This window comes from Mesorhizobium sp. SEMIA396 (genome assembly GCF_024518615.1).
Taxonomy (GTDB): domain Bacteria; phylum Pseudomonadota; class Alphaproteobacteria; order Rhizobiales; family Rhizobiaceae; genus Mesorhizobium.
Genome location: NZ_JANIFC010000014.1, coordinates 1 through 112,571 on the forward strand (window position 1 = coordinate 1; position 112,571 = coordinate 112,571).

The following is a 112,571-nucleotide window of genomic DNA, read 5'->3' on the forward strand; positions in this document are numbered from 1 at the left end:
TGTGCAAGGGCATGAACCGAAGCTTCATCTCGGTCATTCTCGGCGGCTTCGGCGGCGAGACGGCAGCGGCCGCCGATGACGGCATCGAACGCACGGTCAAGCAGGGTTCCGCCGACGATGCCGCCTATCTCATGATGAACGCCCAGAAAGTCATCATCGTGCCGGGCTACGGCATGGCGGTTGCCCAGGCGCAGCATGCGCTGCGCGAAATGGCCGACAAGCTCAAGGCCAATGGCGTCGATGTCAAATATGCCATCCACCCGGTCGCCGGCCGCATGCCCGGCCACATGAACGTGCTGCTCGCCGAAGCCAATGTGCCCTATGACGAGGTGTTCGAACTCGAGGACATCAACTCCGAATTCGCGCAGGCCGATGTCGCCTATGTCATCGGCGCCAACGACGTCACCAACCCGTCCGCGCGCGACGACAAGTCGTCGCCGATCTACGGCATGCCGATCCTCGACGTCGACAAGGCCCGCACCTGCCTGTTCGTTAAGCGCTCGCTCGGCTCCGGCTATGCCGGCATCGACAACACGCTGTTCTACAAGGACGGCACCATGATGCTGCTCGGCGATGCCAAGAAGATGACTGAAGAGATCGTCAAGGCGATGGATCACTGATGGGATCAGGGCTGGGACACGCCTCATTGTGTACCCGGATTATCTTGCTGTTTTGCTTCGAGACGAATTCTCAATTCAGATGGCCACCATCAGCGAATGTCGGTGTCGGTGGTTGCGCCTCCAGGTCCGCCCGGCGCCTAAGGCTTCTCGGTGCTGCGCTAGGTCAACTCGTGGCGCAAAGGAGAGGCGAGGGGCGGAGACAACGTGTTGTCGGTGCGCGATCTTGCCGTGCCACCGAAGCTTTCAGGTGTCTCGTTCGATCCCGAGGCGAGGCGAGGTGCTGGGTTTCGCCGGCCTGCTCGGCTCGGGCCGCACCGAACTGCTGGGGGCGATCGGTGGGGTCGATACGGTGCGTGCCGGTACGGTCTTGCTCGATCAAAAGAACATCACCAGTGCCTCGTATGGCGAGAGAGTCAAAAGCGGAATCGGGATGAGCCTGAAAGTCGCAAGGAGGATGGCATCTTGCCGCTACTCGGCGTTGACGAGAACACCGTCGCCACCGACTTCTCGAGAGTGGCGGTGAACGGCGTGATCTCGGCATCACGCATGGCAGACGCGGCGGGCGATATCATTCGTCGTATCGGCATCAAGACGGCGCGGATCGACACGCCGGTCGGCACATTGTCGGGCGGCAACCAGCAGAAAGTGGTGATTGGGCGCTGGGTCTATGCCGGCAGCCGAATTCTGTTGCTCGATGAGCCGACCCGCGGTGTCGATGTCGAAGCGAAGTCGCAAACTATGCCGTCGAGCGAGATGCGGCCGCCAAATACCCGGTTGACAACGAATATCGGTTTATGAAAGGGTGAGAACGTTCTCAGAGAACGTTCTCACTGCAGTTGCGACCTTACCTTGGGAGGAGGGATGAGCACCGACGAGACCCCTCTAGCCGTTCGCATCGCCAAGATTGCGAAGTCTTACGGACCGACAGTCGCGCTCGATTCCGTTTCCATTGACCTGCGTCCGGGTGAAGTCCATGCACTGCTGGGCGAGAACGGCGCCGGCAAGTCGACGCTTGTCAAGATCCTCAGCGGCGTGGTGAAGCCGGACAGCGGATCGCTGTCGATCTTTGGCGCGCCCTATGCGCCGCACGACATCGTCGGTGCGCGGGCGCAGGGCGTGGCGACGGCCTTCCAGGAACTCAGCCTGCTGCCCAACCTCAGCATCGCCGAGAATCTGATGCTGCCGAAAATGCCCAGGGGCATGCTCGGTCTCGCGTCGCATCGCACGGCGATAGCCTCCGCTCGAAAGACGCTTAAGGATTATGGTTTGGCGTATTTCGATCCTGACACGCCCGTGGGTGTGCTCTCGCTGTCGGACCGTCAGCGGCTCGAAATCGTCCGTGCTTTCACCCACGCTTCGAAATTATTGATCCTCGACGAGCCGACGGCCGCGCTGGCCGACGTCGAATGGCTGTTCGAGCTGGTGCGGCGGCAAAAATCCTTGCAGACCGCAATCCTTTATATTTCCCATCGCCTCGGGGAAGTACGCAGCTTGTGCTCGCGTGCCACTATACTGCGCAACGGCCGCAGCATCGGCACCGTCGAGCTTTCGGGCGCCTCGGACGAGAACATCTTCGAGATGATGGTCGGCCGCAGCGCGCGTGAAACGGTCAACACATTGCCCGTAGCAGGTGATGCCGCGCCCATCGCGCTGAGCGTCAAAGGCCTTTCGGGCGGCATCCTGAACGAGGTGTCGTTCAATGTCAGGCAGGGCGAGATCGTCGGCATCGCCGCGCTTGAAGGTCAAGGGCAGCGCGACCTGTTCAGGACACTGGTCGGCCTTGCCAAGGCGAAGGGCGGAAGCATCGAGATCGACGGCGTGCGCGCTCATATCGGCAGCCCAGGCGACGCGCTCTATTTTGGCAACGGCCTTGCCTACCTGCCTGAGGATCGCAAATCGGAAGGTATCCTCGGCGGCCTTACCACGGCCAGCAACATGGTGCTGCCGATCATTTCCCGCATTGCGCAGGGCGGCATCGTCTGGCCCGCCGGCGAGCGTCGCGCCGCGAGGAAAACCGCCGCGGCGGTCGACCTTCAGGAGCGCTACCTGCATTTCAAGATCGACGAGCTTTCGGGTGGCAACCAGCAGAAGGCGCTTCTGGCGCGCGTCATGATGACCGGCGCGCGCACCTTGCTGCTCTTCGATCCCACGCGCGGGGTCGATGTCGGCACCAAGCAGTCGATCTACGAGGCGATTCGCAAATTCGCCGCCGACGGCGGCTCGGTGCTCTTCTATTCATCCGAACTGCCGGAACTCGTCCATCTCGCGCATCGCTGTATCGTGCTCTACGGCGGCCGCATCTTTGCCGAATATCAGGGCGACGCCATCGACGAGCAGACCATCGTCGGCGCGCTGATCGGCCACGCTCGGAGTGCGGCGAAGGGAGTGGCTGCATGAGCGCGATCGCGGCAAATCCAGCGCCTCGCCGCTCGCCTTTCTGGCGCGCCGTCATCAGCGGCACCGGTATCGTCGCGCTGATCTACGTCCTGCTCTACGCGCTCTACGCGTTCTGGCAGCCCGATGCGCTCTCGGTCTACACATTCACCGACCTCGTCAACAATTCGACGCCGCTGGCGCTGGCGGCGGCGGGCGAGACGCTGGTCGTCATCAGTCGCGGCTTTGACCTGTCAGTCGCGGGCGTCGTCTCGCTGACCAACGTGCTGATGGCCGTCTATCCGCTCGACGGCCCGGGCGGAGCGCTGATCAGCCTGCTGATGTGCTGCGCGATCGGCGCCATCGTCGGCATGATCAACGGCATTCTGGTTGCCAGGCTCGGGCTCCAGACCATCGCGGCGACGCTCGGCACGATGATCATCTGCCAGGGGCTGGCGCTCGTCATCCTCGACGCGCCCGGCGGCATGGTCTCCGACTTTGTCACCTACACCTTGACCGACACGCTCTTCGGTGTCGTTCCGATTGCCGGTCTGTTCCTGGTTGCCGCCGCCGTGCTGTGGCTGGCCTTCCGGCGAACGAACACCGGCATCGGCCTTTATGCGATCGGCGCCGACGAGCAGTCGGCCCGTTACTCCGGCGTGGCCGTATCGGGCGTGCGCATCACTGCCTTCGTCGGCGCTGGCATCCTTTATGGCGTCGCCGGCTTCATGCTGAGCGCCCAGACCGCGACCGGCAATCCGACGGCGGGCACTCCATTCCTGGTGCTCACCTTTGCCGCCGTGGCGCTTGGCGGCACACCGCTCAGCGGTGGCCGCGGCAGCCTTATCGGCTCGATCCTCGGCGCCGGCACGCTCATGCTTTTGCAGAAAGTGCTGTTCTCGGGCGGTGTGTCGTCTTTCTACACCGGCATCTTCCAGGGCTTCGTGCTGGTGCTCGCGATCGTCTTCGGCAACGCGGTGGCGCGCCTGCTCAAGAAGGACGACGCCCGGTGAACGCGCATAAGGACATGGCGATGCCTTTCGACGCCTCTTCCGACCAGCGCGGCAGGCAGAAGCTGGACCGCGAAACGGTGAACACACTTGTCGTGTTCGGACTGAGCATCGTGCTCGTGTTGTGCTCGCGCTTCATCAGCCCGGCGCTCGGCTCCTGGAGCCAGGTTCTCACAGTGCTGATCCTTGCATCCTTCCTGATCATCCTTTCCTTTGGGCAGGGGCTTGTCATCCTGATCGGCGGACTGGATCTGTCGATACCCGCGCTCATCACGCTCGGCGGCGTTTTGACGACGAACTGGATCGGCACGAACGACGCCGGCATCTGGTACATGCTGCCGGCCATCCTGCTCATCTGTGCCCTGGTCGGCGCGGTGAGCGGCGTCGGTATCGTCTGGCTAAAGGTGCCGCCTTTCATCATGACGATGGCGACGTCGATCGTCATCGCCTCCGCGGCGCTCGGCTATACTAGCGGCACGCCGCGCGGCGGTTCGCCATCGGCCCTGTTATGGCTGATGAAGGCGTGGTTTCTCGGCGTGCCGGTGGTCATCTACTTCACCCTCGCCTTCATCCTGCTCGGCTGGCTGCTGCAGAACTTCACCGCGCTAGGACGTCGGCTTCGCGCGCTCGGCACCAACAGGAACGCCGCGCTCATCGCCGGCGTCAACGTCAACCGGCTCGAACTCATGCCCTATGCGATCAGCGCCGTTTGCGCCGGCTTCGTCGGCATGATGCTGGTCGGCTACTCTAACGGCGCGACGCTCAGGATGGGCGACAGCTACATGCTGCCCTCGATAGCCGCCGTCGTGATCGGCGGCTCCTCGATCCTCGGTGGCGGCGGAACCTTCATCGGTACGGTCGGCGGCGCAATCCTTCTGACCACGCTCGGCATGATGATCTCGGCCATCGGGCTCAGCGAGGGATGGCGCACCATCATCGAGGGCGCGATCATCGTCGGGGCGCTGCTGGTGCTGCGGGGCGAGTTCCTGACCCACATCGGAAATCGGTTGCTGACGCGAAGGAAATGACCATGCGCCTGCGTGTGATACTTTTTGTCCAATTGTGAGAACGTTCTCACAAGCTCTGGTCCGGCACCTGAAAGGGCCAAATCCAAAGGGAGGTTGATGGAAATGAAGCTGTTAAGAAGACTGGGACTGGCCGCGTCGCTGACGCTTGCCACAACTGCGGGCGTTGCGACGGTCATCGACCATGCCGACGCGCAGGACAAGAAGCTCAAGGTCTATCTGTCGCTGAGCTACAGCGGCAATTCCTGGCAGTCGGAGGCCGCGAACATCGTCAAGGCGCTGGCGCAGACGCCGCCTTACGACAAGACCGTGGAGCTGAAGGAGGTCATCTCCGGCACCGATCCGCAGGCGCAGATCTCGGCCTATGAGAGCATGATCCAGGATGGCGCCGACGGCATCATCAGCTTCCCGATCTCGTCGACGGCGCTGAACCGCACCATCCATCGCGGCTGCCAGAAGGGCGTGCTCTTCTTTATGTATGACGCGACGGTGACCGAACCCTGCGCCTACAACGTCAGCTACATCACCGCTGGTTTCGGCGAGAACAGCGCCCAGGCGCTGGTCAACATCCTCGGCGGCAAGGGCAACATCTTCCTGAGCCGTGGCGTTCCGGGCAACTCGGTCGATAAGCGCCACACCGACGGCGCGATGCACATCTTCAACCAGTATCCCGGCATCAAGGTGGTCGCGGAATACTATTCCTACTGGGATGACCGCACCACGCAGCAGGAGACGGCCAAGGCGCTCGCCGCGCATCCGGACGTCGACGGCATCTGGGCCCAGGCCGGCGAATACGGTGCGATCCAAGCGCAGCTCGACAAGGGCAACAAGCTCGTGCCGATGACCGGCGAGAACTCCGACGGCTTCCGCCTCGGCCTTGCCGATCCGAAGATGCAGGGCATGGGTCTCAAAGGCGTCTCGGCCGGCTCGCCGCCCGCCACCTCCGGCTACGCCTTCAAGCTGATGATGGAGATCCTGACCAAGAAGCGCGACCTGAAGCCGATGAACATCGAGTACCCGCTGCCCTGGGTGCCGGCTGATCAGGTCAAGCCTTGCAAGGGCGACACCTTCGCCGACGGCTGCAACGTGTTCCCGTCCGACAAGGTGCCCTCATCCTTCGTCACCGAGGTCTTCAATCCCGAGCTTCTGCCGGAACTGTCGCTACAGTCGGCGCTCGAGGGCAAGCCGACGCCCGGAGCGGCCATCCAGCCGCTGCCGGCGGATGTGAAGCAGGCGCCCGACGCGCCCGGCATCAACTGCTCGTCGTGCAAGGCCCCGGCCGACGAATACAAGCTCACCAAGATCGAGCCGACGGTGAAGCCCTGACGACCAGCAATGCGATCGATGGACGGCACCCTGCCGTCCATCCCACCCAAGACAAGGATGAGAACATGCCGACCTTTCTGAAGCGGGGCAGAGATCCCGAGGCTGTCGCCCAGGGCGACGCGGTTGTCCGAACGACCGTCGAGACGATCCTCGCCGATATCGAGAAGCGGGGCGACGCCGCCGTCCGGGAACTGTCGGAGCGTTTCGACAGATGGTCGCCGCAGAGCTTCCGGCTGACCGACAGCGATATTGAACAGGCCATCTCCAAAGTCTCGGCAAGGGATCTGGAGGACATTCGCTTCGCCCAGGCGCAGGTCCGCAATTTCGCCGAGAAGCAGCGCGCCTGCCTGCAGGATCTCGAGGTGGAAACGCTGCCGGGTGTCGTCCTTGGCCACAAGAACATTCCCGTCGACACGGTCGGCTGCTACGTGCCGGGCGGCAAATATCCGATGGTCGCCTCCGCGCACATGAGCGTGGTGACGGCAAGGGTCGCCGGCGTGAAGAAGATCATCGCCTGCGCGCCGCCGTTCCAAGGCGGGCCGCATCCGGCCATCGTCGCCGCCATGCACATGGGTGGCGCCGACGAGATCTACGTTTTGGGCGGCATCCAGGCCGTTGGCGCCATGGCGCTCGGAACCGAGACCATCGGGCGCGTCGACATGCTTGTCGGTCCGGGCAACGCCTTCGTCGCCGAGGCCAAGCGCCAGCTCTACGGGCGCATCGGGATCGATCTGTTCGCCGGTCCGACCGAAACGCTGGTGATCGCCGACGACAGCGTCGACGGCGAGATCTGCGCGACCGACCTGCTCGGCCAGGCCGAACATGGCCCGACAAGCCCGGCGGTGCTTCTGACCAATTCGCCGAAGCTGGCGCGCGACACCATGGCGGAGATCGAGCGGCAGCTGAAAATCCTGCCGACGGCCGAGATCGCCGCCAAGGCGTGGGCTGACTACGGCGAGGTGATCGTATGCGATTCCTACGAGGAAATGGTTGTGGAAGCCGACCGTATCGCCTCCGAGCACGTGCAGGTGATGACGCGCGATCCCGACTACTTCCTCGGCAACATGCGCAACTACGGCGCGCTGTTTTTGGGGCCGCGCACGAATGTCGCCTATGGCGACAAGGTCATCGGCACCAACCATACGCTGCCGACCAAGAAGGCGGCCCGCTACACTGGCGGTTTGTGGGTTGGCAAGTTCATCAAGACCTGCACCTATCAGCGCGTCCTGACCGACGAAGCGAGCGCCATGATCGGCGAGTACTGTTCGCGCCTGTGTGCCCTGGAGGGTTTCTACGGACATGCCGAGCAGGCCAACATCCGGGTCCGCCGCTACGGAGGTCGCAACGAGGCCTAAGGCAGCGCAACGGAGTTTTCATGTCGGTCATCGCCCGCAACAAGAACAGCAAACCCCGCCTGACCGTGAAGGATCTGGCGCGCGACCTCGGCATGTCTGTTTCGACCGTCTCCAGGGCTTTTCACGCCGATGCGGTGATCGCCAAGGGCACGCGCGACGTGGTGTTGAACCGCGCGAGGGAGATTGGCTATTCGCCAAACCCCTTCGCGCGCAGTCTCATCACCAAGAAGACGCGCATTGTCGGCGTGGTCGTCGCCGACATCAAGAATCCGTTCTACCCGGAAGTCCTCACCCGGCTCACCACCGAGCTGCGCGCCATCGACATGAACGTGATGCTGGTCGCGGCCGACCAGTCGGGCGAGGTCGACCAGGCGCTGCGCCTTCTTCTCAACTACCAGCCCGACCTCGCCATCATTCTCGCGGCAACATTGTCGTCGGAAGCCGCGCAGGAGTGCCGCAACGCCGGCACGCCGGTGATCTTCTTCAACCGGCTGTCGGCCGACGACCACGCTTTCGGCATCTCCTGCGACAACATCCTGGGCGGCCGCAGCATTGCCGACTATCTGGCCGACACCGGCCACCGGCGCCTGGCCTACATCGCCGCGCTGGCGGATGCCTCGACCAATGTTGCCCGTCACCGCGGCTTCAGCGAACGCGCGGTCGAGCGCGGCCTTGCAGTGCCTGCCGTCATCGATGCGGGGCAGTTCAGCTACCACGCCGGCTACGAGGCCGCCTGCAAGCTACGTGATCTTGAAGAGATGCCCGACGGCGTGTTCTGCGCCAACGACATTCTCGCCATAGGCTTTCTCGACGGCGTTCGGGAACTGGGCCTCAACGTGCCGGACGACCTCTCGATCGTCGGCTTCGACGATATCGAAATGGCGCATTGGCCTTCGCACGGGCTGACGACCGTCAAGCAGCCCATCGAAAAGATGTTGGAGGCGACGATTTCGCTGGCCAAGGAACTGGGCACGAATGCTGGCCGGGAGCCGGTCGTGCAGATGATTGCGCCAGGCGCCGTGATCGAGCGCGCGACGACGCGCAGGAGGCATCATGACTGATCTATCCGCAAAGCGCTTCTTCGAACGCGCGGTCAACGTTCACCGCTACGACTGCGAGCTGGTTGCAGCGCCGCAGCCGTCGGACGCTGAAAGCGGGCAATTCCAACCAGCCATCGACAAGGACGGGGCGACCGACGAGGCCGTCGTCCGCTACGTGGTCGCCACCCGTCCCATCTATGACGGCCTGCGCCGGCTGATTGGGCAGGTCGCGGGCTTGCTGGTTTTGGCCGAAGCTGGCGGTCGCCGCGATGTGCTCGACCTGCCGGATATCCCGGCGGCCTGTGAACAATGGGCCGAGGTCAAGCAGCGCCTGGGCGCCTTGCAGACGCCGCGCGGTCTGGAGGCCCATTGCGTGCGCCTGGAGACCGCGCACGCGACGCTCGGCGAAGTGCTTGACGAATTCGGCCTGGCCCGGCTGCGGCGCGACTGGCAGCAGCATCTCGACCGGGCAGCGGAGAGGATCAAGCACGCCTATGCCTGGCTGCAGGCGGCGTCGGAGCCGCGCGCCGGCATGACGCCGATCGATTTCAATCATGCCTGCTGCAGTTGTGCACAGCGCTGGCGAAAACAGGGAGGAAACGATGGGTCAATATTCGATCTGGGTGCTTGAGTACAGCTACGTCACCAACTACCACAAGAGCGGCGTGCTCTACGGCGCCCACAATCAGGGTCACGTCAAGCTTCCCTACTGCTATGCGCTGATCAAGGGCAACGGCCACGTCGCCATGGTCGATGTCGGCTACAACAACAAGGACTACGGCAAGCATCTCGGCGACAAGTTCGGCGTCGAGAACTGGCACTCACCCGAGGCCGTCCTCAGCGAGATCGGCCTGTCGCCGCAGGACGTCGACACGGTCTTCGTCACCCACGCCCACTTCGATCATTTCGGCAATGTCGAGGACTTCCCGAAGGCTACCTTCTACATCCAGGAGCGCGAAATCGCGAAATGGGTCTGGGCGATGTCGCTGCCGGACCGCATGCGCTGGATGAACGTCGCCGTCGACCCTGGCGATATCGTACGCGGTGTCGACCTGGCCCGCCAGAAGCGGCTGGTGACGATCGATGGCGCAAAGCAGGACGTGCTGCCGAACGTCGATCTCCATCCCGCCTTCGATAGCCACACCTACGGTTCGATGTGGGTCACCGTACGCAACGGCAACGAAGATACCTGGGTGCTGGCAGGCGATCTCGTCTATGTCTTCGACAATATCGAGGGCTCGGGAGCTGCCGTCGATGTCGAGACGCTCTACGTCCCGGTGGGCCTTGCGGTCGGCAGCCAGACCAATCTCGTGCTGGCGACCGAGGAGATGATGAAGCAGGTGAATTACGAGGCACGGCGCGTCATTCCCATCCACGAAGAGCGGCTGAAGGACCGTTTCCCCTCGCGCATCACCAAGGATGGCCTGCGCATCACTGAAATCTGCCTCGCGGACGGCGAGAAATCGTGGGTGCAGTAATGGAGCAAATCCGCAAGGTGGCCATTGTCGGGGCAGGGCTCGTCGGCCGCGGCTGGGCGATCGTCTTCGCTCGTGCTGGTCATGACGTGACCATCTATGACGGCAGCGACGACATCCGCGTGGCGGTGATTGACAGGATCCGCGCCAGTCTTGCCGACATGCACGAAGCCGGGCTGATCGATGCGATCGATCCTGTCATGCGGCGGTTAAGGGTGGTCGACACGCTCGAGAGTGCGGTTGCCGATGCCGACTATATCCAGGAATCGGTGCTCGAACGGCGCGATGTCAAGCAGGCCGTCTGCCTCGAGATCGATCGGGCCATGCGGCCCGATGCCGTCGTAGGCAGCTCCAGCTCAGGTATTCCTGCCTCGGCGTTTACGGAACAATGTGTAAAACGCGCACGCTTCCTCGTGGTGCATCCGGTGAATCCTCCACATCTGATCCCGTTGGTCGAACTGGTTCCGGCGCCATGGACGGACGCAAACATCGTTCCTTGGCTACGGGAACAAATGGAAGCCGTGGGCCAGGCGGCCATCGTCGTGCGCAAGGAGGTGGAGGGCTTTGTCCTGAACAGGCTCCAGGGTGCGCTGCTCAACGAAGCCTGGGCATTGCTTGAGGAAGGTGTCGCAAGTGCCGCCGACATCGATCTGACGGTGTCGCACGGGCTTGGCTACCGCTGGTCCTTCATGGGACCGTTCGAGACGATCGACCTCAACGCGCCTGGCGGGATTGCCGACTATGCGCGGCGTCTGGGGCCGCTCTACCACGCGATCGCACTGGCAAGGCGCGATCTGGCGCCTTGGTCCGAAGCGCTGATCGGCAAGGCCGAAGCCGAACGCCGCGAGAAACTGTCGGCATCCCGCCTCGGTGAACGCAGCACCTGGCGCGACCGCAATCTCATGGCGCTCGTCGCTTATAAGCAACGTACCAGCGTCTGACACGGAGAGGGCCATGGCGGCAATGCTGCAAGACAAGGTTGCCCTGGTGACCGGAGCGACCGGTGGTATCGGCGCGCAGATCGTATCGAGGCTCGCGCAGGAAGGGGCGTCGGTCGTCGTCGGCTACAACAGTTCACGCCAGGCGGCCGAAGCGCTGGTCTCGTCGCTAACGCCCCGCGATCATCTCGTCGCCGAGGCGAGCGTCACCGACAGCGACTGCCTCGCGCGATTGGCCGGCCAGATCGAGGAAAGGTTCGGCCGGCTCGATATCCTGGTCAATTGCGCCGGCATAACCCGTTTCGTACCGCATCCGGACCTCGATGGTCTGGACGACGCGTTGATCGACAGCATCTTCAGCGTCAACGTGCGTGGTGTCATCGCCGCGACGCGGGCAATGCGGCCGCTGCTCGACCGCGCCGCCAGCGGCGTCGTTGTCAACATCTCGTCGATTGCCGGCGCAACCGCCATGGGCAGCAACATCGCCTACTGCGCCTCCAAGGCCGCTGTCGACAACCTAACCAAGTCGCTGGCGCGCGCCCTGGCTCCGAAAATCAGGGTCGTGTCGGTGTCACCGGGCGTCGTCGACACTGATTTCATCAAGGGCCGCGACGAGTCCTGGCGAGATGAACAGGCGAACCGGACGCCGCTCGGGCGATTGGGCACGCCCGACGATGTTGCCGAGGCGGTTCTGGCAGTCGCGACCCATCTTCGCTTCGCGACAGGAGTTGTCATTCCGGTCGACGGCGGGCGGCCCCTGGTATGATTTTTGTCCTGAACGTCCGCACAGCGCTTATGGAGAGCTGAATGACCGCAACCATAGCCATCACCATCGGCGATCCGGCCGGCGTTGGACCCGAGATCGCGCTCAAGGCCGCCCATCATTTCGCGGCGGTCCTTGAGACTGGCACGGTTCGGCTCCGCCTGATCGGGTCACTTGCGGCGCTTGGCGGGACAGCCCGGTCGCTGGCCTTACCATTGCCCGCCGTCGCGAATGCGGATGAACCTCTCGGCATCTGGCCGATCGAGGGTTCCGCCGTTGAGATCGGACAGGTGTCGGCGGAAGGCGGCAGGCAGGCCTATGAGGCCGTGGCCGAGGGTGTGCGGCGTACGATGGCCGGCGAGGCTTCGGCCATCGTCACCGCGCCGCTCAACAAGGAATCGCTGCATCTTGCCGGTTATCGGTTCCCGGGTCACACCGAGCTGCTGGCGGCGCTTACCGGGGCGCGAGACAGCGCGATGATGCTCGCGCACGGTTCTTTTCGCGTCAGCCACGTCACGACCCACATTCCGCTGGAAGATGTGCCGAAGAGGGCGACGGAGCCGCGCATGCGGCGGGTTCTCGACCTGACGATCGAAGCCCTGAATCATCTGGGGATCACGGCGCCTCGCGTTGCGATTGCCGCGCTCAATCCGCACGCCGGGGAGGGCGGTATTTTCGGGACCCACGACATCCGCATTACCCAGCCGATTGTCGCCGACTACAGGGCGCGCGGCCACGACGTCCATGGTCCCGTTCCGGGCGATACCGTCTTCGTGAAAATGCGCGGCGGCGCCTATGACGCGGTCGTGGCCATGTACCACGATCAAGGCCATATTCCGGTGAAGCTGCTTGGCTTCCAGATCGACCCGCAGACCGGTGAATGGCTTGGCCTGAGCGGCGTCAACATCACGCTCGGCCTGCCGATCGCGCGGACCTCCGTCGACCACGGGACCGCTTTCGACATCGCCGGCCGCGGGATCGCCCGCGAAAGCAGCCTCATAGAGGCGATCGACTACGCCTTGTCGCTGACCACGGAGAACGCTGCGTGAACCGTAGCCCCGACGGGCGCGGGCTTGGCAAGCCGGATGTCCTGATCGTCGCGGACGACATCACCGGTGCGCTCGACACGGCCGGCTATTTCGCGAGTCCAGAAAAACCGGTGAAGGTCTGGCTCGACCTGCCGCCGGGCCTCTCCGGCTGCAACGCCATTGATCTCGACAGCCGGGACTTAGGGGAACGAGCGGCATACGATCGTGTCACAGGCGTTTTTGCCGATCGCAAAGCGGGCGCACGGTCGCTGTCGTTCAAGAAAATCGATAGCGTCATGCGTGGACACCCTGTCGCAGAGTCGGTTGCGGCCTTTCGCGCCGGACGGTTTAGGCGTGCCCTTTTCGCCCCTGCTTTTCCGGCGTTGGGCCGGGCAACAGTCAACGGCCGGCAGCACGTAGTATCGCAGGATGGGATAACACCCGTCGGTCCGGCACTTGTCGATGCATTATTGGGCCACGGGGTTCCGGCTGCCATGATCGGCGAGGCCTGCGCAAGCGAGGGATTTTTTGTCGCCGATGCGTCAAGCGATGCCGAGCTTGCGGCGGCGATTGCAGCCTTTGGAGTGGATAGCGAGGATCTTTATGTCGGCTCAGGTGGATTGGCCTCCATGCTCGCTGGAAGTCGGACGGCCCACCTTCGGCCACAGGCACTCGATCTCGCCATCTGCGGCACGAACCATCCGGTTGCTTTGCGCCAGGTCGCAGCGGTCAGCGGGCTGAAGACCGTCGTGATGGACGGCTCCAGTCCCATGCCTCTCGAACCACCGTTTGTTTTGCTCGCGCCCTCCCACGCTGCTTCGGAATCCCAGGCGCGCCTTGCCATCGAGCGATCGCTCATCCAGCTTGTGGCCAGGCTGCCGACGCCGCGTTCTGTCTTGGTGACAGGCGGGTCGACGCTGCGGCTGCTGGCAGGCATCTGCGGAGCCAGCCATTTCTTGTGCGAGGGACTCTACGAGCCCGGCGTGGCGGTCAGCAGGATGGTGTCGGCCACATGGAATGGCGCTGTCATCGTCTCCAAGTCAGGCGGGTTCGGGAGCGACGATCTTCTCGCTCACTTGGTATTTCCAGATGGACGAAATCGTCTACCGTAGGGCGCGTCAGGTCCGTTCGCTTTTACGATGCTGTTTCGACCTTTGCCGCCCGCGTCGCGATAGGCGGCCTTGAAGCACTAGCTGACGATCAATCTCCTCGCGTGGTATCGACATTTCACGGCGGCCAGATATCGCTGCCCAGATCTCGCTGCCAGCGTGGACCGGATGTCGCCGCAGCATACCAAGAAGGACGGTGCTCTTTGACAATCTTCCCCTTCACCGAAGCCACCTCGATCCAGTTCCAGCAGCCCCTGCCGAAGACTTCGGACGTCGTGATCATCGGCGGCGGGGTCATTGGCGTGAGCACGGCACTGTTCCTGGCGCGACGGAACGTCTCGGTGACGCTGCTGGAAAAGGGCCGCATCGCCGCCGAGCAATCCTCGCGCAATTGGGGCTGGATCCGGCAGCAGGGCCGCGATGCCGACGAACTGCCGATCGTCATCGAAGCGCAGCGCCTCTGGCGGCAACTGGCGCAGGAGTGTGGCGAGGACATAGGACTGAAGCAGACGGGCGTCACCTATCTTGCGCGGACGGACAAGGAGATGGCCGGTTTCGCGAAATTCCTGACGATCGCCCAGGCTCATGGCGTCGACACGCGTCTCCTCGACCAAGGTGAGTTGGCAAGCCTGATCCCGGCCATGGCGCTACCGTTCAAAGGCGCAATGATCACCCCGTCGGACATGCGCGCCGAACCTTGGGTCGCCGTGCCCGCGCTTGCGCGCCTGGCGGCCCGCGAAGGCGTGACGATCATCGAGAATTGCGCGGCACGTATGCTCGACATCTCCGGGGGTCGCACCAGTGGCGTCTGGACCGAGAAAGGGCTCATCGCGACCTCGAGCGTCCTCGTCGCCAGCGGCGCGTGGACGTCGCTCTTCCTGCGCGCCCATGGCATCTCGATTCCGCAGCTCAGCGTCAGGGCGACCGTCGCCGCGACAGCACCGATGGCGGAAATCCACGCCGGTGCCGCCGCGGATGAACGCATCGCTTTCCGACGCAGGCAGGATGGCGGGTATACGCTCGCATCGGGAGGCAGTAGCCAACTCTACATAGGGCCGGACGCATTTCGCCATGCGGGCAAATATATCAGCGCCCTGATGGCCAATCCCTTCGGCACACGCTACCTGCCGGCCGCGCCGCGAGGATACCCGGATGGCTGGTCGACGCCGCGCAGATGGAACGCGGATGAAGAAAGCCCTTTCGAACGGATGCGGGTCCTCAATCCCGCTCCCGAGACGTCGGCGCTTCGCGCCATCGACCGCGGGTTCAGGGAACTGTTCCCTCAGTTCACGACTGTGCCGATCAAGGCGAGCTGGGCGGGCATGATCGATGCGATGCCTGATGTCGTGCCCATCGTCGATCGCGCCGCTGCGATCCCAGGTCTCGTCATAGCGACCGGGATGAGTGGTCACGGCTTCGGCATCGGACCCGGCATCGGCCGTGTGCTGTCCGACCTCGTCCAAGGCAACGAGACCGGGCACAATCTCTACAGGTTCCGTCAATCCCGTTTCAGCGACGGCAGTCCGATCCGATTGGGGCCATCGCTGTAAGCGTTCCTGCCGCCCGCCAGGCCATCCGCTCTGGCCTTGAAGTGCCGGACGAGGATCTCAGGTGCCGCATGCCCCGGCGTAGGCCTCGATGCTCCGCCGGACGTGACCGATCGCGATCTCCTCGACGTCGCAGGCGCGGCCAGCCCATGTGACTGCAGAAGGCAGGTGCTGGAGAAACAGCGTCACCGGCACCTTGCGGCCGTTCAACGTATCGAAGAGACGGTTGCAGGCGGCACGGGCTTGCGGGATCGCCCAATAATATCGGATGCGATCGGAATAGGAGTAGTGGCGCAGCGTCCGCTTGTCGGCATCGCTTCCATGATAGTGGCTTGCCCAATTCTTGGGGGTGGCTTGCATCTGCTCTTCCATGGCGTGGTAAAGTGGCCGCTCGCCATAGCCAGGCACCAGGTCGGAAGCGATCAGGTCGAGCGCGTACAGCGCCTCGCGCAGCTTGAAGGTCAGCTCGGGGCCGACCTTGAGGATGGCGAAGCCGTCCTCGACGAGTTCACGCAGCGGCCTCTCGCCCTGATAGTCCGTCGAATGAGCTTCGAAAATGAGCGACGGCAATGTGCTCAGAGTTGCCGCCAGGTCGCTGGCCTTGGTCCGATCGTAGAAAATCACATTCTGGTTGCCGAACTCCACGCCCGGCTGCACCACAAGCCCGATGACGCGGGAAAATGCGCTTTCAAGCCCGGCGGTTTGGAATGCCTGGGCGTGAATGGCATGTGTCTGGCGAGCCGCCTCCGGACTGGTCGGGGTGATCGCATCCAAAGCGTGATCGGCGCCGCCGGGCGGCGGCACTTCCGTGCCGATGATGTAAACCGGGCTTGCCCCGCCGCTCTGCGCTGCCGCCTGCTCCGCGACGCCTGCCAGCCTGGCCGCGCGCCCGGCCACCGTGTGGTCGTCTAGCGCCGCCGGTTCACCCGCGCAGCCCATCGAGGCATCGAGGTGGATCTTGCGGAAGCCGGCGCGGACATAGGCATCGATCATCGTCCCGGCCTGCGCCATCGCCTCCTCGGCGGGCCGGTCTCTCCAGGGATTGGGGCCGAGATGATCCCCGCCAAGCACGATCAGCTTTTGCGGGCACTGCTCGGCTGCCGCGAGCGCTTCCACCATCGCCGCGAAATCGGCCGGCGTCATGCCCGTATAACCACCCAGATGATTGACCTGATTACACGTCGCCTCGATCAGGACGGTGGTGCCGGTTTCCCGCCCGTGGCGCAGTGCGGCTTTCAGCACCAGCGGGTGCGCCGAGCACACCGAGGTCACCCCGATTTTCTTCCCGTCCCTGTGCAGGTCCGGCAAATCGTCGATCGCCACACGCATCAATTTCTTCTCGCCGTTCTTGCCATGAAATCCTCCAGCTCGGCCGGCGTGCCGGCTCCCTCCATGGGACCGAGGCGTGTGACGTTGCGCGCCCCTGCCGCGTTGGCGAATTCGAGCGCCGTCTGCAGCGCCATCCCCAGCCGCCGGCATGCGACATAGGCTCCCCCGAAACAGTCGCCGGCGCCGGTGGGGTCCGTTTCCTCGACGATGAGGCCGGGGCAATCGGCGCGGGCTCCGGTGCTTTGACGGGCTGACGCGCCATGTTCGCCGCGCTTCACGGCGATCTCCTTGACCCCTCGTCTGAACAGCGCCTCGATCGCGCGTTCCTCCCCGTCCGTGCCGGCGGCCAGGAACAATTCATTGCCCGACGGCAGCAGCAGGTCCGCTTCGTCCACCAGACCGGCGAATTTCTCCTCGGTCTGGCCGTGCGCCAGCAATTCTTTGCGCAGGTTCGGATCGAGCGACATCGTGCCGCCGCGTGCCTTGATCAGCGGGATCGCGCGTTCGGTGATCGCCCAGGCTGCGGGACTTGCGAACACCGTTCCCATGACATGGATATGCCCGCAACGCGCGATCAGCGCCTCGACCTGCGGGCTCCATTCCAGTCGGGCGGCGGCGGATTTGGCGATGTTGTAGACGAAATCGCGGCTTCCGTCCGTGCGGTAGCGAACAAAGGCGCTGCCCGTCGGATAATCCGGGGAAACAGCGATGGCTGAAGTGTCTACGCCGTCCCGCTTCAGGCGCTCCATGTTGACGACGCCGAAATCGTCGTCGCCGACCACGCCCACCATTGCGGCCGCTCCGCCCATACGTGCGCATTGATCGATGAAGATGGCGGGCGCGCCGCTCGGAAAGGGACCAATGAGGTCGATAGGTTGCCGGAAGCCGGTGCCCGTCTGCCTCGCGACGATCTCTACCAGGATTTCTCCGATCGTCACGGTTGGCCCGAGCGAGTCCGCTGCAAGTGTTCGGGGGAGGTCGTTCATCAAGCGTCCAATCCTGGGTGTGGTGTCGTTCGCGGTTTCACGACGCCGAGGCGCAAGAGGATTCCTACCGGATCGATGTGAATCGATCAGCTGCCATCACGCTACAAACCTGCATGCATGGTCAAGCGCACACTTGGAACGACGCGCAAACCCTCAGCCGGGAAACAGGTCCAGGATCGACGACAGGCGGTTGGTGCTGAGATCGACGTCGCCGAGCAGGCCGCCGCTGGGGAGATAGCCGACCACGAACAGACCGGCGGCTCGTGCTGCCTTTGTGCCGGTGCGGCTGTCTTCCACGGCCACCACCGACCCTGGAGCTACGGCGAGCTGCCGGCAGGCCTCGCGATAGGGCGTGGGGTCGGGCTTGCCGGCCGACACGTCGTCGAGGCTGATTGTGAGACTCATATGGTCGAGCACGCCGAGCCCATCGAGATTGGCATTGACGACTTGCCGGCCGGAATTCGAGACGCAGACCTGCGGGACGCCGCGGTCAGCCAGGGTCCGAATCGTCTCGACCGCCTCGGGGATCGGGACGGCGTTCGCCCGGTTCGCGACGTAGTGGGCATTGATAGCGGCGAGCCACTCCGCCTGGTCGAGCCCGACCGGGAGACGCGGACGCAGCATTGTCCAGACGTCGCCCATATGGATGCCGCGAAAGGCTTGGTCGGGCAGGTCGTCAAGATCGACGTTCCAGTTGCGGCAGCCGGCGAGGAGGGATTGATGATGCAACGGCTCGCTGTCGATCAGCGTTCCGTCGATGTCCCAGGCGACGGCGCGATACATCACGATGACGATCCCGCTCTGGTCGCGCCAGGAGCCGACAGGCGCGCATAAAGATCGCGATAGCGGCGATAGCCGTCGCGGTAGATGTCAGCCTTGCGCGGGTCGGGATCGAGCCGGTCGGCGAAGCTGACGAAACCGGAAACGCCCGACCAGTCGTCGGTCAGGCCGACGCCGATCGCCGCCGTCCAGGCAGCGCCGATACAAGAGCCGGGGTGCCCGGTCAGGCGTTGGACCGGCTTTTGCAGGACATCCGCGACAATCTGCATCCAGACCTTGCTGCTTGAGCCGCCGTCGGAGGCGAGATAGCGCTCGGTCCGGTGGCCCATGTCGTTGAGCACCTCGATATGATGCGCGATGGCGAAGGCATAGGCCTCGAGCAAAGCGCGCCAGACATGGCCGATATCGTGCGACAGCGTCAGCCCATCGATCACGCCACGAGCCGCTGGATCATGGATCGGCGTCTTCTCGCCGAGGAAGTAAGGCAGGACGGTGAGGCCGTCGGCACCGGCGGGACGCTCTGCCGCCAGCGCATCGAGCCGCTGGTGTACCGAAATACCATCGGCCTGTGCCGTGGCCATCTCGCCGCCGGCGAAATTGCGTACGAACCAGTTGAGGCCCGAGCCGCCGGTCGACATACAGCCATTGGGCATGAACAGGCCCGGCACCAGGTGGTAATCAAGATACATGCGGGGATCTGGCTTGATCTGATCGGTGGCGATCAGGATATCGACCGAGCCGCCGAATTTCAGGAGGACATCGCCTGCTTTGGCAACTCCGGCGCCGAGCGCGGAAGCGATCATGTCGGCCGCACCCCCGACGACAGGTGTTCCCGCCATCAGGCCGGTCTCATCCGCGGTCTTCGCCGAGACGGAACCGAGGATCTCATGCGAGGCGATCTTTCGTGGCACGGCCGAGCGCGGTATGTGGGCGAGCGCCACCAGGTCGTCGTCGATCCGGTGCGTCGAAACATCGACGAAGCCGGCCTCCAGCGCCCAGTTCTGCTCGACCGCACGTTCACCGGTGAGGCGCCAGTTGATATAGTCATAGGAGCCGAAAACGGTGGCGATGCGGCTGAACACCTCCGGCTCGTGACGCTCTATCCAGCGCAGCTTTGCGGTGACCAGCTGTTGGTTGATGCCGTTGCCGGCCTTGGCGATGAAAGCCGCCTCATCGCATTCGGTCCGCAGTTCGGCAACTTCGGCGCCACAGCGGCCGTCGCTCTGCTGGATGCTCGGTCGCAGCACCTCGCCCTGCTCGTCCAGAAGAACGACCGCCGGCAGCATGCCGGTGGTGCCGATCGCCACGATCTCTTCGGCCTTGATGCCGCTGGTCCTCAGCAGCTCCTGCACGATCTCGCGGACATTGGTCCACCATTGCGCGGGATCTTCCTCGGCCCAGCCCGCATGCTCGGAATGCAGCGTGACGGGGCGCGAGGCGAGGCCCAGCACCTGATCGGGAAGCCGGATCAGAATGCCGATCGTCGAGGTGGTGCCGATATCGAGACCGAGAACGAACGCCATGTCGAATCCATTGAAATGCCGGGAAGGGCAGGCGGGCGAACCTGTCTGCCTCGTCGTGTCCCGCTGCTCGATACCAGTCGATCATTCCGGACGCCGGCCCGCAACGATCGATATGATCACCGCGAGCCGGCGCGATGGCCGGCATCGCCGTGGAAGCCGTTCTCAGCGCAAAGTGGCGACAACGTCCATGAAGCGTTTGACCCGATCGCCGTCGACGGCGTTCCAGGTATTGCCATCGATCTTGAAATGGGTCCCGATCACGACCCCGCTCGCCAGCGAAAGGACATCGCGGACATTGTCGATGTTCACGCCGGTGTTGGCGAAGACCGGCACGTCCTTGATCGTCTCGCAGACGCTGCGCAGGTGGGACTGGTCGGCCGGCTGGCCAGTGATCGGACCGGAAACGAGGATGGCGTCGGCCATCGACGAGAACACCGCGCTCTTGGCGCGCAATTCAATAGGACGCTGGTCGAGCGAGTGTGCGAACTCTGCATTGATGTTGAAGAGAAGCTTCATGTCGTCGCGGCCAAGATTGTGCCGCAGGCGCGAGGCGGCGGCGCAATCGGGCTCCCACAGGCCCATGTCGGAAGCAAACAGGCCGGTGAAGATCTCGCGCACGAAACGGGCTCCGGTGGCAGCCCCGATCGCGACGCTGGCAGTCGGATCCCAGAGATAATTGACGCCAAACGGCACCTTCAGCTCGGGTTTCACCGCCTGGACGATCGCAGTCATGGCGGCAATACCTTCGGGCGGCGCCTTGAAGACATAGGGGCGGTCGTTCTCGTTGCCGAACATGATGGCATCGACGCCGCCGCTCTGCAGCTTGCGGATGTCGGAGAGTACGCCATCGATCAGCTTGTCGAGGCCGCCATCGGCATCATAAAGGGGCGTTCCCGGCAGGGCACCGATATGTGCCATCGAGATGACAGCCTTCTTCTTGTCGCCGAAAAATTCAAATACCATCGAGTCGTCTCCTTGGGGATAAAGTGAAAATGTTGCGCCTCAGTCGCGCGTCAGCGGCGGCGCGATGCGCAGGTCGACCTTGGCCGCGGCGAGCGCCGCGGCGATCTTGGCCGGCGGCTCGGCATCGGTGATGAGGATGTCGATGTCCGACAGTGGCGCTATCCGCACCAGCGACATGCGCAGGAATTTGGCGGAATCGCAGAGCACGATCTTGGTGCCTGAGCGTCTCAGATAGGCGCGCTTCATATCGGTATCATCGAAGGAATAGTCGAAGAGGCCGTCCGCCGTGATGCCGGAGACGCCGATCACGGCGACATCGAACCACAGCGCCTCGAACTGGGCGATGGCCGCGGGCCCGCCGGTCGACATCTCGTCGGCCCGTACACGGCCGCCGGCAACATAGACTTCGGGCACGCCGCCGTTCAGCGCCGCCGCGATCCTGAGGCTGTTGGTGAACACCTTGGCGTGCGGAAGGTCCTTGAGGTGCTCGGCCATCAGATAGGTGGTGGTGCCGACATCCAATGCGATCGTGCGGTATCCCGAAACCAAGGCGGCCGCGGCGGCGGCAATCGCGGCCTTCGGGTCACGGCGCTGGCGCAAGCGCGAATCGAAACTCGGCTCCTCACTGTCCATGGCGACCAGCGGCGGGTTGTCCGCCTCGATCGCACCTCCGTGGATTCGTACAAGCCTGCCCTCGCGCTCCAATTCGACCAGATCGCGGCGGATCGTCATGTCGGAAACGGCGAGTTCGGCCGCTGCCGCAGCGACGGTGAGCGACCCCGTGCGGCGCAGGAAAGCCAGGATGCGTGCCTGTCGATCGTGCGCGAGAAGGCGCTGACGATCGGCATCGCGCGGTGCGCCATGCGTGGACGATAGGGGAGAGGCGGTGTCGTCGGCCATCGATGTATCCGGTGGGTAAGCCGCTGACGAAGCGGTCTGCAACTTCGACTCTACCGCATGATCAAACATTTTCAAACAAAAATATGTTTGCAGTGTTCGAATTTATTGGTATGCATCTCGATATCAACAGAACGCGTTCCGCCACCAAGCAGAGAGAATACGACCATGCCGGCTGCCTCCGTCATTCCTCCAGTGCTTGCCGAACTCGCGGGCAAGCGTGCCTTTGTGACGGGTGGCGGCGCGGGGATCGGTCGCGCGATCGCGGCCGCCCTGACGCGGCAGGGTGTCGCCGTGGCGATCGGCGATCTGGATCCCGACGCCGCGCGCAAGGCGGCCGAGGAGATTGGCGGCGGTGCCGCCGCCGTCACGGTCGATGTTCGCCGTCGCGATTCCGTCGAGGCGGCCTTTGCCACTGTGCTGGAAGCGCTAGGCGGCTGCGATATCCTGATTGCCAATGCCGGCGTGTCCACCATGCAGCACGCGCTCGATCTGACCGACGAGGAGTGGGACTTCAACTTCTCGGTCAATGCGCGCGGGGTATTCCTCGCAAATCAGATCGCTGGACGGCATTTTGTCAAGCAAGGCACGGGCTGCATCGTCAACACCGCCTCGCTTGCCGCGAAGGTCGGTGCGCCGCTCCTGGCGCATTATTCGGCATCCAAGTTCGCCGTGCTCGGCTGGACGCAGGCCTTTGCCCGCGAGCTCGCGCCCAAGGGAATCCGCGTCAATGCCGTCTGCCCGGGGTTCGTCAAGACCGGCATGCAATCGCGCGAAGTCGAATGGGAGGCGCATCTGCGGCAGGTCACGCCCGAACGGGTGGTCGCCGACTATATCGCGCAGACGCCGCTCGGCCGGCTCGAGTTGCCGGAGGATGTCGCCGACGTCGTCGTGTTCCTCTGCTCGGATCAAGCCCGCTTCATGACTGGCCAGGGCGTCAACGTGACCGGCGGCGTCTACATGACCTGACGGCTTTTGGCGGCTGTAACCGGATCCTGATGCTGGCACGCGCCATCCAAAAAAGTGAACACATATGATCAGAAGGCAGGCTTTCAATGTTACATTTTGTTCTCTAAGATGACCGTTCGCTCGACTTCGGCCTTCGGCGTTCAGCCGGGTCAGACGGGTTCATGAGGAAAGTCTATGGCGTCTATCGAGCTCGATCGCGTTTCCAAGCTCTACGGCAATGGCAATTACGGGGTGCATGAGGTCGATCTCACCATTCCCGATGGTGAATTCGTGATCTTTCTCGGCCCGTCGGGATGCGGCAAGTCGACGACGCTGCGGATGATTGCCGGCCTGGAGAGTATCTCCTCCGGCGATCTTCGCATCGGCGGCAAGAGCGTCGCCAATGTCGCGCCGCGCGACCGCAACGTCGCGGTGGTTTTCCAGAGCTACGCGCTCTATCCGCATATGTCGGTGCGGCAGAACATGGCTTTCGGGCTGAAAATGCGCGGCACCGACGCAGCAGTGATCGATGCCAAGATTGCCGACGCCGCGAACCTGCTCGGTTTGCAGAATCTTCTCGGCCGCAAGCCGGCAGCGCTTTCGGGCGGCCAGCGTCAGCGTGTCGCGCTCGGCCGGGCGATCGTTCGCGAACCGGCGGCCTTCCTGCTTGACGAACCGCTGTCCAACCTCGATGCGCAGCTGCGTGCCGAGATGCGGCTCGAACTCGTCAAGCTGCACCGACGCCTCGGCCGCACCATCGTCCATGTCACGCACGACCAGGTCGAGGCCATGACCATGGGCGATCGCATATGCATCATGCGCGATGGTCGCCTGGTCCAGGCCGGCCGGCCGCTTGAAGTCTATGCCGACCCGGTCAACACCTTCGTCGCGCGCTTCCTGGCGACGCCGCCGATGAACCTCATTCCGGCCACGCTTCAGGCCGCACCTGGCGAAGGGCTCTCCGTCCTGACCGATAGTGGCGCCGTGCTTGCCGTCCCCGCCCGCCATCGCAACGCCTATGGCGAGCGTGTCGGGCGCCGCGTCATTCTGGGGGTGCGGGCCGAGGATTTCCACGAAAGCCCCGACAAGCCGGACTGGCAGAAGATTGCCGTACGGGTCGTGGCCGTCGAGGCCCTCGGCGCCGAGAACGTCCTGATCGGCCAGATTGCCGGTCAGGCCACCGGCACGGACGATGCCCATCCCGCCGGAGGCGGCAAGCCGTTGGAGATCGCCGCCCGCCTGAGCCGTTATTTCACGGCGCCCGTCGGCTCGATCGTCGAACTCTACATCGACCCGCTGCCGATGCACCTGTTTGATCCCGAAACCGAACTGGTGATCGCGCGGCCGAGCCTCATGAGGGCCGCTCGATGACCAGCATGGACAGAAACGAGCGGCCGGCCTTTCGTCGCCGCTTCGGCCTGCATTTCGGGCTGATTGTCGTTTGCGCCATCGTGCTGCTGCCGCCGCTCTGGGTGCTGCGGACGAGCTTCGTGCCCGAGCAGCTATCCTACAGCAACGAGCTGATGCCGGCCTTTACGACGGACAATTATTCGGCGCTCCTGTCGAGCCGCTTCGGTCAGTCCTACCTCAACAGCCTGATCGTCGCGCTCGGCTCGGTTCTGCTCGCATTGCCTTTTGCCGCCACCACCGGTTATGCCTTCGCCCGCTTCCGTACGGGCGGTCGGTGGGCGCGTTTTGCCGTTCTGGCGACGCAAATGCTGCCGCCCGTGGCGCTGGTGCTGCCGACCTTCACGCTGTTCCGAAGCCTGGAGCTCAGCAATTCGCTGACCGGGCTGATCATCGTCTATGCCGCGCTCAACCTGCCTTTCCTGACCTGGATCCTGATGGGCTTCTTCGAAGGCATTCCAGTCGATCTGGAGTGGGCGGCGATGACCGACGGCGCGACTGCCTGGGGCGCCTTCTGGCGCATTGTGCTGCCGGTGTCGATGCCCGGTATCGCGGCCGCCGGCGTCCTCGGCTTCATCCTGGCGTGGAATGAGTTTTTGTTTGCCCTGGTTTTGAGCGGGCCGAAGACGGCGACGATACCGGTTGCGCTCGCCGCGTTGCAGACCTCGAACGGCGTCCAGATCGCCAAGGTCTCTGCCGGCGTCGTCCTTGCCATCCTGCCGCTGGTCGTGGCTTCCCGCTTCATCCAGCGTTTCATCGTCCAGGGCTTGACGTTCGGCAGCGTGAAATAGGCCGGCCGCTCCGAGAGCCGACATGGCTCGCTAGCCGGTTATGAAATCGTGACGGGATCACCGCCGCGTCCAGAGGGAAAGAGGAGTAGAGAGTTATGACTTGGAACAAGCAGACCTTGATCAAAATGCTGATGACGGCCGTGAGCGGGGCAGCTGTTGTCAGCGCATCGCTTCCGGCCAGGGCGGCTGAGCCCATCACCTTGCACGCCTTGATGGAGGACGTGCCGGAAACCAAGATCATCGAAGCGCTGTTGCCCGAATTCGAGAAGCAGACCGGCATCAAGGTCGAGTTCGAGAAGATCGGCTATCCCGACATGCACGACAAGCTGGTGTCCCAGCTGACCGCGCCGCAGAGCTACTACAATGTGCTCGAGGTCGACTTCCTGTGGGCCGGCGAATTTCCGGCCGCCGGCTGGCTCGCCGATCTGAAACCCTTCGTCGAGAAATCCAAATACGATCTAGGCCCCTTCATTCCCTCGACGCTTGACCTGCTCGGCCGGACCAAGGATCAGCTGTTCCTGGTGCCCATGTACAACTACTCGATGGGCCTCCTCTACCGCACGGACCTGATCGGCGACGAGAAGCTCAAGGCCGCCTACAAGACGGCAACCGGCAAGGAACTCGCTTTGCCGACGACCCTCGAAGACTATGTGGCGATTTCCAAATTCATGAAGGCCAATGCAGGCGTCGCCGGAGCCGCGATGCAGGGCCAGCGCGGCGATCCCAACAGCATGGAATTCTCCAACTACCTGTTCTCCGCCGGCGGCAGCTATCTTAATGCCGACGGCAAGGCGAGCCTCGACACGGCAGAGGCCAAGAAGGCGCTCGATCTCTATGTCGACAACATCCAGCATGGCGCCCAGCAGGGTGCCATATCGGCGACACTCGATGACACCATGCGCCTGATGTGCAGCGGTTCCGCCTTCAGCATGGTCACCTATTGGTGGATGCTGCCGCAGATGGACGATGCCGTGAAGTGTCCGACGGTCGCCGGCAAGGTCGGCCTGTCGGTGATGCCGGGTGGCCATGGCGAAAGCGGCGGCTGGGGCTGGGGCATTCCCAAGAACACGTCGCCGGAAGAGCAGGAAGCCGCATGGACCTTCATCCAGTGGGTGCAGAGCAAGGATGTTTCGGTGAAGCGCGCGCTCGAGGGCCACGCGCCGGTGCGCAGCGATGTCTATGCCGATGCGGCGGTGCTGGCGAAATATCCCTTCTACAAGACCGCCGAGGATGTGGTGGCGACCGGCAAGTCGTTTCCGATCTTCACCTATTCGGCGCAATACGAGGATCTGCTCGGTACCCAGCTGTCGCTGGCGGCTGGCGGCCAGGCGACTTCGGAGGCAGCACTGAAGGCGGCTTCCGACGGCTTGCAGGGGCTCCTCGACAAATAGCGGTCCGGCTCGGCCAGGAGATCCGGCGCGGCGGTGTCAGCCGCGCCGGATCTTGTCCAGACCCCGGATCTTGACCAGACCAGGAACGCCACACCCCGACCAAGGCTCGGTTACGATGTTCAACGCGATCAAAAAAGGATTGGCTGCCCGTGGCCGCGAATGGCGGACCGGCTGGGCCTTTGCCTTGCCCGGCCTGCTGCTGCTGGCGATCGTGATGGGCTTTCCGCTGGCCTATGCCTGCATCCTCTCAATCTCCTCGATGACCTTGATCAAGCCGCAGCTTCTGCCGCTTGTCGGGTTCAAGAATTTCGCCTCGATGATCGGCGATGAGCTGTTCTGGAACGCGCTCTGGCTCACCGTGCGCTATTCGGCGGTGACGGTGGTCGGCGAATTCGTGATCGGGCTCGGCATCGCCCTGATGCTCAACCGGACGGTCCGGATGAAGCCGGTCTATTTCGCGGTTCTGACCATTCCCATGGCGATGTCGCCGATCAGCGTCGCCCTGATCTGGCGCATGCTGCTCCAGCCCAATCTCGGCATCGCCAATCATCTGATGGAAACGTTTGGCCTGCCGCGCCTCGACTGGCTAGGCACGCCAGGCATGGCGCTCTGGACGATGGCGGCGATCGACATCTGGCAGCAAATGTCCTTCGTCGTGCTGATCCTCGCCGCGGGGCTCGCCGCTTTGCCGCGAGATCCCTATGAGGCGGCTGAAGTGGATGGCGCACGCGGCTGGCAGCAATTCTTCTACATCACCCTGCCGATGCTTCGGCCGGTCGCGGCGATCACCATCATCATCCAGCTGATCAACGAGTTCCGGACCTACGATCTGCCTTATGTCCTGACCAAGGGCGGGCCGGGCAACGCGACCGAAGTGCTGAGCTTCTTTGCCTATCGCCGTGCCTTTCTCGGCCTTTCGCTCAACGAAGGCGCGGCAGCCGCCTTCGTGCTGCTGCTGATCGTCCTTCTGCTCACCGTGATCTTCTTTGCCGTCCTCGAACGCTCGCAAACGGGAGAGGGCCGGAAGTAGGCTGTTAAGCCTTGAGCAATCTATACAGCCTATCCTGGCTTGCAGATTGTCGAGGGAACATGAAACGCCAGCCGCTTCTGCTTTTCGCCTTTCCGTTTCTCATTCTGGCGGTCCTGGCAGGGGAGCGCATGGCGACCTTGTTGCTGGGCGCCTATCCGGCCAGCCCCACCGCATGGTGGCTATGGCTTGAACTGCGCCCTCTGTCGACGGTACTTTGGCAGCAGGTCGATGTCTGGCTGGGCGGCTCCATGGCTATCGACGCCGTCATTCTTGCCGCCGCAGCGATCGTCTGCTGGGTGGCGTGCCACGCCAAAAGATCGGCATCCTCGTTCCTCGCCAACCATGTCGCCCTGATTTTCGCTGGCCTGATGATCGCCGTCGGCAGCCATTCGGAAACGGCCAGCACGATTGCCGAATTCACCTCGCCCAAGGGTCTTCCGTATTCGCTGGCCGTCGATTTCACCTTGAAGAACAGCCTGGTGCTGCTTTTTGGCATCGTGGCCTGTGCCTACTGCCACATCGCCTTCCTCACTGAGGCGCGGGAGCGGTCCGTCCGGGCCATCCGCATCCTGGCGCTGCAGCGCGATCTCTAGAGCAATGGCGTCTAGTTGATCCGGCGGTAATAGACCTTGCCGTCGGGCTGCTGGATGCGCTGGTAGTTGGAGCTTGGGGCAGGGGGCGAGGCCGATGCTATTCTCTTCCTGGGTGCGGGTGCTTCGATGACGCCGGGCTCGCTCGCGCTCTCGCCGTCGAGCGCTTCGGGCGCTTGCGCCAGCGTGCTGGTGGCGAATTCGGACGGTTCTTCCGCACCTGGCATGGCCTCGCCGCCGGCGACCGGCATAGTCTGCCCCAGCCGGGCAATGCCGGCATCGATCTCGTTGAAGCTGCCTTGCAACTGGCTGTCCAGTTTCTCGAACCGGCTCTGAAAACCGTTGTTGACCGTGTCGAGCCGGGCCGCGATCCGCTGCTCGAACGCGCCGAGCTGCTCCAGCCGCGCTTCGACGAAGCGCAGGTCGCTCATGCCCCGATAGAGATAGACCGCGGCCGCCATGTTGACCGCGGTGATAAGAAGCGCGCCACCGGCGACGATGACGCCGATCGTCTTTGCCTTGCTGAATTTCTCGGTGGCAACCGGTTCTCGCTGTTCCTGGTTTCCGATATCGATCGCCGGCATGTCCGGTTCGCTGATCATCGTCATTGGACCACCACCTTTGCGCCGACAGCGACGCGTTTGAAAAGATCGATCACATCCGTGTTGGTGAGACGAAAACAGCCCGATGTCCCATCGAAGCCGACACCCGACGGGTCGTTGGTGCCGTGTATGCGGTAGAGCGTGTCGCGCCCGTCCCGCGACAGGTAGAGCGCCCTTGCGCCGAGCGGATTGTAGGGACCGGCGGGCACCATTTTCGGCAGCTCCGGCTGGCGGGCCCGCATTTCCTGCGGCGGGCGCCACTCCGGCCATTCGGTCTTCGCCCCGACCTTGACGATTCCGGTCCAGCCGAACCCGTCGCGCCCGACGCTGATCTGATAGCGCAGCGCCTGGCCCTGGCGGGTGACGAGGTAAAGCGCCTTCTCGTCCTTGCGGATGACGATCGTGCCCGGCTGCTCGGCGGTTCTAAAGGCAACGGCCTTGCGCAGGCTGGGCCCCATCGCCGGCAGCGGCGGCCGCTCCGAAAGCGCCGATCGCGCCTCGGCGAAGTCGTGGACGGACAGCGCCAGCGCCATGCCGAGCGCGCAGGCGCCGGCGAGCTTCGGGGCGATCCGATATCTATCGGGCAGCGTCATCGAGCCGCTCTTTGAACATCCGCTTCAGATCCTTGTTGAAGCGCGCACGCCCATCCACTTCGGAAGGCGGAATGGCCCTGTTCAGCGCATCGGTCAGAAGCGCGTTGTCGAGCGCGACCGACTTGATGTGCGGCGCCTTGAAGATCTTTTCGAGCTCGCTGCGCGAAAAATGGTTCCCGAACCATTTGCGCTTGTGCTTGTTGGCGACCAGCGTGATGCTGACCGCATTGCCGCGCAGCTCGCGGATCTTCTTGTAGAGCCGCTTGCCTTGCCGCAGCGACGCGACATTGAGTTCGAAGACGATGAAGATCTCGTCGCTCGTTGACAGCACGGAATTGTGCCAGGGCGTTTCGAGATTGGGCAGGTCGATGACGATATCGTCGAAGCGGTAGGCGACGAGGTCGAGCAGCCGGAAGACGAAGTCGCTGCCATGCGGCTCGAACGGCAGTTGCGGCCGCTCGAATGCGTAGAGGGTGAGGCCGGACGGGCGCGACAGCTTGATGACGTCCATCAACTCGACATCGAGCCGTTCCGGCTGGCCGATGATGCCGGCAAGGTCGAACTGGTTGAACAAGTTGAGATAGGCGCCGCAATTGGCGCTCTGGAAATCCAGGTCGACGAGACAGGTGGACGCCGCGCGCTCAGCCGATTTCGACGCCAGGAATTCGGCCGCCGACAGCGCCAGCGTCGTGGCGCCGGCGCCGCCGCTGGCGCCGATGAAGGTGATGATCCGGCTCTTCGTTCCCTGGTTGCCGGTGTCGTGGAAGGTCACGGCATTGAGCAGCTCCTTGCCGTCGAGCGGCTTGTGCAGCCAGTCCGAGGCGTTCATGCGCACCAGCACGCGCGTCTGCTCCGAGCTCAGCTCGTCGGAAACCGCGATCAGCGGCACGCTGGCCCACAGCGCGCGCGCCTCGACGATGCCGGGCCTGCCGAGCAGCTCGCCATTGCCGAGATCGAGGATGACGATGCCCGGGCGCGTATCGGCCGGCGGTCCCTTGAGGAAGTCGCTCGTCTCGGAAACCCTGACGTCATAGATCGCCAGCGCATCGAGCCGCGTCGCCACATCGCGCTTGAAATTCGGGTCCGACGAAAACAGCGCCACCTGCTTGCGCTTGGTCGGCGTAACCTTGGTGTTGATGGCATTCATGACGCGGTGCTCTTCAGATCTTCGCCCGTGACCGTGCTCAGCATGGAGGGCATGGTGATGTTTGCAAAACTCAAAAAGAAGAACTGGAAGTTCACATTTTGGAGGCTGACTGAAATAGTAGGAACGTTTCCTGCGGCTCGCGTCTGATAGCCAAGTCCCGTAGCCGAATAGCGGATGACGACATTGGCTGGCAGCAGCAAGGGGTCGAAGTCGCACATGCCAGGACGACTGCCGGCCACCGGGCCACATATTCCGTCGTCACCTGCAAAAATTCTGCTGAAATTTGTTGCTGACCACACGCCGGCAACACAATGGGCACCTGTGCAACTGCAGGTCGAGGTTGCGCCATTGCAAACATAGGCAAAAGAATTCGCGACAACGGGAGATCCCGGTGTCGTAGTCGGGCCAGCCGTGGAAATCTGCGGCGCGACCGGATCCGAGATTGAGGCTAGCCGTGCACCGGCCTGGACGGCCTTGGTGGCCGAGTTCCACTGATATAATGCATAGCCGAAATCGACGAAGCCGAAGACAAGGGCAAACAGCAGGGTCGAGACAATGGCCATTTCCACTGTCGCCGTGCCGTCCTCTGATTTTGCGAAACGCTTGATCATGATCAGAACCGGATCAACCGCTCCTCGTGAAAGCCATTGAGGGTGATCGGCCCGATACCGAGCAAATACAGTATGCCGACCCCGCTGTAACCGAAGGTGCCCGCCGCCCTGACGATGCAAACCTGTGCGGTGGTGGACCGATATTGAGTGACGCCGGCGACCACGGCATCGTGACAAGAGCCTGAGGCGGCGATGGTCATCGTCACATTCGCCTTCTGCCAGCCGGCGATGCGCGCGGGTGCTGTCCCGGTCGCGTTGCCGAACACCGCGATGTTGGTGGCAATGTCGGCGCAGTCGATCGTCAATCCAGCATTGGTGTACAACTGACTGTTGCAGCGCGCCGCAAAGCGGGCACCGTCCGAAAGCCCGGCTTCCATCAGCAGCTTTTCGTGGATCAGATTGCCGAATTCAAAGACACCCGCCGACAGGATCAGCATCAGTGGCGCGATCAGCGCCATCTCGACAAGCGCCGTCCCACTTGGATCGCGTCTAAATCTATGCAGATGGCGGTAGAGCGTTGCGATCATGGCCGTCACCGGTAGAGCTGGGCTTCGTCGCGAAGAAAATTGTCGAGCGTGCCTTGGCCGCCGCGCCCGGTGATGTCTACAAGCTCGACTCTAATGGTCTGATCTGGGCCGCTCTCCACAGGTTCCGTGATGAAGAAACTGCCGAAGGCCTCGACCGGTAGCGGCTCTGAGGAGTTGCCTCCTGACATCAACCCGGCGGCTACCAGTGCCTGACAGTTTAAGATGGCGCCGTAGAGGAGTCGTCGGTCCGGATCGGAAACGCTGTTTGACGAACAGGCTGGGGCGCCTAGCTCGCCACCATTCGAAGGGTGATTTACGATGCCCTGCGAAATCTCGTAGCGATAGGCGCTGTAGCGGGTCGGCTGATTTGTATTGCTGGCAGGGTTTATACCATCTGCCCCGATTGGCTTTGGAACGGTTACCGGGTTTGTCGTGGTGTTGAAATTGGTATTCCAATATTGGTCGAAATCCCAATTCCCGTCGCCGATGCGTCCGTTGACTACCGGGTCGCGTGGCAAGGCCTGGAAATTTGTCGGCTGCGCCGGGCTGACTTCAGCGGCATTGCACGCGTTACCTTGGGTCCTGTAGCCCTTCCGCACGTTTTCACCTGGCGCAAAATTAGGGTCGTTTCTATTGCCGTTCATCGGTCCATCGTAGACGTCGAAGCGAACATTCAATGCATCGCGAACCGTCGCAAGGAAGCCGGGGCGCAGCAGCACGCCACGTTGATCGTAACATGCCTGCGATTTTGTCATGGCGATCATATCCCTGATGGCGTTTGCGCCAGATCCATTCGGCGGTTGCAGGAAGCCGTAGTTTCCAGGCGAGTTCTGCGCCGAACTGCCGCCCTGCTGGCGCAGCTCAATCATGCGGCGGCGCTTCGCCGGGTCGGCGGCGACGTCAAAGAGGTTGTCAGCCGTATTCTCGTAGGGATTGCAGATGTACACCGGGGTGAAATCGCAGACGCTGGAGGTGAAGCCGGCGACCGACACTGCCCCGATGTTGAACGATCCGTTGGCGTTCGACGACAGAAAAGAGACGGGGAAGATCGCTGCGAACCCTACGGGCGTTACTGTGACCTCGATGAAGCGAGCTTGCACGGCGCCTGCGACCTCGTCGGTGATGACATTGGCTGCGGTGATCGGAAGATTGTCGGTCGCCGGAATAGATCTCAGATAGCGCCTGGTTACGCCGGCTGCCAACAAATCCTGCGGGCCGGTACCACCTGTCGAGAAATTATATCTGTTGAAGACCAAGGTGGACAGCGCGCGGTCTGCCCGCGTGATGCTATCAGGCCGGCCATCAAGTTCGGCAGCAGCGGCAAGCGAGAACGAATCGGCGCCCTTTTGCAGATCATTATGCAGATTGTTCGCCCTGCTCATATCGATGGCGAGCAGCGAAAACCCGATAATCGCCGGCAGGGTAATGCTGACGAGGATCAGCGCTATTCCCCTCTGGTCCTGCCAGAACGCGCGAAAGGTCCGCAGCATGGCCTTACTCTTTGCTCCCCTGACGCCGGTCGTCTTGCCTGGCGCACTGAAACCGCATCCCTGTTCAGTTCACTGGTTCGTCACTCCCGACCCGCCGACATTGACCGTGATGGCCGGCGGCGGCGGCGGTGGTGGTGGAAATCTGTAGTTCTGAGCAACACCGGCGGCGCGCGCACCGTCACCCTCGATCCTGGTGTTGTTGGAGGCCGGATTGAGCGGGTCGACCGTTTGCAGCATCGAATTGAACTTCTGCGTGTCGCCGGCAGCCAGGGTCACCGAATCATAGTGGTTCAGATAGTCCGTGGCACAGCCCGACAGCAGGCCGGTGCCCAGGATGAGGATCAAGGCGCTATTTCTTGACATAGAGCATCTTGTCCTTCGATTTGAAGTCGAGCATGTGGCCATAGGGGCCGGTTACGCCTTCGCCCAGTTCATATTTACGGACCATATCCTTGGTCACTTCAAGCTGTCCGAGCACGAAGAATTCGGGATCGTTGGCGGGCCGTGTCTTGTCGAACGGCGTCGCCAACTGCTCGCCGGGCTTCACCGGCCGCACGATGTGCGGCGTGACGATGACGACCAGCTCGGTCTCTTCCTTCTGGTTGCTCGAATTGCGAAACAGCGTTCCGATGACAGGCACCTGGCCGAGCCACGGCACCTGGTCCTGGAGCTTGGTGGTCTTGCTCGACAGAAGCCCGCCTACGGCGAAACTCTGGCCGTCGCGAAGTTCGACGACGGTTGCCAGCTTGCGGTTGGTGAAGATCGGGTCGCCGGCGGTGGTGAAGCCGGTCAGGTCGCTGACTTCCGGCGCCAGCCTCATATGGATCTTGCCGTCGTCGAGTACGACCGGCGTGAACAGCAGGTTAACGCCGAATTGCTTGTACTCGATGCTTATCTCGCCGTCTTTGTCGAGCGTTCGGATAGGCACTTCGCCGCCGGCGTTGAAGCTGGCCTGCTCGCCGGAAAGAGTGGTGAGGTTGGGGTTCGCGAGCATGCGCACCGCGCCTTTGGACTCGAGCGCCTCGATGATCAGATCGACCTTGATGTTGCTGTCGATGACGCGCGTGATCAGGGCTCCGAAGGGACTGGAGGTCGACAGGAGGCCGCTGAGCAGACCGCCCGGCCCGAGCACCACTCCGTCCTCGTCGACGGCAGCAACACCGGTGCCGGTACGGGTCGTGCCACTGCCGTTCGTGCTCCTGATCGACACGCCGAGATCGCGGCCGGTGTTGCGCTTGGCTTCCAGCACGCGCACTTCTAAATTGACCTGCTGGCTGTCGTCGACGATGACGGAGTTGATGACGGCGTCGGGGCCATATTGCTGCGCAACCGCCAGGATAGCCGCCAGCGTGGCGCCGTCCTTGACATGACCGCCAAGCCTGACCCTGCCGTTGACCGAGCCGACCTCGATGCGCGACTTCGGCGCCACCTGGCGGATCGCCTGCGCCATGTCGCTGACATCAACACCGACCTCGATCTGGAGCGCGCCGAGCGAGCGCTTGTCGGTGGAAAACAGATTGACCGTGGTGGTGCCGGCGCCCTTGCCGATGACATAGAGCGTGCGGTCGGTCATCGGCTGCGCATCGGCGATCTTCTCGTCGCCGACGACGATATCGCCCAGATTGGCACTCACCTGGATCGTTACCGATTGTGACATCGGCAGGAAAATCCGGTGCACGGCAGGGGTTGAGACATCGATGAAGCGGTCGGCCGCACCGGCCGCCAGGCCCGACAGCAACAGCGCCGCCAAACACGACAACGCGGCCGTCGCTATCCCTAACCAAGAACCCCGCATCCCCGTCTCCCCACTCGCTGCTGGTGGCAGCATCCGTTTCGCCGCGCTTTATTGTTGTCGCGGTACGTCATATGTCTCGAGCTTCACACCCCGGAACACGCCGACCGTAGCCCGTGCCGGCGGCTCCGGCTGCACGTATTTGACCACTTCCTTGGTCGCCGGTGCCGCGATAGGAACCGGTTTGGCCCGGCCAAGTTCGTCGAGACGGCTTCCCACTTTTTCCACGGCCTGGGTCAACCCGGCAATCTTGTCCTCGGCGCGCTTGCGCTCGGCTGCTGCTGCCGCTTCCGCTGCTGCCCTCTTGTCGAGCTCCGCCTGCCTGGCGGCGACATCGGCCGGCGTTTCGCCGGTCAGGTCAGAAAGCGTCACCCGTTCTGTCGTCTCGCCCTTGCTGGCTGCGGCCTGACGCAGCGCCAGCGACAATTGGCCGGCGCCTGCCGCCAGCGTCAGCTTTTGCGCGTCCCTGGTGCTGGCCTCCAGCGTCACGGACTTCACCACCGTCGGGCTGTCCTTGCTTTCGTCGGCCACCTGGTCGATGGCCAGCACCTTCATGCTCTGCAGCAGCACGTCGACGAAACTCTTATCCGTGCCATCATCGCCGCGCGCCGTGCGGGTGAGTAGGATATCGACTCGATCGCCCGGGAAAACGAAGCCGGCCACACCGAGCACGTCGTTGACGCGGATGGACACGGCCTTCATGCCTTCGCCGAGCACCGCCGAAAGCGTGGCGCGCTGGCCGGGGCCGGTAATCTTGGTAGCAAGAATCGGCTCATTGATGCCGATCGCTTGCAATGCCTGCTTGGCACCGTCGCCAGCTAGCAGGTCTTTCGTTGACTTGAATGCCCCGGCTGGAACCGCGCCCGCAGGCCAGGCAACTTCGCGCAGTTTATCTGCGCTCAGAGCGTCACCGAACTTCAGCGGCACTGCCGCAACCACGACCGTGCTGCCTTGTACGACACCCGTTTGTGCCATGGCGCTTCGCTGGCCGGCAAGCCAGATATTGACCAGCACCACCGCCAGGACGCCGAACACCCCGGCGAGCACGATCATGATAATTGTGTTGGCGCGCATGTCCCAAGCCCCAGCCCCAATGCGGGATTCGCCCGCTGCGATCGGATTCAGGCCCGGCTCGAACGATCCGGGCCTGAATGTAGTCAGGCGATCAGGAACCGGTGCCCGCAGCCGCGTTGCAGGTGCCAGCCCCCGCGTCGAGGGCGGTGCAGAGACCGAGGAACCTGGCGTTTACCCAGGCGCCGATGGCGATGACAGTCAGGATCGATGCAACGGCAATGATGCCGATAAGAATAGAATATTCGACCATGGCAGCGCCGTTCTCATCGTCGCGGAACTGCCGGGTCATCGTCATGAGCTTGTTCATGTCAATTTCTCCCTTTGGAGGTTGGAACCCGACGAGACAGAGCAAAGGATGAAATCCATACCCAAGCATCCCCCGTCATCTCGATCCTAGGTCCCGAGAAAACGCAGAGTCAAACGAGATTAAGAGTTCCTTAACTTTCATGTACATGATTCGGCAAGAAGATCACAGTTCCGAATTTTCGCAACAGCTTGATTCTTTTCATTTTTCAAGGACTTTAACCATTCGTTCACAATTTGGCCCCCGATGGGGCAAGATTGTGGAAGCATTAGCGCAAATGCATATTCCTTTATATCTAAGGGTTTAGCAGCCTCTTCCGGGCGGTTTGCCCCCAAAAGTCGAAAGAGCCTGGAAAGCAGGGCCGACGCCCTGACCACGAACCGGCAGCCGTATCAAATAAGCGCGTTATTACAGGCTTCTGATCTTAACTATGTAGAAAGTATTGAGGGCACGCCTACCACCTGGGCGCTTGTGCCTCCCGTGGTTAACAGTTAGTTTCCGCTAATGAGGGACTGAGGGGAGTATAAGCGACTATGCTGGGGCGGTTCATCAAGGGGACAAGCGAACAGCAGGTAGCGTCAAAGACCGATCAGCTGGTGGTGCAGCCTGTTGCTCCGGCTCTTTCGCCAGCCGCTGATATTGAATCGCATGGCAATGATTTTCTGACGCTCAAAGTCGAGCTTCATCGCCATTTGATCGATCGGTTCAACCTGACCGCTCTTGAAAGCGCTTCCAAGGACGAGATCCTGAATGAGATCCGTCCGATCGTGCGCGAGTTCGTTCGCGCTCGTGCGGTGCCATTGAACGCACGCGAGCTTGATCAGCTGACCAGCGACACCGCCGACGAGATGCTGGGTCTCGGGCCAATCGAACCGCTGCTCAAGGACGATTCGATTACCGACATCATGATCAACACCCACAAGCGCGTCTTCATTGAGCGGCGTGGCATGATCGAAGAGACGGCAATCCGTTTCCGCGACGAGGCGCATCTGTTGCGCGTCATCAACAAGATCGTTTCGGCTATCGGCAGGCGTGTCGATGAATCGTCGCCCATGGTCGACGCACGCCTGGAAGACGGTTCGCGCGTCAATATCGCGGTGCGACCGATCTCGGTCGACGGCCCCCTGGTGTCGATCCGCAAGTTCTCCAAGAATCCCTATTCGCTCGAACGTTTGATGGCTTTCAACTCCATTCGTCCGCCGATGATCGAACTGCTGCGGATCGCCGTGCAGGCGCGCAAATCGATCCTGGTTTCGGGCGGCACCGGCAGCGGCAAGACCACCTTGCTCAATGCATTGTCGAGTTACATTCCCTCGAAAGAGCGGCTGATCACCATCGAGGATGCGGCCGAACTGCAATTGCAGCAGCCGCATGTGGGCCGCCTCGAAACGCGCCCGCCCAATGTCGAGGGTAGGGGGGAGGTGCGCCAGCGCGAATTGCTGAAGAACGCGTTGCGCATGCGGCCGGACCGCATCATCGTCGGTGAGGTGCGCGGCGAGGAAGCCTTCGACATGCTGCAGGCGATGAACACCGGCCACGAAGGCTCGATGACGACAATCCATGCCAACACGCCGCGCGATGCGATCTCGCGGCTGGAGCAGATGGTCGGCATGGCCGGCATGCCGATGACGCATGAGTCAATCCGGGCGCAGATCGCGTCCGCCATCGACATCATCGTGCAGACACAGCGTCTTTCGGATGGAGGCCGGCGTGTCACCTCCATATCGGAACTGACCGGCATGGAAGGCAATGTCGTGCAGCTCCAGGAAATCTACCATTTCGTCCGCCGTGAGGTCACAGCCGAGGGCAAGGTCATCGGCGACTTTCGCGCGACCGGTGTCCGTCCGCGCTTCGCTCCGGAGGCCGCGACGCTTGGCCATTATTTTGCCAAGGACGCCTTCAACCCGCAGGTTGCCCTCTGATGCTGACGGGTCAAGCTCTGCTCTACTTCATCTACATGCTGGCGGCAGCCTCGGTCATTCTGGCAGGCGAAGCTCTCTATCTTTCCTTTGCCGGCCGCCGCTCCCGGTCTCTAGCAGTCAATCGCCGGCTGAAGCGGCTCGCTGGCGACGTTCCAGCCGAACAAACGTTGCAAGGGTTGCTGCGAGAACGCGGCCTCACGGACTCCGGCGACTTTCTTTTTGGACTGGTCTGGTTGAACAGGCTCTATACCCAGTCCGGTATCACCGGAAATCCGTTGACCTTCGCCGCGACGTTCTTGCTTGTCGGATTGGCGATGGCGTTGCTGCTGGCGGTCCTCTTCAATTTCTCTGCCTTGGCGTCGCTCATCATTTTTTTGGTCATAGGGTTTATCTTGCCGCTTCTCGTCCTCCGGCGCGCTCGTAACAAGCGAATCCGGAAGTTTGCCAAACAGCTGCCGGATGCGCTCGACATGATCGTTCGTTCGCTGCGCGCCGGACATCCCGCTTCGATCGCGATCGGTCTGGTCGCACGCGAAATGCCGGATCCGTTGGGCACTGAATTCGGCATCGTCTCCGATGAGATCACCTTTGGTCTCAGCATCGAGCAGGCCGTGCGGAAGCTTTCGCAGCGCGTCGGCTTCGAGGGGCTTCAGCTGCTGTCGGTATCGCTGTCGATTCAGGCCAAGACGGGCGGCAATTTGACCGAAATTCTGGCCAATCTTTCCTCCGTTCTGCGTGAACGGCAGAAATTGCGAATGAAAATTAGGGCGCTTTCGGCCGAAGGTCGCGTCTCCGCGTGGATCATCTCCTTGTTTCCTATTGTGATGTTCCTCACGCTTCAAATCCTTGCCCCATCCTATTACGGAGCCGTTTGGAGCAACCCGCTCGTCTTCCCGATATTTATGCTTTTTGGGTTGTGGGCGCTGCTTGGCGACTTCATCATGTACCGGATGGTTACTTTCGATTTCTGACTGGGAGCGACGAAAGAATTGTTTTCGAACATTCAGGATCTGGGTTTCTTGGTGTCTATCGTCGTCTTCGCGGCGGCGGTGTCCCTTTTCCTGTTCGGTGCGTTAGTCTTTCTGCCAGCTCTGCAAACCCGTAAGCTTGTCGCGCAGAGCCTGATGGGTGAAGGAATCGCAGACCGTCGATCCATGCTCGGGCAAGACCAGCTTGCCAAGATTTCGGCGCAACGGCCGGTCGATGCCTACTTCAAGTCGATCGAGAAGGAGCGGGAAGAGCCAAACGCCTTGGAAGCGAAGCTGTTTCGCGCCGGCTTTTATCAATCAAGCGCACCGCTGATTTATACGCTGTGCCGCCTTGTCGCGGTCTGCGTCGGCTTTCTGGCAATGTATGCACTCCTGTCGCGGGCTCTGCCGTCGCACCTGCCGGGTTTCATTACCCTTGCAGGTTCTGCCCTGTTCGGCCTGGCCTGCATCGTGCTTCCCGCCATTCTGCTCGACCGTTTCGAGAACGGCCAGAAACAGATCTATCGCCGAGCTTTCCCCGACTTCATGGACATGATGATCACCTGCGCCGATGCCGGCATGAGCCTGGAGGGGGCAGTCGAACGCGTCAGTCATGAGATGGCTGGCACCCACAAATGGCTGGGAATACAGCTGTCGATCATGAATTTGCAGTTGCGTGCCGGCAAGCCGTTGCGGGAGGCATTGCGCGAACTCGCCGATCGTATCGGGCTTGACGAAGCCAGGGCACTGGCTGTCCTGTTTAGGCAATCGGAAGAACTCGGCACCAGTCTCACCGATGCATTGCGTGTCTATAGCGCCGAGATGCGCGGGCAACGAATTCTGAGTGCAGAGGAACGCGCCAACTCTCTGCCGGTGAAGATGATGATTCCGTTGGGGCTGTGTATCTTCCCTGTGGTTATGATGGTTATCATGCTGCCGGTGATCATCCGCATGAGGGGCATTATCTTCTAGTTGCGTGTATGATCTGATTCTAATATGAGGTCCGAGACCCTTGGGGGAATCTATATGAAGAGGGCTAACGCGGCGGCAGCCTGTCTGTTGATAATGCTTGCCGGCTGCCAGACGGCGGACATAACCGACGGGGTCGTGCGCACCAACGAACCATCGAAAGGCGACGTGACGTCTTTTGGCGACGCTTTCGATGGGCTGAAGACGGTCAGCGATGTCGAATATTACGCCTCGGACCAGGCCGTCGCCGAGGCCAAGAACCAGTTCCGTGCCGAGAATTACGGCAATGCCGGCGCGCTGTTCTTCAAGGCGACGCAACTGGCGCCCAATGATGGCAACGCCTGGATGGGACTTGCCGCCTGCACCGACCGGATCCGCCGCTTCGACCTGTCCGACAAGGCCTATGCCAAGGCGTTCAAGCTGGTCGGCGCGACGCCTGAATATTACAACAATGTCGGCTATTCCTACCTGCTGCGCGGCAAGCTGCAGGATGCGCGCTCGAATTTTCTCAAGGCTTACGAATTGGCGCCCAACGACCCGACCGTCGCCAACAATCTGAAGCTTTTGTCGTCAAGCGTGCAGAACGTCGAGCGCTAGCATGCTGCTCGTCGAAGCGCTGCTGCTGAAGGTGCTCGCCATCCCTCTGCTGGCAAGGATTGGCTGGCTCGACTTCAAGACGCAGAAGATTTCCAATCGCGACGTGCTGCTGCTGCTCTGCCTGGGGGCCGGGGGCTTGCTGCTGCTGTCGCTCCAGTCAGGCTCGTGGTGGGACATGGGGCTGAGCGCTCTCGCCGGACTTCTGCTGTTCGTCGCGCTCTTGCCCTTCTGGGTCTTGCGCAAGATCGGCGCCGGCGATGTCAAGCTGCTGGCAGTCGTGCCATTCCTGATCAGCGGCAGCGCTCTCGCAGTGTTTTCAGTGCTGCTTCTGGTTTTCGCTTTGGCAACCGCGGTCATCGTGAAAAACCCGTTCATGCTGCCCGCGGGTGCTTTTCGGCTTGTCGTCCAGCATCTGGACCGCAAGGGCGTGGTGCCGTTCGGCGTGCCGATCTCGCTGGCCGCGATCTGTACGCTGGCGTTCCTGATCTACAGGAGTTTGACGGTCGCGAGCAGCTCTGGAATCCTCAACCAGCTCAACTGACCCTGTCATCTCACGCGGCTGAATTCGTCGCGCGGGAGATTTGACGGAGCATCAAACGAAAAACCCGCCTGTGCGGCGGGTCACTGGCGCAAATCAGCACCATAGGCAAAAATGTACCATAGCTGAGTGCAGGGAGTCAAGAAAAAATTCCTATCTTGAAGCGCTGCCTGCGCCGCGGCGCTCCGTTCAATCCCGCAGCAGGTCGAACATCAGCTTGAAGAAGCGGTCCGCGTCGACCTCATGGGCGATGCGGGCATTGTCCTTTTCACCGCGCTCGCCCCAGTAATCGGCGATGGTCGCGCCGAAGGCGTAGGTGCCGGACAGATCGACGCCGATATGGGCAGGGCGCGTGCGCACCAATGTCGGATCGATGGCCAGCGCCAGCGCCAAGGGATCGTGCATGGCGCCGCCGACGCCCATCGAGTTGCGGTGCAGCTTCTCGTAGAACAGCAGCCAGTCGTTGACGAGCCGTCCGAGCGGCGTGTCGATGGTCGCGAGCTCGGCATATTGCGGCGCCTCGATCAGCACCTGCATGGTGACGTCGAGGCCCACCATCAGGATCGGCACGCCGCTGTCCAGAACGATCTTCAGCGCCTCGGGGTCGCAGAACGCATTGAACTCGGTCGGCGTGATGATCTCGCTCTTGCGGTAGAACACGCCGCCCATCCAGATCAGCTCCTTGATCTTGGGCAGCACGTCGCGATGCTTGAGGATCATCAGGCCGATATTGCTGAGCGGGCCGGTGGCAACGACCAGGATCGGTTCGGGCGCGGCGCGCAGTCTGTCGGCCAGGAAATCGACGGCGTGCTGGTCAACCGGCTTGATCGTCGCCTGCGGCAGGTAGGGCGAGCCCTCGAGGCCGCTTGGGCCATCGGCGGTGCCGAGCACCAGCGGGCGCGCCAGCGGGCGGTGACAGCCCTGCGCGACAGGCACCTCGCCGGCGCCGATATACTCCAGGATGCGCAAGGCATTGGCGGTCGTCTTCTCGACTTCCGCATTGCCGCAGGTCGTGGTGACGCCGAGTAGTTCGATGGCCGGCGAGCGATGCGCCATGACCAGCGCGATGGCGTCGTCGTGGCCGGGGTCGCAGTCGAACAGGATAGGAGTTGGCTTGGTCATCATGTCGTCTTTCACGCCGCCCGCTCGTAGCGCGCTATGGTTTTCTTGAAGCCGTCGAGGAAACGCCGGCCGTCCAGGCCGGTGCAGATGCGGGTGGTCTTGGGCCCGCCGCCGGGCAGCAATTGCCGGCCGCGATAAGCGACGGTCTGGCCGCGCGCCAGCCTGCCGTCGAGCACGACGTCGGCGAACAGCGGCTCGGTCATCGTCGCCAGGCCGGGATCGAAAGCCAGCGCCACGGTGATCACGTCGTCCATCGGGAACCCGACGAGGTCGAAGAATTCGCGCCAGATGTCGATGTAGATCGGGAAGCTGTCGGCGATCATCTCAAGGACGGGATTGTCCCTCGCGACGGCCTGCATGTCGGCGATGTCGTCGCGCGTCAGCATCGAATCGGCGACGCGGTTGTCCTCGCAGATGTCGAGCGGCACGAGGATCTTCTCGACATCGGCGTTGAGCACGATGCGCGAGGCCTCCGGATCGGCCCAGATGTTGTACTCCGACAAGGGTGTGATGTTGCCCGGCGTCTGGAAATTGCCGCCGAGCACGATCAGCCGCTTCAGTGCACCGGTCAATCCCGGCTCCTGCAACAGCGCCATCGCCGCGTTGGTCAGCGGACCGGTCGTCACCAGCGTGATCTCGCCCGGATTGGCCATGACCGTGCCGATGATGAAATCGACCGCATGTCCCGGTGTGGCCTGCCGCACCGGCGTCGGCGCCGGCGGGTTGAACTTCTTCAGGCGATCGCCGAAACGGGCAACAAGCCGCTTTTCGAAATGCACCGGCGCTTCCATATCGGCCTTGGCGTTGCCGACGATCGGCCGCCACGCGCCGGCGTGAACCGGGATATCGTCACGCCCGGCGAGCGTCAGCGTGTTGAGGACGACATTGGTGACCTGCTCGATCGGGCCGGCGGCACCGGTCACGGTGGTCACGCCCTCGAGCCGCAGCTTCGGATTGATCGCCGCAAACAGCACGGCGAGAATATCGTCGCCGGCCGAATCCACGTCGAGGATTATGCGTTCCATAAAGGCTTCCTTCACTGGGGATTTTTGCCGCCGGCTTCAGTGTTCTTGTCGACCGACAGCAGCTTGCGCATCGATTCCAGCGTCTCCGCGATAATCCTCGGACGCGCCCGGTAGGACAGCGCGAACAATGCGATCAGCGCGACGACATAGGGGACGGTGAGAACCAGATAGGAGGGATAGCCGAACGTCTGCAGGCGCAACGAAAAAGCATCGGCGAAGCCGAACAGCAGGCAGCCGGCCAGCACCTTCAGCGGATCGCCATTGGAAAAGATCAGGATCGCCACCGCCATGAAACCGCGGCCCGACGACATGTTTTCGGTGAACATGGTGATGTAGCCGAGCGACAGATGAGCGCCGGCGAGGCCCGCCAGCAATCCGCAAAGCAGCGATGCGATGTAGCGGACGCGGGTGATCGAGATGCCAAGCGCCTCGGCGGCTTCCGGTTTTTCGCCGACGACGCGGATATAGAGGCCGAGCCGCGTCCTGGTATAGCAGACGACCAGCAGCGGCACCGCGATGAAGGCGACATAGACGAGCGGCGTGAAGCCGGAGATCAGCGGCGCCCACGAGCCGAGAAGGTCGCGGGCACCGGGCAGCTGGACTTTCGGCAGGCCGACGATGCCGTGACCGACGATCGAGCCGCGCGTGCCGAAGATCGCTTTCATCAGCGAGATTGTCATGCCGCCGGCCAGGATGTTGAGGGCCAGCCCGACGACCACTTCATTGGCCTTGAAGCTCACCACCAGGACAGCAAAAACCAGGGCGAAGACGAGCGCCGCCGCGACGCCGCAGGCGACCCCCGCCAGCGCGGAACCGGTCCAGATCGACCCGAGGACGGCGAAGAAGGCGCCGACCAGCATCTGCCCCTCGAGGCCGATGTTGAAGATGCCGGCCTTGGTGGTGAACGAGCCGCCAAGCGCGACCAGAAGGATGGGCGCGGTGGTGCGAAGCGTCGCCGCGATCAGCGCGACGTTGATGAGCTTGTCTAGAATTTCCATCGCCGCTCCCCTGCCTGGCTGTCGCCACGCTTTCTCACCAGCACCTGGGCCGACACGCTGAGGATGATCAGCGCCTGGATCACGGTGATGATTTCGCGCGACGCGCTGGTGTCGACCTCGAGCAGCAGCGATCCGTTGCGCAGGGCGCCGAAGAACAGTGCGGTGAAGATGGTGGCGACGGGCGAGCCATTGGCAAGCAGGGCGGCGATCAGCCCGTCGAAGCCGAAACCGGGGGCAAATCCTTCCATGAAGCGGTGATGGACGCCGAGCGTCTCGACGCCGCCGGCCAGCCCGCCGACGGCCCCTGAAAGCAGCAGGACCAGGAAACCCTGCCGTTTCACGTTGACGCCGCCATATTCGGCGAATTTCGGCGCCGAACCGACCATCGTGACGCCGTAACCCCATTTGGTGTAGCGGAAGACAAGGGCTGCGCCGACCGCCAGCACCAAGCCAATGACCAGGCCCCAGTTCAACCGCGAAAAGGTGAAGATCTCCGGCAGATAGGATGTCGCCAGGATCGGCGGCGTCTCCGACCAGCCACCCGGCCGCTTGAACAGGAAGATGGTGAAGTAGGACGTGAGCAGCACCGCCACGTAGTTCGACAGGATCGTCGAGACGACTTCGTTGGTGTTGTAGCGGGCGCGGAAGTAGGCGGGGATGGCGACCCAGGCCGCGCCTGCCACGACCGCCAGCGCCAGCGCGGCCAGCGTGTGAATGCCCGCGGGCAGGGGCATGGCAAAGCCGACCCACGCGGCGGCGAAGCCGCCGAGGAACAGCTGGCCCTCTATGCCGACGTTGAACATGCCGCCGCGCAGGCCGATGCAGGCGGCGACACCGCAGATCAGGATCGGCGTCGTCTGCAGCAAGGTCCCGGCGATCTTCTCCTGATCGCCGAAGGCGCCGCGCAACAGCGTCATGAACACACGCACCGGGCTTTCGCCGACCATGAGGATGATGATCGCGCCCATCAGCAGCGCCACGCCGATGGCGATCACCTGGCCGGAAACGGCACGCAAATGGTCTGTCATGATGCGGTCTCCGCGGCGAATTCCGGCACGGCCACGCCTGCCATCATCATGCCGATGCGCTCCTCGTCGGCCTCGTCGCCGGCGACCTCGCCCATGATCCGCCCGTTGAACATCACCAGGATGCGGTCGGCAAGGGCGGCCAGTTCGTCGAGCTGCACGGAAATCAGCAGGATTGCGCGGCCGGCGGCGCGCTGGCGCATGATCTCGTCATGAATGGCCTCCTGGGCGCCGATGTCGACGCCGCGCGTCGGCTGGTCGATCAGCAGGAAATCGGCGCCGTTGGTGAATTCGCGCGCCAGAACGACCTTCTGGATGTTTCCCCCCGAAAGCCGCTTGACCGCATCACCGGCTCCGCGCGCGCGAATATCGAAGCTCTTGATCAGCGTTTCGGCGTTTTGATTTATGGCATTCCAGTTGAGCATGCCGGCGCGGCTCCATGGGGCGCGGTGCTGGCGGCCCATCAGGGTGTTGGCTGCTATCGAAGCGTTGCGATCGACCCCGCGCACCATGCGGTCGCCTGGAACATGGGCGAGGCCTGCCTGGCGGATCGCGGCGGGGGAGAGCGCGGTGAGATTCCGGCCCTTCAGCCACGCCCCGCCATGGCTTGCCGGTCGCAAGCCCGAAAGCACTTCCGCCAGCTCCGTCTGTCCATTGCCGGCCACACCCGCGATCCCCACCACCTCGCCGGAGCGGACGGTGAAGCTGGCATCGCGAAGAGCCGGCAGCAGGCGATCGTCGCGCGCCCACAGATCCTTGACTTCGAGCACCACGTCGCCGTGCAGCGAAGCGCGCGGCCGGCGGTCGAAGCTCACCTCGCGGCCGACCATCATGTGCACCAACTCGTCCTTGCTGAGCTCGGCCGTCGGCCGGGTCGCCACCTTCCTGCCGTTGCGCAGCACCGTCACCGTGTCGGACACTTCCATCACCTCTTCCAGGTGATGCGAAATGAAGATCACCGTCATGCCTTCGGCCACGAAGCTGCGCAGTGTCTGGAACAGTTCACGGCTTTCCTGCGGCGTCAGCACGGCGGTCGGTTCATCGAGGATGATGGTGCGCGCGCCGCGCACCAGGACCTTAAGGATTTCGATGCGTTGCTCTATGCCGACCGAGAGCAGCCCGACGCGCTCGGTCGGATCGACCTGCAGGCCGAAGCGCTTCGACAGGTCGCGCGTGCGCGCAATTTGTGCGGCGTGGTCGATCAGGCCATGGCGACGGATTTCCATACCGAGAAAGACGTTGTCGGCAACCGAGAGCGAGGGAACCAGCTTGAAATGCTGGTGAACCATGCCGAGGCCGGCCTTTATCGCCACGGACGGATCGGCGATCACGATCTCTTCACCGTTCAGCCGGATCGAGCCTTCGTCCGGCTGCAAGAGGCCGAACAGGATGTTCATCAGCGTCGTCTTGCCAGCACCATTCTCGCCGATGATGGCGTGGATCTCGCCGCGGCGGACCGCAAGGTCGATGCCGTCATTGGCGACGAATGCGCCAAAACGCTTGGTGATGCCAGTCAACTCGACGGCTATCGCGGCATTGCTGTGGAGGGTCGGCGACCCCGGCGTGTTCGACAACGTGGCTCTCGCAGATTGGACACTGATCCGCCGCGGCAAGCCGCGGCGGATCAGTGTAGCGCTTTCTTGGGAGGGAGGCGCTGTTGTTGGCTTACTTTGCCTTGGCGATCACGATCTTGCCGTCGACGATGCCCTTTTTGATCTCGTCCAGCTTGGCGGTCACGTCAGCGGGGATCTTTGGGGCAATATCATCGCAGACCTTGACCTCGACACCGCCCGAGGCGAGGTCGAAAGTGCGGGTGCCGGCGGTGATCTTGCGGCCCTCGACCTCATCCTTGATCAGCGTGTAGACGGCGATGTCGCCGCGCTTCAGCATGCTGGCGAGCACATTTCCGGGAGCCGAGCCGCACATGTCGATGTCGACGCCGATCGAATATTTGTCGACCGCGGCACTTGCCTGCATCACGCCTTCACCCGTCGGGCCGGCGACGTTGTAGACAATGTCGGAGCCTTGGCCGTAAAGCGCCTGGGCAAGTTCGCTTCCCTTGGCCGGGTCGTCGAAGGTTCCGGCGAAGACGGAGTTTACCTTGACGTCGGGCGCGGCATATTTGGCGCCTTGCTCGTAGCCGCCCAGGAAGTTGCGGATCACCGGAATATCGCGGCCGCCGACAAAGCCGATCGCCTTGCCGTCGCCGATCTTGTCGAAGGCGGTGCCCTTGGCTTCGATCATGCCGGCAAGTGCACCGGCCACGAAGGATCCCTGCTCCTCGGCGAAATTGGCGTAGATCATCTTGGGGTTGTCGAGGACGCCATCGATAAACACGAAGCGCTGGTCGGGATATTCGGCGCTGACCTTTTGCAGCGAGTCCACCAGCTCCCAGCCCATCACGAAGATGAGGTCGTACTGCTTGCCCTTGGCAAGATTCTCGAACTGCTGCTGGTAGTCGAGCGCGCGATTGCCGGTGTCGACAAGCTTGAGGTCGATGCCGAAATCGGTCTTGGCCTTGTTGAGGCCGTTGACGATCGAAACGCCAAAACCCTGTGCGAAATACCCCGAGATGGCGGCCACGGAAACCTTGGCCTGTGCGGCGGCCGGTCCGAACGAAATGGCAAGCATCGTGCCGGCCAGAAATAAACTCTTGAGCGCCCTTTTCATGTCATTCCCCTTCAGCTTTTTCCAGCTTTTGAAGCCACGCTTTGACCATCCCCACATATCGCCGTAACAACGGCGAGTTCGTTGATGGTCATATGAGTTTAGGAGCGGCTTAACAGGCTGTCAATCGTCATCCGATGCAGTTTTCTTGGCCCTTCGCCCACGTGCTCGACGTCTGCGCTTGACAAATGTCGACGGGCATAATTGTTGATACTCTAATGAGTTTCCATGAACGACGGGATGAAGGAAGCGAAACAATGCCGGCTGTGGTGGTCAGGAAATTTCTGGTTCAGGTCGAAGAGATATTCCATGAGGGCGGACCCCACGCGGCACGCCCGCTCAAGCGAGGCGCGGTCGTCGCGGTCATTGCCAACCCTTTTGCCGGACGCTACGTCGAGGAGATCACCGGCTTCATGGAAGACCTGAAGCCGCTCGGTCTCGATATGGCCCGGCGCCTGATCGACGCCATTGGTGAAGGCGGCCAGGCCATCGAAGGCTATGGCAAGGGTGCCATAGTCGGCGCCGCCGGCGAGCTTGAACATGGCGCGCTCTGGCACAATCCGGGGGGCTATGCGATGCGCGAACTGCTCGGCAATGCCAAGGCGATCGTGCCTTCGACCAAGAAGGTCGGCGGCCCCGGAACGCGCATCGACATCCCGATCACGCACATAAACGCCTCCTATGTGCGCAGCCATTTCGATGCGATCGAGATAGGCATTGCCGATGCGCCGCGCGGCGACGAAATGGCGGTCATCCTGGCGATGACCACCGGCGCACGCGTCCATGCACGGGTCGGCGGCCTTGCCGCCGCCGACATCAAGGGCGAGGACGGCTTGCGATGAACCCCGAAATCCGCCGCATCATCACCATCGTCGAGGAAACCCGGATCGAAGGCGGGCGGCCCGTCGATCCGCCGACGCGGCGTGCCGCAGCCATTGCGGTGATCCGCAACCCCTATGCGGGCACTTACGTCGAGGACCTGTCGGCACTGAGCGCCATAGGCGAAGCCTTGGGCGATATCTTGCCCAGGCGCGCGGTCGCTGCTCTGGGCATTGCCGGCTACCGGGTCGAGAGCTTCGGCAAGGCCGCCGCCGTCGGCGCCGATGGCGAGCTCGAACATGCCGCCGCCATCCTTCATCCAAAGCTCGGCGCCCCGTTCCGCGATGTGCTTGGCAAGGGCGCCGCGCTCATTCCTTCATCGAAGAAGCGCGGCGGCCTCGGCGTGTCGCTCGATATTCCGCTCGGTCACAAGGATGCGGCGCGGGTGCGCAGCCATTTCGACGGCATGGAGGTTCGTGTTCCCGACGCACCGCGTGCCGACGAGATCGTCGTTGCTATCGCCGTCACCGATTCCGGCAGGCCGCACCCGCGCGTCGGCGGGCTGACCAAGGACAAGATTGTCGGGATTGACGGCGTCGGCTGACCGTCAGGCAGGCAGGACTTCCGGCACGCGCATCGCCGGAGGCGTATTTCTGCTCCGGCCGGTCCGCACCACGCCGTCGATGACGACCATTCCAATGCCTGGAAGATTGCCGAGCGCCACGCTGTCGAGCAGCCCGTCGCCGGCGCCGCCGATCGCCTGATCCATGAAGATCAGGTCGGCGGCGCGACCGACCTCGATCAAACCGCGATCGTCCAGTCTGCGCACGCGCGCCGTGTTGCCGCTGGCAAGACAGAACGCCACTTCCGGCGCGATGCCGCCCAGCGAAGCCAGCATGGTGAGCGTCCGCAGGATGCCGAGCGGCTGCACGCCGGATCCGGCCGGGCTGTCGGTGCCGAGGATGACGCGCGAAAGTTCGCCGCGCTGCCTTGCCAGATCGAGCACGAACAGTCCGGTGCGCAAATTGCCGTTATGGACGATTTCAAGCGCCCTCGAGCCCTTCTCGCAGATCTGCCGTATTTCCGCGTCGGGCAGGGCGGTTGGCCCGCCATTGACGTGGGCGACGATGTCGGCGTCGACCTCCAGCACGACATCCGCGCCGATGCGGCCGGAGCCGGGCAGCGACGGGCCGCCCGTGTGGGTCATCGAGGTCATGCCGTATTTGCGCGCCCAGGCGATCATCTGCCGGCCGGTCGGCCCATCCTTGACGCCGCCAAGCCCGACCTCGCCGACAAGCGTCACGCCGGCCTCGGCGAGACTGCGGAAGTCTTCCTCGGTAAGGCCGGGTTCCAGGATCGGTGCCCCGGCCAGGATCTTCATGCCGTTCGGACGGAAGTTGGAGAAGGTGCGTTGGGCAGCGATCGCCAGCGCCTTCAGCCCGACCAGGTCGCGCGGTCGGCCCGGCGTGTGGACTTCCCCCGCCGAGATCATGGTGGTGACGCCGCCATGCACGGTCGAATCCATCCAGCCGATCTGGTTCTGCCGAGGCGTCCAGTCGCCGGCCACCGGATGGGCGTGGTTGTCGATAAGACCCGGCGCGACCGCGCAGCCCATCGCATCGATGACCGTCGCCGCGCTGCCGCCATCAATGTCGCCTGCCTTGCCAATGCCTGATATGCGTCCATCGGTCACGACGATGGTGTCGGCGTCGATGATCGGTTGTGCTAGATCGCCACTCAGCATGAGACCGATATTGCGGACGACGAGCGTGTTGGCAGACGACTGGAGGTCGGACGACATCGGTTCTCACTTTTGCTGTTATGGAAAAAAGGACTGGACGCAGCTTATTTGCCGCCGTCGCCAGTCGATGGGTCGTCGTCGTTGATGCGCTGGAGCAGGCGAAGCAGCGTCGCCTGCTCGGCCGGTGAGAGCGGCGACAGGAACCGCCGCCCGACCTCGACGCTGCGTTCGAGCCGCTCCAGCGTATAGTCGGTCCCTTTGCTGGTCAGCGCGATCATCGTCAGGCGTTGGTCGGTTTCGGAGGCGCTGCGCGTGATCAGCCCGTGTTTGAGCAGTTTGCGCATGACGATGCTGATGGTCGATGGGTCCATCGCCGTCAGCCGGCCGAGATGGTTCTGCGAAACTTCGCCATGCTTGAGGATCGTGGCGAGCGCCGCGAATTGCGTTGGCGAAAGGTCTTCGCCGGCCATGACCTGCTGGAAGCGCAACGTCGCGCGCTGATGCGCCCGGCGGATGACGTGCGCCGGGTGGCGGTCCAGTTCATAGCCGGTCCCGGCGTACTGCTGCAGCACCTGCTCGCGGCTCAGGGGTGCATCGCCTCCCGGCGTTTCGCCTTTTTTGGATTGCGGTTTCTTTTCAGTCGTCACACCGGACTCCTATCGCCGCTGTCTTGGATGTCGCCGGCCGGAAAAAGCTCAAGCCGCAACCCTCGCTGGTTGAAGCGATGTCCCGTCGCGGAGGGCTGCGACGACATCAGCCGAATCGCTGACCACGCCGAAATGGGTCGCTATGTCATACAGCGAGCTTTCCTGCTCGCGTGGTCCCGTCGCCGCGCAGCAATCGCTTGGCACCACCACCTCATAGCCCTCGAAAAAGGCATCGTGGACGGTCGAGCGCACACAGATATTGGTGACCACGCCGAAGATGATCAACTGATCGATCTGCATGTCTTTCAGCGTCAGGTCGAGGTCGGTTTGGAAGAAGGCCGAGTAGCGCCGCTTGATCACATGGATCTCATCATCGCGGGCGCCGAGATCCTCGATGATCTCCGGCCCCCAGCTTCCGTCCAGGCAATGCGGCGTGCGCTTCAGCCATTCGCGCTCGCGTCGCATGCCCGGCCGGTGGCTGTCATGGACCCAGATCACCGGCACGCCGGCGGCGCGCGCGGCCTCGATCACGGCCAGTTGCGGCCCGACCAGCGTCTCGTACCCAGGCAGGACCATGGCCCCGCCGGGCTTGCAGAATTCATTGATCATATCGATGACGACAACGGCTGCACGGCGTGGATCGAGACGCACCGCGTCATCGTGCCGATGTGAGGAAAAACTGTCCACGGACATGGCGAGCTCCTTTGACCGATCGTTGATGCTCATACAAAAAACCCTAGTGGATGCCAAGTCAATCCCGTTCGACGCAAAGCGTGCTGGTCGGCCTTGCGCACCGCGCTCCGACAAGCGTATGCGCTATTTGTCCATCGCGAAATGGCCTTGACAACGCTTGTCAGGCATGTGCTCGATTTGTACGACCATCAACGATATTCAAGCCGCTGAATTGTGGAGCCGAGGCCGAGATATGAAAACCATCGTCACCGGAGCCAGTGGCCTGCTTGGCTGCCATGTGGCCGAGGCTCTGGTTGCGGCCGGCCACGATGTGCTTGGTGTCGATACCGTGGTGCCGGGTGAGGTCGCATGGCGCCACGCAACCGCCGATTTGACCGATCTGGGATCGACGCTGCAGCTGGTGCGCGACTGCGATGCGGTTGTGCATGTCGCGGCCATTCCGCGGCCGACCGGCCGGGCCGGCGGCGAGGTGTTCAAGACCAACATCGCGACCGCCTACAATGTGGTCGAGGCAGCTGCCATGGCCGGCGCCAGGCGCTTCGTCTATGCCTCGTCCTTCAGCGTTTTCGGCTATCCCTTTTTCGAGAAACCTGTTCGACCGCCCTATCTGCCGGTCGACCTGAACCATCCGGTCGGCGCGCAGGACCCGTACGGCCTGTCGAAATGGCTGGGCGAGGAAATCGTCGACGCGGCGGTGCGCCGCGGCGCCTTTTCGGCGGTCAGTATCCGCATGCCGTGGATCCAGACGCCGGGTTCTTTTTTCGAGGGCGTCGGGCCGCGCCGCGCCACTGCCGACAGTGCCCGCGACCTGTGGGCCTATCTCGATGCGCGCGACGCCGGGCAGGGCTTCCTGCGGGCGCTTGAATGGCAAGGCGACGGCCATCTGCGCGTCGTCCTGAGCGCCGCCGACACATTCATGGAAGAGGAAACCGAAGCGCTCGTGCGCCGGGTCTACCCTGATGTCCCCCTGTCACGGCCGATCGCCGGTTTCGGCGCCGTGCTCGACACGATCCATGCGCGCGAAACGATCGGCTTCGAGCCAAGCCATTCGTGGCGTTCCTATCCGAAGCCGGAGGCCGGACAATGAAACGGTTCGAAAAACAGAATGTTCTCGTCACCGGCGGCGCCGGCGCGATCGGCAGCGCAGCGGTGCGGCGTTTCCTTGACGAAGGCGCGCGGGTCGCCATTGTCGACCGCAATGGCGCGGCGGCGCAGCAACTGGCTCGCTCACTGGGTGAAAACGCCATTGCCATCGAAGCCGACGTCACCGACGAAGCGGATGTGCGGCGCGCCGTCGAGGCGACCGTCGAGACGTTCGGCGGCCTCGACGTGGTGTTCAACAATGCCGGCATTTCCGGCGTCGTCGCTCCCGTTCACGACCTGCCGGTCGAGGACTGGGATACGACCATCCGCATCAATCTGCGCGGCATCTTCCTCGTGCTGCAGGCTTCGCTTCGGGCGATGATCAAGGCCGGGACCGGTGGCTCGATCGTCAACATGGGCTCGTCCATGGCCGGTTGGGACGTCCTTTCGGGGGGAGCTGGCTATGTCGCTTCCAAACACGGCGTGGTCGGCCTGACGCGGGTCGCGGCGCTCGATGCCGCGCCCTATGGCATACGCGTCAATGCCATCTGCCCCGGCGTGATCGAGACGACGCTTGGCGTGCCAGCTTCCGGCAACGGCGAATTCAAGAGCAGCGTTCAGCATTTCGCCGACCGCATTCCGTTGCGCCGCATCGGCCAGCCGGACGATGTCGCGGCCGCCGTGGCTTTCCTGGCCTCCGACGAGGCGAAGCACGTCACAGGCGTGGATTGGCTGATCGACGGCGGCCAGACCTTGCAGAGCTGGGCCAATGCCCCTGATGGCGGCGCGTTTCCGAAATTTCGCTAAAGTCTTTTCGGCGGCATTGCCTGGATAATCCGGATGGCAAGATCGAGATCGGCGAGCCCGCCCGAAAGCGGCGTGCGCGGTTTCGCGCCGGCAAGGATGCAATCGGCGAAATGCAGCCACTCGCGGCGGAACGACGTATCAGGAACGCCAGGCAGAACGCGTTCGGATGCAGCCTCGCCTGTCGTTTCACGTAGCCGGACAGTCGCCGAGGCATTGCGGAAATAGGGGTTCTGGAATTCGATCCGCACCTCGTCGCGCTCGCCATGCACATGGATCCACTCGTCCCACCATTCATACTGGGCAAGTGCCATGTCGAAGAGGCAAGGGACGCCGCCATAGTCGAGCACGGCCAGCAACTGGTTCGGGCCGGTCTGCTGTGCATGGACGACGCGGTCGGGTGTGCCGAAAGCACCGCGCATGACGGCAAGGTCGTGGCTGGCGAGGCTGAGCAGTACAAGATAGAGATCGCGATAGCCGGCATGGTCCACACCGAGCGCCGCCTCGATGCGCCGAGCGACCGTTTCGCGCCCCGCCGCCAACACATCGGCCGGCACGTCGGTGACCCTGGTCTGCGTGTAGAGTTGGCCATAACGGTCGAAGCGGCCGGCGAAATCGTGGACATGGATCGACTTCGGCCGGCCGATGGCGGCGATGCGCTCCAGCCCGGTCTCATAGCCGGGATCATAGAATTTCATGTAGCCGACAAGGGCGACGAGGCCGCTCCGCTCGGCCTGCTCGACCAGCGGGCGCGCCTCCTGCGGCGTGAAGGCAAGCGGCTTCTCGACGATCAGGTGCTTGCCGGCGCGGATTGCATCGGCAACCATCTCGCCATGATCGTAGGTGCAGATCACGACCGCATCGACATTCGGGTCGGCAAGCAGCGCGCGATGGTCGGTATATCTGGCAGTGACGCCATAATGTTCCGCGACCTTGTCGGCCGTGCCGGGAGAGATGTCGCACAAGGCGGCGATGCGAAACGCCGGCAATTCCATCAGATAAGGCAAGTGCATCAGCTGGGCGATCTCGCCGCAGCCGATGACGCCGACGCCAATAACGCGATCCTGCATGTCAACCCTTCACGGCGCCGGCTGTCAGGCCGGCGATGAACTGCCGTTGCATGGCGACAAAGACGACGATCACCGGCAGTGTCGTGATCGTCAACGCGGCGAAATAGAGCGTCCAGAGCGAGTCGTATTGCTGGAAGAAGCTGACCAGTCCAAGCGGGATGGTCTGCACCGAAGGGTCGCGCAACAGCAGGAAGGCCAGGAAGAAATCATTCCAGATCTCGATGAAGCCGAAGATGAGGATCAGCGCAACGCCCGGCCGCACCAGGGGCAGCATGATGTGGATCAGGATCTCGAGCCGGCTGGCGCCATCGATGCGCGCGGCATCTTCGAGGTCGGCCGGCAATGTGATGAAGAAGCTGCGTAGGATGAAGACCGAAAGCGGCAGCGACGTCGCGGCATAGATGAAGGCAATGCCGAGCCGGCTGTTTATCAGGCCGAGATCGCGCGCCACCAGGAACAGCGGAATGGCCATCACCTGCGGCGGCACCAGCATGGCCGCAACCGCGACTGCGACCACAAGACCGCGTCCGGGGAAACGAAGACGCGCCACCGCATAGGCGCACGGCGTCGCGACGGCCACCAGAATGATCAATGCCGAGCCGGTGACGAAGATGCTGTTGACGATGCGCGATCCCATGCCGGCGATCCGCCAGGCATCGGCATAGTTCTGCAGCACCAGGCTCGATGGCGGACCCCAGACATTGCTGAGCATTTCCTGCTTGGTCTTGAGCGAACCGAACAGCACCCAAAGCAGCGGATAAACGGTCTCGAAGAGCACGAGGACGAGCGCGGCATAGATGCCGCCAAGTTCGAGGATGCCGCGCATGCCGAGGCGCTGCATGAGCCCGCGACGGCGAGAGCCGGCGGCGCCATCGTCCAGCGAAATTGGAGGGTTGGCGGCTGCTCTCATCAGACGTCGAGCCTTTGCCTGCGCATCAGGGCCAGCAGGCCGACACTGGCCAGCCCGACGATCATGAACAGCACATAGCCGATCGCCGCGGCGTAGCTCATGGCGCCGTCCTGGAAGGCCTTGCTCATCATGTAGGTGAGCACCACTTCGGTGGCGTGGTTCGGGCCGCCCTTGGTCAGGACATAGACGATGTCGAAATTGCGCACGAAGGCGCCGGAAAGGCCGAGGATGGTGTTGATGAAGATGATCGGCATCATCATCGGAACGGTGACGTGCCGGAAACGCTGCAAGGGGCCGGCGCCGTCCATTTTCGCGGATTCATAAAGTTCCGAGGGGATCGTCTGCAGCCCGGCCAGATAGATGACGGCATGGAAGCCGAGCCATTTCCAGACATCGACGACGATGATCGAGTAGAGCGCGATGTCGGCGTCGCCGAGCCATGATCGTTTCAGCCCGGCGAGGCCAATGAGATCGAGCCCGCTGTTGAGCAGGCCGAAGACGGGATTGTAGATCCAGGACCAGAGCAGGCCGACGGCAACGAAGGACATCGTCACCGGGACGAAAGCGGCGGCGCGGAAGAAGGCGCGGCCAAGCAGCGCCCGGTTCAGAAGCAGCGCCAGCCCGAGGCCGAGCGCGTTCTTCAGGACCACGACGGCAACGACGAAAATCAAATTGTTGCGCAGCGCACCGAGGAAAATGCGATCGTGCACGAGGCGCTTGTAGTTGGAAATACCTGCCCAGGTCGGGTCGGAAAACCCGTCCCAATTGTGCAGGCTGAGCCAGAAGCCGTTGACGAACGGCCAGAGGTAGAAAAGACCGAAGAGGATCGCGGCGGGCAGGATCATGACGAATGCGACCGCCCCGTCCCCGGCATTGAAGCGCCAGGTGCCGGATCGGCTCGAAACAGGAGCCTCCTCTTGCGGTCGCGTGCTCATGTGGCCTTCGCGCCTTGCGGGGTCAGCACCAGCCCGAGCGTGTCCCTGACATAGGCGATGCTCTCGAGCGTGCTTTGCTCTGCCGTTTTCTTGGACGCATCCAGCTCGATGATGGCGAGGCCATCGTAGTTTGCATCCAGCAGGACGTCGACGATGCCAGCGAGATCGACGACCCCGGCGCCGAGCTCGCAGAAAGCGCCATAGCGGTCATAGCCCTTCAACGCCGGATCGACCCTGGTGTCCTTGAAATGCATGTAGCGCACGGCGGAAATGTAGGTCCTGACCGCGTCGACCGGATCGGAATTGGTGTGGGCAAGATGCGCCGGATCGATGCACAGGCCGGCCAGGTCGGTATCCAGTTCATCCATCATGCGGTCGAGCTGGTCGCGGCGCTCGATGAAGGTGTCGAGGTGCGGGTGATAGACCGTCTCGATGCCAAGGTCCTTTGTCCGCCTGCCGATATCCTCGAGCGCCCGGCAAAAGGCGCGGTAGTCGTCGGCCGTGTGCGCCCCGGCAGCGGCTTCCGAGGGACCGCCGCCGAGAACCAGCACCGGTGAGCCGAAGCCCTTCAACATCCTGGCCAGCGCGACGAGCACGTCACGTTCATAAGGCCAGGCGACAGGGTTGGTGAAGATCGCATTGACGTAGAAGGAGGAGAGCTTGATGCCATACTCGCTCTGGCCTTCCGACAGCAGCGCATAGCGCCGCAAGATGTCGGTGTCGGTGGTCACTCCCATCGGCGCCTGGTTGCCGAGCTGCATGTATTTGCGGGCGTACTGGTCCGACAGGCTGGTGAAGGCGAGGATCTCGAACCAGCCGAAGCCCTGGTCGGCGAGAAACTTGATGGCCGGCCTGAGCGGAAGGCCGGTCAGGTCCCAGCTGTTCAGATGATAGCCGATCGAGAAGCGCTGCCGTTCGGCGCGATGTGTCATCATGTGTTTTCTCCGATGGGCGAGGCTGCCCGAAGCAGGCAGCCTCTGTTTTTCTTGCCTGGCACATCAGCCCGGCTGGATGGGCGCTCGCTTGCAGGCGCTACTTCAGGGCCTCATTTGGGCGGCCAGCTGCCCTGGGCCTTGAGGTCATCGAAGATGGTCTGGATCGATGCGGCGGCGTCTTCGGGCGTCGTGGTGCCGCCGACGATGCCGGCGATTGCCGAAGACGTGGCGCTCGCGACCTCCGAGGGCCAGATCCAGTCGAGGAACTTGATCGTGTTCGGGAAGGCTTGCTTGCGCAATTCGACGGCATAGGCATCGTCGACCTGCGGCACGCCCTTGATCGAGGCCGCGATCGGCTGTTCCGGCGCGAGGTAGAGCGTCGCGACTTCAGGCCGTGTCAGATATTCGATGAATTTGACCGCGGCATCGAGCTTCTCGGGCGGGATCGAGGAGGCGACGCACATGCCGTTGTCGGCACCGCCGCCATGGCCGGGCGCTCCCGGCGTTCCGTCCATTTTCGGAAAGGCGAAGACGCCCCATTTGAAGTCCTTGACGCTCGACTGGAGCGACGGGATTTCCCAGGTGCCGCCATAATACATGGCGCTCTTGCCGGCGGCGAACGCCGCACGCATGCCGTCCTGGTCGACGGAAAGCGAATCCTTGGAAAGGATGCCATCATCGACCCATTGCTTGATCAGCTTGAAGCCCTCGACATCGGGCGCGTCGGTGAACTTGGCCGTACCCTCGAGGTTCTTCTGCGTCTTGCCGACCGGGTCGCCCGAGGCCTGCGAGAAGGTCTCGAAGTACCACATCGGCCACATCACGGTGTTCGAGCCCTGATGCAGCAGAGGGATCACGCCCTCGGTCTTGAACTTCGGCACGGCTGCCTTCAGGTCGTCATAGGTTGGCGGGACAGGAATGGCGAGCTTCTGAAAGAGATCGACATTGTAGAAGATCGTCGATGTCGACAGCGTCGAGATCGGCACGCCGTAGACTTGGCCGTTGACCGTGAAGGCGCCAAGTGCAGCGGCGTCGATCCTGTCCTGGAACGGCTTGATCTTGTCGGCAATCGGCATCACCAGTTTGCGCCTGACATAGGCGCCATTGGTGTAGAAGGCCGGGCAGGCGATCAGGTCCATTTCCTGGTTTGCAAGTTTTGCGGTCATCACGCGCTGAATGGAATCGGTTTGCGGCCCCTGGGCATCCCATTCGACGGCGGCGACGTCGGGGTTGGCCTTGAGGAAGCCGTCGATGACCTGTTGCTGGATTTTCTTTTGCTCGTCCGGCGGTTGACGCGGCGCGAGTTCGTCGAGCGCCGAGCCGCCGAAAATCTTGAGCGTGATCCCGTCGGCGTGGCCGATGCCGGGCACTGTGATCAGGCCGAGACCTAGCAGTGCGGTGGCGAGGATGGGAGCGGCGGGACGTTGTTTAGGACGATGGGTCACTCTCTGCTGAAGGGGCATCTGGCTCTCCTTTACGCCAATGCCGAGGGGCAACCTCGGGACCAATATCGTTGATGGTCATATGATCTTGGTCGCCTGTTGATGTTTTTGTCAATCGGCAACAATGCCTATTATTTCATCGATCGCACCGCCCCCTTTCATGTTCGGCGTGGCCCGTGCGGTGTTCAATTTGCTTGGGCATTGATCTGCAAGAAGATCGGCAAACCAATTGTCGGATGCTGGCTGCTCCCGGTGACGGACAAGCCCCAATCTTCGCAATCTACTTCACGCCGATGCCGGCGGTCAGGCCGCCATCGATCTTGTAGTCCGCGCCAGTGCAGAAGCCGGCCTTCGACGAACACAGGAAAGCGATGAGTTCGGCCACTTCCTCCGGCTCGCCGATGCGTCCGATGGGGTGCGCTTCGCCGAAGCGCTTGTAGGCGGCCTCGACATCGGCATCCGTGCCGTTCTGCCCGCGGGCGGCCTTCTCCAGGATTGGGGTGCGGATCGAGCCCGGGCTGACGGAATTGACGCGGATGCCGGAGCGCGCATGGTCGAGGGCCAGGGCACGCGTCAGCGTGTGGATGGCGCCCTTGGTGGTGGCATAGGCGGCGACGTTTTGCTGGCAGGCAAAGCCCTGCACCGAAGCGACGTTGACGATGGCGCCGCCGCCCATGCGGACCATTTCCGGGATGCCGAAATGTGCGGTCAGATAGATGGACCCGACATTGACCGACATCGCCCTGTTCCAGGTCTCGAAATCGGTGCTGGTCGCGGTTCCGTACGGATGCACCGCCGCCGAATTGACGATGATATCGAGGCCGCCGAACCGCTCCACGCCGGCCGCGACCGCGTCGCGAACCTGATCGGGCACGGAGACGTCGGCGTCTATGACCAGCGCCCCGGCTGCGGAGCTTTCCAGTTCCGCTTTCAGCGCAGTATTGGCCGCGCGGTCGATGCCGCAGGCGACGATCGCAGCACCCCCTGCAGCGAGGCGTCTGGCGGTTGCGAGGCCAATCCCGGTCGTGCCCGTCACCAAAGCCACCTTGCCGTCGAAATCCTTCATTGGGAAAACTCCTTCATTCGCTGTCCGAAACCGTTCCTAGTTTGACACCCATTGTGGTCCAACAATAGGTTGCCATCCTCTCGCAGAAGGAAGCGGCTATGGAACAGTGCTGGCGCTGGTATGGACCGAACGACCCGGTAACGCTCGATCATGTCAGGCAGGCCGGTGCGACCGGCGTGGTGAGCGCCTTGCACGATATCTATGACGGGCGCGCCTGGCCGCTCGAGAGCATTCTGGAGCGCAAGCGTGTCATCGAGGCCGCCGGCCTGACATGGTCGGTGGTCGAGAGCATTCCGGTCCACAATTCATTCAAGATCGGCGCGCCGGAACGCGAGCGCTATGCCGGCTACTATCGTGACTCAATTCGCGCGCTCGCCAAGGCCGGCATTGCGACGGTCTGCTACAATTTCATGCCGGTGGTCGACTGGACGCGCACGGATCTCGCCTATCGGCTGCCAACGACAGGTTATGCGTTGCGTTTCGACGCCATCGATTTCGCGGCCTACGATTTGTTTGTGCTGAAGCGCGTCAATGCCGAGGCCGGCTATACCCCCGCCCGCATTGCCGAGGCGGAAGCGCGGCTGAAGGAATTGAGCAGCGAAGCGATCGACAGGATCGAGCGCAACCTGATCACCGGCCTGCCTGCGACCGAGCGCAGCTATGACAGGGACAGTTTTCGCGAGGCCCTGGCGGACTATGATGCGATCGGACCGAAGGAGCTGCGCGACAACCTTGCCTGGTTCCTGCGCGAGATCATTCCGGTGGCCGAAGAGGAGGGGGTGCGCATGTGCATCCATCCCGACGACCCGCCCTTCTCGCTCTATGGCCTGCCGCGCATCGTTTCGACCGCCGAGGATGCGCGTTTCATCCTCAACGCCGTCGACAGCCCCGCCAACGGCCTGACGTTCTGCACCGGCTCCTATGGCACGCGCGCCGACAACGACATCGTCGCCATGGTCAAGGAGTTCGCCGACCGCATCCATTTCGCCCATCTGCGCAACATCACCATCGAGGATGACGGCTCGTTCCACGAGGCCGAGCATCTCGAGGGCGGCACCGACATGGCGCATGTTATCCTGGCTCTGATGCAGGAAGAGGCGCGCCGCCGTCGGGAAGGCCGCGCCGACTGGCGCATTCCTATGCGGCCCGACCATGGCCATCTGCTCGCCGACGATATCGGCAAGACCAGGCTCAATCCTGGCTATTCGCTGATCGGCCGGCTGAAAGGCCTCGCCGAGCTGCGTGGCATCATGCGCGCCATCGAGCGGTTCGAGCTGGCTTGAATGCGCTCCGGCCGGTCGGCTGGCGGATTTACAGGCGATCACGCGCGGTTGCGCTTCCGCTGTGACTTATACGATGTCGCACTGGAAAGTGCGGCCTACGAGAGGCATGGCGGGTAAAGCACGTGTCGGGAAATTATTTGCCGGCAGTTCACAATATGCAGCGCTGACGTTCTTCCATTCGGGCCAGATTGGACTTCCTGTTGCTTTGATCGGCACGCCTTGCGTGTCACTTTGAGATGCATTCATTCTCGAAGCTCTTGCCGGTGGTCGCTTCTATTTCTCCTAAGCCAAGGCAGAGAAAAGAAGGAACCTGAGCATGCCCAGAATTGTGCCGGTGCTCGATCTGAGCCGTCTCGAACAAGGTGCTTCCGAGTATCGTACCTTTCTCCTGGACCTGCGCACGGCGGCTCGGGACGTCGGCTTCTTTTACCTCAGCGGCCACGGAATTTCGGCCTCGGAGATCGACGACGTGATCGACGCCTCGCGCCGGTTCTTCGCGCTGCCGGAGGCCGACAAGCTGGCGATCGAAATGGTCAAATCCCAGCAGTTCCGCGGCTATACCCGCGCCGGTGGCGAACTGACCAAGGGCGCGGCCGACTGGCGTGAGCAACTCGACATCGGCGTCGAGCGCCAGCCCATAGCGCAGGGACCTGGAATTGCACCGTGGACACGGCTGCAGGGGCCGAACCAGTGGCCGCCTGCACTGCCGGAGCTCAAGCCGGCACTGCTTGCATGGCAGGCCAAGGCGACCGCGGTGGCGATTCGGCTGTTGAAAGCCTTCGCGCTATCGCTCGATCAGCCCGAGGACGCCTTCGACGCGATCTACCGGGACTCGCCCAACCATCGTATGAAGATCGTTCGTTATCCCGGCCGTGACGCGACCGAAGGCGACCAGGGCGTCGGCGCGCACAAGGATGGCGGCTTCCTGACCCTGCTGCTGCAGGACGACAACAAGGGGCTGCAGGTCGAATATGACGGAAGCTGGGTGAATGTGGATCCGCTGCCCGGAACGCTGGTCGTCAACATCGGCGAACTGCTCGAACTCGCATCGAATGGATATCTGCGGGCCACCGTGCACCGCGTCGTGACGCCGCCTGCCGGCGTCGAGCGGATTTCCGTTCCCTTCTTCTTCAGCGCGCGGCTCGATGCGACCATCCCGCTTCTCGGCCTTTCCGAGGAACTGGCGGCGCAGGCGCGCGGACCGGCAAGCGATCCCGACAACCCCTTGTTCCGCGATGTCGGCACCAATGTGCTCAAAAGCCGGCTGCGTTCCCATCCCGACGTGGCACGCCGCCACTATGCCGATCTTCTGGAGACTGGAACGGTGGGTTCGTGACGGTCGCCTGGCACGAATTTTTGCCGTTTGGCATGTTTTTTGGAATGCCATTCGTCGCCAAGGCTTGGAAATAAGCTCAAAAAGGTAAAATCGTTCGGCGGTTTCCTCCCATTTCGCCGAACGGTGTTCCCCTCTGAAGGTTTTGACCTTCTTTTTGGCCGGGCCGTATTCGAGCCCGGCCTTTTTTGTCCTGGGGTATCAGGCGCAAAACTGAAATGCTGCAAAAGCCCGGCGCAGCGGAACAGAATACCTTCCCGAGTTGGGCTGACCGTCCGATCCTGAGAAGGATTCGAGCACTGTGCTCGACTGTATCGATCGGCGGAACATCTTTCATGACACGAAAACAACTGCGCCTCGGCGCCTTCATGCGCCCCGTCAGCCTGCACACCGGCGCCTGGCGCTATCCGGGCGCCTATCCCGACGCCAATTTCAATTTCGCGCATCTGAAGCGCTTCGCCCAGACCCTGGAAGCGGCGAAGTTCGACGCCTTCTTCATGGCCGACCATCTGGCCGTTCTGAACATGCCGATCGAGGCTTTGCGGCGCAGCCACACGGTCACCTCGTTCGAGCCGTTCACGCTACTGTCGGCGCTCGCCGCCGTCACTGACCATATCGGGCTGGTCGCCACCGCATCGACGACGTTCGACGCGCCCTATCATGTTGCTCGCCGCTTCGCCTCGCTGGACCATATCAGCGGTGGACGCGCCGGCTGGAACATCGTCACCACGTCCAACCCTGACGCGGCGCTGAACTTCGGCCTCGACGAGCATGTCGAGCATGATGAGCGCTACCGGCGGGCGCGGGAATTCTACGATGTCGTCACCGGCCTGTGGGACAGCTTTGCCGACGATGCCTTCATCCGCGACGCCGAAAGCGGGTTCTATTTCGATCCGGCCAGGCTGCATGTGCTCGACCACAAGGGCGAACATCTCTCGGTGCGTGGGCCGCTCAACATCGCCCGGCCAATCCAGGGTTGGCCGGTCGTCGTCCAGGCCGGCGCGTCGGAGGCTGGACGCCAACTGGCGGCGGAGACAGCGGAGGTCATTTTCGCCGCCCATGCGGATATCGCGGCGGGACAGCGTTTCTTTGCCGACGTCAAAGGCCGTGCGGAGAAACTCGGCCGCTCGCGTGACGACATCAAGATCCTGCCTGGCGCCTTTGTCGTTGTCGGCGACAGCGTCGAGGACGCGCAGGCCAGGCGGGCGAAGCTCGACAGCCTCGTCTACTACGAGAGCGGCATCGCCTCGCTGTCGATCGCGATCGGACACGATGCGTCCGGATTTGACCCGGACGCGCCCTTGCCCGAAATCCCCGAGACCAATGCGAGCAGGAGTGGCCGCGAGCGCGTCATCGAACTGGCACGCGAGGAGAACCTGACCGTCAGGCAGCTTGCGCAAAGGCTGGGCGGCTATTCCGGCCTTGCTTTTGTCGGCACGCCTGAAACAATCGCCGACGAGATGGAGGAATGGCTGGTTGCCGAGGGCTCTGACGGGTTCAACATCATGTTTCCCTACCTGCCGGCAGGGCTGGATGATTTTGCCGAGAAAGTGGTACCGGAATTGCAACGGCGAGGCATCTTCAGGCGGCAATATGAGGGGTCGACACTGCGCGAGAATCTCGGCTTGAAGCGGCCGCCCAACCGGTTTTTCTAGTAGAACATCCTTCGCGGAGAGGTCTCCATGTCAATCCAGTCCAACACCCGCATCGTGCTCGCGGCGCGACCGCAAGGCCGGCCGAAGCCGGATCATTTCCGCATCGAGACGGTTGACCTTGACCAGCCGGGAGAGGGCGAACTGCTGTTGCAGATCCTTTATCTGTCGCTCGATCCCTATATGCGCGGTCGTATGAACGCCACCAAATCCTATGCCAAGCCGGTCGATGTCGACGGTGTGATGGAAGGCGGCACCGTCGCGCGTGTGATGATCTCTCGCCATCCGGAATTTGCTGAAGGCGATATCGTCCTGTCCCACTCCGGATGGCAGAGTTTCGCCCTGTCCGACGGTGTCGGGCTGCGCAAGCTCGATCCCGCGGCTGCACCCATAACAACCGCGCTCGGCGTGCTCGGCATGCCGGGCTTTACGGCCTATGCCGGTCTGCTCACCATCGGGCAGCCGAAGCCTGGCGAGACGGTCGTCGTCGCGGCCGCCAGCGGCGCGGTCGGGTCGGCCGTTGGCCAGATCGCGCGCATCAAGGGTGCGCGTGCCGTCGGCATTGCCGGCGGTGCCGAAAAGTGCGCCTTCGTGCGAGAAGAGCTCGGCTTTGACGCGGTCGTCGATCACCGGGCCGACGATTTTGCAGAGCAGTTGAAGGCAGCTTGCCCCGGCGGCATCGACATCTATTTCGAAAATGTCGGCGGTCCTGTCTGGGACGCGGTGTTTCCGCTGCTGAACGAATTTGCGCGTGTGCCGGTCTGCGGGCTGATCGCGCAGTACAACGTCATCGCGGATGCCGGCACCGACCGGTTGCCGACATTGATGCAGCAAGTGCTGCACCGCAGCCTGACGATAAGGGGTTTTATCCAGCGCGAATTTGTCGACCAGCGCCCGGCCTTCTATCGCGAGATGGCCGAATGGATAGCGTCCGGCCGCGTCCGCTACAGGGAAGATATCGTGGACGGCATCGAAAATGCGCCTCAGGCCTTTCTCGGCCTTCTCGAAGGCAGGAATTTCGGCAAGCTGATCGTGCGTATCGCGGAATAATTGTTGCACAACGATGAGCCGGGGCTGCCGAGACAATCGCTGTCGCAGCCCGGCGCGGCGCCTTTTTTGTTCACCACATCATGAAGGAGGCGACGTCCGCATCCGAGACCTTGCCGGCATTCACGTCAGCGATTGCCTGGTCGACGATCGCGACGCCCTCGGTCATCTCGTCTTCCGTCAGCGTCAGCGGTGGCATGAACTCCAGCACATTGGCCCTCAACCCGACATAGGTGAAGGCTGCACCCAACTCATAGCCGCGATAGATGATCTTGGCCGTGGTCGCCGCCGCAACCGGCTCACGTGTCGTGCGGTCCTTGACCAGGTCGACGCCGATGGCAAGCCCGCGCCCGCGCACGTCGCCGATGATCTCGTGTCTGTCGCCAAGCGCCCGCAATGCGTCGGAAAACAGCATGCCGATCCGCGCCGAGCGCTCGACCAGGCCGTCCGTCTCGATCGTCTTCAGCACCGCGTTGCCGGCCGATGTCGCCACCGGATTGCCTGCGGTTGTCTGCAGCGCGAAGGCCGGCGCATGGTCCATGATCCCCTTAGGGCCGATCACGGCCGACAACGGCAAGCCACCGCCGATGCCTTTGCCGAAGACGACGAGGTCCGGCGTCAGTCCTTCATGCTGGAAGCAGTGCATCATGCCGCTGCGAGCGAGCCCGACCTTGACCTCGTCGACGACAATCTTGATGCCGTGCCTGCGGCAACGCTCCTGCAATGCCTTGAGAAAGCCGGGCGGCGGCACGATCAGCCCGCCATCCGACATCAACGGCTCAATGAACACCGCCGCGACCTGATGCGGCGGGCAGGTGGTCTCGAACTGGTAGTCGAGCAGGGCAAGCACGTCCTCGCTGCTGAAATTCGGGCGGTACGGATCGGGATAGGGCAGCAGAAGCACGCCCGGCCGGGGCAGCGTGTGGGTCATGGCGGTATGGCCGCTGATGCCCATCGAGCCGGAGAGATTGCCGTGATAGGAACCGATGAACGAGATGAAGCGCGAGCGGCCGGTGGCTGCCTGCAGCACGCGCACCGCGCAGTCATTGGCATCCGACCCGGAATGGCCGAACCAGACGCGTCGTTCGCCTTCTCCGGGCGTAATCGCCAGCAGCCGCTCCGCCAGCGATACGGCGGGCTCGTTCGGGTAGAGCAGCAGGCTGGCGCCCGCCATGTCGCGGATCGACGTCTCGACCGCTTCGACTATTGCCGGATGGCCGTAGCCGAGCACCGCCGGACCGGCCGATCCCGACAGGTCGAGCAAGGAGCGGCCGCCTTCCTCGATCAGCCGGTTGCCCCGGCCGCCGATGACGCTGAGCGGGGAGAAACGCAGCTTGCCGATCTGGGCGATGGTCGCGGCATCACGTTCGCGCAGGCTGAGATTGCTCACGACACGGATTCCGTTTCGAGCGCCGGCAGTGCCGCCGCCAGCCGGTCCGCCCATTCCTCGATGCCGGACCGTGTCGACAAAAGGTCCTGCCGGATCTCGACGAGGACGGCGGGGATGCCGCGATCATCGCCATGAATGGGCACGGCGTAATCGGCGTCGCGGCTGATCACATAGGGCACGTTGGCCGCGACATTGAGCCCGGCGTCGGTGCGCAGGCCCGAAAGGATCGTTTCTGCGAGATCTCTTGCTTGGTCGTGCAGCACGCCGGCATGCCAGGGTCTGCTGACACCGAGGAAGACCGGCGTGAAGGAATGGATCGTCACGATCCGGGTCTGCCGGCCTGCTTGCGCCCGGCGGTCAAGATACGCAGTCACCCGGTCATGAAACGGCGAAAAGATGATCTCGGCGCGCCGGATCCGCTCCGCCGAATCGATGCCGACATTGCCGGGAATGTCGGTGTCTTCCGACAGCACCGGAATGCTGCCTGGCGTGCCCAGTGGCCGGTTGAGGTCGATCAGCAGCCGCGAGTAACCGCTGAGGAAGGCCGGTGCATCGAGCTTCGACGACAGCAGGCGGGTCACTTCGGCGGCGCCGATATCCCAGGCGATGTGGCGCTGCAGATGGCTGGCATCGAGGCCGAGCTGCCGATACTCGGCCGGCATGTGGTTGGACGCATGCTCACACAACAGCACGATATCGGAGCGGCCGTGCTCGTTGAGGACCTCGACGGCCTCGGGCCAATCTTTTCTGGCCTGCGCGGTCATCAATAGAGCGTCCGGTAGAGATCGCAGATGGAGGCCGGATCGAGACCGGCAAGACGCTCGGACTCATGTCGCTTGAGGCCGACGAAGGTTTCGATGAAGACAGGCGCGAACCATCCCGTCACGATGCCGTCGGCCAGCAACGCGTCCAGTGCCACGGGCAGGGTTTCGGGCAGGCGCACCAGACCGAGACTCGCCCGCTCAGCCTCGCTCATCAGTGTCGGGTCGCCGGTGACCAAAGGCGGCGACGGCAGGCCCGCCTTCAGCCCTTCCAGCCCGGCGCGGATGATCGCCGCCAGCGACAGATAGGGATTGCCGGTGGCGTCAGCGGCCCGGTATTCGATGTTGTATTGCCGCGCCGGATCGCGTCCGCCGATCGTCACAGTCGGGCAGATGCGCAGCGACGCCTCGCGGTCGCGGTCGGCGAGCCAGGTATAGGACGAACTCCAGCTGTGCGGCTTCAGCCGGTAGAAGGACGACACGCTCGACGCCGTCATCGCGGTCATTCCAGGCAGATGGCGCAGCACGCCGGCACAGAAGGCGCCGGCTTTGGCGGAAAGACCTCCGGGCTGCGTTGGATCGTATGTCACCGGCTTGCCGGCCTCGTCGACAAAGCTGAAATGGATGTGGACGCCGTTGCCGACGGCAGTTGGCGCGGTTTTGGGCGCGAAGCTCGCACGCCAGCCGGCATTGCGCGCCAATTCGCGCGTGATTTCGCGGATGGCGACGGCGCGGTCCGCCGCCGTCAGCGCGTCCGCCGGCTCGTGCGTCACCTCGAACTGCTCGTCGCCGAATTCGGCGATGACCACCTCGGGAGCGACTCCGGCTTCCTCGAGCGCCGCCATCAGGTTGGGCGCGAAGGGGTCCGTGCGGCGCAATGCGGCGAAAGACATCGAATGCGCCGGCGCGAAGCCGCCGTCGGCGACATTGAATTCATGCTCGAAGGCGGCGATGACCGACAGGCCGGTTGCGGCTTTCAAATCGGCCAGCGCCTCTTTGAGCATCGTGCGGGTGCAGCCGAGCCATGGGCTGCCATCGAGCTCGACGATGTCGCCGGCGACCATGTCGAACGGCGTCGCCGATCCGGTACGTGTCGTGCGAAAGCGCGCCTTGAGATCGGGGATAAGCCGCAGGTCGCCCGACGAGCCCCAGGGGTTGGGATCGACGATCGAGTTGAACGGCGTCAGCGACAGATTGGCCTGCAGCCAACCGACGCCGGTCGTGGCGGTCTTCTGCAACTTGCCTTCGGCAACGAAGCGGCCCCGCGTGACGGCGGAGAGATCCGTGGTGACGACGGCAACCAGAGGCTCGACAGTCGATGTCATGCCGGTTTTCCCAAAGCGTTGAAGCGGCCGACGACCGTGTCGGTATCGGCCACCCAGCAGTAGCCGCCGAAGGCCTTGAGCGCGATGTCGTGGCGTTCCTGCGTAATGGTGGCGCAGGCATCCGATACGCAGGTGACAAGATAGCCGCGGTCGGCGCCGTCGCGCACCGTCATGTCGACGCATTGATCGGTCAGCACGCCGACCACGACGAGATAGCGGATGCCGAGGTTCTTGAGGAGATAGTCGACATTGGTCGAGTTGAAGATGCCGGACGACGTCTTCGGCAGCATGATCTCGTCGCCGACCGGCGCCAGCGCCGGCACCGGCAGACCCTCCGGGAGGCTGGGCGCGACATGGATCGGCGTCAGCTTGTGGTCGAGCGAGCGGTCACGGCCGTCTTCGGTCAGGCTCTGGATGATGGTGTGCAGCACCTCGACGCCATTGGCCCGCGCAGCGGCCAGCAGGCGCTCCTGGTTGGGGATCGTCTGTGACGATGTCTGCCGGTAGAAATAGTGATCGGGCCCACGCTCCGGATGCGACGGATCTGCGCCCGGCTCCAGCCAGATGCGCTGCATGTCGACGAGCAGCAGGGCCGTTTCGCCGGCACGGAAGGCTTCGTCTCGTTTGGGTAGGGCCTGGGTCATGCTTTGTCGTCCTGCTTTGCTGATTTGGGTCCCGGCGTCTTGCGGGGTCCGGGTATCTTGCGCGCGCCGTTCTCTTGCGGGTCGCTGTCGAGTGTCACGGCATTGGCATGTCGCACCCTTTCGAGCCGCTCAATGCGGGCGCGCGCGTCGTCGCCCAGCGTCGAAACGATATGGGCGACCAGCGCCTCCATCTGGGCGATTGCCGGCGCCAGCGTGTCATAGGGCGAGGCGACTTCGAGCGGGCTGACGATGGTGACTTCGGCGAGGTCTGATATCGGCGACAGCCATTGGTCGGTGAACAGGACGATGCGCACATCGAGCGCCGCCGCTTGGCTCGCATAGGCCATGACGTCGAGCTGGTAGCGGCGGTAGTCGAACACGACGAGCACGTCGCGCCGGTCGAGGTCGGCGAGCGTGTCGAAAGTCTGTGGAGAAAGCACGCCGAGATCGCGAACCCCGGAGCGAAACTGCACGAGATAGCCGGCCAGCATGCCGGCGATGTGACGGCTGAACCGGCCGCCGACCATCACAATCTCGCCCTTGACCTCCATCAGCAGGCGGGCCGCCCGCTCGTATGTCTGGATGGGTGTCGCGGCGGTGGCTTTCTGCAAGGCCGTGGTGACGCTGTCGAGATAGGCCAGCACGGCGCTGTCGTTGGAGCCGCTCTGCCGCTTGGCCTCCATCATCAGCAGCGGCGAGTGCAGTCTTGCCTCGACTTCGGCCAGAAGCTTCGCCTGGAAATCCGGAAACCCTTCATAGCCGAGCTTGACGACCAGTCTCACCACGGTCGGATCGCTGACGCCAGCGCGCCGGGCGAGCGATGAGGCGGTGCCGAGGCCGGAGGTCGGATAGTCCGTCAACAGCAGTCGGACGATCTTCTCTTCCGACGGCGTCAGCGCAAGATCCCCGCGCATCAGAACATCGCGTATCGCCATGGGCCTCCCCGAAATCCGTGTTCTCTTGTTTTGTCGAGTTTATTACAGAGATTTAAATCTTGGTCAACAATGAAGAGATGTTGACATTGCGTGATCGCTGGCCCTACCTTGTCGGAAAGCAGCCAAGAGACTGTGGGGAACAGCCATGCGAAACGGAAGCGACGTCATCGTCGTCGGTGCCGGCATTGTCGGATCGAGCGCCGCCTATCATCTGGCCAAGGCCGGTGTGAAGGTCACATTGGTCGAGCAGACCCATCCCGCCGGCGGCCCGTCGGGCAAATCGTCGGCGCTGCTGCACGCCTTCTACCTGATGCCGGAATTGTCGCAGCTTTCCATACGTGGCCGCGAGATCCTGGTGTCGCTGCCGGAAATCGCGGGCGAAGGCTCTTTCGTCACCGAAATCGGCATGATGTGGGTCTGCGGCAACGACAACAAGGTGAGTTGGACGGCGGCGGCCGAACGCATCCGCGGCGAGGGCGCGCGCATCGAGACATTGTCGCCGCAGGCCTTTGCCGACGCGGCACCCGGCTTTGCCCTGGACAATGTCGCAATGGCGCTGTGGGAGCCGGAATATGGCTACGCCGATGCCTTCGGCGCCACCAACGCCATCGCCCGTGCCGCCCGCGCCAACGGTGCCAGGATCATGCAGAACACGCTGGTCGAGAGCCTTCAACGGCAGGGCGACCGCATCACCGGCGTCACCTTGACCGATGGAACGGTGCTGGAAGCCGGTACCGTCGTCCTGGCCGCCGGGCCGTGGACGCGCCGCCTGCTGGCGACGGTCGGCCTCGATCTGCCGCTGCATGTCGAGCGCCATCCGATGGCCGTCCTCGACGCAGCCGGCAAGGCAAGGCAGGTCATGCCTTTCGCCTGGTGCGACGACATTTCCTGCAACTATGCACGGCCTGACAATGACGGCGTCATCCTGGCCGGCACCTGGGCTGGTGGCGGCACCGGCCTGCGCCACGAACATGCGGGCCGCCCGCGTTTGGTCCAAAATCCTGATGATTACATGGAAGGTGTCGAGGAGCAGGAATCGGTCGAGATTCTGGAGACCTTCGCTGGCAGAGTCCCTGCCATGGCCGAGCTTGGCATCCGGCCCGGCTATGCCGGACTCTACGACATGAGCCCCGACGATCTGCCGGTCATCGGCGCCATGCCTGACGTCGAAGGGCTGGTCGTTTCGGCGGGATCCTCCGGCCACGGCTTCAAGACCGGGCCGGCAGTCGGCGAGGCGGTGGCCAGGCTGGTCACCGAAGGCGCGCAACCGATCCTGGCGCCGTTTTCACCCGATCGCTTCAGGGCCGCGTAATGGCGTCGGTGACGATGAGCGAGAGCAAGCCCAGTGGCTTCATGCCGGCCGCGTTTCGCAACGCCACTGCCGATGCCCTGTGCATGGTCGCGGTGCTGCTGCTGGTGGCGCTTGCCGCCTTCATCTTTGGCAGCGCCGCCATGCAACGTGTGGTCACCTATGCCGCGATCATGCTGACGGCGGTGCTTGGCCTGCAGATATTCTCTGGCAACAGCGGCATCGTCTCGTTCGGTCAGGCCGCCTTTGTCGGCCTTGGCGCCTACGCCACCGGCATCCTCACCATGCCGACCGCCTTGCAACGAACGGCGCTGCGCGACCTGCCGCAATTCCTCGCCGGGTATCAACTCTCCTTCTTCGCGGCGCTGGCCGTCGTCCTTGCGCTCGCGGTCATCGTCGGCCTGTTGACCGGCACGCCGCTGCTCAGGCTTTCCGGATCGAGCGCTTCGATCGCAACGCTTGCCATGCTGATCATCGTCTACACGCTGCTGGTGGCCGGGCGCGAGATCACGCGCGGCAGTCAGCCATTCTATGGCGTGCCGCGCGAGGTCGGGCTGTGGACGGCTGCCGCTGTCGCTTCGATGGCGCTGGTGGCGGCGAGGCTGTTTCGCGAAACCTCCTTCGGCCTTGCCGCCCGCGCCGCCGCCAATGACGAGCGCGGTGCCGCCGCCGTCGGCGTCGACCAGCGCACGGCGCGTCTGGCCGCCTGGGTGGCGGGTGTCGTCGCCGCCATGGCCGCCGGCGCCATGATGGCGCAGTTTCTGGGTGCGTTCTCGCCACGCGATTTCTATTTCGACCTCGGCTTCACCATGCTCGCCATGCTGATCGTCGGCGGCATGACCTCGTCGCTCGGCGCTTTCGCCGGCGTCATCGTCACCATCGTTTTGGTCGAAGTGGTGCGCCGCTTCGAAGGCGGCGGCGAGGTGCTCGGCCTGCATCTGCCCGTCCTGTTTGGCCTGACCCAGGGCGTGCTTGCCATCGCCATGATCCTGGTTATCTGGCGGCGACCGACCGGTCTGTTCGGCGAGCGTGAACTGAACCTGCTGCGTCGGCCCGGTCGCCAGGCCGTGATGGCTTCAACGGCGCCACCGCGGCATGTCGAGAGTGACCGGCTCGCCGCCGTCCATCTGTCGCGCCGCTATGCCGGCGTCGTCGCCGTCGACGACGTCAGCCTGGATTTCGAGACCGACAGCATCACCGGCATCATCGGCCCCAATGGCGCCGGCAAGACGACGCTGCTCAACATGCTGGCCGGTGATATCAAGCCAAGTGCCGGCACCGTGTCGGTGGGTGGCGTGGTCCGGCAGGCTTCGGCCTTCCGCTTCGCCCGCTCCGGCGTTGCCCGCACGTTCCAGAACATCCGCGTCTTCCCGCACATGACCGTGCTCGAAAATGTCGTCGTCGCCGCCCGCCAGGTGGAGCCGGATCTTGGCCATGCCGAGGCGGCGGCAATGGGTGAACTTGCGCGCATGGGGCTGGAGAGATTCGCCGATCAACCGGCCGCCAGGCTTGCCTATGGCCAGCGCCGTCGGCTCGAAGTGGCACGCGCCCTGGCGTTGAAGCCGCGCTTCCTGCTGCTCGACGAGCCGGCCGCCGGCATGAACGCCGTCGAGACCGCCGAACTGGTTTCGATCCTCTCGACGGTCCGCACCGAGCGCCGCATCGGCATTGTGCTGATCGAACACGACATGCGGCTGGTGATGAACCTGTGCGAGCGCATCGTCGTCATCGATCATGGCCGCGTCATCGCCGACGGCACGCCGGGCGACGTTCAGAAGAACCCTGCCGTGATCGCAGCCTATCTCGGCAGCCGCACGGCGCGCGCCAAGACCGAAACGCCTGAAAACCAGACCGCATGACCCGCAACGACAGCCAACCATAAGAAATCCAGAAGGAGAACCGACATGCCAAGCCTCTATCGCCTCCATCGCGCCGCTTTGTGCGCTGCCGTGTTCAGCATCGCCGCCATTTCGACGGCCAGCGCCGAAGAGATCATCATCGGTGCCGCGACCGCGCAGACCGGCGGCCTTGCCCCTTACGACCAGCCGGCACTTGCCGGCCTGCGCATGTCGCTCGACGAGCTCAACGCCAAGGGTGGCCTCGCTGGCAAATACACCGTCAAGCTTTTGATCAAGGACACGCGCTCCGATACCGCGCAGACTGCCACTGTCGCCCAGGAACTGATCGACGCCGGCGCCAAGATCATGATCACGCCGTGCGATGCCGATCCCTCGATTTCCGCCGGCCAGCTGACCCAGCCGCTTGGCATTCCGACCCTGACGCTGTGCGGCTCCGCCCCGGTGCTCACCGGCGCGGTCGGCGACGTCATGTTCGGCACCTATCCGGCCGACAATGTGCAGGCGACGGCGGTCGCCGACTTCGCCGTCTCGGAAGGCAAGAAGAAGGTGTTCCTGCTGACTTCGCCGGACTCCACCTACACCGCCAATCTGCCGGAATATTTCGGCAAGGTGTTCGAGAAGAAGGGCGGCGCCATTGTCGGCCGCGGCACCTTCAGCATGGGCCAGCCCGATTTTTCCGCCGAGATCACCAATATCAAGGGCCTAGCCGACAAGCCCGACCTGATCATGACGGCGGCCTATGAGCCGGATTTCCCGGCCTTCATCCAGCAATTGCGTGGCGCCGGCGTCACCATCCCGGTCTATGGCGCCGATGCCATCGGCACGCCGACCATCAAGGCGCTCGGCAAATTGGTCGACGGCGTCGTCTACACCGCGGCCGGCTATGCCGAGCCGGGCAGCAAGCTCGAGGCCTTCAATACCGCCTTCACCAAATATGCAGGCCACGCACCGGAATCGACCTATGAAGTCAATGGCTATGAGATCGGCCTGATCCTCGACCAGGCGGTCAAGACGGCCGGCTCCGACGACCCGAAAGCGATCCGCGACGCCATCGCCGGCCTTAAGGATTTCGAAGGCATCACCGGCAAGATCACCTATGCCGGCACCGATCGCATGCCGCTGCGGCCGGTGGCGCTGATGCGCTACGAGGGCGGCGAGGGCAAGCATGTCCAGACCCTGATCCCCGACGCTGCCGACGTTCCGGCGCCGTGATGTCATGCTGAGCGTCGAAGCCCTGAAAATCCGGTACGGCGAGGTCGAGGCGGTGCGCCGCGTTGACCTCACCGTCGGCAGCGGCGAGATCATCGCGCTGGTCGGCGCCAACGGCGCCGGCAAGAGCTCGACGCTCGGCGCCGTCGCCGGGTTGGTGCCGGCGGCATCCGGCAAGGTGGTCTTCGACGGTGTCGACATCACCGGCCTGGCGCCGGAGGCGATTGCCCGCAAGGGCGTCGCGCTGGTTCCAGAAGGCCGCCGTATCTTCGCCAGCCTGACGGTGGCCGACAATCTGCGTCTCGGCGGCGCAGTGCATCAGCCGGCGGCCGAGGCAAGGCTGCGCGAGGAGGAGATGCTGGAGTTGTTCCCGATCCTGCGCCGCTACCACCGCGTCAAGGGCGGCAATCTGTCGGGCGGCGAACAGCAGATGCTGGCCATCGCCCGCGCGCTGATGGGCAAGCCGCGCATGATCCTGCTCGACGAGCCCTCGCTCGGCCTTGCCCCGCAACTGATCGACACCGTCTTCGACCTGATCGCCGAACTGCGCCGCAAGGGCCTGACCATCCTGCTGGTCGAACAGAATGTGGCGCTGGCGCTCGAAATCGCCGACCGCGCCGTTGTGCTCGCCAATGGCGAGGTGGTGCTGTCGGGCACGGCAAAAGAACTCGCTTCATCGGACCTCGTCCGCCAAGCCTATCTGGGAGCTTAAGAAGCATGATCGCGCAGCAGATCATCAATGCGGTGAGCCTCGGCGGCGTCTATGCCCTGCTGGCGCTCGGGCTGGCGATCGTCTTTTCCATCGTCGGCCTCATCAACTTCGCCCATGGCGAGCTGATGACGCTGTCGGGCTATGCGCTTCTGGCCTCGCTGGTGCTCGGCTTCCCGTTCCCGGTGGCGGTGCTTGTCGCCGTCTCCTGCGGCGCGCTCGCCGCCGTCGCCATGGAGCGTATCGCCTTCAGGCCCATGCGCGGCGCCAGCGTCACCAGCCTGCTGTTGACCAGCTTCGCGGTTTCCAGCTTGCTGAAGGTCGTCTTCCAGAACGGCATCTCGGCACGGCCGCAAGCTGTCGCCATGCCTAGCTGGATGACCGGCGCCTTCTCCTTCGGCGACTTCACCATCGGCGTCGGTCCCAGCATCTCCATCGTCGTCTCCGCACTGGCGCTGATTGCGCTGGAAGTCTTCCTGCGCCGCTCGGTGACCGGCACGGCGATGCGCGCCGCGGCGGAAGATTTCGACGTCGTGCGCCTGATGGGCATTCCGGCCAGCCGCATCATCGCCACCGCCTTCCTGCTCTCCGGCCTGCTGGCCGGGCTGGCGGCCATGCTGTGGGTGGCGCAGCGTGCCTCGGTCGATCCGCTGATGGGCTTTACGCCGGTGTTGAAGGCCTTCATCGCCGCCGTCGTCGGCGGGCTCGGCAGCCTGCCCGGTGCGGTCGCCGGCGGCTTCCTGCTCGGCATCATCGAGGTGCTGTTGCAGGCGACACTGCCGGGAGCGATCGCGCCCTATCGCGACGCCATCGTGCTGTCGGGCGTCATCGCCGTGCTGCTGGTTCGCCCGCAAGGCCTGATCCCGGCGGTTCGCGCCCAGCGAAGCTGACCTGATGTATACCAAGCTCGAGTTCGCGCCACTGTCGCGCGACGAGGTGTTCGGCCTGATCGAGGCCGCGGCCTTCGCCGCGGTGGTGACATCGGGACCGCAGGGTCTTGTCGTCTCGCATCTTCCCTTCGTGCTCGATCGCGCGCGGGGTGAAAACGGAACGCTGGTCTCGCATCTCGCCAGGGCCAATCCGCACAGCGCGCTGATCGCCGAGGGCAGGGAGACGGTCGCCATCTTTCACGGTCCGCATGGCTACATCTCGCCGTCCTGGTATCCGCGCAATCCGGTGCGCGACAGCGCGCCGACCTGGAATTTTGCTGTCGTGCATTGTCATGGGCATCCGGTGCCGCTCGACGATCATGCCACCGCCCGGCATCTCCTGCAGCTTGTCGACGTGCTGGAGAAGGAGCGCGACGACCGCTGGTGCATGCGCGAACTGGGACCAGGCGGCATGGAGCGGCGCATACCGCATATCCTTGGGTTTGACCTGCCGATCGAACGGCTCGAAGCCAAGTTCAAGATGGGACAGGATGAGCGCCTCTACGACACGGGCGGAGCTATCGGGGCGCTGGAACAAAACGATCCGGCGCTGGCGGCGATGATGAAGGCGCACAACGCGCATCGCCAGGACTGACCGCCCGCATGCGGCAAGGATAAGAAAAAATGATCCCCAATCTCAACATCGTGCCCTTCGTCAGCGTCGATCATATGATGAAGCTGGTGCTGAAGATCGGCGTCGAGCGCTTCCTCGTCGAACTGGCCGGCTACATCGAGGATGATTTCCGCCGCTGGGAGCTGTTCGACAAGACGCCGCGCGTCGCCTCGCACAGCGCCGAGGGCGTCATCGAGCTGATGCCGACCAGCGACGGCGAGGTCTACGGCTTCAAATACGTCAACGGCCATCCCAAGAACATGCGCGAAGGCCGCCAGACGGTGACCGCTTTCGGCATGCTCGCCGATGTCCACAATGGCTATCCTGTCTTGCTATCCGAAATGACGATCCTGACCGCACTGCGCACGGCGGCGATGTCGGCTCTGGCCGCCAAATACCTGGCGCCGGCCGGCTCCAGCTGCATGGCGCTGATCGGCAACGGCGCCCAGGCCGAATTCCAGGCGGTGGCCTTCAAGGCGCTGCTCGGCGTCGACAGGCTGAGGCTTTACGACATCGACCGCACTGCCACCGAAAAATGCATCCGCAATCTCGCCGGTCTCGGCTTCGACATGGTCGCCTGCGGCACCGCGCAGGAGGCGGTCGAGGGAGCCGACATCATCACCACCGTCACCGCCGACAAGCAGTACGCCACCATCCTCACCGACAATATGGTCGGCTCCGGCGTGCACATCAACGCGGTCGGCGGCGACTGTCCGGGCAAGACCGAACTGCACCGCGATATCCTGCTGCGCTCCGATATCTTCGTCGAATATCCGCCGCAGACGCGCATCGAGGGCGAGATCCAGCAGCTTGCGCCGGATCATGAGGTGATCGAGCTGTGGCAGGTGATGTCGGGCGCCGTACAAGGCCGGCGCGATCCCGGTCAGATCACGCTGTTCGATTCGGTCGGCTTCGCCATCGAGGATTTTTCGGCGCTGCGCTATGTCAGGGATCAGCTGCGCTCGACTGGCCTCTACCAGGAACTCGACATGCTGGCCGACCCCGACGAGCCGCGCGACCTGTTCGGCATGCTGCTGAGAGCGGCCCAGCACGGTTGAGACGAGCGTTGTTCAGCCAGCCGAGCCCCACATGGCATCCGGCACCACCACCAGCTTGCCGACGAAATCCTTGGCGATGAAATCCGCCTGCGCATGGTGGAAATCGGAGAGCTTGTAGACGCCGCCGACCAGCGGCCGGATCTTTCTCGCCTCGATGTAGCCAACGATGCGGCGGAAATCCGCGCGCGTGCCCTGGCTTGAGCCATGCAGCTGCAACTGCTTCAGGTACATGGTCCTGAGATCGAACTGCACGACCGGGCCGGCAATCGCGCCTGCGGTAGTGTAACGGCCCTCGGGCCTGAGAATACGCAACAGGTCGTTGAAGATGGCGCCGCCGACGAGGTCGGCCACCACGTCGATCGGCTGGCCTCCGGTCGCCTCGTTCACGGCTCGCGGCAGGTCGGCAACACCACGGGTGATGACAACCTCGGCCCCGATGTCGCGCACCGCCTGTTCCTTGCCCTTGCCGACGACCGCATAGGGAATGGCGCCGCGCGCCCGTGCCAGTTGCACGATGCCCGAACCGACACCACCCGAGGCGCCTGTGACCAGCACACGCTCGCCGGCCTTGAGCGCGGCGCGCTCCAGCATCTGTTCACCGGTGAGGTAAGCGCAGCAGAAGGTGGCGAGTTCGATATCGCTCATGTCGGTGTCGATGACATGAGCGTTCTCGGCCGGCACGGCCTGGTATTCGGCGTAACCGCCATCGCGGCCATGGCCCATATAATCGATGTCGGCGAGTGAATCGTCGTCGCGGTTGTAGATCGAGAAATCGACCATCACCCGTTCGCCGATACGGTCCGGCGATACGCCTTCGCCGACGGCGGCGACGATACCGACGGTGTCCGTGCCCTGGATGCGCGGGAAAACAAGCGTGTTGCCCTGGCGGCGCCATGTCGACACGGCGGCAGCGTCCTCCTCCGTGCCATAGGCGCCCTGGCGCACCCAGACATCGGTGTTGTTCATCCCGCAAGCGCTGACCTTGACCAGCACTTCACCGGGAGCGGGCCCGGGCACTTTCACATCGCTGCGGTAGACGAGTTTTTCCGGTCCGCCGTGCCCGGTGAGCAGCACGGCGGCCATGGTGGCGGGGAGGGTTCTGATCATGGCATTCATCGGTCGATCTCAGAGATTGGCAAACACGCTCTTCACGGCATCGGCGGTCTTCGACACGACGATGTCGGCTTCCTCGCGGGTCAGGCAGAGCGGCGGCGCGAAGCCGAGAATATCGCCCTGCGGCATGGCGCGGCCGATGACGCCGCTTGCGGCAAGTGCCGTCGCCACCTGCGGGCCGATCTTGAGCGAGGCGTCGAAGAACACCCGGTCGTCCTTGTCGGCAACGAATTCCACCGCCGCCAGCATGCCGTCGCCGCGGACGTCCCCGACATTCGTGTGGCCGCCGACCGCCTTGGCCAGTTCGGCGCGGAAATAGGCGCCGGTCTCGCGGGCATTTGTCAGCAAATCCATCTCGTCGATCAGTTCGAGATTGGCCACACCGGCGGCGACGCAGATCGGATGCGCCGAATAGGTCCAGCCATGACCGAGCGAACCGAGCTTGTCGGAGCCCTCAACCAGCACCTGCCACATCTTGTCGGCGACGATGACGCCCGACAGCGGCGCATAGGCCGAGGTCAGGCCCTTGGCGATGGTGATCAGGTCCGGCTTGATGCCGTAATGGTCGGAGCCGAACATGGTGCCCAGCCGGCCGAAGCCCGTCACCACCTCGTCGGCGACCAGAAGCACGTCGTACTTCTTCAGCACCGCCTGGATCTTTTCCCAATAGCCGGCCGGCGGCGGCACGATGCCGCCGGTGCCGAGGATCGGCTCGCCGATGAAGGCCGCGACGGTTTCCGGACCCTCAGCCAGGATCATCTCCTCGAGCTTGTCGGCGCAATGCTGAGAAAATTGCTCCTCGCTCATCGAGCGGTCGGCGCGGCGGAAATAGTAGGGCGCCTCGGTGTGCAGGATCGGTGCGCGCGGCAGGTCGAAGGCGTTGTGGAACAGGTCGAGCCCGGTCAGCGATCCAGTCATCACGCCCGAGCCGTGATAGCCGCGCCAGCGCGAAATGATCTTCTTCTTCTCCGGCCGGCCGAGCACGTTGTTGTAGTACCAGATCAGCTTGATGTTGGTTTCGTTGGCATCGGAACCGGAGAGGCCGAAATAGACGCGCGACATGCCCTGCGGCGCGCGATCGATGATCATCTTGGCCAGCGTGATCGAGGCCTCGGTGCCGTGGCCGACATAGGCGTGGTAGTAGGCGAGGTTCTTCGCCTGGGCGGCGATGGCATCGGCGATCTTCTGACGGCCGTAGCCGACATTGACACAATAGAGGCCGGCGAAGGCATCGAGGCTCTTCTTGCCATTGTTGTCCCAGACGGTGACGCCTTCACCGCCGGCCATGATGCGCGTCGGGCTTTCGCCCCGCGCATGCGTGCCCATATGGGTCGAGGGATGGAAGAAGTGGTCGCGATCCCAGGCGGCGAGTTCGTTGGACTGGTCGAGCATTCTTTTGACTCCTGACAAAACGGCGATTCCGGCGCAGCTTAAGCTACATCCAGGCAGAGATATTTGAGATCGGTGAAAGCCTCGAGTCCGTGGCGCGAGCCTTCGCGCCCGATGCCCGATTGCTTGACGCCGCCGAACGGAATCGGCGCGCCGGTGATCTTGACGCGGTTGATGGCGACCATGCCGTAGTCGAGCGCGCGGCCCATGCGCTGCTGCCGGCCGCCATTCTCGGTCACGACATAGGCAACGAGGCCATATTCGGTAGCGTTGGCGCGGGCAATCACTTCATCCTCGCTGTCGAACGGCGTCACGGCGGCAACCGGACCAAACGTCTCCTCGCGCATGATCAGTGCTTCATCGGTGACATCGGCCAGCAGCGTCGGCTGATAGAACAGTGGGCCAGCCTGGTGCCGCTTGCCGCCGGTGAGGCAGCGCGCGCCGTGAGCGATGGCATCGGCGACCTGTTCCTCGACCTTCTTGACGGCGCGCTCGTGCATCAGCGGGCCGATGTCGGTGCTATCAGCAAGGCCATTGCCGGTCCGCAACGTCTCGATACGCTTGGCGAAGGCGGCGCAGAACCGATCGTAGATCGGACGCTGGACATAGATACGGTTGGCAGCGAGGCAGTCCTGGCCCGACGTGGCGAATTTGGCGTCGATGGCGATATCAACCGCTTTGTCCAGATCGGCATCGGCAAAGACGATCAGCGGGGCGTGGCCGCCAAGCTCCATCACCAGCCGCTTCATCGTCGCAGCACTTTGCGCGGCGATCAGCCGGCCGATCTCGGTCGAGCCGGTAAAGCTCATGGCACGGACGCGCGGATCTTCGCACATCCGGCCGACGATGGTCGAAGCCTTGCCGGTGATGATGTTGAAGACGCCGGCGGGCAAGCCGGCGCGTTCGCCGAGTTCGGCCAGCGCCAGCGCCGACAGCGGTGTTTCCGAGGACGGATGCGCAACGATCGTGCAGCCGGCGGCAAGGGCTGCCGCAGCCTTGCGGGTCAGCATCGCCGACGGAAAATTCCACGGCGTGACGACGCCGACGACACCGAGCGGCTCGCGTCGCACCATCATCTCGGCGCCCGGCAGATGGCTTGTGACGCTCTCGGCATTCAAGCGTTTTGCTTCTTCGGCATACCATTCGACGAAGGAAGCGGCATAGTCGATTTCGCCCAGCGACTCCTGCAGCGGCTTGCCCTGTTCCAGCGTCATCAGCAGAGCGAGGTCTTGCTTTGCAGCGATGATCAACTCGAACCATTTCCGCAGGATTTTCGAGCGCTCCTGCGGCAACAGCGCCCGCCACGCCGGGAAGGCGCGCGCGGCGGCATCGATCGCCTTCGTCGTCTGCCGGCCGTCGAGCGCGGCGACGAAAGCGACTGTGGTGCCGGTGGCCGGGTCGGTGACTTCGAAGCTTTCGGCAGCCTCGCTCGCCGTCCAGTGGCCATCGACATAGGCGAGTTCACGCAGCAGCCGGCGGTCGGCGAGGCGATCGAGCGCTTCATGGCGATGCGAGCGGGCGAAATGCGCGGACATGGTCGAGACCTCCCGGTTCGGACTGATGCGGGAAGATTATCCGTCCCGATGCAGACAGAAAGGCTGTTTGGACAGCCCCATAGAGAGAGATTGTCTCTATTGGCCCGCGGGCGCAGATGATCTCTCTGCTGACCGGTGGGCGGCACTAAACCTGGAGATTGGCCGAAGCCTCCCCGCCTTCGTCATCCACGGGCGGAGCAGGAGCGAAGCGACGCGGCGCAGACCCGAGGATCCATGCCGTGATCTTGGTCGAGGAATGCAGCGGAGCAGAATTCTGCACCGCAGCAGCGCTTTGAAGTCGCGGCATGGATCCTGGGGTCTGCGCCGCGTCGCTGCGCTCCTTGCTTCGCCCCAGGATGACGACGTGACGGGGGTTTCGATCAGTCTCCTGGGTGTACGGTAGGGGAGATTGACCTCATGCTTGCGCCGGCAGCAGGTCGGCTATGGGCAGCGCGATCTCGTCCTTCACTGTCTTGATGACGATGTAGGTGAAGTAGCGATCGATGCCGATTTCGCGGTCGAGCAAGCCGTCGACCAGCCGCTGATAGGCGTCGATGTCGCGCGCCATCACCTTCAGCACATAGTCGACGCCGCCGCCCACCGACCAGCAGGCGACGATCTCTGGGATGTCTCGGATGACGCGCTCGAAGCGGTCGAAATCGGCCTGGCGGTGGTTGGCCAGGGTCACCTCCATCAGCACGGTGGCGACGGGTGCCACGACGCGCATGGCGATCCTGGCGTGATAGCCCGAGACGATGCCGGCCTTTTCCAGCTTGCGCAGCCGCATCCAGCACGGCGTCGGCGACAGGCCGACCTGCTCGGCCAGCGCCAGCTTGGTAATGCGTCCGTCGCGCTGGATGGCGTCGAGGATTTTCAGGTCGATCGGGTCGAGTTTCGCTGATGTCATCAGAGCTCACTTTTCGTCCGAGTACCATGACGGCGCATTATTTCGATTGTCAATTGCACTGATTTCGATCTCTAATAAGTCATGACATTGTGGCAACCCGATCCCGCACTCATCAGGCGGCCGGCATATCAATCGCTGGCCGACCAGTTCGCGCGTGCCATCCATGACGGGCGCCTGGCCAATGGTGCGCGGCTGCCGACCCATCGCAGGCTGGCCGACGATCTGAAACTTTCGGTGCAGACGGTCAGCCGCGCCTATGAGGAACTGATCCGTCGCGGCCTGATTTCGGGCGAGATCGGCCGCGGCAGCTTCGTCCAGACGCAGCGCCGCGAGCCGGAGCCGCCATATCTGCCCGAGCGGCTCGGCGAAGTCATCGACCTGTCGATCCTGAAACCGGTTTGTGAGCCGATGCATCTGGAGCGGCTGAAACAAGCACTGGGCTGGCTGGCTGAGAACCTGCCGTCGAGTTCAGCACTTTCGTTCCGGCCCAACATGGTGTTTCCGCGCCACCGCGCGGTGGCGGTCGAATGGCTGAGGCTTTGTGGCCTCGATGCATCGCCGCAGAACGTCAGCCTGACCAACGGCGCCACCGCCGGCATGACCGTGGCGCTGATGAGCGTCGCGCCGCCGGGTTCGACGGTTGCCACCGAGGCGATCGGCCACCATACGCTGGTGCCGTTGGCACGCTATCTCGGCTTCAATCTGGAAGGCCTGCCGATCGACGACAACGGCCTGATCCCGGAAGCGCTGGACGAGGCCTGCCGGCTTTCCGACATCCGCGCGGTCTTCGTGCAGCCCTCGGTGATCAACCCGACGGCGACCCTGATGGATGCGCGGCGGCGAGAAGAGATCGCCGCGGTCGCGCGCAAGCACGACATCGCCATCATCGAGAACGATGTGCTCGGTCCGCTGGTCGAAGACCGGCCGCCGCCGGTTGCCGCGTTCGCGCCGGAGCGCACGCTCTACGTCACCTCCTTCACCAAGATCACCGTGCCCGGTCTGCGCATCGGCTATCTGGCCGCGCCCGACCGCTACGTCGCCGCCGTCGCCAACCGGCATCTGGTCTCGAACTGGATGGCGACGCCGCTGGTGGCCGAGATCGCCACCAAATGGGTGACCGACGGCACGGCGATGGAGCTTGTCCACTGGCAGCGCGCGGCTTTGCGGCGCCGGCAGGATATTGCAGCGCAAGTGCTGGCGGGGGTGGACTATCGCGCCCGGCGCGACGGGTTGCATGTCTGGCTGCAACTGCCGGCCGACCGGGCTGAGGAAAGCTTTGTCGCCCAGGCTCGCCTGCAGGGCGTGGCGATTGCACCCGGCACGTCCTTCCGTATTTCGGCTGCGCCGTGGCATCCGGCGGTTCGTATCTCGCTGGGTTCGACCACCGAGGGGGAACTGCGCGCCGGCCTCGGCGTTGTCACCAAGCTTTTGCTCGGCGATCCCGAGCACCTGCTGCTCGCTATCTAGCGAGTGCGCCGCTATCCGGGTGATGCCGGCCTGCGAAAGGCAGCCTCCTGCGCTTCCGGTACTCACGTACGAAAAGTACGCTCCGTTCCGGTTCTCGGAGGCTCCCATTCTCGGCTCGGCCTGACCCGAATCCCGGCGCACTCTTCGGCACTGGTTGCTCAAGAATTGTGCGGAATGGGAAATATTGTCATGATATTATTTTTCCGATTGACATGATTTGGCGCGTTCCGCATCGTTAAGGGGCACAGGCTTCTCCAGCACGGGGAATTTATTTGTCCGCATCAGCGCCCATCATCAAGATCGACGGCATCTCGAAGAGCTTCGGCAGCTTCAAGGTGCTGGACGGCCTGTCGATGCAGGTCATGCCCGGCGAGAAGCTGGCGCTGATCGGCCCGTCGGGCTCGGGCAAGACGACGATCCTGCGCATCCTGATGACACTTGAGCGCATCGATGGCGGTCATATCCAGATCGACGGCGAGCAGCTCTACCACATGGAACGCAATGGCCAGCTGCTGCCCGCCGATGAGCGGCATCTGACAAGGATGCGGCGGAAGATCGGCATGGTGTTCCAGCTGTTCAACCTGTTTCCGCACAAATGCGTCATGGACAATGTCACGCTGGCGCCGATGCTGACCAAGGGCACGCCACGCGCCGCCGCCGAAAAGCGGGCGATGGAACTGCTCGAAATGGTCGGCATGGCCGACAAGGCCAAGTCCATGCCGGCGCAGCTATCCGGCGGGCAGAAGCAACGCGTCGCGATCGCCCGGGCACTCGCGCTGTCGCCGAAGATCATGCTGTTCGACGAGGTGACGTCGGCGCTCGATCCGGAGCTCGTCGAGGAGGTGATGAACGTCATGCGCAAACTCGCCGCCGAGACCGACATGACCATGCTGCTGGTCACCCACGAGATGGGTTTCGCCCATGATTTCGCCGACCGGGTGCTGTTCTTCGATCGTGGCAGAATCGTCGAGGAAGGCAAGCCGGACGAGATTTTCCGCAATCCCAAGCAGGAGCGCACGCAAGGCTTCCTGAAGAAGATCATCGCGGCCGGACATCGCGTCTGACCGTAATGCCGAGGCGGCAACGCCGCCATCAAAGGCGGCGAGGCCGCCCGTAACAAAAGCAAGACAAGAAACAAGGAGTTGGGAACAATGAACAAACTTGGCATTCTGGCCGGCGTTGCCGGTCTTGCACTGACGGCGGTGCTGGCCGCCTCTATCCCCGGTTCGGCCGACGACAGCAAGCTCGAACAGCTTAAGGCGCAAGGTTTCGCTCGCCTCGCCATCGCCAACGAGCCGCCCTACACGGCGGTCGCCGCCGATGGCAAGGTTTCGGGTGCCGCGCCCGATGTGGCCCGCGAGATATTCAAGCGGCTCGGCGTCGCCGACGTCGCCGCTTCGATCTCTGAATATGGCGCCATGATCCCCGGCCTGCAGGCAGGTCGCTTCGATGTCGTCACCGCCGGCCTGTTCATGAAGCCGGAACGCTGCGCCGCCGTCGTCTATTCCGAGCCGGTGCTTTGCGATGCCGAGGCGATGTTGGTGAAGAAGGGCAATCCGAAGGGCTTCAAGAGCTATGAGGATGTCGCCAAGGATACGACTGCGACCATCGGCGCGCCAGGCGGCGGCACCGAGGAGAAGCTCGCGCTCAATGCCGGCGTGCCACGCGATCGCGTCATCGTCGTGCCGGATGGCCAGAGCGGCGTGAAGATGCTCCAAGATGGTCGCATCGACGCTTATTCGCTGCCCGTCCTGTCGATCAATGATCTGGTCAAGAAGGCCAACGATCCGAACCTCGAAGTCATCGCTCCGGTGCAGGGCGCACCGGTCTATTGCGACGGCGCCGCCTTCAAGAAGGGCGATGAGGCACTGCGCGACGCCTTCGACGTAGAACTGGCCAAGATGAAGAAATCAGGCGAGTTCGCCAAGATTATCGAACCCTACGGCTTCTCGGCGGCGGCGGCGATGTCGACCAGCCGCGACAAGCTCTGCGCGGCGAAGTGATTTTTCCTTCTCCCCGTTCAACGGGGAGAAGGTGTCACGAAGTGATGGATGAGGGGCGGCGCCAAGTTCTGAGACTCTAGTGCCGCCCCTCATCTGCCTGCCGGCATCTTCTCCCCGTACGGGGAGAAGGAGCTAAACCCAACGTTGGAACGTAAATGACCCAGTGGTCCGGCTATTTCGGCCTGATATTGCAGGGAGCGCTTGTCACCATCGAGCTGACGCTGATGGGGTCGGTGCTGGCGTTGATCATGGCCTTCCTCGCCGGCATGGGGCGCGTATCGCGCTTCTTTGCGCTGCGTTGGTTGGCCACCGCCTATATCGAATTCTTCCGCGGCACCTCGATCTTCGTGCAGTTGTTCTGGGCCTATTTCGTGCTGCCCTTCATCGGCATTTCGTTGACCCCGTTGCAGGCCGGCGTGCTGGCGCTCGGCCTCAATGTCGGCGCCTACGCCGCCGAAGTCGTGCGCGGCGCCATCCAGTCGATCGGCCGCGAACAGTATGAGGCCTGCACCGCGCTCAATCTCGGGCGGTGGCAAGGCATGCGCCACATCATCCTGCCGCAGGCGCTGCTGGTGATGCTGCCGACTTTCGGCAACAACGCCATCGAATTGCTCAAGGCGACCGCCGTGGTGTCGCTGATCTCGCTCACCGACCTGACCTTCCAGGCGCAGGTGGTGCGCGCCCAGACCGGCAACACCCTGGTGCCATTCACCACCATCCTGATCATCTATTTCATCCTCGCCCTGCTCATCTCGTGGGGCGTGCGCTCGCTGGAACGACGCATGGCGCGCGGCCTCGATGGGGTGCGTGCCTGATGGCCAATTTCCTTCTGATAAATTGGGCCTGCTGATGGAATGGGATTGGAATTTCGTCTGGGAAATCATGCCGACGCTGATCCAGGGGGTGAAGATCACCATCCTGGCGACGCTGCTCGGCTCGGTGCTGGCGGCGGTCGTCGGGCTGGGCATTGCGCTGGCGCGCCGCTCGCCCAACAAAGCGCTGTCGCGCACGGTCGGCTGGGCGGCTGAATTCATCCGTGGCACGCCGCTGCTGGTGCAGCTCTATTTCATTTTCTACGTGCTGCCCGACATCGGCATCCTGTTGCCGCCGCTGGTCGCCGGTGTCATCGGGCTCGGGCTGCATTACGGCACCTACACGGCCGAGGTTTATCGTGCCGGCATCGACAATGTGCCGCGCGGCCAATGGGAGGCCGCCAAGGCATGCAATTTGAGCGCCAGTCAGACCTGGACCCACATCATCATTCCGCAGGCCATCCCGCCGATGATTCCGGCGCTCGCCAATTATTTCATCGCCATGTTCAAGGAAACGCCGCTGCTGTCGGCAATCACCGTGCTGGAACTGATGAACCAGGCCAAAAGCGTCGCCAACACCTACTATCGCTATATCGAGCCGATCACCTTGGTCGGTGCTTTCTTCCTGGTCATCAGTCTGTTTTCGGTCGTGCTGCTGCGCTGGCTGGAACGCCGCTACGGCAAGATCGAGAGGTAACCGATGAAACCCTTGCCCGAGATCAAGATCTACCCGAAACGGCCGGCGCTGGATGCACGCCCGCTCGACATGCGCATCGGCCTGATCATCCTGGCCACTGACCACACCAGCGAACCGGATTTCCGCCGCATGGTGGCGAGCGAGCGGGTCGGCGTCTATGTCGCGCGCATTCCCTATGCCAACCCGACGACGCCTGAAAACCTGCGCAAGATGCAGCCGGCGCTGACGGCGGGCGCCGCCCTGATCCTGCCGGACGAGAAGCTCGATGCCATCTGCTATTCCTGCACTTCGGCCTCGGTGGTAATCGGCGATGCCGAGATCGAGGCGGCGATCCAGGTCGCAAAGCCCGGCGTGCCGGTGGTCACACCGCCGATGGCGGGCGTGCGCGGGCTGCGTGCGCTGGGCGCAAACAAGCTCAGCATCCTCACTCCCTACACGGTCGAGACATCCAGGCCGATGGCCGCCTATTTCGCGGCGCGCGGCTTCGAGATCGTCAGCTTCACCTGCCTCGGTTTCGAGGACGACCGCGAGATGGCGCGCATCGCACCGGCAACCCTTGTCGATCTTGCGCGGGAAGCGACCGACGCCAGCGCCGATGCGCTGTTCGTGTCCTGCACGGCGCTGCGTAGCGCCCTCGCGCTCACCGGCATGGAAAAGGCGATCGGACGTCCCGTGGTGACCAGCAACCAGGCGACCGCCTGGAACTGCCTGAGATTGTGCGGGGATGAGGCGCCGCATCCTGAGTTCGGGCGGCTGATGACGTTGCCGTTGGTTCAGTAAGACGATGTCCCACATTCACGAGCGACCCCCTCTGGCCTGCCGGCCATCTCCCCCTCGAGGGGGGAGATTAGCTGCTGCCCGGCTTTCGCCAATCACCGACGTGACAGGAAGAACGGCAGCGTCGAAGCTGCCAATCTCCCCCCTCGAGGGGGAGATGGCCGGCAGGCCAGAGGGGGTCGCCCCATGACGCGCGCCGTCGCCCTAGCGGACATCCGTATCGCCCGTGACCGTATCGCTGGCAAAGTCGAGCGCACGCCGACCGTGCTGTCCCCGAGCCTATCCGAACAACTGGGCGTCCCCGTTCACCTCAAGCTCGAACACCGGCAGACCACCGGCAGCTTCAAGCTGCGTGGCGCCTCGAACGCCGTCGCCTCGTTGAACGCCGAACAGAAGGCGCGGGGCGTGGTCGCGGCCTCGACCGGCAATCATGGCCGCGCGCTGGCGCATGCGGCGAAGCTTGAGGGCATGCGCGCCGTAATCTGCATGTCGCGCCTGGTGCCCGGCAACAAGCTCGACGAGATCCGCCGGCTTGGCGCGGAGGTCCGCATTATCGGCGACAGCCAGGACGATGCCCAGCAGGAGGTCGATCGGCTGGTGGCGCAAGAGGGGCTGGTGATGCTGCCGCCCTTCGACCATCCCGACATTATCGCCGGGCAAGGCACGGTCGGGCTTGAGATAATCGGGCAGGTCCCGGATGCCGCCCTCGTTCTGGTCCAACTCTCCGGCGGTGGGCTCGCCTCAGGGGTTGCTACGGCCATCAAAGGCGTCAGCCCCCGGACAAAAGTCATCGGTGTCTCGATGGCGCGTGGCGCGGCGATGAAGGCCAGCCTCGATGCGGGCCAACCGGTATTGGTGGAAGAATTGCCGACGCTGGCGGATTCGCTCGGCGGCGGCATCGGCCTCGACAATCGGCTGACCTTCGCCATGTGCCGCGACCTGCTCGATGATGTCATCCTGCTCAGCGAAGACGAGATCGCCGCCGGAATCCGTCACGCCTATGCGCAGGAGCGCGAAATCGTCGAGGGCGCGGGCGCTGTCGGCATCGCCGCACTGCTGGCCGGCAAGGTCAGGTCGGACGGGCCGGTGGTTGTTCTGCTGTCCGGTCGCAACATCGATATGGACGCGCACCGCACAATCGTTTGCGGCGTAGCGCCATCGCTCAAGGAGCGCGCCGCATGAGCCGGATGACCATCCTTACCGAGAAAGAGTTGCGGGCGATCGTGACACTCGATCTCGATGCCGTCGCCTGCGTCGAAAACGCCTTCCGTGCGCTTGCCACTCTGCCGGTGGCGATGCCGCCGATCCTGCGGCTAGACATTCCCGAGCATCGCGGCGAGGTCGACGTGAAGACCGCCTATGTGCCCGGCATTGACGGTTTCGCCATCAAGATCAGCCCCGGCTTCTTCGACAATCCGAAGCTCGGCCTGCCCAGCGTCAACGGCATGATGGTGCTGCTGTCAGCCAAGACCGGCCTGGTCGAAGCGCTGCTGCTCGACAACGGCTATCTCACGGATATCCGAACCGCTGCTGCCGGCGCCGTCGCCGCCAAACATCTGTCGCGGCAGGACTCGTCCGTTGCCGCGATCTTCGGCGCTGGCGTCCAGGCCGGGCTGCAATTGGAAGCACTCATGCTGGTGCGGCCGATTGCCGAGGCGCGCATCTGGGCACGCGATGCGGCAAAGGCCGAGGCAACCGCCGGAGCCCTGCGCGAAAAGCTCGGCATTCTCGTGCATGCCGAGCCCGACGCGGCAAACGCGGTCGCCGGCGCCGACATCATCGTCACCACGACGCCTTCGACCGAGCCGCTGATCAAGGCCGGCTTCGTTTCCGCAGGGCAGCACATCACCGCGATGGGATCGGACGCCGAGCACAAGAACGAGATCGCGCCGGCAATCCTGCGCATGGCCGATCTCTATGCCGCTGACAGTGGCCGCCAGACAAAGCGGCTGGGTGAGCTGCATCATGCAATCGCGGCGGGCGTGATGGCCGCCGAGGAAGAGGTGACCGAACTCGGCCAGATCATCGCCGGCGCGAAACACGGACGGCGCTCGGCCAGCGACATCACCATCGCCGATCTCACCGGCACTGGCGTCCAGGACACGGCGATCGCCACGCTCGCTCGAGACCGTGCGCGGGTGGCCGGTTCCGGGGCCATCTTCGAAAGCTGATGCTGGCCGCAGGAGCATGATCCGGAAAAGTGGGAACCGGTTTTCTCGGACAAACGGTTTTCCGTTTGTCCAGAGATCACGCTCAAACAAGAACGACGAGTTGGATTCAAAGCTGATACCGGCCGCAAGGCCCAACAAACGAGGACCAAGAACAATGCAACCGAACCTGAGATTCTCGCGCGGCGAATATGCGGATCGCCTCGCCAAGACACGCAAGGCCATGGAGGCCAAGGGCGTCGATCTTCTTGTTGTCAGCGATCCTTCCAACATGGCCTGGTTGACCGGCTATGACGGCTGGTCGTTCTATGTGCACCAGGCGGTTATCGTGCCGCCTTCGGGCGAGCCGGTCTGGTACGGCCGCGGCCAGGACGCCAACGGCGCCAAGCGCACCGCTTATCTCGCGCACGACAATATCGTCGGCTATGCCGATCACTATGTGCAGTCGACCGAGCGCCACCCGATGGATTTTTTGGCCAGCGTGCTTGCGGATCGCGGCTGGGGCAAGCTGACAGTCGGCGTCGAAATGGACAATTACTGGTTCTCGGCGGCCGCCTTTGCGTCGCTGCAGAAGCATCTGCCCAATGCCCGCTTTGTCGATGCCACCGCGCTTGTCAACTGGCAGCGTGCGGTGAAGAGCCCGACCGAGATCGATTATATGCGCAAGGCGGCCCGCATCGTCGAGGCCATGCATCAGCGCATCTTCGACAAGATCGAGGTCGGCATGCGCAAATGCGATCTCGTCGCCGAAATCTATGATGCCGGCACGCGCGGCGTCGACGGTATTGGCGGCGACTATCCGGCGATCGTGCCGCTGCTGCCGTCGGGTGCCGATGCCTCGGCGCCGCATCTGACCTGGGATGACAGAGCGATGAAGCGGGGCGAGGGCACCTTCTTCGAGATTGCCGGCTGCTACAACCGCTATCACTGCCCGCTGTCGCGCACCGTCTTCCTAGGCAAGCCGACGCAGGAATTCCTCGATGCCGAGAAGGCGACGCTGGAAGGTATGGAAGCCGGGCTGGCTGCCGCGAAACCCGGCAACGCCTGCGAGGACATCGCCAACGCCTTCTTCGGTGTCCTCAAGCGATACGGTATCGTCAAGGACAACCGCACCGGCTACTCGATCGGCCTGTCCTATCCGCCGGACTGGGGCGAGCGCACGATGAGCCTGCGTCCCGGCGACCGCACCGAGCTCAAGCCCGGCATGACCTTCCATTTCATGACCGGCCTGTGGCTGGAAACGATGGGACTGGAGATCACCGAGTCCATCCTGATCACCGAAACCGGTGTGGAGTGCCTGGCCAATGTGCCGCGCAAGCTGGTGGTGAAGGATTGAGCCCGATGTCCAGCACCCGCCCGTCGCCGATCGCGCCGACCGTCGATTTCGACCGCGACGGCATTCAGCACGGTTTCCTGCGCTTGCCCTACAGCCGCGACGATTCCGCGTGGGGCTCGGTTATGATCCCGATCTGCGTCATCCGCAACGGCAACGGGCCGGCAGCGCTGCTGACCGGCGGCAACCATGGCGACGAGTATGAGGGGCCGCTGGCCCTCTACGATCTCGCCAGGACCCTCGATCCCAAGCAAGTCAGCGGCACGGTGATCATCGTGCCGGCCATGAACTATCCGGCCTTCCGTGCTGGCACGCGCACCTCGCCGATCGACAGGGGCAACATGAACCGCAGCTTTCCCGGCCGGCCGGACGGGACGGTGACCGAGAAGATCGCCGACTATTTCCAGCGTGAGCTGCTCCCCCGCGCCGACATCGTGTTCGACTTCCATTCCGGCGGCAAGACGCTGGACTTCGTGCCGTTCTGCGCCGCGCATACTTTGCCCGACAAGGCGCTGGAACAGAAAGCCTTCGACGCGGTCGCGGCCTTCGCCGCCCCGTTCTCGATGCGCATGATCGAGATCGACGCCGTCGGCATGTATGACACGGCAGCCGAGGAGATGGGCAAGGTCTTCGTCAGCACCGAGCTGGGCGGCGGCGGCACGTCGCGTGCGCAGACGGTGCGGATCGCGCGGCGCGGCATTCTCAACGTACTGCGCCATGCTGGCATTGTAGATGGTGCGGTCGAGAAGACTCGAACCCAGTGGCTCGACATGCCGTCGGGCGATTGTTTCTCCTTCGCCGAAGATGACGGCATGATCGAAACCATGGTCGATCTCGGTGAGCCCGTCGAAGAAGGCTCGGTGCTGGCGCGCATCCATTCCACCGGCCGCACCGGCATCGCCCCGCAGGAGATCCGGGCAAAAATGTCGGGCATGCTGGCGGCGCGGCATTTCCCCGGGCTGGTCAAGGCCGGCGACTGCGCGGCGGTGGTGGCTGTGCACGTCTGAGCGATTCCGCCGAGGCTTGCTCCACCCGGTTCGCGTCCATCGTCACTTGCTCTTGATCCGTTGCGGAGCCTTCGGCGCGGCGGAAAGAAGCAGCATGGCGAGCGGAGTCGACATTGCAGGAGGATGTCACTATATAGCGGCGGCTTCGACCTGCGCGCCCGAGGGCAGCACCTCGAAGCAACTGTGAATGTGTAGTGTGTTGCGCCATCTATTGTGACGGAAATCGGCTCGGAAACCGGAAAAAAGCAAATAGAAACAGTGGCGCAGCGCTGGGCGTGACCCAGCCAACGGTACCGACCCCTCCAGAATCAGAAAATGCTCTTGACCCCTCGATTTCCTATGGCTCTGTGGACCTTGGACGGCATTGGCTTGCCGGACGACCGCGACTCGGCTGGAATGGGGACATGCATCCTTTGCGGGATGTCGACGTTTGTGATTACCAACCGGCTTTGCCGCCAGGGAACAGCAGTATGAGTGAACACGCCATCGAATTCTTGCGGGGATGGATCGGCGAAAAGGTCCATTGCCAGTCCTCCCAGGCAAGGATCGACAAGCAGGCCGAAACCCTGGCCAAGGAGTGCGCCGCCGAGGCGGCCGAGGTCGGCATCCCGCTGGAGGACATCCAGGAAGAAGTCGGCGATATCCAGGAACTTATCGCATCCCGGCTTGAGGAAGCGGCCGAGGCCGAGGAAAGCCAGCAGGCCCCCGGAAAAGCCGCGGAATGATCAAAGCCGCGGAATGATCGCATAGCGGCGACGTGTTCCAGCGCGGGCTTGTGGCCCGCGTTTTTGTCTTCAGCCAAACTTCTCCTTCAGCCACGTCTTCGGCAGCGCCGGCACGAAATTCCCGTCGCGTCCGGTCATATCGTCATTGGCAACCAGCGCGTTGAGGATTGCTTCCTCCACGGTCTGGATCACTGCATCGAAAAACGGATCGATATCGGTGTCCGGAATAAAATCGGCGCTGGCGATGCGGCCGGATGGCGCCAGCGCCGCGCTCGCATTGGCGGTCGAGAAGGCGATAAAAATGTCGCCTGAACTGTGATAGCCGAAGCCGCCGGTCAAGGCGACGCCAAGCGGCACCCGTCGGGCCAGCCGCTTCATCTGATGCGGCAGGAACGGTGCGTCGGTGGCGGCGACGGCAATGATCGAGCCCTTTTCAGCACGCGGTGTGCCTTCGCGGACCGCCGGTTCGAGAAGCTCCGGCCCGGCGCGCAGGCCGCGAATGGTGATATTGCGCCGTTTTCCAAAATTAGACTGCACGAAGGCGCCGACGGTGTAGGCACGGCCTTGCCATTCGACGATGCGCGACGCCGTGCCGGAGCCGGCCTTGAAGCCGAAGGTGATCATGCCGGTGCCGCCGCCGACGCTGCCTTCCTCGATAGGCCCGCCGGCGGCACCGTCGAGAGCCTGCGCAACATGCTCTGACGTCAAATGGTGGCCGTTGATGTCGTTGAGGAAGCCGTCATAGGTCTCCGCCGCCACCGGCAGCCCCCAGCCGCTGTCGAGCGCTGCCGGCAGCACGCTTTGCATCCAGCGCAGCGTGCCGTCGCGGGAAACACCGCAGGAATGCGTGTTGGTGATGGTGATCGGGAAGTTGAAAGCGCCGGTTTCCTCGACGATGTGCGAGCCGGTCAGTTCGCCGTTTCCGTTCTGGCTGAAAATGCCGGCGAAGACCGGCGTGGCGAGGTCGGCGAGCGGCCTGGGCAGGATCGCGGTCACGCCGGTGCGCACCGGTCCCTCGCCGACGACAAGCGCGCCATCGCCCGAAATCAGCGTCGCATAGCCGACCGTCACGCCGGGCACATCGGTGATCGCGTTAAACGGTCCGGGCCGCCCATCGAAGCCGATGCCGAAATTTCGCGCGCGCGGTTTGCCCGAGGGTGTTGTCAGATGATGCGGATTGTCGGTCATGGTCTCAGAACAGGGATCCCTGATTGCCCGGCTCCTTGGCCTTGGCCGCCGGCTTGGCCACGGCTTTCGGTTTTGCCGTGCCGGTGATCGCCACCGCATCGGCGATGCCGTCGGCGAACTCGAGCGAAAGCGCCATTCCCGACGCCACCTCGGCAGCCTGCTTGATCACCGCGCCATCCGCATCCCTCACCAGCGCAAAGCCGCGCGCCAGGACGGCCTTGTGCGACAGCGACGCCATCAACCTGTCGGCCTGGACGACGCGGCCGCGCAGGCGCTCCAGCCTGAGCACCACTGCTTGCGTGCCGCGTCTCGTCAAAGCTGTCAGCAAATCCCTCTGCACGCGTTGCCGCCGTGCCGTCGGCTCGATCGTGATGCGGCCTTGCAGCATGCCCAGTTGCTGCTTGTGCCGCTGCAGCGATGCCCTGGCACATTTTGGCAATTGATCGGCCGCTCGGTTAAGCTCCGCACGCCGGGCTCTTGCCAACGCGCGCAGTGCCCCTTGTGCTCGCAAAAGATTGCGTTCGTTGGTGCGCCGCGCCTCGGCAATGCGCTGCGACAGCATTGCCGGTGTCAGCTTTACGGCAAAAAACCTTGCACGCTTGCGTTCGGTGGAGACCAACAGGCCCCGGCCGAGCCTGGATGTCGCCTCATCGAGGCGCCGGCGCGGCAGCGCCAGCAATTGATCGGGCGAGGGCAGAGCCCGGGCGGCGGCACGGACGGCCTGCCGCTTGCGTTCGAAATTGCGCAGGACCGCCGCTTTCAGCCGCGCTCCGAGGCTGGCAAGCGTCGCTTCGAGGTCCGCCTTCACCGGCACGGCGATTTCGGCCGCACCCGTCGGCGTCGGCGCCCGCACATCGGCAACGAGGTCGATCAGCGTCCAGTCGGTCTCGTGGCCGACAGCCGAGATCACCGGAATGCCGGAAGCGGCAACGGCGCGGGCGAGCGCCTCGTCGTTGAAGCCCCAGAGGTCTTCGAGGCTGCCGCCGCCGCGCGCCACGATCAGCAGATCGGGGCGCTGAATGGCGCCGTCCCAGGCCAGCGCGTTGAAGCCGTTGACCGCGGCAGTCACTTCCGCGCCTGACGTCTCGCCTTGAACACGCACCGGCCAGACCAGGATGTGCAGCGGAAAGCGGTCCTTGATGCGGTGGATGATGTCGCGGATGACGGACCCTGTCGGCGAGGTGACGACGCCGATGACGCGCGGCATGAATGGCAGCAACCGCTTGCGACCGGCATCGAACAGCCCCTCGGCCTGTAGCCGCCGCTTGCGCTCCTCCAGCAGAGCCATCAGGGCGCCGGCGCCGGCAGGCTCCAGATTGTCGATGACGATCTGGTAGTTGGACTTGCCGGGATAAGTGGTGAGCTTGCCGGTGGCGATCACCTCCATCCCCTCCTCGGGGCGGAATTTCAGCCGGCTCATCGTGCCTTTCCAGACCACGGCGTCGAGACGGGCACGGTCGTCCTTCAGCGCGAAATAAGCATGACCGGACGAATGCGGCCCGCGATAGCCTGATATTTCGCCGCGCACCCGCACATTGCCGAAAACGTCCTCGACCGTGCGCTTCAGCGCGCCGGAAATCTCGCTCACCGTATATTCGGCGGCGTTGGTGCGTGATTCGGATGCTGCTTCGCTCATCGGTCGATTGGGGAACGGTTGGGCGCCCGCGTCAAGGCGGTTGCGTCGGGCCAGCCGTTCATAACCCGCATACCTGACCCCGCCTACCAGCCGGGCAGAATCTGGTTCGGCTTGGTTCGCCGCAGCTTGGTGAAGGCGAGTGCCGCGAAATCGAATGTCCCGGGATCTTCACCGACCGGCACGGAGATGTTGTCCAGGCTTTCCGAAATATGGCGGGCGAGCGCATCGACGATCTCCGGCCGCGACGTCTGGCCGCGCATGATGCCGATGCGGCAATCGGGCAGGGCGCCGAAGCCGTCGGCTTCGCCCAGCACCCGCATGCCGGGCCGTAGCGCACATTCCGGCAGCACCGAGATCGCGAGGCCCGAAAGCACCGCGGCGGTGATGACGGTGGCCGAGAAACTGGTGAACAGGATGCGATAGTCGCGGTTCTGCTGGTCGAGCACATCGACGGCGGCGCGCCGCCAGATGCAGTTCGGCCGGCCGAAGGCCATCGGCAGCGTTTCCTGCTCATGCGTCGCATGGTTGGCCGAGGTGACCCACAGCAGCGGTTCGCGCCGCACCACCTCCGACTGGCCGCGTACGTCGTTGTGAGTCACCAGCGCGAGGTCGAGATTGCCGCGCTTGATATGCTCGACCAGCCCCGGTGTCGGCTCGCAGATGACGGTCAGTTCGACGCGCGGATTGGAGCGCGTGAACCGCGCCATGATCTCGGGCAGGAAACGGTCGGCATAGTCGTCGGGCGTGCCGATGCGGATCGTGCCTTCGAGCCGCCGGTCGTCGAAGGCAGCCAGCGTCTCACGGTTGAGATAGAGCAGCCGCCGCGCATAGGAAAGCAGCTTGTCGCCTTCCTCGGTCAGCCTGTTGGTGCGCCCGTCCTTTTCGAACAGCGGCTTGCCGAGCCGCTCCTCCAGCCGGCGCATCTGCATCGACACCGCCGACTGGGTCCGGTGCACCTCTTCGGCCGCTCTGGTGAAGCTGCCGGTGTCGGCAATCGAGATGAAAGTTTGCAACTGATCGAGATCGAGCGGCGATTTCATCGACATGATCCATCACTGGTGTTGATGGTAAAGATTAGAAACATTCGTTGGATTAATCAATCGGCCGATGGCAAATTGGCATTGTCCACATGAAGGCATGTGAATCGAAGCCGGAACGGCCGCTGTCGCCAGCGCCGATCGCCTGGTTTTGTCAGTTCGAGTCTGAAGGAGACCGACAATGACCACGTTTGATTTCGCCACCGAGACCTCGCGCATCACCTCGCGTCCGGCCGTTGCGACTCGCGTGGCCAACACTGTCTCCAACATCTACCGCGCCTGGAAAAATCGCCGCGCCTTCTATCGTCTTGGCGAGATGTCGGACGCCGAACTCGCCGATATCGGCCTGACGCGCGGCGACCTGCACGTCGCCATCGACGTGCCGTTTGGCCGCGACCCGACGGCGATGCTGCGCGAAATCGCCAGCGATCGCATCGAAACGATCGAGGACATCGCCCGCAAGGTGGCCTGATCTGATGCTTGTTGTTTAGGTTGCCGCGAACCTTTTCGGGGTTCGACGCGACTGACGAGTATGCAGGCTCCCACTCCCTGCCGGATCCCCCCGGCCCGCCTGCACTCTGCCCGGTCCTCCCAGGACCGGGCTTTTCCTTTGGCTGTCAGGCGAATGCCAGCTTTCGCGATGGCCTTGGTATCGATCTGCCGAGCTCATGCGCGGCCTCTATCCAGGCTGCTATGGCGTCCTGGACATTGGCGATGGCCTCTTCAGGAGTGTCGCCATCACTCACGCAGCCTGGCAGATCAGGCTCCATCCTCTGCAGAAAGTGGCGCAATGACGACCGGATATTCAAGTCTGTCCATCATGTCTTACCGCCGATCCATATCGCGCTTGAACTGGTCGAAGATCGTCTCCACGCCCTTCTGGTAGTCGTCACGCTGCTGGGCGCCGGTCTCGAACATCTTGCCGAACAGGTCGTCGAACGGGTTTTTCGGCCTGCCGCTCGGATTGGCCTGTGGCTGCGGTGCCTGACGCTGCTGTGGGGGCGCTTGAGGCTGTTGCGGCGCCGGCTGTCCGCCAGGGATGCCGCCTAAGCCACCGCCACCTTGCCGCAGCATCTCCTCGAAGATTTTCCCCAGCGGATTGTCTCCGTAGGGGCTTTGTGTCTGCTGAGGCTGCGGCTGCGCCCGCCCTTGCGGCTGCGGCTGAGGCGCGCCACCGCCGAACATGTCCTGCAGCACCTTGCCGAGTGGATTGTCGCCGTAGGGATTGGGCTGCGGCTGCGGCTGGCTTTGCGGCTGTGGCTGAGCCGCACCGCCGCCGAACATGTCCTGCAACACCTTGCCGAGCGGGTTGTCCATCGGGTTCTGGGGTGGCGGCGCTTGGCGCGGCTGCGGCGCCGGGGCCTGCATGCCGCCGCCTTGCCGCATCATCTGCTCGATGATCTCGCCGAGCGGATTGTTGCCGCCGCCAAAACCGCCGGCGGCCTGCATCTGATTTGTCGTCTGCTTGAACAGCCCGCCCATGACCATCGAGGCGATCGCCGGCAGCATCTGCTGCAGGATCTGCTGATTGACGCCGCTGGCTTGCGCCGCCTGGCTGGCCACGGCGCGCGACAGGTCTTTCGAGCCGAACAGGTGCCCGAGAATGCCGTTGCCCTCATCGACGCCTTGCGGTGAGAAGGCCCGGGTTGCGTCCTCGAAATACTTGGCGTGCTGGCCGCTGGCCATCGCCGTCATGAAGGCGCCGAGCCCGTAAGGGTCGGCTGTGTTGCGCTGCAGCCCCTGCGAAAAGGCCGGCAGCAATGCGGCGACCGCGGCTTGCGTCTGCTGCATCGAAAGCCCGTATTGCTGGGCAAGGGCCTGCATGCCGTTGCCGTTCTGGGCCTGTGTCAGCATGTCGAACAAGGAAGGCATTGGTCTCTCCTCCGGAAATCCTCGCCGAAGAACCCTAGTTTGTTTCCACTTCCGATTGAAGCGACTTTTGCCGGCCGGTCAGCTTTGCCAGATCCGAGGGTTAATAGGCGTATTCCATGAAAACCGGCTCGATCGAGCCGCCCCAGCGCGTGTGGTAGGCCGACAGCATCTCCTCGGCGCTGGTTGTGCCGCGCGCCACGACCTCGTCGAGCGTGTTGAGGAACGAGGTCTCGTCATAACCGTCGCGGTTCTTCTTGCCACGGTTCTTCAGGCCCATGCGGGAAATGACCATCACGTCACGCGCGATCTCGCGCAGCGTGGTGTTGCGGAACGGTGCGGAAATGCCTTGTTCCGGCACGGCGTTGCGCATCGCCAGCGTTTCTTCATACGTCCAGCTCGACGTCAACGCCTCGGCGGCATCGAGTGCGGCTTCATCATAGAGCAGCCCGACCCAGAACGCAGGCAGCGCGCAGATGCGCCGCCATGGCCCGCCATCGGCGCCGCGCATCTCAAGGAAGCGCTTCAGCCGCACGTCCGGGAACAGCGTCGACAGATGGTTCGCCCAGTCGCCCATTGTCGGCAGCCCGTCCGGCACCTGATTGCGCGCGGCACCGGCCATGAACTGACGGAAGGTGACGTGCGTCATGTCGTGATAGCGGCCGTCGCGGATGACGAAATACATCGGCACGTCGAGCGCCCATTCGACATAGTCGGCGAAACCGAAATCGGGCGAGAAGCAGAATTCGAGCAGGCCCGAGCGCTGGTTGTCGGTGTCGCGCCAGATATCGCCGCGCCAGCTCTGCAAGCCGTTCGGGTGGCTTTCGGTGAAAGGCGAATTGGCGAACAATGCCGTCGACAGCGGCTGCAGCTTCAACGACACCTGCATCTTGCGGCGCATGTCGGCCTCGCTCTCGAAGTCGAGATTCACCTGGATCGTGCAGGTGCGGTACATCATGTCGAGGCCCTTGGTGCCGACCTTGGGCATGTAGCGCGTCATGATCTCATAGCGCGATTTCGGCATTTTCGGCGTCTCGGCCAGCGACCATTTCGGGCTGCCGCCGAGGCCGAGGAAACGGATGCCCATCGGCTCGGCGATCTCGCGCACCTGCGCCAGATGGGCGTTGCCCTCGCGGCAGGTCTGGTGGATCGTTTCCAGCGGTGCGCCGGAAAGCTCGAACTGGCCGCCGGGTTCCAGCGAAATCGCACCCTGACCGGTCGGCTCGACCAGGCCGATGATGCGGCCGTCATCGACGATCGGATCCCAGCCGAGCTTTGACTGCATGCCTTCGAGAATGGCGCGGATGCCGCGCTCGCCGCCATAGGGGACCGGTGCATTGCCGTCGACATAGAAGGGGAATTTCTCGTGCTCGGTGCCGATGCGCCATTTGTCGCGCGGCTTGTTGCCTTCGGCCAGATGCTCGACGAGTTCGTCGACACCTTCGATCGGGCGGAAATCGGTCGTATCGCGCGCCATGATGGTACCCTCAGAGGCGGCCGGATGACCGCCGGCGGTAAATGGACGAAATGTCAGCAGACGATCAAGCGAAAAATCCTGAGCCACAGGTCAACAGGAATTGAACGTTGCTGGAACTCTGCGTCCCTTGCAAGGGATGACGTCTCACCAGTCTCCGACAGTTGCCTGCATCACCGCGAGCGCGGCCACCGCCGCCGTGTCGGCGCGCAGGATGCGCGGGCCGAGCGGAATGGCGGTGACGAAGGGCAGGGCGCGCAGCATCTTGCGCTCGTCGTCGGAAAAGCCGCCCTCCGGCCCGACCAGCAGCGCAAGCTTCTTTTCCTTGACCGCCTGCAGCGCGGCCAGCGGATTGTTGGTCGAAGCATCCTCATCGCAGAAGATCAGCCGTCGCTCAGTGTCCCAGCCGGTCAGCAAACGGTCGAATTTTTCGGCTTCGTGCACCTGAGGCACGGCCAGGATGCCGCATTGTTCGGCGGCTTCGACGACATTGGCGCGCAGGCGATCGATCGACGGCTTGGCCACTTGCGTGTGCTGGGTGATGACCGGCTGCAGGATGCCGGCGCCCATCTCGACCGCCTTCTGCACGAGATAGTCGAGCCGGCCCTGCTTCAACGGCGCAAAGCAGTAGACGAGATCGGGCAGCGGCGGCTGCGGCCGCTGCAGCGCTGACACCTTCAGCCGCACCGCCCTTTTCGTCTTCGCTGATATGGCCGCTGACCACTCCCCGTCGCGGCCATTGAACACCAGGATTTCGGCGCCTTCGCCAAGCCGCAGCACATGCAGGAGATAGTGGCTCTGCTGTTGGCCAGCGTCGAACTCGACATCCGGCGCGAGATCGTCGGGCACGAACAGACGTTGCATCTTGTAATTGGCGCGCATCGCCGAGGAATGAGCGAGCCGGCCGCCGGCGTCAAGCCTCGGCGGTAGGATGCCACACCGGCCGAAAGCCACGCCGCAGCACGGCGAGCGTCGTGGCCGGCGTCAGCAGCGACAGCGTCCTGCCTTTGAGCAGGCCGAAATCTGCGGGTGGGCCATATCCCGCAAACGACCAGCGCAGCGTCTTGCCCCTACGCAGGGCATAAACAGTGCGACCATCCGCAACCATGGCGCCGTCCGGCAGGCCGGCAAGGTCTTCAACAGCAATCCCTGGCGGCCTGCCGCCCGAGGCCAGCCGCTCCTTGTGCAGCCGCTTGTCGACCATCGGCGCGCGCGGTTCGGCAATGCCGAACGCGTCGCCGAAGCGGCCGACGAAATCCCTGGCCCGTTCGCGCTGGCAAAAGAAGCAGGGGCGATGCCCGGCCGCCAATGCCGTCACCTCGTCGAGGAAGAACAGTTCTGTCCAGCCCGCTTTGCCGCCCTTCCGGTTGCGGCCCATCGGTTCGCGCCGCACATCGCGGAATTGGCGGACGCAGATGATCCAGGCCGGAAGCGCCCAGCGCTTCTTCTTGAGCGTCTTGGTCTCGGGATCGTGGATGATGCCGCGATTGCCGGTGAACATGCCGCGATCGGGCACAGCGTGGATGGTACCGAACGGATCGACCCGGTTCTGCAGTGGCATAGTTTTCTCTCCGGACACGCATCTTGGCTGCAATGCGAGCGGCATGATATCGCTCCTCGCATCTTTTCATGTCAGCAGGGTTTTGTGATGCGGGTGCTGGTGGTGCAGAACTACGACAATACCGGCCTCGGCCAGGTCGGCGCAGCACTTGCGGAAGCGGGTGCCGATCTCGACCTGCGTCTCCCTTACAAAGGCGATCCCCTGCCGGATGACGCGGCCGGGCATGATGCCATGATCGTGCTCGGCGGCGGCCAGAACGCGCTGGCCGACGATGAGTACCCCTATTTCCCGGCACTGCTCGAACTGACCCGCGACTTTGCCGACAAGGATCGCGCCGTGCTCGGCATCTGCCTGGGCAGCCAACTCGTCGCCCGTGCCTTCGGCGGCGAAAACCGCATCGGCGGCGCCAATGAGTTCGGCTGGCACGGCGTATCGCTGACGGCGGACGCCAAGGGCGATCCGGTGCTGGGCGCGCTGCCGGAGAAATTCCCGATCTTCCAGTGGCATGACGACACCTTCGTGCTGCCTGAGGCCGCCGTGCGGCTTGCCGGCAACGATGTCGCCGAGAACCAGGCATTTCGCGTCGGCCGCGCCGTCTACGGCTTCCAGTTCCATTTCGAGGCCGACCGGCCGATGGTCGAGGACTGGAGCACGTCGTTTGCCCCGACCATCGCCGCTCGCCATCCCGACTGGGCCGGCAAGCTCGATGGCGAAATGGCCCGCAACGGGCCCGATGCGGATGCCGCTGGCCTCGCCATTGCCCGTGCCTGGGTAGCGACCATCTGAGTGTTGGCCTCTCCGTACCCTCCAGCGTGACATAATTGGCACGCGGCGGTGAAACCGCCTGGGGAAAACCGTTTCATTCTTGGCTTGTGTCCGCCCGCCATCCTAGAAGGCGCGCGCTCTGCATCTTCTGTGCAACGGCTATGAACCTTTTGTGTGACCCGCGCGACACACCGTTGATACAGAACATGCCTAGAAGCGCAAAATCGTCGAAACTTTGAAGCGAATTCTCCGTTTCAACGCATTGGTAACCGCCTGGTGCACAGATGCAGAAAGCTCAACAAGAGATGACCTCCGTGAAAGCAGCGCTTCTGTCCTTTGCCATGTTGTCCGCCATCGTGCTGTGCGGTCTCGGCATCTATGCCGCCGACGCAGCCAACAACCACAACGCCGTCGACGGTTACGGCGTCACCGCCTCGCTGCGCTAAAGGCGGAAAGCGCCTTTCGCGTCCTCCGACGCGCGACGCTCAAGCTTCCTTGATCGTCATTGTCAGGATGCGTTTGTCCGCGCCGTCGACGACGAGCGCGCTCAGCATGCCTGATTGCCAGGCAAGCGTGTCGACATTGACGCGGTTGGCCATCACTTCCGCCTCCGGCACCGGCGTGTGGCCGTGCACCACGATCTTCGGATAGAGGTCGGGGTGGTTGTGGAAGACGTCGCGGATCCAGATCAGGTCCTGCGGGCTTTGCTTCTCCAGAGGATTGCCCGGCCTGATGCCGGCATGACAGAAGAAGAAGTCCCCGAAAGTCGCGGAGAACGGCAGCGATCGCAGGAAGTCGATGTGGCTTTGCGGCACGGCCTCGACCAGGGCCTGATGTCCTTTGCGCACGGCCGATTCGGCCTTGCCGAACCACATGCTTGTGCCTTCACTGATCGCCACGCCGTAAGAGTGTGCCGTCTGGATGCCGCCGAACCGGATGAAAAGCCCTTCCGGGTCAGGGGTCTTGAGAAAGTCGAGAAAACCGATGTCGTGGTTGCCGGCCAGCATCAGGTGACGAGGGTCGCGCTCTTGCGCTTCGATCAGGAAATCGATGACGCCCTTCGAGTCCGGCCCGCGGTCGACATAGTCGCCAAGATGGATGACGCGCCAGTCGGCAGGCGCCTCCTGCTCGATCTCGGTCCTGATGCGCCGATGCATGGCGGCCAGCAGGTCGAGCCGGCCGTGGACATCGCCGATCGCGTAAAGACGCACACCTTCCGGCCCATGCGCGTCGAGAAAATGGATGCCGGGTTCTGCCAATTTTTCGGTGTCTCCGTGGTCGCGCGGTCACGGGCTTAGCGCCGGAGCTGGTCCTTGCCCATGTCGGTGACAAGACGCTTTCCGCACAGCGCCAGCGTGATGTCCATCTCCTTGCGGATGATTTCCAACGCCTTGGTAACCCCTTCCTTGCCAAGCGCCCCCAGGCCATAAAGAAATGGCCGGCCGATATAGGTTCCCTTGGCACCTAGGCAAAGCGCCTTCAGGACATCCTGCCCGGAGCGGATGCCGCCATCCATATGCACTTCGATCGTGTCGCCAACCGCGTCGGCAATCTCTTCCAGCACGCCGATCGACGACGACGCACCATCGAGCTGGCGCCCGCCATGGTTGGAAACGATGATCGCGTCGGCGCCGGTCTTGGCCGCCATCAGCGCGTCCTCCTTGTCGAGAATGCCCTTGAGGATCAGCTTGCCGCCCCAGCGCTCCTTGATCCAGGCGACGTCCTTCCACGACAGATGCGGGTCGAACTGCTCCGTCGTCCACGATGCCAGCGAGGCCATGTTGCCGACACCCTTGGCGTGGCCGACAATGTTGCGGAAGGTCCGCCGCTTCGTGCCGGCCATGGCGGCGCACCAGTGCGGGCGGATGGCCATGTCGACGATGTTCGTCAGCGTCAGCTTGGGTGGCGCCGAAAGCCCATTGCGGATGTCCTTGTGGCGCTGACCGAGAATCTGCAGGTCGAGCGTCAGCACGAGCGCCGAGCATTTCGCCGCCTTTGCCCTGTCGATCAGGTTGAGCACGAACTCCTTGTCACGCAGCACATAGAGCTGAAACCAGAACGGCTTCGTGGTTACCGAGGCGACATCCTCGATGGAGCAGATGCTCATCGTCGACAAGGTGAACGGCACGCCGAATTCCTCCGCCGCCTGAGCCGCCAGCATCTCGCCATTAGCGTGCTGCATGCCGGTCATGCCGGTTGGCGCCAATGCCACCGGCATCGACACTTTTTCGCCGATCATCGTCGATGCCAGCGAACGGTTGTCCATATCGACGAGCACGCGCTGGCGGAACTTGATCTTCTGGAAATCCTCTTCGTTGGCCCGATACGTGCTTTCGGTCCACGAACCGGAATCGGCATAGTCGAAGAACATCTTCGGCACGCGCCGGCGGGCGAGGTCCTTGAGGTCGGCGATGGTCAGGATCTGGCTCATGGGCTTCCCGTTTCGATAGCTAGGAGCGTTTGCGTGCAGGTTCGGTATCGGTGGCTTCGACCCGCTGCTTCAGCCTCAGTCGCGAAACGCGCTGCCAGTCGCCGCTGCGCTCGGCTTCCGCCATCGACCGTTCGACATAGGTGATGTGGTCCATCGCCGCTTGCCGGGCAGCATCCGGATCGCCGGCCTTCACCGCCGCATGGATCGCGCGGTGCTGCGCCAGCAGGGCGTCGCGCGCGCCTGGCACGGTGAACACCAGCAGCCGGTTCTGGAACACGCCTTCCGACAACAGCCGGTAACAGGAGCGCAACGTGTGCAAAAGGATGATGTTGTGCGCGCATTCGCAGATCGCGTGGTGGAACTCGACATCAATCTCGGCCTCGTCGTCGAAGTCGCCGGTCCGGTGCGCATCGTCCATGCGTGCCATGATCTTGTCGAGCAGCGCCATGTCGTCGGCAGTGGCGCGCCGTGCCGCGTATTCAGCCGCGACCCCTTCGATCTCGCGGCGATATTCCAGATAATCGGTCACTGCCTTGCGGTGCATCGAGATCAGGTCTGTCACCGGTTTGGTGAAGAGCTGGCCGATGACATCGGCGACATGCGTGCCGCCGCCGGGCCTTGTCGTCAAAAGGCCGCGTCCTTCCAGTGACTTCAGCGCATCACGCAGGATCGGCCGGGATACGTCGAACTGGCGTGCAAGCTCGCGCTCGCCCGGCAGCCGGTCGCCGGTGCGCAGCACGCCTTCGAGGATGAGGCTCTCGATTTGCTGCACCACCTCGTCGGCGGTGCGCGAATGCTCGATCCTGGAAAAAATGTCGCTCAACAGAATGCCTGGAAGGTGAACCGGTGTCGTAGAATAGAGCTTGCCTCGCCAACTGGTCAAATTATTTATCCAATTGACAAAAGCGGGCCGATTTCCCGCCCGATGCCATCATCTTCGGCTAACTTGCTGTTTGCGTCATCAGGCCATTGGCACTAGAGGGACGCGCGTGCAAGAGGGTTCAAGGAAACCCAGGGAACAAGCCGTGTCAGACGACCCGTCCGATCTCGAATTCCAGCCGCGCGCCAAGGGCAGCGTCATGGGCTTTCCTGCGCATGAGGGCCGGCCTGGCGCACTCGGCGAGGTTCATGCCCGGCCGCACCCGCTGATCGAAAAGCCACGCGTCCTGATGCAACTCGCCTTCATGACCGAGGGGGGCTCGGGCGTCGACCACGCGGTGCTTTCCGAACTGTCGCGGCGCCTCGGCGTCGCCGCGCCCGACCGCCAGGCCCGCCATCATGCCATGAAATGGGGCAAGGGCTCGCTGCGCTGGGAGCGGCACACCGAATTCTCGACCTATTTGTGGGAAGGGCCGCTTTCCGAGAGCGGCAGGGCGCAGGAGGACTCCCCCTTCGGCAACGGGTTTTCGCCGCCGGGAACCTGCATCTCCGGCATCAGGCTCGAAATCCGCAAATGGACGCAAGCGAGCGAGCAGCTGATAGCCGGTTTCGATCCGACCAGCCTGTGCTACTCGCTGGTCGAGCGCGGAAACGCCGCCATCGTCACCGATTTTCGCCAGGATGGCGATGGCCTGACGCGCATGCTGCTGCTCGATCGCGGCTTGACCCCGGCGCGTACCGGCGCGTTGTCGCAGCGGCTTATCGACATCGAAACCTATCGGACGCTGGCCATGCTCGGCCTGCCGCTGGCGTTGACCTTGTCCGGCCGTGCCCGCCGCATCGAAGACCGGCTGGCGCAGACCACGCTGGAGATGAAGGTCGCCGGGACTCGCGACAGCCAGACCTTGCTGGCCGATCTGACCGAACTTGCGGCGGAGTTGGAGGCGGACGCGGCGTCGAGCCTTTACCGTTTCGGCGCCAGCCGTGCCTATGACGGCATCGTCGGCGAACGGCTGGAGGCGCTCGAGGAAGAGGCTGTGCCCGGCTATGACACATGGCGCGGGTTCCTGCAGCGCCGGGTGGCGCCCGCAATGCGCACCTGCCGCTCGGTCGAGGAGCGGCAGGAAAATCTGTCGCGAAAACTGACCCGCGCCACGACGCTGCTGCGCACCTGGGTTGATGTCGAGGTCGAGAAACAGAACCGCGACCTGCTTGCCTCGATGAACAATCGCGCCCGCCTGCAACTGCGCCTGCAGCAGACCGTCGAGGGGCTCTCGGTCGCCGCCGTCTCCTATTATGTGGTCGGCCTTGTCGGCTATGTCGCCAAGGGTGCCTCGATCTTCGGCCATGCCTTCGCACCGGAGATCATTACCGCGGCTTCGGTGCCTGTCGCCATCCTGCTGGTCTGGTGGGGCGTACGCCGCGTGCGCCGGATGCACTCCGAGCCCGGCAAGCCGCCCGGCGAATAGATCTGCTCACCCTCCCCCTTGTGGGGAGGGTCGGCTCATGATCGCAGCGAAGCGAAGATCGTGAGACGGGGTGGGGGTCCTCGTAGAGCGCCGCGCGGGGGAGGGTGAGACAGCGGCAGATTGCCGCTGCGGAAGCTTGCCTCAGCCTTGATGCCGGATTCCCAACCACCACAGGATTTGCACCCAACGCGCTTCACTGGTAAAAGATTTTGACCAGTCAAGCGAAATGAGGCTGCTGATGTCCGGCCTGGCCATGCCGAAACCAGACGACGCCACGATGCGCCGGCGCGACGAGATCGTCGCCGACATGCGCATCATCGTGCCGGGTGAGGGCGTCGTCGACGCCGCCAATTCCATGCGCGCCTTCGAGAGCGACGGCCTGACCGCCTATCGGCAGCTGCCGCTGGTCGTCGTGCTGCCGCAAACGGTGGCGCAGGTTTCGCGCGTGCTGAAATACTGCAACGATCGCAACGTCCGCGTCGTGCCGCGCGGCTCCGGGACCTCGCTGTCGGGCGGCGCGCTGCCGCTCGAGGACGCGGTGCTTTTGGTGATGAGCCGCTTCAACCGTATCCTCGAGATCGATTTCCCCAATCGCGTTGTCGTTGCCCAGCCGGGCGTCACCAATCTCGGCATCACCACCGCCGTCGAGCAGCAGGGCTTTTACTACGCCCCCGATCCATCCTCCCAGATCGCCTGCTCGATCGGCGGCAATGTCGCGGAGAATTCCGGCGGCGTGCACTGCCTGAAATACGGCCTTACCGCCAACAATGTGCTCGGCATCGAGATGGTGCTGATGAATGGCGAAGTGGTACGGCTCGGCGGCAGTCACCTCGATGCGGAAGGTTATGACTTGCTCGGCGTCATGACGGGTTCGGAAGGGCTGCTTGGCGTCGTCACCGAGGTCACCGTGCGCATCCTGAAGAAACCGGAGACGGCTCGCGCACTGCTGATCGGCTTCCCGACCAGTGAGCAGGGCGGCCAGTGCGTCGCCGACATCATCGGCGCCGGCATCATTCCGGGCGGCATGGAGATGATGGACCGGCCGGCGATCCACGCCGCCGAGGATTTCGTCCATGCCGGCTATCCCCTGGATGTCGAAGCGCTGCTGATCGTCGAGCTCGACGGGCCGGGCGTCGAGGTCGATCATCTGATCGGTCTGGTCGAGGCGATCGCCTACAAGAACGGCTCGACCACCTGCCGCATTTCGCAGTCCGAACATGAACGGCTGAGCTTCTGGGCCGGCCGCAAGGCGGCGTTTCCGGCCGTCGGCCGCATCTCGCCCGACTACTACTGCATGGACGGCACCATCCCGCGCAAGGAGCTGCCGCGCGTGCTCGCCGGCATGCGCGAGCTGTCGGAAAAATACGGTCTCGGCGTCGCCAATGTCTTTCACGCCGGCGACGGCAATCTGCATCCGCTGATCCTCTACGATGCCAACGTACCGGGCGAACTCGACAAGGCCGAAAGCTTCGGCGCCGACATATTGCGGCTCTGCGTCAAGGTCGGCGGCGTGTTGACCGGCGAACACGGTGTGGGCGTGGAAAAACGCGACCTGATGCCGGAAATGTTCACCCAGATCGATCTCGACCAGCAGATGCGCGTCAAATGCGCCTTCGATCCCAACCATCTGCTCAACCCGGGAAAAGTGTTCCCGCAGCTGCGGCGATGCGCCGAACTCGGCCGCATGCACATTTCCGGCGGCAAGCTGCCGTTTCCGGACATTCCGAGGTTTTGAGGGATATGTCGGCGCTTGAACACCCCCCTCTGTCCTGCCGGACATCTCCCCCTCAAGGGGGGAGATTGGCAGCTCGCGCGCCTCGCCCTTTTGTCACCATTGGAGATTGGCGAAGCCATATGCGACATCCGATCTCTCCCCTTGAGGGGGAGATGTCCGGCAGGACAGAGGGGGGCGCCAAGGAACTCAGCATATCCGAACTCGCGTCTGGCATAGAATTCGCCCCCCTCTCCGTCTCGGGCTTTGCCCGAGCCACCTCTCCCCCGCTTTGCGGGGGCGAGGAACCCATGCCCGAGTGAGGTTTGAGTTGCTGTTCAAACAATCCTTGCTGGACAAGATCGCGCGCAATGAAGTGACGCTCGCTTTTCGGCGCTGGAAGCGGCCGACCGTCAAGGCCGGCGGGCGGGTCAGAACGGCGTCAGGTGCGGTTAGGATCGGGGACATCTCGATCGCGAGCGGCTCCGAATTGACGGAGAAAGACGCGACCGCAGCCGGCTTTCCGTCCCGAGGAGCCCTTCAGGAGATGCTTGGCCCCGATGACGGTACCCCGGTCTATCGCATCGAGCTCAAAGGCATCGAGCCCGACGAACGCGTTGGCCTGCGCGGCGACGCCGTGCTTTCCGATGAGGACTGGCATGCCTTGACCCAGCGTTTTGCGCGCTGGGACAAAACGGCACCCGGCTACTTCCCGTCGATCCTGCAGGCGATCGGCGCCCATCCGGAATTGCCGGCTGCTGTCCTGGCCGACAAGGCCGGCGTCGAAAAGCTGAAGTTCAAGCAGGATGTCCGCAAGCTCGGGGAGTTCGGTCTCACCGAGAGCCTCAAGGTCGGTTATCGGCTGTCGCCACGGGGCGAAGCCGTGCTCGAAAGGCTTCGGGAGCACAGGCTTTGACTACTTTCACCCCAACCACACCATCCGAAGTCCTCTCCACCGTCGCCTGGGCAGCGGCGGAAGGCTCGCCGCTCGAAATCCTCGGCCACGGTTCCAAGCGCGGCATCGGCCGGCCGCTGCAAACCGAACACACGCTCGACCTGTCGAAACTCTCTGGCGTCACGCTCTATGAACCGGCTGAACTGGTGCTGTCGGCCAAGGCAGGCACACCGCTGGCCGAGATCGAAAAGCTGCTGGCGGAAAACGGTCAGCAACTCGCTTTCGAGCCGATGGATTACGGTCCGCTGTTTGGTGGCGAACCGGGCAAGGGCACGATCGGCGGCGTGCTCGCCGCGAACCTCTCCGGTCCGCGCCGGCTCAAGGCGGGCGCGGCGCGCGATCATGTCCTGGGCATCAATGTGGTGTCCGGTCGTGGCGAAGCCTTCAAGTCGGGCGGCCGCGTGGTCAAGAACGTCACCGGCTATGACATGTCCAAGCTGATGGCCAACAGCTGGGGCACGCTGGCTGTGTTCACCGACGTCACCTTCAAGGTGCTGCCGGCAGCCGAGGCCGAAGTCACGCTCGCCATTCGTGGCCTGCTCGACGATGCGGCAGCAAGCGCCATGGCCCTGGCGCTTGGCTCGAGTGCTGAAGTGTCGAGTGCCGCCCATCTGCCCGAGCGGATCGCCGCGCGTGTCGCCGGCGGCAGTCTCGGCGGTGAGGCCGCGACGCTGCTGCGTGTCGAAGGCTTCGGCCCGTCCGTCGCCTACCGCATCGCCGCGCTGAAAACGCTGCTCGGCAAGGCTGGGCCGCTGCAGGAGATTGCCGGTGACGCTTCACGGCTGATCTGGCGCGATGTACGCGATTGCAGGCCCTTCGCCGACAACAGCGAGAAACCGGTCTGGCGTGTCTCGATGACGCCGGGACAGTGCCACCAGATGGTCCTGACGCTGCGCATGCAGGCCGCCGTCAGCGCCTACTATGACTGGCAGGGCGGGCTGGTGTGGCTGCGCATGGAACAGGGCGATCCGGAAGCCGCCCTGCTGCGCGGACTGTTGAGAAAACATGGCGGCGGCCATGCGACGCTGGTGCGTGCCGCACCTTCGCATCGCGCCGCTCTGCCGGTGTTCGAGCCGCAGCCGCCCGCACTTGCCGCACTCAGCCAGCGGCTGAAGCAAGAATTCGACCCGAAGCACATCCTCAATCCCGGCCGAATGGCCTAGGACATTAGCGATGCAGACCAATTTTTCGCTTGCCCAGCTTGCCGATCCGCATGTCGCGGAATCGGAAAAGATCCTGCGCAAATG

Annotated in this window: 110 protein-coding genes and 1 pseudogene (1 of these 111 running past the window's edge); 60 read left to right on the forward strand and 51 right to left on the reverse strand. The window is 63.5% G+C overall.

The window, feature by feature from the left end; all coding sequences use genetic code 11:
• From NP503_RS27835 to NP503_RS27905, 15 genes and pseudogenes are all read left to right on the forward strand, one after another.
• A partial coding sequence (locus NP503_RS27835; RefSeq protein ID WP_164767434.1) for an NAD(P)(+) transhydrogenase (Re/Si-specific) subunit beta occupies positions 1 to 620 on the forward strand: 620 nt, incomplete at its 5' end.
• Between the two features lie 198 nt (positions 621 to 818).
• Positions 819 to 1,355, forward strand: a pseudogene (locus NP503_RS33445) (ATP-binding cassette domain-containing protein); the annotation flags it as partial.
• A 126-nt stretch (positions 1,356 to 1,481) separates the two neighbouring features.
• Complete coding sequence (locus tag NP503_RS27845; protein WP_127267392.1) at positions 1,482 to 3,017, forward strand: sugar ABC transporter ATP-binding protein; 1,536 nt, start codon at positions 1,482 to 1,484, stop codon at positions 3,015 to 3,017.
• Complete coding sequence (locus tag NP503_RS27850; RefSeq protein ID WP_127267391.1) at positions 3,014 to 4,006, forward strand: ABC transporter permease; 993 nt, start codon at positions 3,014 to 3,016, stop codon at positions 4,004 to 4,006. The genes NP503_RS27845 and NP503_RS27850 overlap by 4 nt, the downstream gene beginning before the upstream one ends.
• Positions 4,003 to 5,031, forward strand: coding sequence for an ABC transporter permease (locus NP503_RS27855; RefSeq protein ID WP_127267390.1), 1,029 nt, complete (start codon positions 4,003 to 4,005; stop codon positions 5,029 to 5,031). Before NP503_RS27850 ends, NP503_RS27855 begins: the two co-directional genes overlap by 4 nt.
• A gap of 102 nt (positions 5,032 to 5,133) precedes the next feature.
• Positions 5,134 to 6,354, forward strand: a complete 1,221-nt coding sequence (locus tag NP503_RS27860; RefSeq protein ID WP_127271662.1) for a sugar ABC transporter substrate-binding protein — start codon at positions 5,134 to 5,136, stop codon at positions 6,352 to 6,354.
• Between the two features lie 65 nt (positions 6,355 to 6,419).
• Positions 6,420 to 7,709 (forward strand): histidinol dehydrogenase, encoded by a 1,290-nt coding sequence (hisD, locus tag NP503_RS27865; RefSeq protein WP_127271660.1) that lies wholly within the window; start codon positions 6,420 to 6,422, stop codon positions 7,707 to 7,709.
• Positions 7,710 to 7,729: 20 nt separating this feature from the next.
• Positions 7,730 to 8,770, forward strand: coding sequence for a LacI family DNA-binding transcriptional regulator (locus NP503_RS27870; RefSeq protein ID WP_127269456.1), 1,041 nt, complete (start codon positions 7,730 to 7,732; stop codon positions 8,768 to 8,770).
• Positions 8,763 to 9,380, forward strand: coding sequence for a hypothetical protein (locus NP503_RS27875; protein WP_127269455.1), 618 nt, complete (start codon positions 8,763 to 8,765; stop codon positions 9,378 to 9,380). Before NP503_RS27870 ends, NP503_RS27875 begins: the two co-directional genes overlap by 8 nt.
• Positions 9,352 to 10,227 carry an N-acyl homoserine lactonase family protein gene (locus NP503_RS27880; protein WP_127269454.1) on the forward strand — a complete coding sequence of 292 codons (876 nt, stop codon included), beginning with the start codon at positions 9,352 to 9,354 and terminating at the stop codon, positions 10,225 to 10,227. Before NP503_RS27875 ends, NP503_RS27880 begins: the two co-directional genes overlap by 29 nt.
• Positions 10,215 to 11,165 carry a 3-hydroxyacyl-CoA dehydrogenase gene (locus tag NP503_RS27885; protein ID WP_236383432.1) on the forward strand — a complete coding sequence of 317 codons (951 nt, stop codon included), beginning with the start codon at positions 10,215 to 10,217 and terminating at the stop codon, positions 11,163 to 11,165. The genes NP503_RS27880 and NP503_RS27885 overlap by 13 nt, the downstream gene beginning before the upstream one ends.
• Before the next feature lie 13 nt (positions 11,166 to 11,178).
• On the forward strand, positions 11,179 to 11,928 hold the full coding sequence (locus NP503_RS27890; protein WP_206517165.1) for an SDR family NAD(P)-dependent oxidoreductase: 750 nt from the start codon (positions 11,179 to 11,181) through the stop codon (positions 11,926 to 11,928).
• Between the two features lie 41 nt (positions 11,929 to 11,969).
• The gene (gene pdxA / locus NP503_RS27895; protein ID WP_127271304.1) at positions 11,970 to 12,974 is read left to right on the forward strand and encodes a 4-hydroxythreonine-4-phosphate dehydrogenase PdxA; all 1,005 of its coding nucleotides are present in this window, start codon (positions 11,970 to 11,972) and stop codon (positions 12,972 to 12,974) included.
• On the forward strand, positions 12,971 to 14,065 hold the full coding sequence (locus NP503_RS27900; RefSeq protein WP_127271657.1) for a four-carbon acid sugar kinase family protein: 1,095 nt from the start codon (positions 12,971 to 12,973) through the stop codon (positions 14,063 to 14,065). Before pdxA ends, NP503_RS27900 begins: the two co-directional genes overlap by 4 nt.
• Positions 14,066 to 14,265: 200 nt before the next feature.
• The gene (locus NP503_RS27905; RefSeq protein ID WP_127271655.1) at positions 14,266 to 15,612 is read left to right on the forward strand and encodes an FAD-binding oxidoreductase; all 1,347 of its coding nucleotides are present in this window, start codon (positions 14,266 to 14,268) and stop codon (positions 15,610 to 15,612) included.
• A gap of 57 nt (positions 15,613 to 15,669) precedes the next feature.
• Here the strand turns inward: NP503_RS27905 and NP503_RS27910 are convergent, their stop codons facing one another.
• From NP503_RS27910 to NP503_RS27935, 6 genes are all read right to left on the reverse strand, one after another.
• Complete coding sequence (locus NP503_RS27910; RefSeq protein WP_127268749.1) at positions 15,670 to 16,938, reverse strand: D-tagatose-bisphosphate aldolase, class II, non-catalytic subunit; 1,269 nt, start codon at positions 16,936 to 16,938, stop codon at positions 15,670 to 15,672.
• Positions 16,938 to 17,924: a sugar kinase gene (locus tag NP503_RS27915; RefSeq protein ID WP_127268748.1), complete on the reverse strand. Its 987-nt coding sequence runs from the start codon at positions 17,922 to 17,924 to the stop codon at positions 16,938 to 16,940. Before NP503_RS27915 ends, NP503_RS27910 begins: the two co-directional genes overlap by 1 nt.
• A gap of 153 nt (positions 17,925 to 18,077) precedes the next feature.
• On the reverse strand, positions 18,078 to 18,707 hold the full coding sequence (locus tag NP503_RS27920; RefSeq protein ID WP_127268747.1) for an HAD family phosphatase: 630 nt from the start codon (positions 18,705 to 18,707) through the stop codon (positions 18,078 to 18,080).
• The gene (locus NP503_RS27925; RefSeq protein WP_127268746.1) at positions 18,707 to 20,227 is read right to left on the reverse strand and encodes an FGGY-family carbohydrate kinase; all 1,521 of its coding nucleotides are present in this window, start codon (positions 20,225 to 20,227) and stop codon (positions 18,707 to 18,709) included. Before NP503_RS27925 ends, NP503_RS27920 begins: the two co-directional genes overlap by 1 nt.
• 162 nt (positions 20,228 to 20,389) lie before the next feature.
• Entirely contained in the window at positions 20,390 to 21,190 is an 801-nt protein-coding gene (locus NP503_RS27930; protein ID WP_023809131.1) for a BtpA/SgcQ family protein, read from the reverse strand.
• A gap of 39 nt (positions 21,191 to 21,229) precedes the next feature.
• Positions 21,230 to 22,090 (reverse strand): DeoR/GlpR family DNA-binding transcription regulator, encoded by an 861-nt coding sequence (locus NP503_RS27935; protein WP_127271648.1) that lies wholly within the window; start codon positions 22,088 to 22,090, stop codon positions 21,230 to 21,232.
• Between the two features lie 165 nt (positions 22,091 to 22,255).
• Here NP503_RS27935 and NP503_RS27940 point away from each other — a divergent pair, with 165 nt between their 5' ends.
• The 6 genes from NP503_RS27940 to NP503_RS27965 all read left to right on the forward strand — a co-directional run bounded on the left by NP503_RS27940 (position 22,256) and on the right by NP503_RS27965 (position 28,247).
• Complete coding sequence (locus NP503_RS27940; RefSeq protein ID WP_127271331.1) at positions 22,256 to 23,056, forward strand: SDR family NAD(P)-dependent oxidoreductase; 801 nt, start codon at positions 22,256 to 22,258, stop codon at positions 23,054 to 23,056.
• Positions 23,057 to 23,230: 174 nt separating this feature from the next.
• Positions 23,231 to 24,406 carry an ABC transporter ATP-binding protein gene (locus tag NP503_RS27945; protein WP_127302116.1) on the forward strand — a complete coding sequence of 392 codons (1,176 nt, stop codon included), beginning with the start codon at positions 23,231 to 23,233 and terminating at the stop codon, positions 24,404 to 24,406.
• On the forward strand, positions 24,403 to 25,233 hold the full coding sequence (locus NP503_RS27950) for a carbohydrate ABC transporter permease (RefSeq protein WP_013530271.1): 831 nt from the start codon (positions 24,403 to 24,405) through the stop codon (positions 25,231 to 25,233). The genes NP503_RS27945 and NP503_RS27950 overlap by 4 nt, the downstream gene beginning before the upstream one ends.
• A gap of 95 nt (positions 25,234 to 25,328) precedes the next feature.
• A complete protein-coding gene (locus NP503_RS27955) occupies positions 25,329 to 26,624 on the forward strand; it encodes a sugar ABC transporter substrate-binding protein (RefSeq protein ID WP_127272703.1) in 1,296 nt (431 codons plus the stop codon).
• Positions 26,625 to 26,739: 115 nt separating this feature from the next.
• Positions 26,740 to 27,654, forward strand: a complete 915-nt coding sequence (locus tag NP503_RS27960) for a carbohydrate ABC transporter permease (protein ID WP_127268510.1) — start codon at positions 26,740 to 26,742, stop codon at positions 27,652 to 27,654.
• 59 nt (positions 27,655 to 27,713) lie between these two features.
• Positions 27,714 to 28,247, forward strand: coding sequence for a hypothetical protein (locus NP503_RS27965; RefSeq protein WP_127268511.1), 534 nt, complete (start codon positions 27,714 to 27,716; stop codon positions 28,245 to 28,247).
• An 11-nt stretch (positions 28,248 to 28,258) separates the two neighbouring features.
• Here the strand turns inward: NP503_RS27965 and NP503_RS27970 are convergent, their stop codons facing one another.
• From NP503_RS27970 to NP503_RS28015, 10 genes are all read right to left on the reverse strand, one after another.
• Entirely contained in the window at positions 28,259 to 28,852 is a 594-nt protein-coding gene (locus tag NP503_RS27970) for a hypothetical protein (protein ID WP_127268512.1), read from the reverse strand.
• On the reverse strand, positions 28,849 to 29,439 hold the full coding sequence (locus NP503_RS27975; RefSeq protein ID WP_127268513.1) for a L,D-transpeptidase: 591 nt from the start codon (positions 29,437 to 29,439) through the stop codon (positions 28,849 to 28,851). Before NP503_RS27975 ends, NP503_RS27970 begins: the two co-directional genes overlap by 4 nt.
• Positions 29,423 to 30,586 carry an AAA family ATPase gene (locus NP503_RS27980; protein WP_127268514.1) on the reverse strand — a complete coding sequence of 388 codons (1,164 nt, stop codon included), beginning with the start codon at positions 30,584 to 30,586 and terminating at the stop codon, positions 29,423 to 29,425. The genes NP503_RS27975 and NP503_RS27980 overlap by 17 nt, the downstream gene beginning before the upstream one ends.
• On the reverse strand, positions 30,583 to 31,197 hold the full coding sequence (locus NP503_RS27985) for a TadE/TadG family type IV pilus assembly protein (RefSeq protein WP_127268515.1): 615 nt from the start codon (positions 31,195 to 31,197) through the stop codon (positions 30,583 to 30,585). Before NP503_RS27985 ends, NP503_RS27980 begins: the two co-directional genes overlap by 4 nt.
• Positions 31,198 to 31,199: 2 nt before the next feature.
• Entirely contained in the window at positions 31,200 to 31,724 is a 525-nt protein-coding gene (locus NP503_RS27990; RefSeq protein ID WP_127268516.1) for a TadE/TadG family type IV pilus assembly protein, read from the reverse strand.
• Positions 31,725 to 31,729: 5 nt separating this feature from the next.
• Positions 31,730 to 33,214 (reverse strand): TadE/TadG family type IV pilus assembly protein, encoded by a 1,485-nt coding sequence (locus NP503_RS27995; protein WP_127268517.1) that lies wholly within the window; start codon positions 33,212 to 33,214, stop codon positions 31,730 to 31,732.
• A gap of 69 nt (positions 33,215 to 33,283) precedes the next feature.
• Positions 33,284 to 33,577: a hypothetical protein gene (locus NP503_RS28000; RefSeq protein WP_127268518.1), complete on the reverse strand. Its 294-nt coding sequence runs from the start codon at positions 33,575 to 33,577 to the stop codon at positions 33,284 to 33,286.
• Positions 33,564 to 35,009 carry a type II and III secretion system protein family protein gene (locus NP503_RS28005; protein ID WP_127272238.1) on the reverse strand — a complete coding sequence of 482 codons (1,446 nt, stop codon included), beginning with the start codon at positions 35,007 to 35,009 and terminating at the stop codon, positions 33,564 to 33,566. Before NP503_RS28005 ends, NP503_RS28000 begins: the two co-directional genes overlap by 14 nt.
• Positions 35,010 to 35,057: 48 nt before the next feature.
• A complete protein-coding gene (cpaB, locus tag NP503_RS28010) occupies positions 35,058 to 36,080 on the reverse strand; it encodes a Flp pilus assembly protein CpaB (protein WP_127270767.1) in 1,023 nt (340 codons plus the stop codon).
• A gap of 91 nt (positions 36,081 to 36,171) precedes the next feature.
• Positions 36,172 to 36,387, reverse strand: a complete 216-nt coding sequence (locus NP503_RS28015) for a Flp family type IVb pilin (protein WP_127270765.1) — start codon at positions 36,385 to 36,387, stop codon at positions 36,172 to 36,174.
• A 530-nt stretch (positions 36,388 to 36,917) separates the two neighbouring features.
• Between NP503_RS28015 and NP503_RS28020 the strand changes: the two genes are divergently transcribed.
• The 5 genes from NP503_RS28020 to NP503_RS28040 are packed head-to-tail and all read left to right on the forward strand — an operon-like array spanning position 36,918 to position 41,381.
• Positions 36,918 to 38,306, forward strand: a complete 1,389-nt coding sequence (locus NP503_RS28020) for a CpaF family protein (protein WP_127272239.1) — start codon at positions 36,918 to 36,920, stop codon at positions 38,304 to 38,306.
• Positions 38,306 to 39,277: a type II secretion system F family protein gene (locus NP503_RS28025; protein ID WP_127269129.1), complete on the forward strand. Its 972-nt coding sequence runs from the start codon at positions 38,306 to 38,308 to the stop codon at positions 39,275 to 39,277. The genes NP503_RS28020 and NP503_RS28025 overlap by 1 nt, the downstream gene beginning before the upstream one ends.
• Positions 39,278 to 39,295: 18 nt before the next feature.
• The gene (locus tag NP503_RS28030; RefSeq protein WP_127269130.1) at positions 39,296 to 40,246 is read left to right on the forward strand and encodes a type II secretion system F family protein; all 951 of its coding nucleotides are present in this window, start codon (positions 39,296 to 39,298) and stop codon (positions 40,244 to 40,246) included.
• A gap of 54 nt (positions 40,247 to 40,300) precedes the next feature.
• The gene (locus NP503_RS28035) at positions 40,301 to 40,840 is read left to right on the forward strand and encodes a tetratricopeptide repeat protein (RefSeq protein WP_127269131.1); all 540 of its coding nucleotides are present in this window, start codon (positions 40,301 to 40,303) and stop codon (positions 40,838 to 40,840) included.
• Position 40,841: 1 nt separating this feature from the next.
• On the forward strand, positions 40,842 to 41,381 hold the full coding sequence (locus NP503_RS28040; protein ID WP_127269132.1) for a prepilin peptidase: 540 nt from the start codon (positions 40,842 to 40,844) through the stop codon (positions 41,379 to 41,381).
• Between the two features lie 186 nt (positions 41,382 to 41,567).
• Here the strand turns inward: NP503_RS28040 and NP503_RS28045 are convergent, their stop codons facing one another.
• From NP503_RS28045 to NP503_RS28070, 6 genes are all read right to left on the reverse strand, one after another.
• The gene (locus NP503_RS28045) at positions 41,568 to 42,503 is read right to left on the reverse strand and encodes a nucleoside hydrolase (protein ID WP_127269133.1); all 936 of its coding nucleotides are present in this window, start codon (positions 42,501 to 42,503) and stop codon (positions 41,568 to 41,570) included.
• A gap of 8 nt (positions 42,504 to 42,511) precedes the next feature.
• Positions 42,512 to 43,525, reverse strand: a complete 1,014-nt coding sequence (locus tag NP503_RS28050) for a nucleoside hydrolase (protein WP_127272240.1) — start codon at positions 43,523 to 43,525, stop codon at positions 42,512 to 42,514.
• Between the two features lie 11 nt (positions 43,526 to 43,536).
• On the reverse strand, positions 43,537 to 44,523 hold the full coding sequence (locus NP503_RS28055; RefSeq protein ID WP_127271624.1) for an ABC transporter permease: 987 nt from the start codon (positions 44,521 to 44,523) through the stop codon (positions 43,537 to 43,539).
• Positions 44,511 to 45,551 (reverse strand): ABC transporter permease, encoded by a 1,041-nt coding sequence (locus NP503_RS28060; RefSeq protein WP_127272241.1) that lies wholly within the window; start codon positions 45,549 to 45,551, stop codon positions 44,511 to 44,513. The genes NP503_RS28055 and NP503_RS28060 overlap by 13 nt, the downstream gene beginning before the upstream one ends.
• Positions 45,548 to 47,122: an ABC transporter ATP-binding protein gene (locus tag NP503_RS28065; RefSeq protein ID WP_127301659.1), complete on the reverse strand. Its 1,575-nt coding sequence runs from the start codon at positions 47,120 to 47,122 to the stop codon at positions 45,548 to 45,550. Before NP503_RS28065 ends, NP503_RS28060 begins: the two co-directional genes overlap by 4 nt.
• 91 nt (positions 47,123 to 47,213) lie before the next feature.
• Positions 47,214 to 48,218 (reverse strand): BMP family protein, encoded by a 1,005-nt coding sequence (locus NP503_RS28070; RefSeq protein ID WP_127267638.1) that lies wholly within the window; start codon positions 48,216 to 48,218, stop codon positions 47,214 to 47,216.
• 254 nt (positions 48,219 to 48,472) lie between these two features.
• Here NP503_RS28070 and NP503_RS28075 point away from each other — a divergent pair, with 254 nt between their 5' ends.
• Together NP503_RS28075 and NP503_RS28080 are read left to right on the forward strand one after the other, a co-directional pair.
• Entirely contained in the window at positions 48,473 to 49,057 is a 585-nt protein-coding gene (locus tag NP503_RS28075; protein WP_023809103.1) for an amino acid synthesis family protein, read from the forward strand.
• A complete protein-coding gene (locus NP503_RS28080) occupies positions 49,054 to 49,638 on the forward strand; it encodes an amino acid synthesis family protein (RefSeq protein ID WP_127267637.1) in 585 nt (194 codons plus the stop codon). The genes NP503_RS28075 and NP503_RS28080 overlap by 4 nt, the downstream gene beginning before the upstream one ends.
• A 3-nt stretch (positions 49,639 to 49,641) precedes the next feature.
• Here the strand turns inward: NP503_RS28080 and NP503_RS28085 are convergent, their stop codons facing one another.
• The 3 genes from NP503_RS28085 to NP503_RS28095 are packed head-to-tail and all read right to left on the reverse strand — an operon-like array spanning position 49,642 to position 52,115.
• Positions 49,642 to 50,835, reverse strand: coding sequence for an amidohydrolase family protein (locus tag NP503_RS28085; RefSeq protein ID WP_127267636.1), 1,194 nt, complete (start codon positions 50,833 to 50,835; stop codon positions 49,642 to 49,644).
• A 44-nt stretch (positions 50,836 to 50,879) separates the two neighbouring features.
• On the reverse strand, positions 50,880 to 51,422 hold the full coding sequence (locus NP503_RS28090; RefSeq protein ID WP_127267635.1) for a MarR family winged helix-turn-helix transcriptional regulator: 543 nt from the start codon (positions 51,420 to 51,422) through the stop codon (positions 50,880 to 50,882).
• 48 nt (positions 51,423 to 51,470) lie between these two features.
• Positions 51,471 to 52,115 carry a cysteine hydrolase family protein gene (locus NP503_RS28095; RefSeq protein ID WP_127267634.1) on the reverse strand — a complete coding sequence of 215 codons (645 nt, stop codon included), beginning with the start codon at positions 52,113 to 52,115 and terminating at the stop codon, positions 51,471 to 51,473.
• 232 nt (positions 52,116 to 52,347) lie between these two features.
• On the opposite strand from NP503_RS28095, the gene NP503_RS28100 reads away from it, so the two are divergent.
• Together NP503_RS28100 and NP503_RS28105 are read left to right on the forward strand one after the other, a co-directional pair.
• Positions 52,348 to 53,202 carry an NAD(P)-dependent oxidoreductase gene (locus NP503_RS28100; RefSeq protein ID WP_127267633.1) on the forward strand — a complete coding sequence of 285 codons (855 nt, stop codon included), beginning with the start codon at positions 52,348 to 52,350 and terminating at the stop codon, positions 53,200 to 53,202.
• Positions 53,199 to 54,005, forward strand: a complete 807-nt coding sequence (locus NP503_RS28105) for an SDR family NAD(P)-dependent oxidoreductase (RefSeq protein ID WP_127267632.1) — start codon at positions 53,199 to 53,201, stop codon at positions 54,003 to 54,005. Before NP503_RS28100 ends, NP503_RS28105 begins: the two co-directional genes overlap by 4 nt.
• On the opposite strand, the gene NP503_RS28110 is transcribed toward NP503_RS28105, so the two are convergent.
• From NP503_RS28110 to NP503_RS28135, 6 genes are all read right to left on the reverse strand, one after another.
• Positions 54,002 to 55,072 (reverse strand): Gfo/Idh/MocA family protein, encoded by a 1,071-nt coding sequence (locus NP503_RS28110; protein WP_127267631.1) that lies wholly within the window; start codon positions 55,070 to 55,072, stop codon positions 54,002 to 54,004. The two genes, NP503_RS28105 and NP503_RS28110, sit on opposite strands and share 4 nt — an antisense overlap.
• A gap of 1 nt (position 55,073) precedes the next feature.
• Positions 55,074 to 55,982 (reverse strand): carbohydrate ABC transporter permease, encoded by a 909-nt coding sequence (locus NP503_RS28115; RefSeq protein WP_127267630.1) that lies wholly within the window; start codon positions 55,980 to 55,982, stop codon positions 55,074 to 55,076.
• Positions 55,982 to 56,917 carry a carbohydrate ABC transporter permease gene (locus tag NP503_RS28120; RefSeq protein WP_127267629.1) on the reverse strand — a complete coding sequence of 312 codons (936 nt, stop codon included), beginning with the start codon at positions 56,915 to 56,917 and terminating at the stop codon, positions 55,982 to 55,984. The genes NP503_RS28115 and NP503_RS28120 overlap by 1 nt, the downstream gene beginning before the upstream one ends.
• Positions 56,914 to 57,852 carry a sugar phosphate isomerase/epimerase gene (locus tag NP503_RS28125; RefSeq protein ID WP_127271269.1) on the reverse strand — a complete coding sequence of 313 codons (939 nt, stop codon included), beginning with the start codon at positions 57,850 to 57,852 and terminating at the stop codon, positions 56,914 to 56,916. Before NP503_RS28125 ends, NP503_RS28120 begins: the two co-directional genes overlap by 4 nt.
• Positions 57,853 to 57,962: 110 nt before the next feature.
• Positions 57,963 to 59,315, reverse strand: a complete 1,353-nt coding sequence (locus NP503_RS28130; protein ID WP_127267238.1) for an extracellular solute-binding protein — start codon at positions 59,313 to 59,315, stop codon at positions 57,963 to 57,965.
• 259 nt (positions 59,316 to 59,574) lie between these two features.
• Entirely contained in the window at positions 59,575 to 60,360 is a 786-nt protein-coding gene (locus NP503_RS28135) for an SDR family NAD(P)-dependent oxidoreductase (RefSeq protein WP_127267237.1), read from the reverse strand.
• A gap of 98 nt (positions 60,361 to 60,458) precedes the next feature.
• On the opposite strand from NP503_RS28135, the gene uxuA reads away from it, so the two are divergent.
• The 4 genes from uxuA to NP503_RS28155 all read left to right on the forward strand — a co-directional run bounded on the left by uxuA (position 60,459) and on the right by NP503_RS28155 (position 65,678).
• Positions 60,459 to 61,643 (forward strand): mannonate dehydratase, encoded by a 1,185-nt coding sequence (gene uxuA / locus NP503_RS28140; RefSeq protein ID WP_127267236.1) that lies wholly within the window; start codon positions 60,459 to 60,461, stop codon positions 61,641 to 61,643.
• A 316-nt stretch (positions 61,644 to 61,959) separates the two neighbouring features.
• Complete coding sequence (locus NP503_RS28145) at positions 61,960 to 62,979, forward strand: isopenicillin N synthase family oxygenase (protein WP_127267235.1); 1,020 nt, start codon at positions 61,960 to 61,962, stop codon at positions 62,977 to 62,979.
• A 332-nt stretch (positions 62,980 to 63,311) separates the two neighbouring features.
• A complete protein-coding gene (locus NP503_RS28150) occupies positions 63,312 to 64,631 on the forward strand; it encodes an LLM class flavin-dependent oxidoreductase (protein WP_127267234.1) in 1,320 nt (439 codons plus the stop codon).
• Between the two features lie 27 nt (positions 64,632 to 64,658).
• Complete coding sequence (locus NP503_RS28155; RefSeq protein ID WP_127267233.1) at positions 64,659 to 65,678, forward strand: NADP-dependent oxidoreductase; 1,020 nt, start codon at positions 64,659 to 64,661, stop codon at positions 65,676 to 65,678.
• 70 nt (positions 65,679 to 65,748) lie between these two features.
• Here the strand turns inward: NP503_RS28155 and NP503_RS28160 are convergent, their stop codons facing one another.
• The 5 genes from NP503_RS28160 to NP503_RS28180 are packed head-to-tail and all read right to left on the reverse strand — an operon-like array spanning position 65,749 to position 70,730.
• Positions 65,749 to 67,065, reverse strand: a complete 1,317-nt coding sequence (locus NP503_RS28160; protein ID WP_127267232.1) for an aspartate aminotransferase family protein — start codon at positions 67,063 to 67,065, stop codon at positions 65,749 to 65,751.
• Positions 67,062 to 67,829 (reverse strand): N-formylglutamate amidohydrolase, encoded by a 768-nt coding sequence (locus NP503_RS28165; protein WP_127267231.1) that lies wholly within the window; start codon positions 67,827 to 67,829, stop codon positions 67,062 to 67,064. The genes NP503_RS28160 and NP503_RS28165 overlap by 4 nt, the downstream gene beginning before the upstream one ends.
• Positions 67,829 to 69,151 carry a glutamine synthetase gene (locus tag NP503_RS28170; protein ID WP_127271271.1) on the reverse strand — a complete coding sequence of 441 codons (1,323 nt, stop codon included), beginning with the start codon at positions 69,149 to 69,151 and terminating at the stop codon, positions 67,829 to 67,831. Before NP503_RS28170 ends, NP503_RS28165 begins: the two co-directional genes overlap by 1 nt.
• Positions 69,148 to 69,795: a cysteine hydrolase family protein gene (locus NP503_RS28175; protein WP_127267229.1), complete on the reverse strand. Its 648-nt coding sequence runs from the start codon at positions 69,793 to 69,795 to the stop codon at positions 69,148 to 69,150. The genes NP503_RS28170 and NP503_RS28175 overlap by 4 nt, the downstream gene beginning before the upstream one ends.
• Positions 69,792 to 70,730, reverse strand: a complete 939-nt coding sequence (locus NP503_RS28180; RefSeq protein ID WP_127271273.1) for a MurR/RpiR family transcriptional regulator — start codon at positions 70,728 to 70,730, stop codon at positions 69,792 to 69,794. Before NP503_RS28180 ends, NP503_RS28175 begins: the two co-directional genes overlap by 4 nt.
• A 145-nt stretch (positions 70,731 to 70,875) precedes the next feature.
• Between NP503_RS28180 and NP503_RS28185 the strand changes: the two genes are divergently transcribed.
• Genes NP503_RS28185 through NP503_RS28215 form a run of 7 tightly spaced genes read left to right on the forward strand, consistent with a single transcriptional unit; the run spans position 70,876 to position 78,416 of the window.
• Entirely contained in the window at positions 70,876 to 72,042 is a 1,167-nt protein-coding gene (locus NP503_RS28185; protein ID WP_127270506.1) for an FAD-binding oxidoreductase, read from the forward strand.
• A 14-nt stretch (positions 72,043 to 72,056) separates the two neighbouring features.
• Complete coding sequence (locus tag NP503_RS28190) at positions 72,057 to 73,898, forward strand: ATP-binding cassette domain-containing protein (RefSeq protein WP_236383436.1); 1,842 nt, start codon at positions 72,057 to 72,059, stop codon at positions 73,896 to 73,898.
• Positions 73,899 to 73,943: 45 nt separating this feature from the next.
• Positions 73,944 to 75,110 (forward strand): ABC transporter substrate-binding protein, encoded by a 1,167-nt coding sequence (locus NP503_RS28195; protein ID WP_127271797.1) that lies wholly within the window; start codon positions 73,944 to 73,946, stop codon positions 75,108 to 75,110.
• Between the two features lie 4 nt (positions 75,111 to 75,114).
• A complete protein-coding gene (locus tag NP503_RS28200; RefSeq protein ID WP_027035601.1) occupies positions 75,115 to 75,819 on the forward strand; it encodes an ABC transporter ATP-binding protein in 705 nt (234 codons plus the stop codon).
• A gap of 5 nt (positions 75,820 to 75,824) precedes the next feature.
• Positions 75,825 to 76,706, forward strand: a complete 882-nt coding sequence (locus NP503_RS28205) for a branched-chain amino acid ABC transporter permease (RefSeq protein ID WP_127269886.1) — start codon at positions 75,825 to 75,827, stop codon at positions 76,704 to 76,706.
• A gap of 4 nt (positions 76,707 to 76,710) precedes the next feature.
• Positions 76,711 to 77,340, forward strand: coding sequence for an FMN-binding negative transcriptional regulator (locus NP503_RS28210; protein ID WP_127269888.1), 630 nt, complete (start codon positions 76,711 to 76,713; stop codon positions 77,338 to 77,340).
• Between the two features lie 29 nt (positions 77,341 to 77,369).
• On the forward strand, positions 77,370 to 78,416 hold the full coding sequence (locus tag NP503_RS28215) for an ornithine cyclodeaminase (protein WP_127269890.1): 1,047 nt from the start codon (positions 77,370 to 77,372) through the stop codon (positions 78,414 to 78,416).
• Positions 78,417 to 78,428: 12 nt separating this feature from the next.
• On the opposite strand, the gene NP503_RS28220 is transcribed toward NP503_RS28215, so the two are convergent.
• The 4 genes from NP503_RS28220 to NP503_RS28235 all read right to left on the reverse strand — a co-directional run bounded on the left by NP503_RS28220 (position 78,429) and on the right by NP503_RS28235 (position 83,360).
• Complete coding sequence (locus NP503_RS28220; protein WP_127269892.1) at positions 78,429 to 79,532, reverse strand: alcohol dehydrogenase family protein; 1,104 nt, start codon at positions 79,530 to 79,532, stop codon at positions 78,429 to 78,431.
• A gap of 9 nt (positions 79,533 to 79,541) precedes the next feature.
• The gene (locus tag NP503_RS28225; RefSeq protein ID WP_127272619.1) at positions 79,542 to 80,921 is read right to left on the reverse strand and encodes an aspartate aminotransferase family protein; all 1,380 of its coding nucleotides are present in this window, start codon (positions 80,919 to 80,921) and stop codon (positions 79,542 to 79,544) included.
• Between the two features lie 38 nt (positions 80,922 to 80,959).
• On the reverse strand, positions 80,960 to 82,453 hold the full coding sequence (locus NP503_RS28230; protein ID WP_127269510.1) for an NAD-dependent succinate-semialdehyde dehydrogenase: 1,494 nt from the start codon (positions 82,451 to 82,453) through the stop codon (positions 80,960 to 80,962).
• A 415-nt stretch (positions 82,454 to 82,868) separates the two neighbouring features.
• Positions 82,869 to 83,360: an Lrp/AsnC family transcriptional regulator gene (locus tag NP503_RS28235; protein WP_127269511.1), complete on the reverse strand. Its 492-nt coding sequence runs from the start codon at positions 83,358 to 83,360 to the stop codon at positions 82,869 to 82,871.
• A gap of 81 nt (positions 83,361 to 83,441) precedes the next feature.
• On the opposite strand from NP503_RS28235, the gene NP503_RS28240 reads away from it, so the two are divergent.
• The 11 genes from NP503_RS28240 (at position 83,442) to NP503_RS28290 (ending at position 94,349) form a co-directional block, all read left to right on the forward strand.
• Complete coding sequence (locus NP503_RS28240; protein WP_127272428.1) at positions 83,442 to 84,827, forward strand: PLP-dependent aminotransferase family protein; 1,386 nt, start codon at positions 83,442 to 83,444, stop codon at positions 84,825 to 84,827.
• Positions 84,828 to 85,099: 272 nt separating this feature from the next.
• Positions 85,100 to 85,891, forward strand: a complete 792-nt coding sequence (ehuA, locus tag NP503_RS28245) for an ectoine/hydroxyectoine ABC transporter ATP-binding protein EhuA (RefSeq protein ID WP_127271555.1) — start codon at positions 85,100 to 85,102, stop codon at positions 85,889 to 85,891.
• An 87-nt stretch (positions 85,892 to 85,978) separates the two neighbouring features.
• Entirely contained in the window at positions 85,979 to 86,830 is an 852-nt protein-coding gene (ehuB, locus tag NP503_RS28250) for an ectoine/hydroxyectoine ABC transporter substrate-binding protein EhuB (RefSeq protein WP_127272429.1), read from the forward strand.
• Between the two features lie 155 nt (positions 86,831 to 86,985).
• Positions 86,986 to 87,645 (forward strand): ectoine/hydroxyectoine ABC transporter permease subunit EhuC, encoded by a 660-nt coding sequence (gene ehuC, locus NP503_RS28255; RefSeq protein WP_013530328.1) that lies wholly within the window; start codon positions 86,986 to 86,988, stop codon positions 87,643 to 87,645.
• 34 nt (positions 87,646 to 87,679) lie between these two features.
• Positions 87,680 to 88,339 carry an ectoine/hydroxyectoine ABC transporter permease subunit EhuD gene (gene ehuD / locus NP503_RS28260; protein WP_127270574.1) on the forward strand — a complete coding sequence of 220 codons (660 nt, stop codon included), beginning with the start codon at positions 87,680 to 87,682 and terminating at the stop codon, positions 88,337 to 88,339.
• A 3-nt stretch (positions 88,340 to 88,342) separates the two neighbouring features.
• On the forward strand, positions 88,343 to 89,119 hold the full coding sequence (eutA, locus tag NP503_RS28265; RefSeq protein WP_127270572.1) for an ectoine utilization protein EutA: 777 nt from the start codon (positions 88,343 to 88,345) through the stop codon (positions 89,117 to 89,119).
• Between the two features lie 183 nt (positions 89,120 to 89,302).
• Positions 89,303 to 90,298: a hydroxyectoine utilization dehydratase EutB gene (gene eutB, locus NP503_RS28270; RefSeq protein WP_127270570.1), complete on the forward strand. Its 996-nt coding sequence runs from the start codon at positions 89,303 to 89,305 to the stop codon at positions 90,296 to 90,298.
• Entirely contained in the window at positions 90,295 to 91,287 is a 993-nt protein-coding gene (gene eutC / locus NP503_RS28275) for an ectoine utilization protein EutC (RefSeq protein ID WP_127273333.1), read from the forward strand. Before eutB ends, eutC begins: the two co-directional genes overlap by 4 nt.
• 154 nt (positions 91,288 to 91,441) lie before the next feature.
• Entirely contained in the window at positions 91,442 to 92,620 is a 1,179-nt protein-coding gene (gene doeA / locus NP503_RS28280) for an ectoine hydrolase DoeA (RefSeq protein ID WP_127271633.1), read from the forward strand.
• Between the two features lie 5 nt (positions 92,621 to 92,625).
• Positions 92,626 to 93,624, forward strand: a complete 999-nt coding sequence (gene doeB / locus NP503_RS28285) for a N(2)-acetyl-L-2,4-diaminobutanoate deacetylase DoeB (RefSeq protein ID WP_127272431.1) — start codon at positions 92,626 to 92,628, stop codon at positions 93,622 to 93,624.
• Between the two features lie 470 nt (positions 93,625 to 94,094).
• Positions 94,095 to 94,349 carry a DUF768 domain-containing protein gene (locus tag NP503_RS28290; RefSeq protein WP_127271474.1) on the forward strand — a complete coding sequence of 85 codons (255 nt, stop codon included), beginning with the start codon at positions 94,095 to 94,097 and terminating at the stop codon, positions 94,347 to 94,349.
• 69 nt (positions 94,350 to 94,418) lie between these two features.
• On the opposite strand, the gene NP503_RS28295 is transcribed toward NP503_RS28290, so the two are convergent.
• From NP503_RS28295 to NP503_RS28305, 3 genes are all read right to left on the reverse strand, one after another.
• Positions 94,419 to 95,537 (reverse strand): P1 family peptidase, encoded by a 1,119-nt coding sequence (locus NP503_RS28295; RefSeq protein ID WP_127273195.1) that lies wholly within the window; start codon positions 95,535 to 95,537, stop codon positions 94,419 to 94,421.
• A 4-nt stretch (positions 95,538 to 95,541) separates the two neighbouring features.
• A complete protein-coding gene (xseA, locus tag NP503_RS28300; protein WP_127272365.1) occupies positions 95,542 to 97,173 on the reverse strand; it encodes an exodeoxyribonuclease VII large subunit in 1,632 nt (543 codons plus the stop codon).
• An 83-nt stretch (positions 97,174 to 97,256) separates the two neighbouring features.
• Positions 97,257 to 98,213, reverse strand: a complete 957-nt coding sequence (locus tag NP503_RS28305) for a LysR substrate-binding domain-containing protein (RefSeq protein ID WP_063170125.1) — start codon at positions 98,211 to 98,213, stop codon at positions 97,257 to 97,259.
• A 178-nt stretch (positions 98,214 to 98,391) separates the two neighbouring features.
• Here NP503_RS28305 and NP503_RS28310 point away from each other — a divergent pair, with 178 nt between their 5' ends.
• Positions 98,392 to 98,682 carry a DUF1127 domain-containing protein gene (locus tag NP503_RS28310; protein WP_127267713.1) on the forward strand — a complete coding sequence of 97 codons (291 nt, stop codon included), beginning with the start codon at positions 98,392 to 98,394 and terminating at the stop codon, positions 98,680 to 98,682.
• Between the two features lie 145 nt (positions 98,683 to 98,827).
• Here the strand turns inward: NP503_RS28310 and NP503_RS28315 are convergent, their stop codons facing one another.
• The 5 genes from NP503_RS28315 to NP503_RS28335 form a co-directional block, all read right to left on the reverse strand.
• Complete coding sequence (locus NP503_RS28315; protein WP_236383376.1) at positions 98,828 to 98,980, reverse strand: type II toxin-antitoxin system HicB family antitoxin; 153 nt, start codon at positions 98,978 to 98,980, stop codon at positions 98,828 to 98,830.
• Positions 98,981 to 99,035: 55 nt separating this feature from the next.
• Positions 99,036 to 100,082 (reverse strand): DUF937 domain-containing protein, encoded by a 1,047-nt coding sequence (locus NP503_RS28320; protein ID WP_127267712.1) that lies wholly within the window; start codon positions 100,080 to 100,082, stop codon positions 99,036 to 99,038.
• A gap of 100 nt (positions 100,083 to 100,182) precedes the next feature.
• Positions 100,183 to 101,556 (reverse strand): glutamate--cysteine ligase, encoded by a 1,374-nt coding sequence (locus NP503_RS28325; RefSeq protein WP_127267711.1) that lies wholly within the window; start codon positions 101,554 to 101,556, stop codon positions 100,183 to 100,185.
• A gap of 144 nt (positions 101,557 to 101,700) precedes the next feature.
• Positions 101,701 to 102,435 (reverse strand): 16S rRNA (uracil(1498)-N(3))-methyltransferase, encoded by a 735-nt coding sequence (locus NP503_RS28330; RefSeq protein WP_127267710.1) that lies wholly within the window; start codon positions 102,433 to 102,435, stop codon positions 101,701 to 101,703.
• Positions 102,436 to 102,466: 31 nt separating this feature from the next.
• A complete protein-coding gene (locus NP503_RS28335; protein WP_127267709.1) occupies positions 102,467 to 103,114 on the reverse strand; it encodes a hypothetical protein in 648 nt (215 codons plus the stop codon).
• An 87-nt stretch (positions 103,115 to 103,201) separates the two neighbouring features.
• Here NP503_RS28335 and NP503_RS28340 point away from each other — a divergent pair, with 87 nt between their 5' ends.
• Both NP503_RS28340 and NP503_RS28345 read left to right on the forward strand, forming a co-directional pair.
• Positions 103,202 to 103,900, forward strand: a complete 699-nt coding sequence (locus tag NP503_RS28340; protein WP_127267708.1) for a type 1 glutamine amidotransferase — start codon at positions 103,202 to 103,204, stop codon at positions 103,898 to 103,900.
• Between the two features lie 293 nt (positions 103,901 to 104,193).
• Positions 104,194 to 104,325, forward strand: a complete 132-nt coding sequence (locus NP503_RS28345) for a hypothetical protein (protein ID WP_013893872.1) — start codon at positions 104,194 to 104,196, stop codon at positions 104,323 to 104,325.
• A gap of 39 nt (positions 104,326 to 104,364) precedes the next feature.
• Here NP503_RS28345 and NP503_RS28350 read toward each other — a convergent pair whose 3' ends face one another.
• Genes NP503_RS28350 through NP503_RS28360 form a run of 3 tightly spaced genes read right to left on the reverse strand, consistent with a single transcriptional unit; the run spans position 104,365 to position 107,133 of the window.
• Complete coding sequence (locus NP503_RS28350) at positions 104,365 to 105,138, reverse strand: metallophosphoesterase family protein (protein ID WP_127267707.1); 774 nt, start codon at positions 105,136 to 105,138, stop codon at positions 104,365 to 104,367.
• Between the two features lie 35 nt (positions 105,139 to 105,173).
• Positions 105,174 to 106,310 (reverse strand): alpha-hydroxy acid oxidase, encoded by a 1,137-nt coding sequence (locus NP503_RS28355; protein WP_127267706.1) that lies wholly within the window; start codon positions 106,308 to 106,310, stop codon positions 105,174 to 105,176.
• 19 nt (positions 106,311 to 106,329) lie between these two features.
• Positions 106,330 to 107,133, reverse strand: a complete 804-nt coding sequence (locus tag NP503_RS28360; protein ID WP_127267705.1) for an FCD domain-containing protein — start codon at positions 107,131 to 107,133, stop codon at positions 106,330 to 106,332.
• A 202-nt stretch (positions 107,134 to 107,335) separates the two neighbouring features.
• Here NP503_RS28360 and NP503_RS28365 point away from each other — a divergent pair, with 202 nt between their 5' ends.
• The 5 genes from NP503_RS28365 to glcF form a co-directional block, all read left to right on the forward strand.
• A complete protein-coding gene (locus NP503_RS28365; RefSeq protein WP_127272364.1) occupies positions 107,336 to 108,658 on the forward strand; it encodes a DUF3422 family protein in 1,323 nt (440 codons plus the stop codon).
• A 238-nt stretch (positions 108,659 to 108,896) separates the two neighbouring features.
• Positions 108,897 to 110,393, forward strand: coding sequence for an FAD-linked oxidase C-terminal domain-containing protein (locus tag NP503_RS28370; protein WP_127270604.1), 1,497 nt, complete (start codon positions 108,897 to 108,899; stop codon positions 110,391 to 110,393).
• Between the two features lie 295 nt (positions 110,394 to 110,688).
• The gene (locus tag NP503_RS28375; protein ID WP_236383375.1) at positions 110,689 to 111,285 is read left to right on the forward strand and encodes an ASCH domain-containing protein; all 597 of its coding nucleotides are present in this window, start codon (positions 110,689 to 110,691) and stop codon (positions 111,283 to 111,285) included.
• Positions 111,282 to 112,487 (forward strand): glycolate oxidase subunit GlcE, encoded by a 1,206-nt coding sequence (glcE, locus tag NP503_RS28380; RefSeq protein ID WP_127273428.1) that lies wholly within the window; start codon positions 111,282 to 111,284, stop codon positions 112,485 to 112,487. The genes NP503_RS28375 and glcE overlap by 4 nt, the downstream gene beginning before the upstream one ends.
• A 10-nt stretch (positions 112,488 to 112,497) precedes the next feature.
• A protein-coding gene (glcF, locus tag NP503_RS28385) for a glycolate oxidase subunit GlcF (protein WP_127272185.1) crosses the window boundary here: on the forward strand, positions 112,498 to 112,571 show its start. 1,252 nt of this gene lie beyond the right edge of the window; the window shows 74 of its 1,326 coding nt (coding positions 1-74); it begins with the start codon at positions 112,498 to 112,500; the stop codon falls past the right edge of the window.

Excerpts from the sequence above, each read along its gene's own strand:
- NP503_RS27845 (WP_127267392.1), top strand. The coding sequence starts at position 1,482 with ATGAGCACCGACGAGACCCCTCTAGCCGTTCGCATCGCCAAGATTGCG.
- NP503_RS27850 (WP_127267391.1), top strand. The coding sequence starts at position 3,014 with ATGAGCGCGATCGCGGCAAATCCAGCGCCTCGCCGCTCGCCTTTCTGG.
- NP503_RS27860 (WP_127271662.1), top strand. The coding sequence starts at position 5,134 with ATGAAGCTGTTAAGAAGACTGGGACTGGCCGCGTCGCTGACGCTTGCC.
- hisD (WP_127271660.1), top strand. The coding sequence starts at position 6,420 with ATGCCGACCTTTCTGAAGCGGGGCAGAGATCCCGAGGCTGTCGCCCAG.
- NP503_RS27870 (WP_127269456.1), top strand. The coding sequence starts at position 7,730 with ATGTCGGTCATCGCCCGCAACAAGAACAGCAAACCCCGCCTGACCGTG.
- NP503_RS27875 (WP_127269455.1), top strand. The coding sequence starts at position 8,763 with ATGACTGATCTATCCGCAAAGCGCTTCTTCGAACGCGCGGTCAACGTT.
- NP503_RS27880 (WP_127269454.1), top strand. The coding sequence starts at position 9,352 with ATGGGTCAATATTCGATCTGGGTGCTTGAGTACAGCTACGTCACCAAC.
- NP503_RS27890 (WP_206517165.1), top strand. The coding sequence starts at position 11,179 with ATGGCGGCAATGCTGCAAGACAAGGTTGCCCTGGTGACCGGAGCGACC.
- pdxA (WP_127271304.1), top strand. The coding sequence starts at position 11,970 with ATGACCGCAACCATAGCCATCACCATCGGCGATCCGGCCGGCGTTGGA.
- NP503_RS27910 (WP_127268749.1), bottom strand. The coding sequence starts at position 16,938 with ATGCGTGTGGCGATCGACGATTTGCCGGACCTGCACAGGGACGGGAAG.
- NP503_RS27915 (WP_127268748.1), bottom strand. The coding sequence starts at position 17,924 with ATGAACGACCTCCCCCGAACACTTGCAGCGGACTCGCTCGGGCCAACC.
- NP503_RS27920 (WP_127268747.1), bottom strand. The coding sequence starts at position 18,707 with ATGTATCGCGCCGTCGCCTGGGACATCGACGGAACGCTGATCGACAGC.
- NP503_RS27925 (WP_127268746.1), bottom strand. The coding sequence starts at position 20,227 with ATGGCGTTCGTTCTCGGTCTCGATATCGGCACCACCTCGACGATCGGC.
- NP503_RS27930 (WP_023809131.1), bottom strand. The coding sequence starts at position 21,190 with ATGGTATTTGAATTTTTCGGCGACAAGAAGAAGGCTGTCATCTCGATG.
- NP503_RS27935 (WP_127271648.1), bottom strand. The coding sequence starts at position 22,090 with ATGGCCGACGACACCGCCTCTCCCCTATCGTCCACGCATGGCGCACCG.
- NP503_RS27940 (WP_127271331.1), top strand. The coding sequence starts at position 22,256 with ATGCCGGCTGCCTCCGTCATTCCTCCAGTGCTTGCCGAACTCGCGGGC.
- NP503_RS27945 (WP_127302116.1), top strand. The coding sequence starts at position 23,231 with ATGGCGTCTATCGAGCTCGATCGCGTTTCCAAGCTCTACGGCAATGGC.
- NP503_RS27950 (WP_013530271.1), top strand. The coding sequence starts at position 24,403 with ATGACCAGCATGGACAGAAACGAGCGGCCGGCCTTTCGTCGCCGCTTC.
- NP503_RS27955 (WP_127272703.1), top strand. The coding sequence starts at position 25,329 with ATGACTTGGAACAAGCAGACCTTGATCAAAATGCTGATGACGGCCGTG.
- NP503_RS27960 (WP_127268510.1), top strand. The coding sequence starts at position 26,740 with ATGTTCAACGCGATCAAAAAAGGATTGGCTGCCCGTGGCCGCGAATGG.
- NP503_RS27965 (WP_127268511.1), top strand. The coding sequence starts at position 27,714 with ATGAAACGCCAGCCGCTTCTGCTTTTCGCCTTTCCGTTTCTCATTCTG.
- NP503_RS27970 (WP_127268512.1), bottom strand. The coding sequence starts at position 28,852 with ATGACGATGATCAGCGAACCGGACATGCCGGCGATCGATATCGGAAAC.
- NP503_RS27975 (WP_127268513.1), bottom strand. The coding sequence starts at position 29,439 with ATGACGCTGCCCGATAGATATCGGATCGCCCCGAAGCTCGCCGGCGCC.
- NP503_RS27980 (WP_127268514.1), bottom strand. The coding sequence starts at position 30,586 with ATGAATGCCATCAACACCAAGGTTACGCCGACCAAGCGCAAGCAGGTG.
- NP503_RS27985 (WP_127268515.1), bottom strand. The coding sequence starts at position 31,197 with ATGATCAAGCGTTTCGCAAAATCAGAGGACGGCACGGCGACAGTGGAA.
- NP503_RS27990 (WP_127268516.1), bottom strand. The coding sequence starts at position 31,724 with ATGATCGCAACGCTCTACCGCCATCTGCATAGATTTAGACGCGATCCA.
- NP503_RS27995 (WP_127268517.1), bottom strand. The coding sequence starts at position 33,214 with ATGCTGCGGACCTTTCGCGCGTTCTGGCAGGACCAGAGGGGAATAGCG.
- NP503_RS28000 (WP_127268518.1), bottom strand. The coding sequence starts at position 33,577 with ATGTCAAGAAATAGCGCCTTGATCCTCATCCTGGGCACCGGCCTGCTG.
- NP503_RS28005 (WP_127272238.1), bottom strand. The coding sequence starts at position 35,009 with ATGCGGGGTTCTTGGTTAGGGATAGCGACGGCCGCGTTGTCGTGTTTG.
- cpaB (WP_127270767.1), bottom strand. The coding sequence starts at position 36,080 with ATGCGCGCCAACACAATTATCATGATCGTGCTCGCCGGGGTGTTCGGC.
- NP503_RS28015 (WP_127270765.1), bottom strand. The coding sequence starts at position 36,387 with ATGAACAAGCTCATGACGATGACCCGGCAGTTCCGCGACGATGAGAAC.
- NP503_RS28020 (WP_127272239.1), top strand. The coding sequence starts at position 36,918 with ATGCTGGGGCGGTTCATCAAGGGGACAAGCGAACAGCAGGTAGCGTCA.
- NP503_RS28025 (WP_127269129.1), top strand. The coding sequence starts at position 38,306 with ATGCTGACGGGTCAAGCTCTGCTCTACTTCATCTACATGCTGGCGGCA.
- NP503_RS28035 (WP_127269131.1), top strand. The coding sequence starts at position 40,301 with ATGAAGAGGGCTAACGCGGCGGCAGCCTGTCTGTTGATAATGCTTGCC.
- NP503_RS28040 (WP_127269132.1), top strand. The coding sequence starts at position 40,842 with ATGCTGCTCGTCGAAGCGCTGCTGCTGAAGGTGCTCGCCATCCCTCTG.
- NP503_RS28045 (WP_127269133.1), bottom strand. The coding sequence starts at position 42,503 with ATGATGACCAAGCCAACTCCTATCCTGTTCGACTGCGACCCCGGCCAC.
- NP503_RS28050 (WP_127272240.1), bottom strand. The coding sequence starts at position 43,525 with ATGGAACGCATAATCCTCGACGTGGATTCGGCCGGCGACGATATTCTC.
- NP503_RS28055 (WP_127271624.1), bottom strand. The coding sequence starts at position 44,523 with ATGGAAATTCTAGACAAGCTCATCAACGTCGCGCTGATCGCGGCGACG.
- NP503_RS28060 (WP_127272241.1), bottom strand. The coding sequence starts at position 45,551 with ATGACAGACCATTTGCGTGCCGTTTCCGGCCAGGTGATCGCCATCGGC.
- NP503_RS28070 (WP_127267638.1), bottom strand. The coding sequence starts at position 48,218 with ATGAAAAGGGCGCTCAAGAGTTTATTTCTGGCCGGCACGATGCTTGCC.
- NP503_RS28075 (WP_023809103.1), top strand. The coding sequence starts at position 48,473 with ATGCCGGCTGTGGTGGTCAGGAAATTTCTGGTTCAGGTCGAAGAGATA.
- NP503_RS28080 (WP_127267637.1), top strand. The coding sequence starts at position 49,054 with ATGAACCCCGAAATCCGCCGCATCATCACCATCGTCGAGGAAACCCGG.
- NP503_RS28085 (WP_127267636.1), bottom strand. The coding sequence starts at position 50,835 with ATGTCGTCCGACCTCCAGTCGTCTGCCAACACGCTCGTCGTCCGCAAT.
- NP503_RS28095 (WP_127267634.1), bottom strand. The coding sequence starts at position 52,115 with ATGTCCGTGGACAGTTTTTCCTCACATCGGCACGATGACGCGGTGCGT.
- NP503_RS28100 (WP_127267633.1), top strand. The coding sequence starts at position 52,348 with ATGAAAACCATCGTCACCGGAGCCAGTGGCCTGCTTGGCTGCCATGTG.
- NP503_RS28105 (WP_127267632.1), top strand. The coding sequence starts at position 53,199 with ATGAAACGGTTCGAAAAACAGAATGTTCTCGTCACCGGCGGCGCCGGC.
- NP503_RS28110 (WP_127267631.1), bottom strand. The coding sequence starts at position 55,072 with ATGCAGGATCGCGTTATTGGCGTCGGCGTCATCGGCTGCGGCGAGATC.
- NP503_RS28115 (WP_127267630.1), bottom strand. The coding sequence starts at position 55,982 with ATGAGAGCAGCCGCCAACCCTCCAATTTCGCTGGACGATGGCGCCGCC.
- NP503_RS28120 (WP_127267629.1), bottom strand. The coding sequence starts at position 56,917 with ATGAGCACGCGACCGCAAGAGGAGGCTCCTGTTTCGAGCCGATCCGGC.
- NP503_RS28125 (WP_127271269.1), bottom strand. The coding sequence starts at position 57,852 with ATGATGACACATCGCGCCGAACGGCAGCGCTTCTCGATCGGCTATCAT.
- NP503_RS28130 (WP_127267238.1), bottom strand. The coding sequence starts at position 59,315 with ATGCCCCTTCAGCAGAGAGTGACCCATCGTCCTAAACAACGTCCCGCC.
- NP503_RS28135 (WP_127267237.1), bottom strand. The coding sequence starts at position 60,360 with ATGAAGGATTTCGACGGCAAGGTGGCTTTGGTGACGGGCACGACCGGG.
- uxuA (WP_127267236.1), top strand. The coding sequence starts at position 60,459 with ATGGAACAGTGCTGGCGCTGGTATGGACCGAACGACCCGGTAACGCTC.
- NP503_RS28145 (WP_127267235.1), top strand. The coding sequence starts at position 61,960 with ATGCCCAGAATTGTGCCGGTGCTCGATCTGAGCCGTCTCGAACAAGGT.
- NP503_RS28150 (WP_127267234.1), top strand. The coding sequence starts at position 63,312 with ATGACACGAAAACAACTGCGCCTCGGCGCCTTCATGCGCCCCGTCAGC.
- NP503_RS28155 (WP_127267233.1), top strand. The coding sequence starts at position 64,659 with ATGTCAATCCAGTCCAACACCCGCATCGTGCTCGCGGCGCGACCGCAA.
- NP503_RS28165 (WP_127267231.1), bottom strand. The coding sequence starts at position 67,829 with ATGACCGCGCAGGCCAGAAAAGATTGGCCCGAGGCCGTCGAGGTCCTC.
- NP503_RS28170 (WP_127271271.1), bottom strand. The coding sequence starts at position 69,151 with ATGACATCGACTGTCGAGCCTCTGGTTGCCGTCGTCACCACGGATCTC.
- NP503_RS28175 (WP_127267229.1), bottom strand. The coding sequence starts at position 69,795 with ATGACCCAGGCCCTACCCAAACGAGACGAAGCCTTCCGTGCCGGCGAA.
- NP503_RS28180 (WP_127271273.1), bottom strand. The coding sequence starts at position 70,730 with ATGGCGATACGCGATGTTCTGATGCGCGGGGATCTTGCGCTGACGCCG.
- NP503_RS28185 (WP_127270506.1), top strand. The coding sequence starts at position 70,876 with ATGCGAAACGGAAGCGACGTCATCGTCGTCGGTGCCGGCATTGTCGGA.
- NP503_RS28190 (WP_236383436.1), top strand. The coding sequence starts at position 72,057 with ATGAGCGAGAGCAAGCCCAGTGGCTTCATGCCGGCCGCGTTTCGCAAC.
- NP503_RS28195 (WP_127271797.1), top strand. The coding sequence starts at position 73,944 with ATGCCAAGCCTCTATCGCCTCCATCGCGCCGCTTTGTGCGCTGCCGTG.
- NP503_RS28200 (WP_027035601.1), top strand. The coding sequence starts at position 75,115 with ATGCTGAGCGTCGAAGCCCTGAAAATCCGGTACGGCGAGGTCGAGGCG.
- NP503_RS28205 (WP_127269886.1), top strand. The coding sequence starts at position 75,825 with ATGATCGCGCAGCAGATCATCAATGCGGTGAGCCTCGGCGGCGTCTAT.
- NP503_RS28210 (WP_127269888.1), top strand. The coding sequence starts at position 76,711 with ATGTATACCAAGCTCGAGTTCGCGCCACTGTCGCGCGACGAGGTGTTC.
- NP503_RS28215 (WP_127269890.1), top strand. The coding sequence starts at position 77,370 with ATGATCCCCAATCTCAACATCGTGCCCTTCGTCAGCGTCGATCATATG.
- NP503_RS28220 (WP_127269892.1), bottom strand. The coding sequence starts at position 79,532 with ATGAATGCCATGATCAGAACCCTCCCCGCCACCATGGCCGCCGTGCTG.
- NP503_RS28225 (WP_127272619.1), bottom strand. The coding sequence starts at position 80,921 with ATGCTCGACCAGTCCAACGAACTCGCCGCCTGGGATCGCGACCACTTC.
- NP503_RS28230 (WP_127269510.1), bottom strand. The coding sequence starts at position 82,453 with ATGTCCGCGCATTTCGCCCGCTCGCATCGCCATGAAGCGCTCGATCGC.
- NP503_RS28235 (WP_127269511.1), bottom strand. The coding sequence starts at position 83,360 with ATGACATCAGCGAAACTCGACCCGATCGACCTGAAAATCCTCGACGCC.
- NP503_RS28240 (WP_127272428.1), top strand. The coding sequence starts at position 83,442 with ATGACATTGTGGCAACCCGATCCCGCACTCATCAGGCGGCCGGCATAT.
- ehuB (WP_127272429.1), top strand. The coding sequence starts at position 85,979 with ATGAACAAACTTGGCATTCTGGCCGGCGTTGCCGGTCTTGCACTGACG.
- ehuC (WP_013530328.1), top strand. The coding sequence starts at position 86,986 with ATGACCCAGTGGTCCGGCTATTTCGGCCTGATATTGCAGGGAGCGCTT.
- ehuD (WP_127270574.1), top strand. The coding sequence starts at position 87,680 with ATGGAATGGGATTGGAATTTCGTCTGGGAAATCATGCCGACGCTGATC.
- eutA (WP_127270572.1), top strand. The coding sequence starts at position 88,343 with ATGAAACCCTTGCCCGAGATCAAGATCTACCCGAAACGGCCGGCGCTG.
- eutB (WP_127270570.1), top strand. The coding sequence starts at position 89,303 with ATGACGCGCGCCGTCGCCCTAGCGGACATCCGTATCGCCCGTGACCGT.
- eutC (WP_127273333.1), top strand. The coding sequence starts at position 90,295 with ATGAGCCGGATGACCATCCTTACCGAGAAAGAGTTGCGGGCGATCGTG.
- doeA (WP_127271633.1), top strand. The coding sequence starts at position 91,442 with ATGCAACCGAACCTGAGATTCTCGCGCGGCGAATATGCGGATCGCCTC.
- doeB (WP_127272431.1), top strand. The coding sequence starts at position 92,626 with ATGTCCAGCACCCGCCCGTCGCCGATCGCGCCGACCGTCGATTTCGAC.
- NP503_RS28290 (WP_127271474.1), top strand. The coding sequence starts at position 94,095 with ATGAGTGAACACGCCATCGAATTCTTGCGGGGATGGATCGGCGAAAAG.
- NP503_RS28295 (WP_127273195.1), bottom strand. The coding sequence starts at position 95,537 with ATGACCGACAATCCGCATCATCTGACAACACCCTCGGGCAAACCGCGC.
- xseA (WP_127272365.1), bottom strand. The coding sequence starts at position 97,173 with ATGAGCGAAGCAGCATCCGAATCACGCACCAACGCCGCCGAATATACG.
- NP503_RS28305 (WP_063170125.1), bottom strand. The coding sequence starts at position 98,213 with ATGAAATCGCCGCTCGATCTCGATCAGTTGCAAACTTTCATCTCGATT.
- NP503_RS28310 (WP_127267713.1), top strand. The coding sequence starts at position 98,392 with ATGACCACGTTTGATTTCGCCACCGAGACCTCGCGCATCACCTCGCGT.
- NP503_RS28315 (WP_236383376.1), bottom strand. The coding sequence starts at position 98,980 with ATGGAGCCTGATCTGCCAGGCTGCGTGAGTGATGGCGACACTCCTGAA.
- NP503_RS28320 (WP_127267712.1), bottom strand. The coding sequence starts at position 100,082 with ATGCCTTCCTTGTTCGACATGCTGACACAGGCCCAGAACGGCAACGGC.
- NP503_RS28325 (WP_127267711.1), bottom strand. The coding sequence starts at position 101,556 with ATGGCGCGCGATACGACCGATTTCCGCCCGATCGAAGGTGTCGACGAA.
- NP503_RS28330 (WP_127267710.1), bottom strand. The coding sequence starts at position 102,435 with ATGCGCGCCAATTACAAGATGCAACGTCTGTTCGTGCCCGACGATCTC.
- NP503_RS28335 (WP_127267709.1), bottom strand. The coding sequence starts at position 103,114 with ATGCCACTGCAGAACCGGGTCGATCCGTTCGGTACCATCCACGCTGTG.
- NP503_RS28340 (WP_127267708.1), top strand. The coding sequence starts at position 103,202 with ATGCGGGTGCTGGTGGTGCAGAACTACGACAATACCGGCCTCGGCCAG.
- NP503_RS28355 (WP_127267706.1), bottom strand. The coding sequence starts at position 106,310 with ATGAGCCAGATCCTGACCATCGCCGACCTCAAGGACCTCGCCCGCCGG.
- NP503_RS28370 (WP_127270604.1), top strand. The coding sequence starts at position 108,897 with ATGTCCGGCCTGGCCATGCCGAAACCAGACGACGCCACGATGCGCCGG.